The sequence below is a fragment of the Exiguobacterium sp. 17-1 genome (genome assembly GCF_023096305.1).
Lineage (GTDB): Bacteria > Bacillota > Bacilli > Exiguobacteriales > Exiguobacteriaceae > Exiguobacterium_A > Exiguobacterium_A sibiricum_A.
Window position 1 is genome coordinate 676,684 of the sequence record NZ_JALIGJ010000002.1, and the last position, 85,018, is coordinate 761,701.

General features: G+C 47.8%; 84 protein-coding genes, 1 riboswitch and 2 other annotated features (1 of these 87 cut by a window edge). Of the genes, 30 read left to right on the plus strand and 54 right to left on the minus strand.

Features of this window, described 5'->3' with window-relative positions; translation table 11 throughout:
- A protein-coding gene (locus tag MUN34_RS09250; protein WP_034769938.1) for a type 1 glutamine amidotransferase domain-containing protein crosses the window boundary here: on the plus strand, positions 1-469 show its 3' portion. 188 nt of this gene lie to the left of the window's left edge; only the last 469 of its 657 coding nucleotides appear in the window; its start codon lies beyond the left edge, outside the window; the stop codon is at positions 467-469.
- An 85-nt stretch (positions 470-554) separates the two neighbouring features.
- Here MUN34_RS09250 and MUN34_RS09255 read toward each other — a convergent pair whose 3' ends face one another.
- The 11 genes from MUN34_RS09255 to MUN34_RS09305 all read right to left on the minus strand — a co-directional run bounded on the left by MUN34_RS09255 (position 555) and on the right by MUN34_RS09305 (position 10,068).
- On the minus strand, positions 555-1,178 hold the full coding sequence (locus tag MUN34_RS09255; protein WP_247857620.1) for a hypothetical protein: 624 nt from the start codon (positions 1,176-1,178) through the stop codon (positions 555-557).
- Positions 1,179-1,311: 133 nt separating this feature from the next.
- Positions 1,312-1,848, minus strand: a complete 537-nt coding sequence (locus tag MUN34_RS09260; RefSeq protein WP_026828826.1) for a PadR family transcriptional regulator — start codon at positions 1,846-1,848, stop codon at positions 1,312-1,314.
- Positions 1,849-1,983: 135 nt separating this feature from the next.
- Complete coding sequence (locus tag MUN34_RS09265; RefSeq protein ID WP_247857621.1) at positions 1,984-2,577, minus strand: NUDIX hydrolase; 594 nt, start codon at positions 2,575-2,577, stop codon at positions 1,984-1,986.
- The gene (locus MUN34_RS09270) at positions 2,574-3,155 is read right to left on the minus strand and encodes a CDP-alcohol phosphatidyltransferase family protein (RefSeq protein WP_026828828.1); all 582 of its coding nucleotides are present in this window, start codon (positions 3,153-3,155) and stop codon (positions 2,574-2,576) included. Before MUN34_RS09270 ends, MUN34_RS09265 begins: the two co-directional genes overlap by 4 nt.
- A 1-nt stretch (position 3,156) precedes the next feature.
- A complete protein-coding gene (locus tag MUN34_RS09275; RefSeq protein WP_247857622.1) occupies positions 3,157-4,047 on the minus strand; it encodes an ABC transporter ATP-binding protein in 891 nt (296 codons plus the stop codon).
- Entirely contained in the window at positions 4,019-4,765 is a 747-nt protein-coding gene (locus MUN34_RS09280) for an ABC transporter permease subunit (protein WP_026828830.1), read from the minus strand. The genes MUN34_RS09275 and MUN34_RS09280 overlap by 29 nt, the downstream gene beginning before the upstream one ends.
- A complete protein-coding gene (locus tag MUN34_RS09285) occupies positions 4,762-5,526 on the minus strand; it encodes an ABC transporter permease (RefSeq protein WP_247857623.1) in 765 nt (254 codons plus the stop codon). The genes MUN34_RS09280 and MUN34_RS09285 overlap by 4 nt, the downstream gene beginning before the upstream one ends.
- Complete coding sequence (locus tag MUN34_RS09290) at positions 5,513-6,706, minus strand: ABC transporter substrate-binding protein (protein ID WP_247857624.1); 1,194 nt, start codon at positions 6,704-6,706, stop codon at positions 5,513-5,515. The genes MUN34_RS09285 and MUN34_RS09290 overlap by 14 nt, the downstream gene beginning before the upstream one ends.
- Before the next feature lie 15 nt (positions 6,707-6,721).
- The gene (locus MUN34_RS09295) at positions 6,722-7,480 is read right to left on the minus strand and encodes an SDR family NAD(P)-dependent oxidoreductase (protein ID WP_026828833.1); all 759 of its coding nucleotides are present in this window, start codon (positions 7,478-7,480) and stop codon (positions 6,722-6,724) included.
- A complete protein-coding gene (locus MUN34_RS09300) occupies positions 7,464-8,450 on the minus strand; it encodes an MBL fold metallo-hydrolase (protein ID WP_247857625.1) in 987 nt (328 codons plus the stop codon). Before MUN34_RS09300 ends, MUN34_RS09295 begins: the two co-directional genes overlap by 17 nt.
- A 178-nt stretch (positions 8,451-8,628) precedes the next feature.
- On the minus strand, positions 8,629-10,068 hold the full coding sequence (locus MUN34_RS09305) for an NADP-dependent glyceraldehyde-3-phosphate dehydrogenase (protein WP_247857626.1): 1,440 nt from the start codon (positions 10,066-10,068) through the stop codon (positions 8,629-8,631).
- A gap of 215 nt (positions 10,069-10,283) precedes the next feature.
- Between MUN34_RS09305 and MUN34_RS09310 the strand changes: the two genes are divergently transcribed.
- A complete protein-coding gene (locus MUN34_RS09310) occupies positions 10,284-11,162 on the plus strand; it encodes a chemotaxis protein CheV (RefSeq protein WP_026828836.1) in 879 nt (292 codons plus the stop codon).
- A gap of 110 nt (positions 11,163-11,272) precedes the next feature.
- On the opposite strand, the gene MUN34_RS09315 is transcribed toward MUN34_RS09310, so the two are convergent.
- Positions 11,273-11,638 (minus strand): Hpt domain-containing protein, encoded by a 366-nt coding sequence (locus MUN34_RS09315; protein ID WP_026828837.1) that lies wholly within the window; start codon positions 11,636-11,638, stop codon positions 11,273-11,275.
- A gap of 120 nt (positions 11,639-11,758) precedes the next feature.
- Between MUN34_RS09315 and MUN34_RS09320 the strand changes: the two genes are divergently transcribed.
- A complete protein-coding gene (locus MUN34_RS09320) occupies positions 11,759-12,694 on the plus strand; it encodes a magnesium transporter CorA family protein (RefSeq protein WP_026828838.1) in 936 nt (311 codons plus the stop codon).
- A gap of 129 nt (positions 12,695-12,823) precedes the next feature.
- Here MUN34_RS09320 and MUN34_RS09325 read toward each other — a convergent pair whose 3' ends face one another.
- The gene (locus tag MUN34_RS09325; protein WP_026828839.1) at positions 12,824-13,927 is read right to left on the minus strand and encodes a PP2C family protein-serine/threonine phosphatase; all 1,104 of its coding nucleotides are present in this window, start codon (positions 13,925-13,927) and stop codon (positions 12,824-12,826) included.
- Positions 13,928-14,050: 123 nt separating this feature from the next.
- On the opposite strand from MUN34_RS09325, the gene ytzI reads away from it, so the two are divergent.
- Positions 14,051-14,221 (plus strand): YtzI protein, encoded by a 171-nt coding sequence (ytzI, locus tag MUN34_RS09330; RefSeq protein WP_152538833.1) that lies wholly within the window; start codon positions 14,051-14,053, stop codon positions 14,219-14,221.
- 131 nt (positions 14,222-14,352) lie between these two features.
- A complete protein-coding gene (locus MUN34_RS09335) occupies positions 14,353-14,895 on the plus strand; it encodes a hypothetical protein (protein ID WP_026828840.1) in 543 nt (180 codons plus the stop codon).
- A gap of 39 nt (positions 14,896-14,934) precedes the next feature.
- On the opposite strand, the gene MUN34_RS09340 is transcribed toward MUN34_RS09335, so the two are convergent.
- Both MUN34_RS09340 and MUN34_RS09345 read right to left on the minus strand, forming a co-directional pair.
- Positions 14,935-15,522 (minus strand): YdcF family protein, encoded by a 588-nt coding sequence (locus MUN34_RS09340; RefSeq protein WP_034769946.1) that lies wholly within the window; start codon positions 15,520-15,522, stop codon positions 14,935-14,937.
- Between the two features lie 151 nt (positions 15,523-15,673).
- Positions 15,674-16,495, minus strand: coding sequence for an endonuclease I family protein (locus MUN34_RS09345; protein WP_026828842.1), 822 nt, complete (start codon positions 16,493-16,495; stop codon positions 15,674-15,676).
- A 334-nt stretch (positions 16,496-16,829) separates the two neighbouring features.
- Between MUN34_RS09345 and amyS the strand changes: the two genes are divergently transcribed.
- Entirely contained in the window at positions 16,830-18,371 is a 1,542-nt protein-coding gene (gene amyS, locus MUN34_RS09350; protein ID WP_247857627.1) for an alpha-amylase, read from the plus strand.
- 62 nt (positions 18,372-18,433) lie between these two features.
- Here the strand turns inward: amyS and MUN34_RS09355 are convergent, their stop codons facing one another.
- Positions 18,434-19,048: an NAD(P)-dependent oxidoreductase gene (locus MUN34_RS09355; protein WP_026828844.1), complete on the minus strand. Its 615-nt coding sequence runs from the start codon at positions 19,046-19,048 to the stop codon at positions 18,434-18,436.
- Between the two features lie 224 nt (positions 19,049-19,272).
- Between MUN34_RS09355 and MUN34_RS09360 the strand changes: the two genes are divergently transcribed.
- The 9 genes from MUN34_RS09360 (at position 19,273) to MUN34_RS09400 (ending at position 28,389) form a co-directional block, all read left to right on the plus strand.
- Entirely contained in the window at positions 19,273-20,196 is a 924-nt protein-coding gene (locus tag MUN34_RS09360) for an AAA family ATPase (RefSeq protein WP_247857628.1), read from the plus strand.
- A gap of 4 nt (positions 20,197-20,200) precedes the next feature.
- A complete protein-coding gene (locus MUN34_RS09365; RefSeq protein ID WP_247857629.1) occupies positions 20,201-21,268 on the plus strand; it encodes a DUF58 domain-containing protein in 1,068 nt (355 codons plus the stop codon).
- Positions 21,269-21,291: 23 nt separating this feature from the next.
- On the plus strand, positions 21,292-22,158 hold the full coding sequence (locus tag MUN34_RS09370) for an ABC transporter permease subunit (RefSeq protein ID WP_247857630.1): 867 nt from the start codon (positions 21,292-21,294) through the stop codon (positions 22,156-22,158).
- Positions 22,155-23,174 (plus strand): ABC transporter permease, encoded by a 1,020-nt coding sequence (locus MUN34_RS09375; RefSeq protein ID WP_247857631.1) that lies wholly within the window; start codon positions 22,155-22,157, stop codon positions 23,172-23,174. Before MUN34_RS09370 ends, MUN34_RS09375 begins: the two co-directional genes overlap by 4 nt.
- 8 nt (positions 23,175-23,182) lie before the next feature.
- Complete coding sequence (locus MUN34_RS09380; RefSeq protein WP_247857632.1) at positions 23,183-24,610, plus strand: FAD-binding oxidoreductase; 1,428 nt, start codon at positions 23,183-23,185, stop codon at positions 24,608-24,610.
- A gap of 10 nt (positions 24,611-24,620) precedes the next feature.
- Entirely contained in the window at positions 24,621-25,217 is a 597-nt protein-coding gene (locus MUN34_RS09385) for an MFS transporter (protein ID WP_247857633.1), read from the plus strand.
- Positions 25,218-25,232: 15 nt separating this feature from the next.
- Positions 25,233-25,934 (plus strand): ABC transporter ATP-binding protein, encoded by a 702-nt coding sequence (locus MUN34_RS09390; protein WP_247857634.1) that lies wholly within the window; start codon positions 25,233-25,235, stop codon positions 25,932-25,934.
- Positions 25,934-27,064 carry an ABC transporter permease gene (locus MUN34_RS09395; protein ID WP_247857635.1) on the plus strand — a complete coding sequence of 377 codons (1,131 nt, stop codon included), beginning with the start codon at positions 25,934-25,936 and terminating at the stop codon, positions 27,062-27,064. The genes MUN34_RS09390 and MUN34_RS09395 overlap by 1 nt, the downstream gene beginning before the upstream one ends.
- 146 nt (positions 27,065-27,210) lie before the next feature.
- A complete protein-coding gene (locus MUN34_RS09400) occupies positions 27,211-28,389 on the plus strand; it encodes an MFS transporter (RefSeq protein WP_247857636.1) in 1,179 nt (392 codons plus the stop codon).
- 363 nt (positions 28,390-28,752) lie between these two features.
- Here the strand turns inward: MUN34_RS09400 and MUN34_RS09405 are convergent, their stop codons facing one another.
- The 4 genes from MUN34_RS09405 to MUN34_RS09420 form a co-directional block, all read right to left on the minus strand.
- Positions 28,753-31,338, minus strand: a complete 2,586-nt coding sequence (locus MUN34_RS09405) for a HAMP domain-containing sensor histidine kinase (protein WP_051525161.1) — start codon at positions 31,336-31,338, stop codon at positions 28,753-28,755.
- 232 nt (positions 31,339-31,570) lie between these two features.
- Positions 31,571-32,104 (minus strand): hypothetical protein, encoded by a 534-nt coding sequence (locus MUN34_RS09410; protein WP_247857637.1) that lies wholly within the window; start codon positions 32,102-32,104, stop codon positions 31,571-31,573.
- Between the two features lie 69 nt (positions 32,105-32,173).
- Positions 32,174-32,590 (minus strand): hypothetical protein, encoded by a 417-nt coding sequence (locus tag MUN34_RS09415; protein ID WP_026828855.1) that lies wholly within the window; start codon positions 32,588-32,590, stop codon positions 32,174-32,176.
- A complete protein-coding gene (locus MUN34_RS09420; RefSeq protein ID WP_247857638.1) occupies positions 32,590-34,707 on the minus strand; it encodes a DNA topoisomerase III in 2,118 nt (705 codons plus the stop codon). Before MUN34_RS09420 ends, MUN34_RS09415 begins: the two co-directional genes overlap by 1 nt.
- A 43-nt stretch (positions 34,708-34,750) precedes the next feature.
- Here MUN34_RS09420 and MUN34_RS09425 point away from each other — a divergent pair, with 43 nt between their 5' ends.
- Entirely contained in the window at positions 34,751-35,644 is an 894-nt protein-coding gene (locus tag MUN34_RS09425; protein ID WP_034769947.1) for a DMT family transporter, read from the plus strand.
- A gap of 56 nt (positions 35,645-35,700) precedes the next feature.
- Here MUN34_RS09425 and MUN34_RS09430 read toward each other — a convergent pair whose 3' ends face one another.
- Complete coding sequence (locus MUN34_RS09430; RefSeq protein WP_247857639.1) at positions 35,701-37,161, minus strand: MDR family MFS transporter; 1,461 nt, start codon at positions 37,159-37,161, stop codon at positions 35,701-35,703.
- A 156-nt stretch (positions 37,162-37,317) separates the two neighbouring features.
- On the opposite strand from MUN34_RS09430, the gene MUN34_RS09435 reads away from it, so the two are divergent.
- Positions 37,318-38,130, plus strand: coding sequence for an SDR family NAD(P)-dependent oxidoreductase (locus tag MUN34_RS09435; protein ID WP_034769949.1), 813 nt, complete (start codon positions 37,318-37,320; stop codon positions 38,128-38,130).
- Positions 38,131-38,191: 61 nt separating this feature from the next.
- On the opposite strand, the gene MUN34_RS09440 is transcribed toward MUN34_RS09435, so the two are convergent.
- Genes MUN34_RS09440 through rnz form a run of 7 tightly spaced genes read right to left on the minus strand, consistent with a single transcriptional unit; the run spans position 38,192 to position 42,981 of the window.
- Positions 38,192-38,566, minus strand: coding sequence for a hypothetical protein (locus MUN34_RS09440; protein ID WP_026828859.1), 375 nt, complete (start codon positions 38,564-38,566; stop codon positions 38,192-38,194).
- A gap of 33 nt (positions 38,567-38,599) precedes the next feature.
- Positions 38,600-39,166, minus strand: a complete 567-nt coding sequence (locus MUN34_RS09445) for an ECF transporter S component (protein ID WP_247857640.1) — start codon at positions 39,164-39,166, stop codon at positions 38,600-38,602.
- Positions 39,157-40,122: an ATP-binding cassette domain-containing protein gene (locus MUN34_RS09450; RefSeq protein ID WP_247857641.1), complete on the minus strand. Its 966-nt coding sequence runs from the start codon at positions 40,120-40,122 to the stop codon at positions 39,157-39,159. Before MUN34_RS09450 ends, MUN34_RS09445 begins: the two co-directional genes overlap by 10 nt.
- Positions 40,085-40,783: a hypothetical protein gene (locus MUN34_RS09455; protein WP_247857642.1), complete on the minus strand. Its 699-nt coding sequence runs from the start codon at positions 40,781-40,783 to the stop codon at positions 40,085-40,087. Before MUN34_RS09455 ends, MUN34_RS09450 begins: the two co-directional genes overlap by 38 nt.
- Entirely contained in the window at positions 40,761-41,177 is a 417-nt protein-coding gene (locus MUN34_RS09460; RefSeq protein WP_026828863.1) for a DUF4430 domain-containing protein, read from the minus strand. The genes MUN34_RS09455 and MUN34_RS09460 overlap by 23 nt, the downstream gene beginning before the upstream one ends.
- Positions 41,174-42,070 carry a hypothetical protein gene (locus tag MUN34_RS09465; protein ID WP_114596302.1) on the minus strand — a complete coding sequence of 299 codons (897 nt, stop codon included), beginning with the start codon at positions 42,068-42,070 and terminating at the stop codon, positions 41,174-41,176. Before MUN34_RS09465 ends, MUN34_RS09460 begins: the two co-directional genes overlap by 4 nt.
- A gap of 5 nt (positions 42,071-42,075) precedes the next feature.
- On the minus strand, positions 42,076-42,981 hold the full coding sequence (rnz, locus tag MUN34_RS09470) for a ribonuclease Z (RefSeq protein ID WP_026828865.1): 906 nt from the start codon (positions 42,979-42,981) through the stop codon (positions 42,076-42,078).
- Positions 42,982-43,088: 107 nt separating this feature from the next.
- On the opposite strand from rnz, the gene MUN34_RS09475 reads away from it, so the two are divergent.
- The gene (locus MUN34_RS09475; protein ID WP_026828866.1) at positions 43,089-43,268 is read left to right on the plus strand and encodes a hypothetical protein; all 180 of its coding nucleotides are present in this window, start codon (positions 43,089-43,091) and stop codon (positions 43,266-43,268) included.
- 57 nt (positions 43,269-43,325) lie between these two features.
- On the opposite strand, the gene MUN34_RS09480 is transcribed toward MUN34_RS09475, so the two are convergent.
- Both MUN34_RS09480 and MUN34_RS15975 read right to left on the minus strand, forming a co-directional pair.
- Positions 43,326-44,450, minus strand: a complete 1,125-nt coding sequence (locus MUN34_RS09480) for a M20/M25/M40 family metallo-hydrolase (RefSeq protein ID WP_026828867.1) — start codon at positions 44,448-44,450, stop codon at positions 43,326-43,328.
- 228 nt (positions 44,451-44,678) lie between these two features.
- Positions 44,679-45,632 carry an aromatic acid exporter family protein gene (locus tag MUN34_RS15975; RefSeq protein ID WP_026828868.1) on the minus strand — a complete coding sequence of 318 codons (954 nt, stop codon included), beginning with the start codon at positions 45,630-45,632 and terminating at the stop codon, positions 44,679-44,681.
- A gap of 78 nt (positions 45,633-45,710) precedes the next feature.
- Here MUN34_RS15975 and MUN34_RS09490 point away from each other — a divergent pair, with 78 nt between their 5' ends.
- The 4 genes from MUN34_RS09490 to MUN34_RS09505 all read left to right on the plus strand — a co-directional run bounded on the left by MUN34_RS09490 (position 45,711) and on the right by MUN34_RS09505 (position 49,505).
- Positions 45,711-46,796 (plus strand): N-acetylglucosaminidase, encoded by a 1,086-nt coding sequence (locus MUN34_RS09490; RefSeq protein ID WP_247857643.1) that lies wholly within the window; start codon positions 45,711-45,713, stop codon positions 46,794-46,796.
- Between the two features lie 56 nt (positions 46,797-46,852).
- The gene (locus MUN34_RS09495) at positions 46,853-47,788 is read left to right on the plus strand and encodes a manganese-dependent inorganic pyrophosphatase (RefSeq protein WP_026828870.1); all 936 of its coding nucleotides are present in this window, start codon (positions 46,853-46,855) and stop codon (positions 47,786-47,788) included.
- An 89-nt stretch (positions 47,789-47,877) separates the two neighbouring features.
- The gene (gene fadH / locus MUN34_RS09500) at positions 47,878-48,642 is read left to right on the plus strand and encodes a 2,4-dienoyl-CoA reductase (protein WP_026828871.1); all 765 of its coding nucleotides are present in this window, start codon (positions 47,878-47,880) and stop codon (positions 48,640-48,642) included.
- Positions 48,643-48,791: 149 nt separating this feature from the next.
- Entirely contained in the window at positions 48,792-49,505 is a 714-nt protein-coding gene (locus tag MUN34_RS09505) for a ZIP family metal transporter (protein WP_026828872.1), read from the plus strand.
- A 47-nt stretch (positions 49,506-49,552) separates the two neighbouring features.
- Here MUN34_RS09505 and MUN34_RS09510 read toward each other — a convergent pair whose 3' ends face one another.
- The 6 genes from MUN34_RS09510 to MUN34_RS09535 form a co-directional block, all read right to left on the minus strand.
- Positions 49,553-50,158: an HD domain-containing protein gene (locus tag MUN34_RS09510; RefSeq protein WP_247857644.1), complete on the minus strand. Its 606-nt coding sequence runs from the start codon at positions 50,156-50,158 to the stop codon at positions 49,553-49,555.
- A gap of 58 nt (positions 50,159-50,216) precedes the next feature.
- Positions 50,217-50,939 carry an amino acid ABC transporter ATP-binding protein gene (locus tag MUN34_RS09515; protein WP_026828874.1) on the minus strand — a complete coding sequence of 241 codons (723 nt, stop codon included), beginning with the start codon at positions 50,937-50,939 and terminating at the stop codon, positions 50,217-50,219.
- 13 nt (positions 50,940-50,952) lie between these two features.
- Entirely contained in the window at positions 50,953-51,609 is a 657-nt protein-coding gene (locus tag MUN34_RS09520; RefSeq protein ID WP_247857645.1) for an amino acid ABC transporter permease, read from the minus strand.
- Between the two features lie 60 nt (positions 51,610-51,669).
- Complete coding sequence (locus MUN34_RS09525) at positions 51,670-52,446, minus strand: transporter substrate-binding domain-containing protein (RefSeq protein WP_026828876.1); 777 nt, start codon at positions 52,444-52,446, stop codon at positions 51,670-51,672.
- 304 nt (positions 52,447-52,750) lie between these two features.
- A complete protein-coding gene (locus MUN34_RS09530; RefSeq protein WP_026828877.1) occupies positions 52,751-53,176 on the minus strand; it encodes a BrxA/BrxB family bacilliredoxin in 426 nt (141 codons plus the stop codon).
- 33 nt (positions 53,177-53,209) lie between these two features.
- Positions 53,210-54,394, minus strand: coding sequence for a class I SAM-dependent methyltransferase (locus tag MUN34_RS09535; protein WP_247857646.1), 1,185 nt, complete (start codon positions 54,392-54,394; stop codon positions 53,210-53,212).
- Positions 54,395-54,511: 117 nt separating this feature from the next.
- Between MUN34_RS09535 and MUN34_RS09540 the strand changes: the two genes are divergently transcribed.
- Entirely contained in the window at positions 54,512-55,285 is a 774-nt protein-coding gene (locus MUN34_RS09540) for a sporulation protein (RefSeq protein ID WP_247857647.1), read from the plus strand.
- 154 nt (positions 55,286-55,439) lie between these two features.
- Here MUN34_RS09540 and MUN34_RS09545 read toward each other — a convergent pair whose 3' ends face one another.
- The 3 genes from MUN34_RS09545 to tenA all read right to left on the minus strand — a co-directional run bounded on the left by MUN34_RS09545 (position 55,440) and on the right by tenA (position 58,237).
- Complete coding sequence (locus tag MUN34_RS09545; RefSeq protein WP_247857648.1) at positions 55,440-56,813, minus strand: MFS transporter; 1,374 nt, start codon at positions 56,811-56,813, stop codon at positions 55,440-55,442.
- Between the two features lie 73 nt (positions 56,814-56,886).
- Positions 56,887-57,327, minus strand: a complete 441-nt coding sequence (locus MUN34_RS09550) for a MarR family winged helix-turn-helix transcriptional regulator (RefSeq protein WP_247857649.1) — start codon at positions 57,325-57,327, stop codon at positions 56,887-56,889.
- A 214-nt stretch (positions 57,328-57,541) separates the two neighbouring features.
- Positions 57,542-58,237 (minus strand): thiaminase II, encoded by a 696-nt coding sequence (gene tenA / locus MUN34_RS09555; protein WP_247857650.1) that lies wholly within the window; start codon positions 58,235-58,237, stop codon positions 57,542-57,544.
- A 74-nt stretch (positions 58,238-58,311) separates the two neighbouring features.
- Positions 58,312-58,417, minus strand: a riboswitch (TPP riboswitch).
- Positions 58,418-58,607: 190 nt separating this feature from the next.
- Here tenA and MUN34_RS09560 point away from each other — a divergent pair.
- From MUN34_RS09560 to MUN34_RS09585, 6 genes are all read left to right on the plus strand, one after another.
- The gene (locus MUN34_RS09560) at positions 58,608-59,489 is read left to right on the plus strand and encodes a DUF1002 domain-containing protein (RefSeq protein WP_131503105.1); all 882 of its coding nucleotides are present in this window, start codon (positions 58,608-58,610) and stop codon (positions 59,487-59,489) included.
- A 279-nt stretch (positions 59,490-59,768) separates the two neighbouring features.
- On the plus strand, positions 59,769-61,634 hold the full coding sequence (abc-f, locus tag MUN34_RS09565; RefSeq protein WP_247857651.1) for a ribosomal protection-like ABC-F family protein: 1,866 nt from the start codon (positions 59,769-59,771) through the stop codon (positions 61,632-61,634).
- Positions 61,635-61,847: 213 nt separating this feature from the next.
- Positions 61,848-63,323 (plus strand): alanine/glycine:cation symporter family protein, encoded by a 1,476-nt coding sequence (locus MUN34_RS09570; RefSeq protein ID WP_247857652.1) that lies wholly within the window; start codon positions 61,848-61,850, stop codon positions 63,321-63,323.
- A gap of 119 nt (positions 63,324-63,442) precedes the next feature.
- On the plus strand, positions 63,443-64,333 hold the full coding sequence (locus MUN34_RS09575; RefSeq protein WP_247857653.1) for a diacylglycerol/lipid kinase family protein: 891 nt from the start codon (positions 63,443-63,445) through the stop codon (positions 64,331-64,333).
- Positions 64,334-64,660: 327 nt separating this feature from the next.
- Entirely contained in the window at positions 64,661-65,377 is a 717-nt protein-coding gene (locus MUN34_RS09580) for a peptidoglycan DD-metalloendopeptidase family protein (protein ID WP_247857654.1), read from the plus strand.
- 125 nt (positions 65,378-65,502) lie between these two features.
- Entirely contained in the window at positions 65,503-67,491 is a 1,989-nt protein-coding gene (locus tag MUN34_RS09585) for a penicillin-binding transpeptidase domain-containing protein (protein WP_247857655.1), read from the plus strand.
- A 75-nt stretch (positions 67,492-67,566) separates the two neighbouring features.
- Here the strand turns inward: MUN34_RS09585 and trpA are convergent, their stop codons facing one another.
- The 15 genes from trpA to MUN34_RS09660 all read right to left on the minus strand — a co-directional run bounded on the left by trpA (position 67,567) and on the right by MUN34_RS09660 (position 84,181).
- The gene (gene trpA, locus MUN34_RS09590) at positions 67,567-68,346 is read right to left on the minus strand and encodes a tryptophan synthase subunit alpha (protein ID WP_247857656.1); all 780 of its coding nucleotides are present in this window, start codon (positions 68,344-68,346) and stop codon (positions 67,567-67,569) included.
- Positions 68,346-69,545, minus strand: a complete 1,200-nt coding sequence (gene trpB, locus MUN34_RS09595; protein ID WP_026828888.1) for a tryptophan synthase subunit beta — start codon at positions 69,543-69,545, stop codon at positions 68,346-68,348. Before trpB ends, trpA begins: the two co-directional genes overlap by 1 nt.
- On the minus strand, positions 69,542-70,120 hold the full coding sequence (locus tag MUN34_RS09600; protein WP_247857657.1) for a phosphoribosylanthranilate isomerase: 579 nt from the start codon (positions 70,118-70,120) through the stop codon (positions 69,542-69,544). The genes trpB and MUN34_RS09600 overlap by 4 nt, the downstream gene beginning before the upstream one ends.
- Positions 70,107-70,883 carry an indole-3-glycerol phosphate synthase TrpC gene (gene trpC, locus MUN34_RS09605; RefSeq protein ID WP_026828890.1) on the minus strand — a complete coding sequence of 259 codons (777 nt, stop codon included), beginning with the start codon at positions 70,881-70,883 and terminating at the stop codon, positions 70,107-70,109. Before trpC ends, MUN34_RS09600 begins: the two co-directional genes overlap by 14 nt.
- Positions 70,880-71,899: an anthranilate phosphoribosyltransferase gene (gene trpD, locus MUN34_RS09610; protein ID WP_026828891.1), complete on the minus strand. Its 1,020-nt coding sequence runs from the start codon at positions 71,897-71,899 to the stop codon at positions 70,880-70,882. The genes trpC and trpD overlap by 4 nt, the downstream gene beginning before the upstream one ends.
- 5 nt (positions 71,900-71,904) lie before the next feature.
- On the minus strand, positions 71,905-72,471 hold the full coding sequence (locus MUN34_RS09615; RefSeq protein ID WP_026828892.1) for an anthranilate synthase component II: 567 nt from the start codon (positions 72,469-72,471) through the stop codon (positions 71,905-71,907).
- Complete coding sequence (gene trpE / locus MUN34_RS09620; protein ID WP_247857658.1) at positions 72,468-73,862, minus strand: anthranilate synthase component I; 1,395 nt, start codon at positions 73,860-73,862, stop codon at positions 72,468-72,470. The genes MUN34_RS09615 and trpE overlap by 4 nt, the downstream gene beginning before the upstream one ends.
- 50 nt (positions 73,863-73,912) lie before the next feature.
- Positions 73,913-74,155: a binding site (T-box leader), on the minus strand.
- Between the two features lie 47 nt (positions 74,156-74,202).
- Positions 74,203-74,435 (minus strand) — a binding site (T-box leader).
- 61 nt (positions 74,436-74,496) lie between these two features.
- Complete coding sequence (locus tag MUN34_RS09625) at positions 74,497-75,789, minus strand: dihydrolipoamide acetyltransferase family protein (RefSeq protein WP_247857659.1); 1,293 nt, start codon at positions 75,787-75,789, stop codon at positions 74,497-74,499.
- Between the two features lie 13 nt (positions 75,790-75,802).
- Positions 75,803-76,786: an alpha-ketoacid dehydrogenase subunit beta gene (locus tag MUN34_RS09630; RefSeq protein ID WP_026828895.1), complete on the minus strand. Its 984-nt coding sequence runs from the start codon at positions 76,784-76,786 to the stop codon at positions 75,803-75,805.
- Entirely contained in the window at positions 76,783-77,796 is a 1,014-nt protein-coding gene (locus tag MUN34_RS09635) for a thiamine pyrophosphate-dependent dehydrogenase E1 component subunit alpha (RefSeq protein ID WP_247857660.1), read from the minus strand. The genes MUN34_RS09630 and MUN34_RS09635 overlap by 4 nt, the downstream gene beginning before the upstream one ends.
- A 13-nt stretch (positions 77,797-77,809) precedes the next feature.
- Positions 77,810-79,231, minus strand: coding sequence for a dihydrolipoyl dehydrogenase (gene lpdA / locus MUN34_RS09640; protein ID WP_247857661.1), 1,422 nt, complete (start codon positions 79,229-79,231; stop codon positions 77,810-77,812).
- Positions 79,201-80,304: a butyrate kinase gene (gene buk / locus MUN34_RS09645; protein WP_247857662.1), complete on the minus strand. Its 1,104-nt coding sequence runs from the start codon at positions 80,302-80,304 to the stop codon at positions 79,201-79,203. The genes lpdA and buk overlap by 31 nt, the downstream gene beginning before the upstream one ends.
- A gap of 17 nt (positions 80,305-80,321) precedes the next feature.
- Positions 80,322-81,446, minus strand: coding sequence for a Leu/Phe/Val dehydrogenase (locus tag MUN34_RS09650; RefSeq protein WP_012369820.1), 1,125 nt, complete (start codon positions 81,444-81,446; stop codon positions 80,322-80,324).
- 13 nt (positions 81,447-81,459) lie between these two features.
- Positions 81,460-82,380 (minus strand): phosphate butyryltransferase, encoded by a 921-nt coding sequence (gene yqiS / locus MUN34_RS09655; RefSeq protein ID WP_247857663.1) that lies wholly within the window; start codon positions 82,378-82,380, stop codon positions 81,460-81,462.
- Positions 82,381-82,525: 145 nt separating this feature from the next.
- The gene (locus MUN34_RS09660; protein ID WP_247857664.1) at positions 82,526-84,181 is read right to left on the minus strand and encodes a sigma-54 interaction domain-containing protein; all 1,656 of its coding nucleotides are present in this window, start codon (positions 84,179-84,181) and stop codon (positions 82,526-82,528) included.
- 121 nt (positions 84,182-84,302) lie between these two features.
- Between MUN34_RS09660 and MUN34_RS09665 the strand changes: the two genes are divergently transcribed.
- Positions 84,303-84,557 (plus strand): DUF2627 family protein, encoded by a 255-nt coding sequence (locus MUN34_RS09665; RefSeq protein WP_034769960.1) that lies wholly within the window; start codon positions 84,303-84,305, stop codon positions 84,555-84,557.
- The last annotated feature ends 461 nt before the right edge of the window (positions 84,558-85,018 follow it).

Below are 85,018 nucleotides of genomic sequence, written 5' to 3' on the forward strand. Positions count from 1 at the left end.
TAAATTCCAGGAAGCACGCCGTGCCCTGCACGATACGACGCCACTTGCCGATGTAGATCCTGCTTCATTTGACGCTGTTTACTTCCCGGGCGGTCACGGAGCAGTCGTCGACTTCCCGAATAACCCGCTCGTTGCCGGTGCCATCGAAGCAATGGTCAGAAAAGACGGTATCGTCGCATCAGTCTGCCACGGTCCTGCTGCCTTTGCCCACGTCACGATTGATGGAAAACCATTCGTATCAGGTCGTCAAATCAACGGCTTCACGGATGAAGAAGAAAAATCAACAGGACTCGAAGACAAAGTTCCGTTCCTGCTTGAAACGACATTACGCGGTGAAGGGGCAACCTTCCTGACTTCCGATGCCGGAAAAGAATTTGCCGTCATCGACGGTAATGTCATCACAGGTCAAAACCCTGCATCAAGTGAAGCTGTCGCTAAACTCGTCATTGCTAAACTTGCAACTGTCTAAGCAACTCTTTCTACACGAAAGCCCCGCTCCGATGCGTACATCGGAACGGGGCTTTTTATGTGATTCAGCCGAAGAAAAATCGAATTTAAGGTAAAACCCGTTCATAGGCTGCGATTTCATGACTCAGTTCTTCTAACTTCTGTTTTTGGGTTTCATATTGTGGTGTCAGCTCGAGATGTTCCTGCTCCAGACTCGTTTGTTCCGCCGGAGTGAAAGAACGGGGAACAACCCGTTCCCGCCGGTACCACCGTTTTGGGATAATTGTCGGTTCCGGACCCGATCTTAAGAGATGATCGACTTGATCATATGCCGACCGGACTTCTTCGAACTGATCTTTGACAGATGGATGCTCCTGACGCAATTGTTCGAGGCGTGTCGCGACGAACGGTTGCGACTTCAGCACCAGCTGCTGTTTGATTGACTGCTTCAGAATCTGTTTGACTTGTGACCGTTGCACATCTGATTCTGCTTCGTCCGCTACAATCTCAAGATTAAGCTCTCCCGCTTCATCTAAAATCTGCTCCATCTCTTCGAACGATAACCAGACCATCTGTTGCGTGACGAACCGGTCAATCAATCCGGACTCTTCATAATAATCGCCAATTTCTCCGCCTAATTTTAATTCGGCGACGGCATAATGCACTTCATGTTCAATCATCTCATCCGTTACTTCATCTAACCACTCTTCATAATCTGTAAATACACTCACGTTCTGTACTCCTCCTCTAATCCCGATACAATTCATTTACTGTACCACAACGTCTGGCCCGAATGCGCTTTTGACGACGTAAAAAGACCAATCCTCTTTTCTGAAAAGTGGATTGATCAAGTGAGTTTGTTGCTCAGACATTCGTCTGACTTTTTTTTATTTCTTCCATCGCCCAGTCGCACCAGTCAAGATAATTCAGCATCATCCGTAAGCCGTATTCACTCGTCAAGGTTTCCCCAAGCGTTGCCCCGTTCTCTAAATGATCTTTTCGCCAGACCTTCATCATATCGACGGCAAACTGATGATGCCGCTTCGATTCTTCCAAATACAGAATCGCTTCATCCGGCGGTAACAGATGCAATAACGATACCCGCATCAAATTTTCATCTTTCATCTTCGGCTTGAATTCACTTGGTGCACGCAACCAGGCGACAAGTGCCGTTTGACCCGCTTCCGTAATCGAATAGACTTTTTTATCCGGTAAGTCTTCTTGGACGATATAAACACTCGTCACAAGCTGATCGTCTTCCATCTTCAACAATTCACGGTAAATTTGTGTATGATGCGCCGTCCAAAAATGTGTCATCTGCTTTTTGAACGTCGTACTTAAATCATATCCGGTCGCTTCTCCTTGAGTTAGCAGTCCGAGCAATGCAAATCGTAACGCCACTGGCTGCACCTTCTTTCATCAAATGTATATATTGTTAATTATCTCAAACAAATGCCCATTATGCTACTTTCTGCCTAGCTTTATCATAAAAAAGACGAAAGGACTGCCGCAGAAAATAGCGTGACAGTCCTTTCGTTACATTTGTTGTACCCGATATGCCTGAATTCCTTCGTTCACACGCCTCCAGTATGCAAGCGGATGCGGTACAAATTGATCCCGTCGGATGACTTCTTGATCAATCGTCTTAAACGTCTCTGCCGTCTCGTCTGCCAATCGGGCAAACTCAGAAATCGGTAAGGCAATCAATCGACTGACCTCTTCTGCTTGCAACCTATACTGTTCCAGCGGCACTGCTGAATCCGTCAGGTACAGATGGACACGTTCACGATCCTTTAAGTCCGCTAGTATCAATTCTTCCAGAAAGACACCTAGCGGAACTAACTGATCGAACTGCCGGACGAGACCGATCTCTTCTTCGAGTTCGCGGATCCCGTCCGCCGGTGTCTCACCTGCGAGCAAATGTCCGGCTGCCGTAATATCAAACAACTCCGGAAAATCTTTTTTCTGTTTCGCCCGTTGTTGCAACAAAACGTGTCCTTTGTCGAGATCGATGACAAAACAATGAAACGTTTCATGCCATAATCCGTCCCGGTGTACCGTCTTCCGGGTTGCCGGATACAACGGCTGACCGGATGAATCGACGACCATCAAGTGTTCCGATTCACTCATCGCAACACCTTCGAAGCTTGATAAAAACGTTCGCCGACGGTGTACAACTCAGCAATCAAAAAGATGACGGCAATCCAAATGATGGCGCTTGGGAACAGTAACATCGCGGTCAGAAAAAGAAATCCTTCCGTCCGTTCGACAAGACCAGGTTGATACTGAAATGATTTGAATCCATAATTATCGCTGACCGCTCCAATCGCAAGAAACATCGTCATACCAATGACAAATGAAGCGACGAGTAATAAAATAACGACTTGCGTCTCCGGAAACCGCAGGGCAATACCAATCAAAACGGATAATTCCACGATTCGATCGAGGACCAGATCAAGAATTGTCCCGATCGGCGTTGTTTTTTCCCGTCGCGCCATTGTTCCATCGACGACATCAAGCGCTCCGGACAGCCATAATAATAAAATTGCGATTCCCATCATATCGTTATAGACAAAGAAACCGGTCGAGGCACCAATGATGCCGGAAATGATTGTCACTTGGTTGGCTGAAAGACCCATCTTCTTCAATAATGTCGCCATTTGCTCAAAAAGGGGCTGGACGACTTTTCTGGCGCGCGTATCTAACATGCTACCCCTCCTTTCTCACAAGATAAGCTGTCACCTTTTCGCTGAACGTCTCTGTCGTTTGAACGACAAGCCGCTCTCCCGTTTGGCGCTCCACTTCATAAAATCGAACACCGTATTGCGTCAGCTCTTTCGTAATCGTAACACGTTCCTGTAATCCATTCGTCGGTCTTAAGACCAACTTCACTTCGGATAACGGATACCACTCACCGTTCAGACGCACTCCGTCGCCAAAGAACGGACTTTTTTCCGCTAACTCAATCGGATGTCCCTGATCAATGATTTGTCCCCGCTCCATAACGTAGACATAATCCGCCATTGCCATCGCTTCCTCACGGTCATGCGTGACAAGCAACGTCGTCACACCTTCCGCAACCGTCAAACGTCGAATCAGCGTCCGAAGTTCACGGCGGCGCGGTAAATCAAGGCTCGAGAACGGTTCATCCAGCAGCAGGAAATTCGGACTGCTTGCCAAAGCGCGTGCGAGACTGGCCCGTTGCTGTTCTCCGCCGGATAATTCATGGACAAAGGCATCCGCCCGTCCTGTTAATCCGACTTTAGTTAACCACTCTTGTACGTCCTGTTGATGACCTGTCGTCATACCAATCCGGATGTTTTGTCCGACCGTCAAATGAGGAAACAATAACGGACGTTGGAACAACATCGTCACTCCACGTTGATTCGGAGCGACGTGCGTCATGTCGACTTCACCGAAACGAATGATGCCGTCTGATACTTTCTCAAGACCGGCAATCAATCGTAACAGTGTCGTTTTCCCACTTCCACTCGGACCAACGAGCGCAACACATTGACCAGACGCAATGCGTAAATCAATTGCCTGCAGGACCTGTTTCTGGCCAAATCGTTTATTGACGTGCTGAATCGTAACGTCCATCTAACAGCCTCCGAACTACTTGCACCCATCCTTCTAATAAAATGAGTTGCACAAAATAAATCAATAAAGGTAAAACCAATAACCAAATCGTCGCTTCTTTAGCGGCGACCAAGGAATTTCCGGAATAGAGCGGAAACGCTTCAAGCGCAATCATTTGAACGACTCCGCCCCCAATTAAGATAACGAGCGCATACTGACTCAAAGCGATGACCGTTACGAGTAACGTGACCGATTGGATGGCAGAACGCATCATCGGTCCTGTCAAAAAAAGAAAACGTTTGAAGCGGCTTGGTTCAATCAACACCATTTGCTCCATCATCTGTTCACCCAGTGCTTGAAACGCATTCGTATAAATCCGAATTGTATATGGTAACGTCGGAAGCAGTAAAACCAGCAACACACCAATAAATTGATCGGCTAACCCTAACCGGATCCATGTCAGATAGAGACCAAACGACAATAATAACACCGGTAAGAACAGTGGCAAACTGATCAACAGTTCCATATACCGGATGGGTCGCCCCGTCCGAAATGCAATCGCCTTTCCTGTAATATAGCCGATCAAATGATTGAGCAGTGTTAATACGCCAATCATCGAAACCGTTGTCGTCAAGGTGTCGAACAAACGGGGATTCCAGGTCCAGGTGGACGGAATCAGTCCGAGCAATGGAGCCAGGACCAGCAAAGCTACTATTACTGTTATTGCCCGTCTTCTCATTCTACCCGCCCCTTACTGATCCGCTCCGTTAACGGGCGAATCATGCGTGTAAAGATCAATAACAACAAAAATAAGATTCCAGTCAAGAGAACACTGATGGCAAAAGCTTCCGGTTGGCGGGATAAATCGCCTTGTGTATACAAATCAAACGTATAGACGCCAATCAGCTTCGGATACGTCACACCGAGCAACGCCGGTACTTCATATGCAAATAAAGTAAAAGCAAAAACAATAAAGGCTGCCTCGAGAACAGGAAACAGCAAAAATACTCCTTTTCCATGCCACAACCGTTTCATGCGCGATAAACCGAGCATCAATCCCAGTTCTTCGTACCGGTGATCGAGGCGCCGGTAGACCGGCAACAAATAAAAAAAGACAAACGGAATTTCTTTGTAGAGATACGTCAAGATGATGCTGAATTGATTCCCTTCATGCGGACCGACGACCGGAAAATCGCTCAAATAAAGAATGGCCAAATAGGCTGCACCGAGGTGTGGCAAAAATAACGGAACAGCCAAAAATTGTGTCGTCCATCCTGTTTGCTTGGCGAAAAATCCGGCCAACCACGCTCCGACCAAAACAGACAGCACCGTACTGCTGACTGCTACATACAAGCTGATGCCGATACTTTCCAAAAATACCGGATCCACGAACAACCGGCTGTAATCTCCCCAGGTCGTCATCGAAAGACTGACGAAAAGACCGTAGCCGACCATACCGGTAATCAGCAAAGTGGCAGGCCAGGCATTACCGCGCCACACGTTCCGGCCAGTCTTTCCGAATCACATCAAAGAAGGCCGGATCCAGTTCAGCACGGACTTTGTCCTCAAATGCCGCTGGTTTCGGTGTGGATTCCGCCGCCGGAACGTCTTCAAACGCCTGTTTTTCCGTCGAACTTAACGTCGTCAAATCTAAACTTGTTCCGTCCCCCCAGTACGTGCCGTCAAATTTCTTGAGTTGGGCATCCGGCGACAATAACGTGTTGACTGTGACGAGTGCTCCATTGGGATTTGGTGCATTAAACGGAATCGACAGGAAATGGGTCGAGGCAATTGAACCCTCGGTCAAGACTAGCGGACGTGTCTCTTTCGGGAATGTCCCTGATTTCACTTCCTGTTCCGCCCGACGTTCATTGAAGCCCATCGTGAACGCAACGCTTCCTTTTGCATACAACTGGTCAAGCTGTGCTAACGTCTTCGGATACGTTTTGCCTTCTTTCCATAAATAAGGTTTCAATTCATTTAAATAGGCCCACGTTTTCTTAAAGTCCGCTTTCGGATCTTTTAACGTTTCTTTCGACTCGACCCCATACATGACGTGGCGGACAAAGGCATTTCCCGTAAAGTCAGTCACTTCCGGATACGTGAATTTACCCGGATTTTGTTTGACCCAGCTTTTAAGTTGCTGTAAGTCTTTCGGTGGTTTCGCGACACTGGCTTGATCATAATGGAACGTATATTGAACTTTTCCCCACGCCGCTTCCAGGTGATCAGTCGGTGTCCCGCTATCCGATCCTTGTGCTTGTGGATCCACGTATTTCATGTTCGGCAACACTTTCGTGATTTCACCGTATAATAAGCCGTCCTTTTTCGCATTCCGGAAGTTGTCCCCGTTGATCCAGACGACATCAATGACGCCTGTTTTTTTCCCGGCTTTTTTTTCCGCCCGAAGTTTTTGAATCAAATCAGCTGTTTCAATCGGAACACGCTTTAATGTAATCTTATGCTCTTTTTTCAGCTTCGGTGCTACATATTCATCGATGTAGGCATTGATCCCCTCGTCGCCGCCCCACATATACATCCGGACGGTCGTCTCGTTTGCATCTTTTTCAATCGATGTATAAGAAGAACCTAATACTTTTTCCTGAACCGGTGCTGCCGGAGACGCACATCCGGCAAGAAACAATCCTGTTGCTGCGATTCCAATCATTTGCTTCATCATGTGTAAAAAACCCCTTTATTTTTTATCAAAACCTGACTTACCGAGCCATTCAATGATCCGCGGAAACAGTCCGTAGGCTTTTGCAGAACCTTCCATCCAAAACGGCGCATTGACCTCGCGTTTTTCTCGGATGATGGCTCGAGTAACCGTTCGTGCCAATTTTTCTTTCGACAACACGATGCTCGCGACATTTTTTTCGTATTTCCGGCTGAGATCCGCCCGAATAAAAAATTCCGTCGCAATCGGTCCAGGATTGACGGTCATGACATGAAGCCCCTTCGGCTTCAGTTCAAGACGCAACGCATTGGAAAACTGATATAAGGCTGCTTTTGTCATACAATAAATCGTCGACTTAGGTGTAGGTAATTTCCCCGCCTGACTCGCCACGTTGACAATCATGCCTTGAGGACGAAACAGCGGGAGACAGGCTTTCGTCAATCGAATCGGGGCCAGGACGTTGACCCGGTTCATCGATTCGATGGTTTCAACCGTCGTCTCCTCTAAAAAACTGAACTCCCCGAAACCGGCGTTATTAATTAATACATCAATCATGCCATACCGCTCGGCGATTTGATCAGCCAGACGCTCCGGTGAATGTTCTAAATCATAGACAACGTATTCCGCTTGCAGTGTCTTTGCGACCTGTTGCAACCGATCTTCCCGCCGGGCGACTAAGATCAAGTTTGCTCCATGCCGATTCAGCTCGTATGCGAGGGCTTCCCCGAGACCGCTGGAGGCACCGGTCAAGACAACCGTTTTATTCATGAGATTCATGTCCACTGCCCTTTCTCGTATACCGTAAAATCCCGTCTTGTTTTTCGACAACAATCTGTCCACTGGCCACAAGGTAGTCGAGGCGTGCTTTCATCTCACTCATGACGAGCGGGAACGATTTCTTCAAACGGTTTCCGTATGTCACTTGCGCGAGTTCAAACAACGTTTTTGTTCCCTCGATATGTTTCAACAACTGTTCGCCCCGCGCTTTACGTTGCAACAGACGTTCTTCAATCAAGGACGGGACATCGCGAATCGGCTCGCCGTGTCCGGTATAGGCAATCTCGATCCGTTCGCCTTGCAGTTTACGGAGGGAACGCATGTAAGCGAGGACCGGTCGTTTCATGTCCGATTCATCTCCGGGTTGCGGTTGCTCGAGCAACGGATTGGGTTCGACGCGCGCCAACAGGTGATCTGCTGCAAACAGGACTCCTGACTGACTGAGGATACCGATTTGATCGCTGGCATGACCCGGTAATTCGAGTACACGGTAGTCGCCTGACGCCGTAATGGCATCCCCTTCTTGCAGGGTATGATCCAGCTGTCCCTTTCCGAGCCATTTCAAAGCGGATAAATAACTCGGTAACAGCGCCCGTATTTCGTCCGGTACACCAAATGACAACGCCAACCGTTGCAGGAAGTCATCCCCGTTGCTCAAAAATGCTTGATCTTGTTCTAAGTATGGTCTCAGACGGGCATGTCCATGAATCGGAATCCCCTGTTCAGAAAAACGATAGGCGAGTCCGGCATGATCTGCATGATGGTGCGTCACGATTACTTTATCGAGCATCGAAACCGTCACTCCGATTTTCCCGAGACCCTCTTGCATCGCTTGCCAGGCTTGATCCGTATCCGGACCACAATCGATTAAAATGGTTTCCGTTCCGGTCCGTAACAGATAACAATTGATATCTCCGACAGGAAACGGTGTCGGAATGGGTAAAGTAAAGATTTCATCTTCTCGTCGCATCGATAAACCCCTCTTCTCTCTGGATGGTTTCCTTCATTATAGAGAGAAAGAAGCGACAGCGGCAAACTTTGTCGCCCTCAAATCACTAAACCTCTAAAAAGAATACGGCGGACGACAGCATTTGGATGCAAAAAAGCGACCTTTCCGCAGATTGAAAGGTCGCTTTGATCAAACTATCTTATTTTAAGTTAAGAACTGTTAATTTATCGCGTGTCATTGAAGCAAGACTTCGTCCGACACCTTGTACACCAAGACCCGATGATTTTACACCGATGAATGGGAAGTGATCGGGACCACGTTCCGTCCGACCATTAATTTGGACAGAACCTGTTTCAAGCGCATCTGCAACACTGAACGCTGCGTCGATGTTTTCCGTGAAGACACTTGCTTGAAGACCGTATTCCGATTCATTCGCATACGCGATCATTTCCTCGACCGAGTTGACACGAATGACAGGTAAGACCGGTCCGAACGGTTCTTCCCATGCAATCCGCATATCACGTGTGACATGGTCAAACAATGTTGGTTCGATCAAGTTTGCCGTCCGGTTTCCACCTGTGACGAGTGTTGCGCCTTTTTCTTTCGCATCCGTAATCAGACCTTCGACGAAATCAGCTGACTTCGCATCGATCAACGGTACGACAACACTTTCGTCCTCCGGTGAACCGACTGTCAATTTCGCGATTCGAGCAGACAATTCTGCGACGAGCGCATCTGCCTGAGGTTCAAGAACAAATACACGTTTGATTGCTGTGCAACGTTGTCCGGAATACGAAAACGCACCGCTGATGATGTGATCTGCCGCTAGCGAGAGATCCGCATCCTCAAGAACAAGGGCGGGGTCTTTCCCGCCAAGTTCGAGAACGAGTGGAATCATCGACGATTGACGCGAGAGATGTTGTCCCGTCGCTGTACCACCTGTGAACGTAATCATGTTGATGCCTGGGTGAGCTGTCAAATAATCACCGATGACGGAACCGCGTCCGGTTACTAGATTGACGAGTCCTGACGGCAATCCTGCTGCGACAAGTGCTTCAACCATCAATGTACCGCTGATTGAACCTTGTGTTGCCGGTTTGAAGACAACTGCGTTTCCGGTCATCAAGGCAGGTGCCAGTTTCGCCGCTGCGAGGTTGACCGGATAGTTAAACGGTGAAATCGCAAGTACGACACCAAGCGGTGCTTTTTTGATGATGGCGATTTTTTTCGCACTTCCGCCCGGGAACGAGTCCCCTTGCATCATCTGACCGTCAAAACGGAGGCCTTCTTCTGCTGTATAACGGATGATTTCTGCCGTCCGTTTCACTTCTTTGATTCCGTCAGCAAGTCCTTTACCAACTTCACGCATAATGACTTCGCCGATTTCGTCCGCACGCTTTTCAAGTTCCGTTGCCCACGCATGAAGCAATTCGGCCCGTTTATTGGCAGGGACTTTCGCCCATTCTGCCTGCGCTGTTTTAGCAGACGCAATTGCCCGGTCTACTTCTGATTTTGTCATCGCTTGGACACGACCGACTGTATCTTCTTTATAAGGGGAAGAAATTTCAATGGTTTCATTGGATTCACTTTCCTGCCATTGTCCATCTAATAAGTATGTGTATGTTGTTGCTGTAGTCATTCCACTCGACCTCCATTTATTTTTTCTCTCTCACTTCAGTGTGTGGCTGCATAGCTTATTGTAATCAATTGGTCAGACAAATGCCAAACATTTTGCTTAACATAAAATGAAAGCGATTTCAATAACTTTTTTATTCTTTTTGTTGTGGAAGAGTTGCTTCTTTCTGCCGATAACTAGTCAGAAGTGCAGTGCAGGATGGAAAGGGGATCAATTACGTGTACAATCAACACGATATTTTATTAGAAGCTGGAACAAATGAGTTGGAAATCGTTATTTTTCATTGCGGACCGTATACGTTCGGCATCAATGTCATGAAAGTCCGGGAAATCATCGTTCCACTACCGATGACACCACTACCTGGGACACCGGACGCTGTCAAAGGATTGATCGAACTTCGGGGTGAAGTCATGACGGTCATCGATTTACCGACCGTCATCGGCGTGGCTCATGAAGAAACAACAGACGATCGCTTGATCATCTGTGAATTCAATGGCGAGAAGAGTGTCCTCCGCGTCGATTCCGTAACAGAAATCCGCCGTATTTCGTGGGAACAGATCGATACACCAAATGAACTCGCACGGGGGATCGAAGGTTTGACGAACGGTGTTGTCAAGACCGGCGACAAGATGATCATCTTACTTGATTATGAAAAAATCGCGCTTGAACTTTCGCGTAAAGACATCTTCGCCCGGGAAGAAGGTCGTCGCGTCTCGCCACGGAACCGGTCGAATAAAACCATTTGGATTGCAGAAGACTCGGAAATGTTACGGACACTTATCATCGAAACACTCGAAGAAGCTGGTTACGATAGTTTGAAATGGTTCATCAACGGAAAAGATGCCTTTGATGCCTTTGAAGCGGGAAGCGATTGTGATCTGTTGATTACGGACATCGAGATGCCCAAAATGGACGGTCTTCACTTGACGAAACGCCTGCGTGAAGATGATCGTTATACCGATTTGCCAATCGTCGTCTTCTCCTCATTGATCTCTAACGATCTTCGGCATAAAGGAGAATCCGTTGGTGTCAACGCTCAAATCACGAAACCGGAAATCGGTCGATTGATCGAAACGGTCGATACATACGTGCTTTGAATCGTTATTGTCGTACACAAATATCCGTCCCCTGATTTTCAGGAGACGGATATTTTTAATATAGGCATGATTGCGACAGAAGTCGTGTCAACGGTATCTAATCTTTCACCTCAGACAGAATCCGTATTTTTACCAAGAAACACATCTAACCAAATTTTTCTGAAACCGACCATACATTCTTCAATCCGAGTCAAGACTTCCGGGGCATTCGTGACCGAACCCGTTTCCGCCTCACGCTCTAGAAGTTCAAAATCATCTGCTAAGTCATCCGCCGCTACGGAATAGGAGGCACCTTTAAGTAAGTGAGCTAATTTCTCAGTCTGTACCGCATCTTCTGCTTCGACCGCATCCTTGAGTTCCGGAAACTTCCGATCAAACTGAGCAATGTACGTCTCACCAATTTTCTGTAAAAATACGTCATCGCCACCGGCAATCAGACGTAGTTCTTCTAACTTCTTTTCATTAAAAAAAGGCATCTTTTCCCCTCCTCTTTTTCTATATTATCATTAAACGTTTTAAAAAAAAATCTGAGAATCATTTACACGGTCTATAGAGTATTCCTATAATGAAAAAGTGAAGAGCAGGAGGGATAGACAATGTTGACGATTTATCGAAGTGATGTGACGGGGGCAGTCAACGAGATTCAGGAGTTTACGAAAGGTTCCTGGATTCATCTTGTCAATCCGACAAAAGACGAAGCCGATCAAGTAATCGCTGCTACGAAAATTCCTGAGGATTTTATTTATGACCCACTTGATGTCGAGGAAAAACCTCGTTTCGAGAAAGATGATGAAGGTTTGTTGATGATCGTCGACGTTCCTTACATCGAAGAAGAATCATCCGGACGTCGTTACAATACGATCCCGCTTGGTATCATCGTGACGTCAAGACACTTTATCACGGTCTGTTCGCAACAGTTGGATGTCTTAACGTTATTCTCAAGCGGAAAGCTCCGTGCATTCCGGACGAATTACCGTTCCCGATTCGTCTTTCAAATCTTATATAAAGTCAGTTCCTCATATCTCCGGTTCCTGCGGCAAATTGACCGCCGGATGGATGAGCTCGAGGAAGAATTACAACGTTCGATGCGAAACCAAGAAATCTTCCAATTAATGAACTTACAAAAATCGCTCGTATATTTCATGACTTCTTTGAAGTCAAACGATGGAGTACTCGATCGGATCATCAAAACACCGAGTCTTGAAAAACACGAAGACGATGAAGACCTGCTCGAAGATGTGTTCGTCGAACACCGCCAGGCCATGGAAATGGCCCAAATCTACAAAGACATCATCAGTTCGACAATGGATACGTTTGGTTCCGTCATCTCGAACAACGTCAACTTCGTCATGAAGTTTCTCGCGTCGATCACGATTGTCATTTCGATTCCGACGATGATTTCGGGAATGTTCGGAATGAACGTCCATGTACCATGGGAAGGCGAAGTCATCGGCTTTTGGATTGTCTTCGGCATGATGATTTTCTTCTCTGGCTTAGCTGCCTTTATTTTGTGGCGCCGCCGTTTCTTTTAGTGCTTATGAACTGATGGACAAAAAACCACTTACTTTTAAATGCCTTAGTCTAGGAAAGCGTGTTGAGACGACTGTCTCTTCGGCTCTCTCTGCCTAAGTCCATCAAAAGGAAAGTGGTTTTTTTGCAGATTAATTAATTTCGACGGTTACGAGACATAAATCGTCTGCATCGTCACTTTGATCCGGTTGAATCAATTGATGAATCGCCGGCCCCTGTTCTTGAATCAATTCACGAATCGCACTGATGCCTTCATCGATTCCCTTACTGTACAATTCCATGAAGCCATCTGTATACAAGTAGACACAACCTGGCGAAACGAGGTCAATCGTCTGGCTCGTATACTCCGAATCTTCGAACATCCCGACCGGTAATCCCGTATTCTCAAGCGGAATGATTTGATTCCCCATCCGCAGTAAGCCCGGTGGATGCCCGGCATTCGCATAACTGAGTTTCATTTCATCCAGTTCGATGTACAAGTACACGGCTGTAAAGTAAATTTCCGTTTCATCACCCGGGAACAAGCGGCTCATCTGTTTGTTTAATTCCTCGAGTACTTTCGCCGGATCGCCAATGCGATGTACGAGTTCAAATAAAATCGAACTCATTCCCATCGTAATCAGAGCAGACGAGACGCCGTGTCCCATGACGTCAAATAAGATGATTCCGTATTTTTGCGGCGAAATCCGGTACCAGGCATACATATCGCCTGCCAGTTTTTTCGACGGAATGTAGGTCGCCATAATTCGGATGTCTTCGTCCTCGATATTCGCACTTAACACGCTTTGTTGAAGCTTTTGCGCTAAATCAAAGTCTTCCTGTAAGACTTTTTCGTAACGCTTTCGAGCATCAATCGCTTGTTTAAGTGACATCGCGTTTCGGACACGGGCTAACAATTCCGTTTTCCGAATCGGTTTTGTCGTGTAATCAGATGCACCGGCATCAAGTCCATCCGCGATATCTTCTTCGTTCGATCGACCGGATACGATGACAATCGGTAACTCATCCAAGCCAAACCGTTTACGAATTAAGCGTGTCGTATCGATACCGCTGATTCCGGGCATTTCGACGTCAAGTAACACGACGTCAAGTGTCTCGGTAAACACCGGGTCTTCCATCAGTTCCATCGCTTCTTCCCCGCTCATCGCTTTGACTACATCGTATCCTTCGTTTTCAAGCAAACGTTCTAAAATCATTAAATTGGTAAACTCATCATCTACGACCAGTATACTCATGTCGTCTCACCTCGTTCCATCAACATATTCATTGAAAATAGTTTAGCACACAATTTGCATTTTCGTTTAGACGAAAGATGCTTTTTCCGTCATACTAAAGAAGAATGAAAGGAGGAATGGGTCATGTGGCTTTATGTCGTCTCCATTCTAATCATCGTCTTCGTCTTAGTCGCTTCAATCCTCGTGATTTCAAAGGGTTACGGGTACAAAGGCAACAAGGATGACATCGAAATCGATTACGATGAAATCAACCGTAAACTATCTGAAAAACACGATGACGAGCATCGATCGTAAGACCATCAGGCCGTCTCAGACCATCATATCATCGGATGGTCTTTTTGTTGTATTACAAATGCATGTTTTTAGTTGTGAGATAAGGGTATATTCCTATCATGGTCAAATCATACTTTAAGGGAGTGTCAATCATGCAACCAAACTTACCAAACGATCCACATGCCGTACATGCCGAAAACCCGAATCGCCAGTTCGATCAGGAAACTTCATCTGGTCGTCAAGTCAGTTTACTTACAGGAATGCTGCTAGGCGCAGTCGTCGGCGGTCTCCTGACGTTACTCAGCTCGTCTAGCCGTCAAAATACGAAACAAAGCCTGCGCGGTGCTAAAGACTCTGTCTCGACGCTCGCTTCATCAATTAAAGAAGATCCGTCAGGCAAAGCATCACAAGTCATCAACCAAGTAAAGAGCGCTTCAAGCATCATTCAAGAAGTCGCATCTGATGTCCAAAACGTTTACGATAAAGTCAACACGGAGCTTGAGACCGTTAAGACTGATGCATCGTCTGTCAAAGAGACGGTCAACGAAGCTAAAGGAGATCTCAACTCTATTAGCAGTAAAGTCGTTGAAGCGAAAGATGTGGCACTCGGAAAAGAAGAAGCACCTCCCGAGCACCAACCAAATAATGCGCAGCACGATGATTCGAAACAAGATCATTCTCAATCAAACAAATAATTCGATGACACCTTCCCGGACGATCCGGGAAGGTGTTTTTCATTGGAAGTGTTTCACAATAATCGCAACACGTTCCCGCATCCCGAAACGTAGTACGCCGGACAGTGGTGTCGCAGCCGGAATGGCATCGGTCTTTAAGTCCATCTGTTCTGCTTCTTTTCGGGCACGGTACAAATGAAAGTCCGATGTCACGATCGAGACACGGTTTTCAGATGCCGGTAACAGCCGTTTTGAAAACATCAGATTTTCAGTCGTCGATGTCGATTGATCTTCAAGCAACAATCGTTCTTCACTGATTCCTCCTTGAAGCATCCCGCGTCGCATCGCTTCCGCTTCCGAAATCGCCTCTCCGTCCCCTTGTCCTCCGCTTAAGATAAACGTCGTATCCGGAAATTGTTTTCCGTACCGGACGGCTGCCTCAATCCGGTTACTTAGAATCAATGAGGGTTTCTCGCCTTTGACACCGGCTCCAAGCACGATGACGTACGGATGCTTCCCGTTCGCAAGCGGTCGTTCCCCCTTCGCGATGAACCAGCCGATGCTGAACCAGAATACGATGAGTAATAAGAGTAACCCAAGACCGGCCTTATAAAAACGGCGTATGATATGTTTTAATGTTTTCTTCACGATTATGTCTCCTCAGTGGTAAGATCCTGCTGTCTTTTTGTCACCTCTTTCAATACGCCTCGCCACGTAAAAGGTTTCAACTCGTTTTTACAAAAAAAAAGCGACACCTCCGCAAAAAATCGGTGTGTCGCTCTGCCTTATCTGCCTGACATTAATTTCCCCAAATCGATGTCACGTATTCCGGATGATCGATGAACGGATTACGGTTTTTTTGCCATTTCTCAAAGATGATATCGTTTCGTCTGATTTCCGTCGCATCGACCGGATCAAGTTTGTTCCAGGCTTTTAGCGTCGACAGTTTTCCATGGAGTGGATTCGTACCGTTGCTGACGTTTTCTGATGCCTCTAAATCAATTTCACCGCCGCCTTCATAGCGGACTGCCATGTAAAAGATCATGCGGGCGATATCGCCTTTGACACGTGTCGGCGGCTCCCATGAATCGCTGTCGCGGTAGCAGTCACAACCGGCATACTTCGTTCCGCCGTTATCAAAATCAAGATTTCCCCGTGCGCTGTTGACGACGACGTCTTCTGCCCGAAGATGGTGCAGATCTGTTCCCGGTCCGTTGCTTGTTCCGAAATCACCGTGTGACTTCGCCCAGACGTGTTCCCGGTTCCATTGACCGACGTTCCCGCCGTTATTGCTCTTGGCAATCGATTTACCCGTATAGAGTTCGATGACATTATTTGCATTGTTCGGATCTTGATCCGTTTCCTTCAGAGCAGTCCAAACCGTGTCGTATGACACTTGCGTATGGTTATCAATGATATCGTGCAGTGAGGCTTTTAATGCCGCACCTGTTTTACCAGATGCTGGTAGATAATACGCGTCGATCGTCGGCTGTGACGTGACCATCTGAGGTCCGGCAACGATTTTCGTCGGTTCTGTTTTCGCGATGACTGGTGTAAACGAAATTGACCCAAGTGCAAGTGCAGCGACAAGCGCCCCGCTGATTTTCGACTTCCAATTCATACTGTGTTTCCCCCTTGGTTACATATGTATGTGCTCGTCTTACCTCCTCATTTTCACACCTCCTTTCACATCTGAGAAGCTGGACAAAAGACCTTGAAATCCCCGAAAAGAAACTGAATCAAAATTCATTCGGTTGTTCAAGAGTCCGATGGTCCTGTTTTTTTCTTTAGAACAGGTCAACCGACCAGTTATTCTTCTCATCAAAAAATATTCCAGGTTCAAAAGTCACGAAAACAAGATGTTCAGAAATAAACGCCACGGGTGATACAGCAACTTTCAAAACTTGCTATACTGTAAATGCAAACGCTTTCATAAACTTACAGGAGGTCTTTTCATGAAACAAAAACGTTTGATTGTCGCAACACTCGCGACCGCCACTTTTTTAGCGCCACTTGTGCAACCGATTGCAGTGGGTGCGACAGCGGATAACGGTACGATGATGCAGTATTTTGAATGGTACGTTCCAAATGACGGCAACCACTGGAACCGTCTCGGCAGTGATTCGACGAAACTTGATCAACTCGGAATCACCTCTGTCTGGATTCCACCCGCTTACAAAGGGACGACCCAAAACGATGTCGGGTACGGGGCTTATGATTTATACGATCTCGGGGAATTTAATCAAAAAGGAACCGTTCGTACGAAATACGGAACGAAAGCTCAACTGAAAACAGCCATCAGCCAACTACATACAGCCGGCATCGATGTCTACGGGGATGTCGTCATGAACCATAAAGGCGGTGCTGATTTCACGGAAGCTGTTACAGCGGTCGAAGTCAACGGCAGCAACCGGAATCAGGAAATTTCGGGCGATTACCAGATTCAAGCCTGGACCGGGTTTAATTTTGCAACGCGAAACAATACGTATTCAAACTTCAAGTGGAAATGGTACCACTTTGACGGAACCGATTGGGATCAATCCCGCTCGAAAAGTGCCATCTATAAATTCCGTGGGACCGGAAAAGCCTGGGATACCGATGTTTCGACCGAAAACGGCAACTACGATTACTTAATGTATGCCGATATCGATTTCGATCATCCGGAAGTCCAGCAGGAAATGAAAAACTGGGGCAAATGGTACGTCAATGAACTCGGTCTCGACGGATTCCGCCTCGATGCCGTCAAACACATCAAACACGGTTATCTCGCAGACTGGCTCGCAAACGTCCGGCAGACGACCGGAAAACCGTTATTTACGGTTGCTGAATATTGGCAGAACGATCTCGGAACCCTGCAAAACTATTTGAGCCGGACGAACTATCAGCAATCAGTCTTCGATGCTCCGCTCCACTACAAGTTCGAGCAGGCGAGTAAAGGCGGCGGCTACTATGACATGCGGACGATCTTTGACGGAACGCTCGTCAAGAGTAATCCGGTCCAAGCCGTCACGCTCGTTGAGAATCATGATTCCCAGCCGGGGCAGTCGCTCGAGTCAACCGTTCAATCCTGGTTCAAACCGCTTGCTTACGCCATGATTCTGACGCGTGAACAAGGATATCCGTCGGTCTTCTACGGCGATTACTACGGAACAAAGGGCACGTCGAACCGTGAAATACCGGCGCTTGCCTCAAAAATCGATCCGCTGTTAAAAGCACGGAAAGACTTTGCCTTCGGAAAACAAAACGATTATCTCGATAACGCCGACGTAATCGGCTGGACCCGCGAAGGTGTGACGGACCGCACAAAATCAGGTCTTGCGACGATTCTGTCCGACGGTCCGGGCGGCAGTAAATGGATGTATGTCGGGACACAAAACAAAGGCGAGGTCTGGACGGATATCACCGGCAACAATACGGCTTCCGTTACCATCAATCAGGACGGTTACGGTCAATTCTTCGTTAACGGCGGCTCGGTTTCTGTTTACCGCCAGCAATAAGTTCATACAAAAAAACCGGTTGTTCAAAGGACTTTTCCGTCCGCTGAACAACCGGTTTCTTTTTATTCGGCGAGTCCGATGCTGCTCCGGACATGTTCGTCCTGTTCGATTGCTTCCAGTAAAAAGTGAGCGACATCCGCCCGGTTGATTTGTTTTGCCTGCTCCGGAACACCGCTCTCCGTTTGGCGATATAAGCCGGTCAACGGACCATTCATCAGACGAAGCGGTCGCGCGACCGTATAGGCGACGTCCGCCTGCTTCAACAGTTCAATCGCCTGCCGGTGATCCTTTAAGGGATTTTTAAGAATCTGTTGTGCAAGTAACCCTTGAGCTCCCGGCAGTTCCTGATCGACGCCTGCAGAAGCGACGTAGCCGATTCGTTCGACTCCGTTCACCTTCATCGCATTCACGATTCGCAAGAGACTCCGTTCTAAAAATCCGCTGTATGCCAGACTCTCGGTCCCGAGGGCCGTCAATACTGCCTCTTGTCCCTGCATCGCTTGATTCACTGCGTCTTGGTTAAGTACGTCTCCTTCAATTACATGCAGTTTCTCGTCCGTCAATTCCAGTTTGTCCGGGTTACGGACGAATGCCGTCACCGTATGTCCGTGGGCAATCGCCTGTTTGACCAACTCCTGTCCGGTTTGTCCGGTTGCTCCGAAAATAATCAGTTTCATAAAACGGCCTCCCTTTATCTGTTCTTTTACTCATGTACCCTTCCCTTTCGGTCAGTAATCGTCCGGCATTTTATTGTGAATCAGAAAATTGTTTCTTCTTGTTTTCCATTTGTGCTAAAATTCAGTTAATAATATTGGATATTTTTTCCTTAAGTTACTTCATTTCTTAAATCCTTTTCAAAATGGCTGTTTGAAGTTCATTCCACTAGACGGAGGCGTACATATTGAAACTACAACAATTAAAAGACCAGCTCAATACGATTTATCTCGGAAAGTCTGATGTCATCGATTTATGTTTGACGGCATTGATTGCCGAAGGTCACATCCTACTTGAAGATGTACCGGGTACCGGGAAGACGATGCTCGCTAAAGCCCTTGCCAACAGTTTCGACAGTGCCTTCTCCCGGATTCAGTTCACGGCGGATCTTCTCCCGTCTGACGTCATCGGTTCCGACTTCTTTAACATGAAAACACAGGAATTTGAGAACAAACGTGGTCCTCTGTTTGCGAATGTCGTCCTGATTGACGAAATCAACCGGGCTGTCCCACGTACCCAGTCTGCTTTGCTTGAAGCGATGGAAGAACGCCAAGTCTCAATCGGCGGGACAACGTATCAGATGCCGGCTCCGTTTTTTGTCATTGCCACGCAGAATCCGATTGAATCTGCTGGAACCTTCCCGCTTCCAGATGCCCAGCTCGACCGCTTCATGGTGGCGATTGAAGTCGGTTATCCGGATCTTGAACATGAACGCCAACTGTTGAATGAAGTATTGGCGAACGTCCGGAAACAAGCAGTCGGTATCGCGACAGGCGGCGACTTGATTACATGGCAGGAAGAAGCACGGCGCGTTCATGCGTCTCAGGATGTACTCGATTATCTATTGTCGATCGTCCAGGCAACCCGTCACCATGCTCTCGTCGAAGTCGGCGTCAGTCCCCGTGGTGCGATTGCTTTACTTCGGGCATCACAAAGTTATGCCTTCCTCAACGGACGCGATTTCATCATTCCGGAAGACATAAAATACTTGGCGAAACATGTCTTGTCCCATCGTTTAACGTTAACGCTTGAAGGCGGCATCAAAACGACGAAAGCCGATTTATTACTGCATCTGCTTGATGACATTCCGGTCCCGGTTGAAATGGGGTGATGTCATGCACATCGAACGTTCGGTTCCATTTTGGCTGGAACGCCGGCTCTTTTCCGTTTATGTCATTTTGACGTTCGTTTTCTTATTCATCCCGGGATTGTCCTTACTCGGTTTTTTATTCGCAGCAATCGCCACCGTTCACTACGTTGTCGGGCAGACTGAAAAACAACTGAAGCGGGACGTTGCCTTGGAATGGAAACATTACGAACCGCTGATGTTTAATCAGGAGTCGACTGCGTTGCGTTTACAGCTGTTCGGTCTTGAAGCCCTTGAAAAATTAGGACTGAAGACCACCCTTCGGCTGCACACGGATAACGGTCTCATTTTCCCTGACATGGATCCGCTCCACCCGCATACGTATCATGCCGTCATCGGATCGGACGAACAAATTGAAATCCCGATTCAGGCGATGCGGCGGGGACCGGCGCATTTTGACGAACTCACCCTGACAATCCGGCTGCCGTGGCGGATGGGCGTGTATCTGTTTACCTTTGATGCATTTCCTCAGTTCACGGTCTTACCTTCGCTGACGGTACAGGCGACACCACTCCTGTTGCATCGGCTTCGGATCGGGGATCGTGCCGACCGGTACTCTCCGCTGAAAAATAAGCTCGTTCAACTGGGGGCAAAACCGTATACGGCTGAGCCGTCGAAAGAAATCGACTGGTATGCGACAGCCAAGACCGGCCGTCTGCAGACCAAGGTCTTTGAGACGAGCAATCAGGATACGTTCAGCCTCGCCTTGAATCTGTCCGGACCAAGCGGTTACGGACTGCATACGAACTTTGAGACGTTCATTGATCAGACAGCGTTTCTCGCAAGTGAGCTGATTAAAGAAGGCTGTAAAGTTGAACTGTTTTTAAACCATCTCGACGCAAACAACCGGATGACCCATTTAAAGCTTCAGGAAGGGCAGCCTCAACTGAAACAAATCCTGTTGACGTTATCGACCCTGTCGACGCGGGACACCTATATTCCAACCGGTCAATTCGAACGGTACGTCACACGTCGAAAACACCGAAATAGCCAATTGATTCAAATTGGTAATGATCATATTCAAGCTATCGGTTAAACCGTACTTGCAGGAGGGACAATATGCCGTCATTTCTCATCCGTAAAACCACTCAACTCGTGTTCGCCTTCTTTGTTCTGGTCGTCATCAGTGCTTTACCGCATCTGATTGTTCAGATGCGACCGGATTTCCCGAAGTATTTCAACACAGTGCAACAACAGCTCAGTCTGTTGACGTCTTCACATCCATTAACGTATTACAATGCAACGGCCGGAGAAAACAGACTGTTACTTCCGGATCTTCAGCCGTTCATTCAGGAGACGCTCGTCATCTTCAGCAGCGCTCTGCTTTGTTCATCGATTGCGGCTTTACTTTATGCGTTTTTATTTTACCGGGCCGGAGCAAAAATCCGTTCCGTCTTGACGCAAACTGCCCGACTCCTGGAAATGATTCCTGATTTATTTTGGATCATTTTTTCACAATTCATCATCGTCATTTTATTCAAGACGACCGGATTTGATCAAATCGAGGTTGCTGGGGGATTTAGCGATTCGATCCGGTTCCTGCCGATTTTGACATTATCCTTAACGACCGTTTTTTTCTTCATCAAATGGCTGACCGGAAGGATTCAGGAAGAACAGCATGCAAGCTACCTGGAGTTGGCCCGCGCAAAAGGTATCCACTCGTCCCGGCTGTTTTGGCAACATTTGATGCCAAATCTGTTTTATCGTTTTTATCTGTTTTTCCGGACGAACATCATTACGATTCTTTCGAGTCTGGTCGTCATCGAGTATACTTTTAACGTCCAGGGACTGTTTCGTTTTATCTTAATCAATCAGGATTTTTCGATACTGCTTGTTTTATTGCTTTTAATCTATCTGCCCTTTTTCATATTAGATACGGTGGCAGAACTTTGTATCCCCCGCTCGTGGAAAGGAGAGATTTCATGAGACGTGTTTTGAGATATGACTTCATCTTTTGGATGTGCCTGTTGTTCTTTGGAACATTGTTGTTACTCAGTTTCGGTAATGCCGTGTTTCGTGACGGACAGGTCGATCAAATTCAAAATCTCTATTCGAAAGACGGAACATTTATCGCCACCTCACCACTTGAACCCTCCACGGATCGTTGGTTTGGGACGGACCGTTCCGGAAACGATTTGTTTCAGGTGATGATTGAAGGGGCCAAGTGGACGATTGGTGTTTGTGTCAGCGTCGCCTTCGCCCGAATCGTTCTCGCCTTGCTGATCGGTGTCCCGCTCGCTTTCCGGGGAAAACGGCTGTATACGGCATTACGTCTCCTGCTGGACGGTTTCTTGATCATTCCGATTTCGTTGCTCGCCTTGTTTATTTTATTGCCGGCTTTCCTATTTATAGATCCCGCCTCGATTCCGTCCGCGTTCTCGCGTGTCTTCCTCGAAGTCAGTGTCTTGACGGTACTCGGTTTACCGGCATTGGTGCTGTATTTAATCGGTGAGACCCGGCAATTGCTTGCACAAGAATTCATGCTTGTCGCCCGCACACTCGGCGGACGTCCTGGACATCAGTTTCGGGTACATATTTGGCCGCATCTGTTGCCGACGCTAACGATTGTCTTCATGCAACAGTTCGTTCAGACATTAATGGTCCTGATCCATCTCTCGTTGTTCGGTTTGTTTTTTGGCGGAACACTCGTCTTATTCGAAGGTGGCGCGGCCCCGATCATTTTTGAATGGGCATCCCAGTTCGGCTACTATTTCCTGCAATTCTCAGCCGTTTCGTGGATCAACCATCTGTTTTTAGTTCCGGCGATTGCTTTAGCTTTGCTCGTGTTCTTTGCCAACTTACTGACCAGCCGCCTCGAGCGTGCTTACCGCTTGCGCCGCCAACAAATAAGTAGTTCAACTCCATCCCTCGCTGAAGCGGAAGCCGCGACAGCCCATTTGTCTCACCCGTTTGATCCGGTCGACATTTCAATCAAATCCTAGGAGGATGTATGAAGCGAATAATCATTGGTGCCGTCATTGTTCTTTATATGGCGGTTTTTAGTGTTTCCATTTGGTCATATCAACACCCTGTCCTGACCAGTTCCGATCAGTCAAACTTACTCCCGACCCGTGTCAAACAGATTCGGTCGGCAACTTCGACGGATGACCTGAAGTCCTGGATTGAGCAAGCAAAACAACGCCAGGAGACGGTGTCGATTGCCGGTATGCAACACAGTCAAGGCGGGCAGACATACCTGCCGGACACGACAGTCCTTGATATGACCAAGTACGATCAGGTTCTAGATTATACTCCCGGAACGAAACGGATTACCGTCCAAAGCGGCGCCACCTGGGGTGAAATTCAAGACCGGATTCAGCCGGACGGTCTGGCAATTCAAGTCATGCAGTCGCAGAATATCTTTACAGTCGGCGGCGCACTCAGCGTCAATGTCCACGGCCGGGATATCCGTTACGGTTCCCTGCTTGATACGGTCGATTCGTTTCGGCTGTTGCAAGCGGACGGTTCCGTCGTCAACGTCAGCCGGACGGAACATGCGGATTTATTCCGCCTGGTCCCCGGCGGATATGGTCTCTTTGGTATCATTTTGGACGTTACTTTGAAACTGACAAACGATGAATGGTACGCCGAGCAGACTGTCGCCTTGAATTATCAGGATTATCCGGCTTATTTCCGGCAACATGTCCTCGGTGACGATGACGTCCGTATGCACATCGGACGTATTTCTGTCGCGCCGGAAGGATTTTTCAAAGACATGTATGTCACGAACTATCGTAAAACAGAGCGGACAACTCCGATTGAAGAGGAACCGCTCAAACAAGAAACCATCATCGCTTTGCCGAAAGCATTACTCGGCATCTCCCGGTACAGCGACTTCGGAAAAAATCAGCTTTGGTCATTTCAAAAATCGTATTTCCTGAAGCAGAGTGGAACGTTCGAATCCCGTAACAATGTCATGCGTTCCGACAGTGCGTTTATGGAATATACGAGTCCGGGTCGAACCGAATTACTCCAGGAATACTTCGTGCCGGTTGATTCGTTTGTTTCCTACATCGATCAATTGCGGTCGATTTTGACAGCCGAGGAACTGAATGTCTTGAATATCACGATCCGGTATATCGAGCAGGATGAAACAGCTGCCTTGTCCTATGCGAAACAGGATATGTTTGCCCTCGTCTGGCTAATCAATACGGAAACGGATCCGGTATCGATCAACGAAACGAAACGGATTGTCCAAAAGTTGATTGATGCGACACTCGCACATCAGGGCAGTTACTACCTGCCGTACTATCCGTTCGCAACACGCAAGCAGTTCCATGACGCGTATCCGAATGCTGCTACTTTTAAAGAAGCCAAACAACAGCAGGATCCCGATGGCCTTTTCATGAACCAATTTTATCTCGACTATTTTAAGTAAGGAGACGATGATGAACTATTCACTTTTTGTTCGTATTCAAAGCATGATTTTAATGAGCAGCAGTATCATTTTCCCGTTTTATTTATTGCTTGTCCGGCAAATTGGAGATTCCTATGCCCAGTTCGGTCTTGCCTACGGTCTCTTCACGCTGACTTCAGCGTTCGCTTACCTCGGAATCGGTCGTATGAGTGACCGGTTCGGCGACCGCTCATTGCTTGTCACCCACACGTTTGGCATGGCACTGGTTTTATTGTACGTACCGATTGTGACGTCCATTAGCCACGTCTACCTGATTCAAATCATCATGGGGATACTTGGTGCGTTGCAAAAGAACACGGAAAAAACAATCCTTGCCCGGCAGGAACTTGCCTTGACGACGGTTGGCCGGACAATCGGCCGCTATCATTTCAAGACGTCCTTATGGTCGGCACTTGGAATCATAGCTGCCGGTTATCTGATTGATTTTTTAACGATCGGCAGTCTGTTTTACATCATCTCTGCCGTCTATTTTTATGTAACGTTGCGTTTACTGTGGGACCGTCCACGTTCAGGAAAAAAACATACGGAAGATTCATCATCAGGTGTCGAAGCGGGTATAAAGAAGTAGAAGGGATGTGATCGTATGATTGACGTAACCCATTACTCCCAAACGTTCGGGAAACGCACGGTTTTGAGCGATGTCCAGTTTTCAATTGGTCAAGGTGAAATTGTCGGTTTAATTGGTCCGAGCGGTTCCGGAAAAACGACTTTAATCAAGTCGTTGATTGGTCTGCAACAACCAACGACCGGGACGATCATGGTTCTCGGCACCAAACAACCCTCGCTCGCCCAAGCGGAGAACATCGGCTACATGGCACAGTCGGATGCGCTTTATGAAGACTTAACGGCGCGCGGAAATCTGCGATATTTCGGAAAACTATACGGTTTAAAAAAAGCACGTCTTCGAGCGCGTATCGAAACCGTCCTTGAATTCGTCGATTTGAAGAAAGATGCCGATCGTCCGATCCATCAATTTTCCGGTGGAATGAAACGACGACTCAGTCTGGCCATCGCCTTGATCCACGAACCGAGTCTTCTGTTGCTCGATGAACCGACGGTCGGGATTGATCCCGCGCTTAAGAAAATATTTTGGCATGAGTTTGAACAACTGCGCCAGTCCGGTGTAACGGTACTCGTCACGACACATGTCATGGATGAAGCTGAGCGGTGCGACCGGTTATTGTTGATCCAACATGGTCGTCTAATCGAAGCCGGTACCCCCAATGATTTGATTCAACGTTTTGGTTCCATCGATGAAGCTTTCATTCAAAAGGAGCGAGTATAATGCAAATTCTGACGGTAGCGGAACGTGTCATTTCACAAATTTTTCGGGATAAACGGACGATTGCCATGATGTTTCTCGCTCCCTTATTTGTTCTGTTCTTACTGTCGACGATTCTCGGTTCGAGCTCGGACGATGTGACAATCGGTACGGTCGATTTACCGGTGACCTTTCAAGATACACTGAAAACCAAAACAGACATCCGCACCTTTTCAAGCAAAGCGGCTGGTATCACTGCCATGAAGGATCGACAGATTGATGCCTTGATCACCTTTCAAAAGAATCAGCCGAAAATTTTAATTGAAGGCGGCGACATTTCAAAAAACGCCGCAGCGCTCCAACTCATTCAAGAAACCTTGATCACGATTCAAGGAAAACAAGCACTCACAGCCAACACGAAACTCACGGCAACCGTTCAACAGTTGCAACAACAATTGACGCAATTAACGAATCAAACATTCGATACGCCGCAGCCTGCATCACCCACTCTTACCAAACCCGACATCCAATTTTTATACGGCAATCCGGATGCTGAATTATTTGATCAAATCGCCCCTGCCTTGATGGGATTTTTCATCTTCCTATTTGTCTTCATCATTGCCGGTGTCAGCTTTTTACGTGAGCGGTCGAGCGGTACACTCGAACGGACGCTTGCGACGCCGCTCAAACGCTCGAGTATCGTCTTCGGTTATTTTGTCGGTTTCTTTTTATTCGTCACGATCCAGACGATTCTTATTCAGTTATTCATCGTCAACGTGCTTGACGTGACGCAACAGGGAAACTACTTCTTACTTTTGTTCGTCAATCTCCTGACGGCAAGTGTCGCCTTGTCGCTTGGTTTACTGCTGTCGAGTTTTTCCCGGACTGAATTTCAACTGATCCAGTTCATTCCGTTAGCAATCGTGCCCCAGATTTTCTTCAGCGGGTTGTTTGATTTGGGTGATGCGCCCGTATGGGTCGAAATCATTAACCGGTTGATGCCATTGACTTATGCCGCGCATGCTCTGCAAAATATCATGACTCGGGGCTACGGGCTTCAAGACATCTGGCTCGATCTTGTCGTATTGGCAGGTTTTGTTGTGTTATTCGTCGCCCTCAACATGCGGGCACTCAAAAAACAACGCCCGGTCTGAGTTCATTGACCTCATTTGCCCGATTCCATTGACAATCCATTTTTTTCCTTATACAATCAAAAAAAACGCGAAATGAGGTCGACCGATGTAAATTCATCTATTTATCCACCCACTAACTAAATACGAACGATGTGGAGGTTTTATAGATGAACCGATTTACAACTTTACTGGTCAGCCAGTGGGTAGCAAATGCGGGAGACGCGCTCTACATCGTCGCTCTCATTGCTACCCTGTACGCTCAGACCGGACAAGCAAGTACTGCCGCCCTATTCCCGATTGCCGTGACGGCAGGCATGACCATGAGCGGATTTTTCTTTGCTTCTCTTGCACGACGCTTTCGACATGCATCCTTGCTGTTGTTTAGCCAACTTATTAAAACCGTCACACTGGGAGTGATCGTTTTTCTTGATCTTCCCATTGCTTCTCTTCTCGTGTGCGTCGTTTGGATTGCGTTCCTCGATGGTTTTGCACGTCCCATCGAGAGTGCCTTTCTGCCTCGGATCACCGATGATTTGCAAAAAGCCAACAGTTTGGTCCAAGGAACCAATCAAGTCGTCCAACTCGTGATGTGGCCGCTTGGAGCCATTTTCGTCAGTGTTGGGTCTCCGCATCTTGTTTTGATGATTTCCTTCGGCTTGTTTATCGGAGCGACCCTTTGGACAACGTTGTTTCATCGTCAAGTGCGTCTGCTGGCTGATCCGGTCGAAGATTCGGACGAATCGCCAACATTTCAATCGAGTTTTCGATATACCCGCACACATCCGGCTGCCCGCCTCAATACGACGTTGCTCGGCATCGATGCGTTTGCAAGCACTGCCTGGATTTCAGCGTTGTTTCTTGTTTATATCGATACGCACCTCGCGCTGTCCCGCAGCTGGTGGGGAATTCTCAATGCCTTTTACCTGCTGAGTATGATCGGCGGCAGTTACTATATGCTCCGTCGCACGAAGCGGAAACCCTTGTTGATGAGCAGTGTCGTATTATCGATTGGTGCAACGGTCCTCTTCGCCTCGGCACCGCATGTCGTCTTTGCCATCATTGCCTGTATCATGCAAGGCGCAGCCAGTCAGTTACGAGCCATTGACATGAACACGCGGTTGCAGGAAGCTACACCAATCGCCCGGTTACCTTATGTTTACAGCATGCAGCAAACCGTCTATACACTGAGTTTTTGTCTCGGCAGTTTAGTGTTTGGTCTGCTTGCGGACCGCTTGAACATCGAAATCGTGTACTGGATCGCCGCTGTCATCGCTCTGTTGATGCTTCCGTCGGCACGGCGGCTTCAACAGTCCGTCCCCGCCTCCGCGGAACGCCACGTTTCGTGATCGATCCATGTTTTGAATACGATCCATGAAAATGGGGCTGACTCAAAAGTCAATTTGTACAAAGATGAGGGTGGCAGATTATAAGTCTGCCACCCTCATCTTGTTCAACAGGAATCACTCGCTTCTCGCAACTTTTACAGGAAAAAGTAAGCATCCTGAAAGCCAATTTGTATTATCAACCCTTTATCCGCAAGACAAACATCATTCCAAGTCCCAGCAACAGACCGGTCAGACCGAGGTAAAAGTACGCCCCGTTTCAATCGAGTTGCAATCCACTTGGGTCACTCAAAATCCAAAACAAAAGACAGTGCGTTCCGGGGAACCCACTGTCTTTTGTGTTCTCATCATCACTTGGAACGTCACTTATCGTTTACGAAGCTGACTGTTTGAAGCTGTTGGTGCCTCAATGATTTCTTCAAGCAATACATCTGCTTGAACGAATGGCAGTTCGACTGTAAAGACCGAACCCTTTCCTTCCGTCGATTCCACATGAATCAATCCTTCATGTGCCCGGACGATTTCTTGACAAATCGCCAGACCAAGACCGGTCCCGCCGATTTTCCGGCTGTCGGAGTTATCGACCCGATAAAACTTACCAAACAACTCCGGTAACGCTTGACGCGGAATGCCGATGCCTTCGTCCGTAACCGTGACGCGTAACCGGTCATCTAATTCTTCGAGTTTTAACTCAACCTGTCCGCCGTCCGGTGAATACTTGATGGCGTTGTTTATCAGGTTTCCAAACAGTTGCCGCATCTTCGCTTCATCTGCCTCAATCCAACGTAACGGTGTATCCCCTGTATCGAGACTCAATTGATGATGTGTCGCAGAACCGGCTTGGAATTCGGCCACTTCCTGAATCAAGTCTGCAAGGTCAAGTGCCTTGAAATGATACTGCTGTTGGCTCGATTCCATCCGCTGAACGTCGAGGAAATCATTAACGAGACTCGTCAGACGTTGTGTCTCGGTATGAATCGTCGTCAAGTAGCGTTGTTGTCGATCCGCCGGCAAATCTTTCGCAAGCATCAATTCCGTGTAACCAAAGATGGAAGCGAGTGGTGTCCGCAATTCATGGGAGACCGTCGATACGAATTCTGACTTCATCCGATCGATTCCCGTCTCAATCGTCACATCACGTAAGACGAGCATCGTCCCGCGGAATCGACCGCCATAATGAATGCCTTCCGCATAGACCTGGACGAACCGTTCTTCTTTATTCAGAGATAATGACAATCCTTCCGTCGGTATCTCATGGCTGCACACACGATCCATATAATCCAAAAACGCTTCATGTTGGTCGACTTGAACGGCCAACTCTTCGATTTTGACATCAAGCGTCATCAAACCGTCGTCGTTGAACTGATCATGTGCCGGATGGTGGAACAACGCCAACAACGGTTTATTGGCGAAGATTTTTCCACCTTCGATATAGATGACGGCTTCACGGATCGAGTGCAACAGTTTCGACGTTTTCTCGCGTTCCCGCTCGATTTCATCAAACACCCGCATCCGCAGGAGTGATAATGCTAACTGACGCGAGAACGACCAAATCTCTCCCGTCTGATCGTCATTAAACTGATCGCGGTATCGAACGAGATAAATGCTCGCAATCATCGTGTTCGTCGCCGGGTCCATGACCGGAACGACCGTTTCATACATGCTGTATGGATACGGAAGCGGATGATCACTCGTGACCTGTTTCGTCGATCGGACAGCCCGTTTGTGCATGCGCGCCCGCTCGAGCAAGGACATCGAGGACGTCAAGAGTTTACGTTCCTGATCGACGGTCATCCCGTAAGAGACGATATCCGTATAGCGGTCTTCTTCGAGGAAGACGATTGCCCCTAACTCTGCATCCGTGATCGTAATCAACTTCTCGATGATGGCCGGATAGGCCGTTAATGTCTCGCGTGAAGCGAGGGTTTCCGTCAATTCGTTCCGGTAACGCAAATGTGTTTCATTGCGTAACGTTATATCAAGAGCTTCTTCCAGCTCTTCTTGTTGTGTTTGCAACTCTTCTTGTTGCGCCACCAATTCTTCTTGCTGACTTTGCAGTTCGTCGTTGCTTGAGACGAGTTGCATTTTTTGTGCGGAAATCGCCGCCGCCATTTGATTAAAGGTCGTCGTCAATTCCCCAATTTCGTCTCGCTCGTTCACGACGTGAATCGGTGTAGCGTCTTCCCCTTTTGCCAAACGACTGCTTTCCCGGTTGAGTTGACGCAATTGTCCGGTCAACTTCGACACGAACGGGCGAACGAGTAAGGCAATGATAAGTAACAGGACTGCTAAATTGATGAAACCAAGAATTTGCGACGTATTCACTTGTTTTCCAAGCTTATCTTGCGCTGCCAACTCTTGTTTGTTTAATGAGTTACGATACTCCGTGAACACCGTTTCCATATCAACGATGCTCGAACTCATATCAGCTGCACTTTTTGTTTGGATGTTGAAATTCCGGTCCGGATCAAGTTGCTGCGCCTGCGTCACTTTTCCGAGCGTCGCCATCTGCAGAAACGGTTCCGTCACATCACCGTCTTTTTTAGCGGCAACATAGTTCGTTAAACTTGGCATGACACGTTCCGTATAGGCACTGTAGAGTGTCCGGGCATCGGTTGCATATTGTTCTTCTTCTTTAAAACGCGCATTTTTTTCGAACCACGTCGTCTGGCGATTAATGGCGTCTTTTTTCCGTTCGATTTCTTCAAGCATCGCCCTATCACCTAACAGGACGAATCCACGCATTTCATATTGAAGACTCTGCCAGGATTCATATAAGTTCGTCGCTCGTGTTCGATGATCGTTCAACGTCAAGAGTTCCTGACGCGAATCCTGCACTTGATTTTTCGTATAAAAGTAAACACCGGCTGAGGTCAGCACGAGTGTCAGAATAATCATATAGAAGGCGAACATAATTTGGCGTCCAATCGTACGATTAAGCCATGATTTCATCTATTGATCCCCCTCTATCGTGTTCTTAATACACAATTTTTTTGTTTCTAAACTCTATTTTAAAGCTTTTTTATTGAATTCCACTAAATATGCTCAAAAAAGACCACTTTTCATCTAACTTTAATCTAAACGGTTGTATGTTACAAACAGATGTCGAAAAACAGTGTTTTGTTACTCTAGTGAATGGGTTTCATACCAAAAACCCACTCCGATGAACGGAGTGGGCAACGATTTAAAAATTCGAATGATTGGAATTTTGATGATCCGTGTGATGCTGATTCATATGCATTTGATTATGATCATGGTGTGTGCCCGAATGACGGCGGACCGGCTGTTCGTCCGCTAATGGATCACCTTCAAGCAGACCAAGCCGTGCATACTGCGCCACAATGTCTTGTTTTGTTGTTCCTTGGATTACATCCGTCTGTTGAATCAGCGCCAAAATTCCTTTTGCCAGTCGAACCGGTTCCAAATTCGTCTTTTCAATCGGAAACACTGACAAGGAACGCATGTATGTCAAATAGTCTTGTGCTCCTGACTCTGATGGTGTCACAAGTTGTGACGCATGATGCCGAAGTGATGTGGTGATTCCACTCGTCGAAATTCCTTTTGAGGCTGCTGAAATCAATGAAATGACAATGACGGAAATAATCAGAACAAAAAAGATGACCATGAAAACCGGCATCCCGGAAAAAAAGCCGTCGCCTTCGATATACAGCAGCAGTCGGTTGCCGTTAAGCAATGAAGCGAATCCTGATAACGCCATAAAAACCCTCCTCGTTTCGTGTAATAGTTACTTTTACGCAACACGAACAAGGAGGGTTTCCGTTTTTTGTTAAGTTTCTAAGGAAACTTCCGCATTAAACCAATCTTCAACAAACAAAAAACCGTTCGGGGCATCAATCCGGTAAGAATACAGGACGGCAAAGTCACCGTCCGCCATCATCGGTAAGGTGATTTCCCGTAAGATGGCCTTCACTTCTTCCGTCATGACGGTCTCATAGCGCACGAAATCGTCTTCCCGGGTTTCCCGTTCCGTCAAATACGGTAACAATAATGATTTCCCAAACGATTGGGGATCATCGATGACTTCTGCCGTCACTCCGAATAATTCTTCCGCTTCTTCAATCAGCGCATCAGCCTGCCCGACCGTCACTTGATTCGGGAACCAGACCGTCAGTTTGGTCCCTTCTTTTAAAAATTGTTCGAACATCGGTATAAAGGTCTTATTTTCCATCAAATCGTAATGCATCAAGCTTCTCCCTTCACAAACTCGAATTTCAATTGATTTTGTTCCAAATACAGCATCGCCTGGAAGGTCCGTCCATTTTTTTTCATATCAAGTGGCTTTGTTTTTCCATTCGCAAGCAGTTTTTTCAGTTCGGTTTGCGTCAGGCGTGCCCCGAGAATCATCTTCGGCAGGGTAAACCCGCAATTGTTCTTCTGATAGGCACTGCACCCGTAAAATTTGCCTCGATCGAGCAACTCTGCCTGACAGACCGGACAGATGCCAACAGGCCGGTTTGTTGCGCCCCGCGCCCGTTTTGCCGGTACCTGGGTCGGATCGACTTCTAATTGTTCGACCCGTGTTTTTGCATCCTGAACTAAATGTTGCGACAGTTTCTTCGCCTGATCGACGAACTGAGCCGCTGAAGCCTCACCCTTCCCGATTTGATCCAGCCGGCTTTCCCATTTCGCAGTCATCTCCGGCGAGGCGAGAATACTTCCGCTGACGGCTTCAATCAGAATCCGTCCTTTCGCCGTCGGATGAAGTTCTTTTTTCTTCACTTGAATGTATTCACGTCGTTTCAGTCCGTCAATGATGCCGGCTCGGGTCGCCTCCGTTCCCAGTCCCTCGATTTCCTTCATGATGGCTTGAAGTTCATTTTCAAGCACTTTTCCGGCCGTTTTCATCCCGAGAATCAAGGTTCCTTCCGTGTAGCGTTTTGGCGGTTCCGTTTGTTTCTCGAGTAACTTCGCGCTTTTAATCGGTACCTGTTGTCCGATTTCAAGTGCCGGCAGTTCCTGCTCTTTCGCTTCAACCTTCAAGACTTTCTTGAATCCTAACTCAAGCGACCGGCTGCCTTTTGTGATGAAGCGGTCCTGTTCCCGTTCCGTAATGATTTCCGTTTTTTCCGACCGGGCGTCCGGGGCAAACGCCGCTAAGAAACGACGGACGATCAAATCATAGACTTGTGCGTCACGTCCTGTCAGTTTCGCAACAGCTCCCGCTTCTTCCGTCGGGATGATCGCATAATGATCGCTGACCTTCGCTGAATTGACGTACCGTTTATTGTTCGTAATGTTGTTCGTCACGATGTCCGTCAGTTCGGTATACTCCGGCTGCTTCAGGAGTCGTTTTAAAATCGTCGGAAACTGGCTCGCTTCATCTTTTGATACAAACGACGAATCGGTCCGCGGATAACTGATCCAACCCCGGATGTACAGTTTTTGGGCAATATCGAGCGTTTCCTTTGCGCCGAGTCCGAAACGCCGGCTCGCTTCGGTTTGCAACAACGATAAACTGAACCAAAATGGCGGCTTTTCAACTTGTTCCGTCTTATCGACCGCCGCTACGACACCTGTTCCTGTAGTTCGGGCAACAATCGTTTCCGCGAGGCTCCGTTCTGTAATCTTCGTTTGTTTTTTGATATTGATGTATTTTCCTTTATACCGGGTAAAGTCCGCTTCGACTTCAAAAAACGTTTCCGGACGGAAGGTCTCGATTTGCTTCTCCCGCTCAACGATTAACGATAGCGTCGGCGTCTGGACCCGTCCCAGTGAAAAGACGTCGGCGATACCTTTTTTCTTGAGCAACGTCGTATAAGCGCGTGAAGCATTCATCCCGATTAGCCAGTCGGCACAGGCGCGACTCATCGCCTCATGGAACAGATTCTCGGTTTCTTTGCCATCGAGCAGATTCGCAAAACCGTGATCTACGGCCTGCGGTGTCAGACTGGAAATCCAAAGGCGCTGAATCGGTTTCGCGTTATTGGCCAATCGGAGAATCAATCGGACGATTGCCTCTCCCTCTCGCTCGGCATCCGATGCTATAATGATGGAAGTCGTCGTCCGTTCGTTCAGTAACTTCTTGATGACTTGGAACGCTTTGCTTTTTCCCCGGGATAACCGGTAGTCGAACCGTTCCGGGATGATCGGAAGATGGTCATAGTTCCATCGTTTCCATTTGGCATCGTAATGGGCCGGTTCCTGGAGTTCACATAAATGGCCGACGGCATAAGCAAGCTTTGCCCCGGCCGGAAATCGGTCACACGGTTTGATTTCAATATAGCCGTCCCGCTTGACCGATGGATACGGCGCTGCCAGTTTTTCAGCTTGTTTCGGTTTTTCCGCAATGATTAATTGCATTGGTTCACCCTCATTTCCTTACTTCAGACACGCGGAGGTTAACATGCCCTATTTCACTTTATTCATGGCACTCTTTTTTATCTCGACATCTGCAATTTTCGTTAAATGGGCCGAAACCCCGATTGAAGCGGTTGCTTTTTACAGAATGTTGTTTTCGACACTGTTGCTGTTACCGTTGATTCACCTGAAAGAATTACTTAGTCTCAGTTCAACGACCATCCGACATATGATTTTAAGCGGAATTCTCTTAGCCGGTCATTTTTGGCTGTGGTTCCTGTCCCTTGATTATACGACAGTTGCCAGCTCGACGCTCTTCGTAACCGCGAGTCCGATTTTCGTTTTGATCGGGAACGCTGTCTTCTTTAAACAACATCCGTCAAGAAAAGCCCTCTTTTTCGTCGGCGTCGCGTTGCTTGGCGGCGGACTTGTCGCTTACGGTGACATCGCGGTCGGTCCAAGAGCGCTGATCGGAGACGGACTCGCCTTGCTTGCGACGATTCTTGTCGCCGGTTACTGGCTGCTCGGTCAGCATGTCCGGACAAGCGTCTCGACGAACACGTATTCATTCGGTGTCTATGCCGTGTCCTCCGTCGTTCTGTTACTGTTTTCGCTCATTCAGTCGGTCAATCTAGTCGGTTCATTCCAAACTGATTGGAAAATTTATATTTTACTCGCTGTTTTCCCGACGCTGCTTGGTCACAACTTATTTAACTGGGCCTTGTCGCGTGTCAGCGCTAGTATCGTCAGCATCACGATTCTCGGTGAAGCCGTTTGGGGGATGATTTTCGGATACTTCCTGTTCCAAGAGTCGTTGACCTGGATTCAAATCACCGGTGCTGCCTTACTGCTCGTCGGAATCGGTCTGTTCCTCCGGCGCAACGAACGGGATATCCGGGAACAATTCGCCAAACAAAATGCCGCTACGACTGCGGAATAAAAAAAACGAACACCAGTCAGACCCGCTTCTCACAGAAGGTGGCTGACTGGTGTTTTTTAATTGGTCGGATCTTCCGGACGGACTTTCGGCAGTCGGAAGGTCATGAAAAAGGCAAGGATGGCACAGACGAGCCCCCCGATGAAGACGAGGTGCAGTCCGTTTGCGAGCGCCTGTTCCGCGGCCGATTGAACGTCTGCTCCGTAACGGGCTGCCGTACCGGCCTGGAAAAACGGATCAATCGAGTAGCCGGTCAACAGCTTCGAGTCGGAAAATGCCTGGATGATCGAGACGTTAAACAATGTTCCGAATATCGCCACACCAAGCGTTTGACCCGTCGTACTCAAAAACGAGTTGACGGCAGTCGCCGATCCACGGAGCGACCAGTCGACTGATGTCTGTAAGACGACCATGAAGACCGGTTGTGCCAATCCGAAACCAATCCCGATCAACGAGACAGCCAAATAAATGAAGACATCGCTTGATTCCCGTCCGATTCCGATTAAAATCGTCATCCCGATGACGAGTAATCCCATTCCGGTCATCGTCCGGTAGCGCGGCGAAGCGATGCCAATCGTCCGCCCACCAACGATCGCAGTCAGTGTCCAAAACAAGGATAACGGCATCAGCATGAAGCCGGCTTCGGTCGGACTTTTCCCGAGAACACCTTGCGCAAAAATCGGGATGTACGCCGACATCGAGACGAGTACCCAGGCAGAAAAGAAGACGGCCAGATTGATGACCAAAATGACCGGATGGCGGATGACCGCAGGTGGCAATAACGGATCAGCTGCTTTTTTCTCGACCCGGTAAAACCAAAACAACAGGACCACACTGACCGCAAAACTGATTAAAATCAGCGGTTCGGCAAATGATTCGGTCTCACTCCCGGAGAGTAATCCGTACAGCAGGGCACTCATCCCGGTCGCAAATAAAATCGCTCCCCGGTAATCAATCTTGCGTGACGTTTCGGTAACATTTTCTTTATAGAACAGGACGATCATAATAAAGGAAATCAGGGCAAACGGAACATTTAACAAAAATATATAGCGCCACGATAACGTCTCGACCAAAAAACCGCCGACTAGCGGACCGGCGACACCGGAGATTCCCCAAACCGCACTTAAAACGCCCTGGATTTTTCCGCGTTCCTCGTATGTATACAAATCTCCGATGATGGTCATCGCAATCGGCAGGACGGCTCCGGCACCAATTCCTTGCGCGGCCCGGAACAGAATCAATGTTTCCATCGATTGAGCCAGTCCACACGCAAGCGATGCGACCGTGAAGACCCCGATTCCGAACAACAGGACTCGTTTTCTTCCGTACAAGTCAGCCATCTTTCCATAAATCGGTGTCGATACGGCCATGAACAGTAAGAACCCGGCGAAAATCCAACTGACGAGTTTAGCACCATTCAACTCGCTCGCCATGACGGGTGTCGCTGTTGCAACGATCGTTCCTTCAATCGCTGCCAAAAATGTAGCTAATAATAAGGCAATCGTGACATTTTTCCTCAAGACACTCAGCTCGCTTTCTGTGTTTGTACCATTCTCTTATCATACAGTGAATGACCGGACTTCTAAAAGGAGATGCTTATCAAGCAGGAATCAAGGGAACAATAGGGAATGATAAAGATTAGAGAATGAGTCATCAATTGAATGGAGGAGTATGACATGTTACGAAAAACTGCTTTGATTACAGGTGCTTCCGGTGGGATCGGTCTTGACTTAGCCGTATTGGCGGCACGCGATGGATTTGACTGTGTCTTGATTGCCCGCAACGAAAAGAAACTTACCGAGCTCAAGCACGTCCTTGAAAAACGTTACCAAATCAAGGCTTACACATTCGCAGTCGATCTCTCACAATCAGACAGCGTCTCCCGTGTTCTCAGTTTCCTCGAGGAACATGAACTGACGGTTGATTTATTATTCAACAATGCCGGCTTTGCGACATCAGGCCGTTTCGCGGAAATCGATCCGTCAGAAGATTTAAATTCGATTCATGTCAACGTCGTCGCCTTAACGGAACTGACGAAACGTCTGGTGCCGGGCATGCTTGATCGCGGGTTCGGTCGTATCCTGAATGTTGCCTCTGTTGCCGCCTTCATGCCGGGACCGTATATGAGCGTCTACTATGCCACTAAAGCGTATGTCTTGTCGTTGTCCGAAGCACTCGCATCTGAACTCGATGGCTCCGGTGTCACGGTTACCTGTCTTTGTCCGGGACCGACGGATACGAACTTTTTTGATCGTGCCCAAATCACGTTACCATTCAAAAGTATGCCGTCTCACCTCGTCGCATTTGCCGGATACCGGGGAGCATTAAAAGGAAAACGAGTTGTCGTACCCGGAGCAAGTAACCGCGCTATGGTGACGTTCGCTAAACTGTTGCCACGCCGTCTCTTAACGGAAGTTACTGGACGCATTCAAAATCCAGATCAGCAACAACAAGAGACACCGGTCGAAGAATTCGCTGTTTCCAACTAATCCGAACACAGAAAAGACGTTCATCCTTTCTTACTGGAAAGTGATGGACGTCTTGTTTTGTTTAATTTGGTTTTGGACGATGAAAATGATCCGTCATCCATTTTTGAACGTTTTTCGGAATGGAGGTATACCGGTACACGTACCGAAGCGTGACAGCCCCCGTCACCATGACCAGATAACCGCTCGACAGGACTAACAACCAGGCAACAATCGACAGGAACAAATCTGTCTCAAAAAAGAGATGTCCGATCAGTCCGCCTTCGACGGAGGTAATCAGCATCGCTCCGGGAAAAATCGCTGCTGCCAGTAAATAAAACCCCGCATAACGTCCACGAATCGTTTCCTTCAACAATAAGATACTTCCAAATAGCAGACCAAAACCAGCAATAAGTAACAACCCGACGAGATACGTTATGGACAGCGGCGAACTAAGCATCACGCTTCACTCCAATCGAAATGGGATTACTTATCATGTACCCTGATTTCCATCAAACGAGTGCAAAATCCGCAAAAAAATCGGGTACAAAAACCAGATGAAGACAGCATTCGAAACGCCGTGCAATAAATCAAATAGACCGCCTGTCAAGAGTAGTGTCCAAAACGCTTCTCGCGAAAACTCGGTAAAGATTAAAAAACCTAAATTGCTGATCCAGCCATAAAAAAACCCCGCCGCCAGTCCATAGATCGTTAAGAGCGATCTCGTTCGCATACCCGGTAAGACACAGAGAAGACTGATGACCGTGTACGCCACGATTTGAAATAACACAAAAGGACCACTTCCTAAAAATAAACTCGTCAAGACGACAACGAGCATTCCGACAATCGTTCCGGAAACCGGCCCTACACAGGCTGCGACCAGGAGAACTAGTGCGGTCGCCGGTTGAACATTCGGAATGCTTGCAAAAATCAGCCTTCCGACAATCGCCGCTGCCGTGATGAGGGCCATGAACCGAAGCATGGACTCTGAAATCGGACGTTTTTCGAAACAGAGAATAACTAAACTGATGAGGAGGACTGCTGCGCCGATCAACTCCATTCGTACAACCTGCTTTGCTCGATGAACATCGATGTCGGACCATCAAAGGCAATTTCCCCTTGGACAAGATACACGATGCGGGTCGCACAAAAAATCAGGTCGGGATCGTGCGTGGCGAGAATAATCAACTTGTCCGGATGATTCAGCATAGTTTGAATAAAATCAGACCGTTGCTGATTGGTTAACCCCGCCGTCGGTTCATCAAAATAACAGGCTTCTTCCGTCCAGGAAAGCCGTTCGATCAATTGTTTTTTTTGTTCGGAAAAAGTAGCGCCCGGCTTATCCAAGACAGGTGCCAGGGCAGGATGTGCCGGAACATAACATTTTTCCCCGGTTCGTTTGACCTTTCCGTAAAGCGGCCGGTCAACCCCAAGCAACAGGCGTAGCAAGGTAGATTTTCCACTTCCGTTGGCTCCTATCAAGGCTACCCGCTCCCCTAAGCGAAACGACATCTGTTCGACCAGCAAGGCGTATTTTGCCTGTAACGGATAACGGTGCCGGATGCGTAACATCTCGTCGATGACCTTTCCTTTAACCGTTCTCGTCCCGCTCTGTTTTTTGAGTGGATGCTGTTGTACCACGGAATAGGCGATGTGACAGGAAAAACGACGTTCGATTTCCTCAAACAACAGTATCAGCCGGTTTTTACGGACTTGATCTAAAAATAAAAACGGTTCCGCCAAGAAAATCCGTTCCGGTAAGCTAGACAATGTATACCCGAGCGAAACCAGTTGCTGTTCCCCCGAAGACAACTCACTTGTCTCCCGGTCAAAAAAAGCTTCCAGCCCAAGTAATGTCGCCAGTTCTCCTGCGACAAATAAACTGGTCGTCGCTAACATATCGCGAACACGACCATGCAACAGGCGGTCCGGATGAATCACTTCGGCTCCGGCCGTATGGGCCAGTTGTTCCAGACGTTCAAGTGAACCTTCTTCGTCGGTAATGATGGTAGGCATCCCGTATTCCTCCTTTTGAGAACATTACTAATCCGGGTAACACTAACGCGGCCCCGACCGCAACAGGAGACCATAAGGCAATGTATATTCCTGTAATCAGAAGTCCCATCAACAGATCAGAACGCGTCAAGTGACGTAACGGACTCGGGACTGCTTCGACCGGTAACAGATGATACAACGCAACCCGTTCCATCTTTTCTGCCACCGGTTGTTTGGCATGGCTCATCTTCACTTCCGGCCACGTACGGAGCAACGATGGCAAGATAGCCAGGACCATCCCCGTTAAGCGCGTCAGTCGCGGTAGAATCCGAAATAACGGACCCATCTGATCGAGTCGGACCAATGTAAAAGTCAATTGACTTGATGTTACGAACAAGGCAACCGTCAGTCCGGTCAACCAAATCCCGTATGGATCAACGGAAGCACCGACGAGCAGAGGGGCATACATCATTCCGATATAAATCAGAGGTAACGTCAGATAGCGCAAAACGTTCCATTGACGCATCCATGTAAAGAATACGAAATGTCCGGTCAAAACAATCAGTATGCCGGCATATGTGTGCAAAAAGAACGGGACCGATAACATCGCCACTAAAAAAAGAGCGACATTCAGTGGATGAAGTCGCTCCCGTTCCGCCTTACTGAAAATAAGCCATTGCATCTTTTTCAAATCGCCATTCCAGACGGTCGCCGTCTTTTAGTTCGTACGCCCCTGCCCCGACTTGTGCCGGTTTGTCATTGACGCCAAATACCCAGCCGCTGCTTGCTCCGGCTGATTTTTCACGGATACCGTCAACGGCCGTCACGTACGCCATTTCACCCTTACCGGTCTGTACGACCGGCAGTTTTGTCTCTTCCAGTGCATCGAGCGCCGTTTCCGATTTGCTCAAGCACATCTCTTTTTCGAATAATGTCGTCGTTTTTTTCTTTGCATGATTGACGACCGAAACGTCTACGGAGCGGTCACATGCTTTTGAATCCGCCGTCTGATCCGCCGGTTTTTCCGTACATCCTGCAAGCAACAAGATTCCACTCATCAGCATCCATTTTTTCATCGTACGACTCCTTTTCGTCTTGAGGTCTCAAAACTGTAATTGTATAAAAGTATCGTTTTCTCCCGTAACGATTGCCCGTCGGAACGAAGATACGTCAATCGAATCGCGTTGGCCAACACATCTTCTCCGGTATTCACATACGGAATCAATTCACCTTGATCGTTAATCAATAGAACCGTAGCATCCTGTAAGCTGAACGTTTCATACAAACCATCCAAATCCATCTCGACATACGGTGTCTTCGATTCATGAAGAATCTGCTTGATGGATAAAGTCTTTAACGTTCGAAACGAGGTCGAGGCATCAATCAATTTTTGATAGTACGACTCGAGCGAACGGGTCAGTACTTCTTCCCGGGGACGGTACGTCAATGTGCCCGTCACTTCTTGATAGGTCACTTCGTACCGGATGAACCGCTTCGGGCTTTTCGCGATCAACTCAAATGTCGCATTCCGCAGGTTGCCTCCTTGGTCAAACAACAATTGACTTTGTTCCAGTCGCAGCGAGTCGTCTCCGATCCGCCGGTCAATGTGCGTCATCAGTGTGTCAAAAGATTCATCTGTAATCGTGACCTGTCCCATTTGTTGTGTCTCTTCCCGAAGCGTAAACGTATCGAACGGTCCCAGGATGAGCTGAAGCAGGAAAAAAAGAAATCCGAATAAGGCCATATATCGTTTGTATCGAGAATTTTTTTTCGGGTGCAGGACAATCAGGAATAAGATGATTCCCAGCGGCAACTGAATGTCATAGACAGGAAACGATACCGCTCCTAAACATGCATAAAAAACGAATTTCAAGTAAAGATATTGTTCCTTTTCCGTCCGTTTTTCTAAAAAGAAACCAAGAATGATACTTGCTAGCAGAAACAATGACCATTGGATGAGAAAGTCCATGTTGTTTACCCCTTAATCACGACAGATTGATGATCTGTCATGAGGTATGACTCTTCAAATACTTCCCGCGCCTCCACTTCCAACCGTTGTTCTTGATCAACATACCGTGCAGAAATATGCGTCAGCAACAATTTTTTAGCCTGTGCTTTTAAGGCGATTTCAGCAGCCTGTCTTGCTGTCGAATGACCAAAACGTCCGGCATGATCTTGTTCCGAATCAGCAAATGTCGCCTCATGCACAAGGACATCTACTTCTTGTGCCAAACGGATACTCCCGTCACATGGCACCGTATCTCCTAACACGGCCAACTTGATGCCCGGCTTTGGGTCTCCAAGAAAATCAGTCGACCGGTGTTCGATTCCCTCAAATACAAACGTTTCCTGCTGTTTGATTTGACGATAGAGTGGTCCAGAAGGAATGCCCAGTTGTTGTAACGCTTCGACACGTAATGCTCCTTTTTCTTCCTGACCTTCAATCCGGTAACCGTATGCCAAAAATCGATGTTCCAATTCTTCGACAGTGATTCGGAATCCTTCCTGTTCGTATGTCCCGCCTGCCTCGACTTCAATGATGTCGAGCGGATAACGCAGATACGTCCCGGTAACCCGTAACGTCGCCTCCAGCCACTCCTTTAATCCTTTTGGTCCATAGATCGTCAACAACGTCGTACCTTCCAGTGCAGCCCGGGTACTGATAAAACCCGGCAGCCCAAAGATATGATCACCGTGCAGATGTGTGATGAAAATCGTACTGACCTTACGCGGTTTGATCGGACTGTGCAACATCTGATGTTGCGTTGCTTCACCGCAATCAAATAACCAGGTCATCTTCGGATGTAACAGTGCGATGGATGAAACATTCCGTTGTTTGGACGGCATCCCGGCTCCTGTTCCTAAAAAATAAAATTCCATCTTTTTCCCCTTTTCGTAAAATTAGCAATTTTTATACACAAAATACACCTTTCTCGAGTGGAAGCATGATAAACTGTACCCATACTGATTCGAAAGGTGGTTTTTCCATGACCAAAATCGAACGGACTTATGCACGAATCGTACAAAGTGCCCGGATGTTAAACGAAAACTATCGGCAACAGTATGGGAAATCAATCCAAATTCAAGACATTGCAACAACCTTACTATGTACGGAAGAACTTGTTCTTGAGTCGATGGAATATTTCGAACGTCCACAATTAACTTAATCGTACAACGACAAAGAGTGTACCGCAACGTTGCGGTACACTCTTTTTAGTCTGGCATCACTTATTCGTGATGTAATCCACTAACGTCACACATAATTCTGCTGTCTTGACGAGCTCTTCAATCGGCATTTTTTCGTTTGTCGTATGAATGTCCTCGTAACCAACAGCCAAATTGACGGTTGGAATCCCAAATCCAGCAATCACGTTTGCATCTGATCCCCCACCAGAATGCAACAAACGTGGTGTCCGACCGAGTTGTGTAATCGCTGCTTTCGCCACTTCGACGACTTGATCGCCGTCTTCGAATTTGAAACCAGGATACATGACTTTGACTTCGACTTCCGCACGCCCTCCGAATTCAGCAGCAACTTCTTCGAAAGCCGCTTTCATTTTCGCCGTTTGGGCCTCCATTTTAGGCGCAACGAGTGAGCGGGCTTCCGCAAAGATTTCGACGTAATCACAAACGATGTTAGTCGATGGACCACCTCCGCTGAAGCGTCCAATGTTCGCCGTCGTCTCTTCATCGATCCGGCCAAGCGGCATTTTAGCGATTGCTTTTGCTGCAATCGTGATGGCAGAGATTCCTTTTTCAGGTGCAACACCAGCATGAGCTGTTTTGCCGTAAATTTTTGCATTTACTTTCGCTTGGGTTGGTGCAGCCGTAATGATATCGCCGACTTTACCGTCTGAATCCAAAGCAAAACCGTAGTCTGCATCAATCTTCGATGGATCCAAAACCATCGCCCCCACTAAACCGGACTCTTCGCCGACCGTGATGACGAATTGAATTTTCCCGTGCGGTTGATTCGTTTCGTTCAAGACATGGACCAATTCGATTAATGAAGCGAGTCCCGCTTTATCATCTGCCCCAAGAATCGTTGTTCCATCGGTTTTAACATATCCGTCTTCGATGATTGGTTTGATTCCCTGTCCCGGAAAAACCGTATCCATATGGGAAGTGAAATAAATCTTATCGACTCCGTCTTTTGTTGCCGGAAGCGTGATGATCAAGTTGTTTCCTTTATGTTCGGTTTTTGATGAAGCGTCATCTTCGAATACGTCACAGCCGAGTGTCGTAAACGTTGCTTTTAAGTGGGCACAGATTTGTGCTTCCTCTTTTGATTCCGAGTCAATCTGGACCAGTTCTAAAAAGGTATCAAGTACACGTTGCTCATTCACCATGTTGCATTCCTCCTCATTTTTTCAGTTCGACTAGCGCTTTTTTAGTATACCATCTATAGGCAGATTTGCACTTCGCAAGCGTTGTTTGTACAATGGCTATAATCAATCGTTCTATGAAAGGAGTCGTTTTATTATGGCAAAACCATCAAAACAACAACGGATCATCAAATGGACCACGATTACGATTTTAGCAATTTTCTTACTCGGTACTTTTGCGTCGACGATGTTCTACCTCTTCTGATCGACGAATCGTTGCTTCAGTTTCAAATACTGTTCCGCTTCCTGCAACATGTGCAACAGAGCGGACCGGACTTCGAACTCATCGCGTGTCTTCGGTAACGGTGACTCGCGAAATTCTTCGAGTAGACGTTTGAGTTCCATCAAAAATAACGTCGCGTCGGCATCGGGTCGGACATTGTCACCAATCGTCCGGAACAGGTCGGCGACTTTTTTACCTTCGTCTACGACAAGGACTAAATCATCGACGTTGCGGACGATTCCACTCAACAATTCAAATTGTTGTTCGCGCATTCGGAAATACAGATAGTCTTCATCATCATTTCGCCGACCGATGGCATTCCCCATCCGTTTCAAGGAAGCATCCTTCCCCTCTTTCAACAGCCGTTCCGTCTCATGTAGCGTCAGCGAATGTTGGTTGATCCGCCCCGTCTCGATCGCCGCGGCCACTTCGAAGAACAAGGCGGCAATCCGTTGATCGATTTGCAGTCGCCGCTCGGCAATCGTCCGGTCGAGACTCGGCATGTACATATTAACGAGTAATCCGACCCCGACACCAATCAGCAACAAATACAATTCGTTTAAAAAAATGCTGAGGTTTAATTGGCGTGCGACATACAGATGGGTCAGGATGACGACACTTGTGATAAAACCGTCCTGTAGGCGGAGGCGTTGTGTCAGTGGAAGAAATAAAATGAAATAGAGTGCAATAGCAATCGGGCGGTATCCGATGACTTCGAAGATCACAAAACCAAGTCCAATCGCGAGGACCGAAGCCATGATCCGTTCATAAGACGAACGAAATGATTTTTTTCTTGTCGCTTGAATGCTCAAAATAGCGATGATGGCTGCAAAAACGTAGTAATCCAGTTGCATCTTTTCCGCAATCCACATCGCGAGTGCCGCTGCGACAGCGGTCTTTAACGTGCGATATCCGATAAACACAGACTTCCCTCCATTCTTTGTTAGGGTACCTATTCTTTACCCAGGTTGTCGATTGATTTTTTTGAAGGACGTGATTTTTTGACTAAACGTACGATTCGCCCCACTCGCCCGGTCCGTCGAACGGGCTCCTTCAAGGGGCTTGTCTTTTTTTTCTTACTCGGTTGCGGATTGTTCCTGTTGTTACGGGACAAACCCCAAACCATTCTTCCTCCGGCTTCCCCATACGTCGCGGAACTCTACCGGGACGGGAAAGTCATCCGGGAAGAAGAATTCGATTCCGTCACCGAAGCGAAAGCATTTATCAACGGACGCCGTGGCGCTATCAAACGGACGTCCGATGAACGGTATCTCTATTTGACCGGAAGCGGGATTGGAATCGTCAATTCAAATCAGACCTTAAATATTTATTCGGACCGTGCGTTGAAAAAACGACATACGTATGTCGCGCCCGGCAGTCGACTCGCTTTACTTGCCTATACGGATTCGGTCAGTCGGGTCGAGATTGCCGGTCTGACCGGTTATGTCGCTTCCGATCGGTTGACTCTTTATCCGCTCGAACAATCCAGTAACCGGTCCTATTATGAAAAACAAGACGAGCGTCTCTTGCATTATATCGTCGCCGATGCCGGTCTCGGTGGTTTAATTACGGCTGGTGAAGCACCGGCGTCATTAGACGACCGAACGATGCAGTATGTCGAGTCCAAAACGTTGACGCAGGATTTACGGAAACCGACCGCCCTGACAGCCAAGCAACTGGATGCCTATATTAAAAAAAATGCTCCCGACAGTCCCTTGATCGGCACGGGCAAGACGTTTAAGCAGGTTGAACGCACTTATCAAATCAATGCGGCCTATTTGCTCGCCCATGCCATTCATGAATCCGATTACGGACGGTCCGACATCGCCCAAGATAAGTTTAATCTATTCGGGGTTAATGCAACGGATATCGCTCCCGGTCAAAATGCGACGGCGTATACTTCCTTTGAAGACTCGATCCGTAAGACCGGCCGCTTCATCGCCCGTGACTACCTTGCTAAAGACGGGAAATACTACCGCGGTCCGTTTCTCGGAAACAAGGCACGCGGAATGAACGTGTTTTATGCCTCCGATCCGTACTGGAGCGAAAAAATCGCCGGAATCCTCTTGAAAATGAACGCCGTCTAAAACCGACTTATGGTACACTAATGGGCGAGACATCAATCATTTAGGAGTGAATACACATGGAAAAAGTTTTAGTATTTGGTCATAAAAATCCGGACACGGATACGATTGCATCGGCCATCGCCTATGCCGAATTAAAAAAAGAGCTCGGTGTTCACGCTGAAGCCGTTCGTCTTGGTGAAATCAACGGAGAAACGCAATTTGCCCTCGACTACTTCAAAGTCGCCCGTCCCCGCCTCGTGACAGAAGTATCAAAAGAAGCACAACACGTCATTCTCGTTGACCACAATGAACGTCAACAAAGTGCCGACGATATCGATGCCGTCAAAGTGACGGAAGTCATCGACCATCACCGGATTGCCAACTTCGAAACGTCTGATCCGATTTATTACCGGGCAGAACCGGTTGGCTGTACGACGACAATCTTAAACAAAATGTACAAAGAACACGGTGTTGCGATTAAACCGGAAATCGCCGGTTTGATGTTATCAGCCATCGTTTCCGACTCGTTATTATTCAAATCACCGACATGTACGGAGCAGGACGTTATTGCAGCACGTGAACTCGCAACGATTGCCGGCGTCGATGCCAACGTTTATGGTCTCGATATGTTAAAAGCCGGTGCTGATTTATCAATGAAAACTGTGGATGAGCTGATTGCACTTGATGCAAAAGAGTTTTCGATGGGACCATTCAAAGTCGAAATCGCACAAGCAAACACAGTCGATACGGCAGAAGTTTTGCTTCGTCAAGCAGAACTCGAAACACGGATCGAATCATTGATTGCTGAAAAAGAATTGGACTTGTACATGTTGCTCGTCACCGATATCTTGACAAACAACTCGGTCGCACTTGTTCTCGGACCTGAAGCTTCACTGGTCGAACGGGCCTTCGGACTTGATGCTACGAATCACCTCCTTTATCTTGAAGGTGTCGTTTCACGGAAAAAACAAGTTGTTCCGGTCTTGACGAATACGGCAACAGCAGTCGAATAATTTCCATCCAAAAGAAGGAGTTTACTCCTTCTTTTTTGAATACTTATAATGAATGGTTATTCATTCAGTATATAAGGGGGGATTTACACATGACAAAAACAGTACTTGTCACCGGTGGTACGAGCGGCATGGGGAAAGCGATGGCCCTCGCTTTAAAAGAAGCCGGCTGGAACGTCGTCGTGACCGGGCGAAATGCCGAACGGTTGCAACAAACCGACCAGGACTTACAGGCGATTGATGGAAAACACAGTGTCATTCAAATGGACGTCCGGGATCCAGACGCCTGCCTCGCTGCTGTCAATCAAACCCGGCAACAATACGGACAACTCGAAGCACTGATCAATAACGCAGCCGGTAATTTCATCTGTCCGACTGACGAACTCTCGCCAAACGGGTGGAAAACGGTCATTGATATCGTCTTGAACGGGACATTCAACTGTTCCCATGCGCTCGTCAAAGGCTGGCAGGAAGACGGGGTATCAGGAGGACAAATCTTGAATATTGTCGCTTCGTACGCCTGGCAGGCCGGTCCGGGGGTCGCACCAAGTGCCGCTGCAAAAGCCGGGGTCCTGAACCTGACACGGACACTTGCTGTCGAATGGGGGTACAAATACGGGGCCCGGATCAATGCAATCAGCCCCGGTCCGATTGAACGGACAGGTGGAGCCGATAAACTCGCCATGTCACCGGAACACGCAGAACGAATTCGACGGAACGTCCCGCTCGGGCGATTCGGGACACCGGAAGAAATCGCCGGTCTTGCGACTTGGATGCTGTCCGATCAAGCGAGCTACTTAAACGGAGAATGTATCGCCCTCGACGGCGGACACTGGTTAAATAAACAACCGTTTTGATGCTGTTCTCAGTCTCCCGTCTCCATTGCGGGAGACTTTTCAAAAGGTTTTCTGCCCGCCCCTTCTTATTTTCCCATTTAGCTATGTTTATCAATCATTTTTTTAGGAAAATAGTAATACAGATAGTCAGGAGTAAGGAGGATATATAAATGGGAATCGCTTTTATGTGGGGGGCAATCGCAGGAGGAGCTGTCGTAATCGGGGCATTAATCGGCTTGTTCATTCCTCTTAAACAACGTCTAATCGGGTACGTCATGTCGTTTGGAACGGGCATTTTAATCGGAGCGGCGACGTTCGAGTTATTGGATGAAGCCTTAAACAAATCCACGACGATGATTGTCGGTATTTCCTTTATCGTCGGGTCACTCGTGTTCACCGGTTTTGACATGTTCGTTTCCTCACGTGGTGCCAGTAAACGAAAAAGATCGTCCGGCGGTAACGAAGGCACAGGAACTGCCATCTTCTTCGGTACGATTCTGGACGCGATTCCGGAATCAATCATGATCGGTGCCAGTCTTTTATCCGGAAATGTCAGCGCCGCTCTCGTTGCAGCGATTTTCGTCAGTAACATCCCGGAAGGTCTCTCGAGTACGACCGGCTTACAAAAAGATGGCTTCTCAAAGAAAAAAATTCTGGTCATGTGGGGAATCGTCTGGTTGATATCCGCGCTCGCTTCCCTTGCCGGTTATTCCATTTTAGCGGAATTACCGGATATGCAGTTTGCGATGATCGGTGCCTTTGCGAGCGGCGGCATCATTGCCATGCTCGCTTCGACGATGATGCCGGAAGCCCATGAGGAGGGCGGTGCCATCGTCGGCCTGTTCGCTTCACTTGGTCTGATTACAGCTGTCATCTTAAGTTAACGAACAGGGATCCGTTCCATTTGGAACGAATCCCTGTTTTGTTGTGGTTACCGGCCTTCCCATTCCTGTTTGAACCGTTCGACGAACTCGAGCATATACTGATGGCGATCTTCGGCGATGCGTTTCGCTGTCTTCGTGTTCATTAACTCTTTTAAACGAAATAATTTTTCATCAAAATGGTGTAAGGCACTCGTCTTTCCCGTCCGGTCACCCGGCTTGCGGGGAACGAGTCCCGGTACATACATCGGTTCCTTGAATTGGCCGGCAAACTGGAACGTCCGGGCGATGCCGATTGCACCGATCGCGTCCAACCGGTCTGCATCCTGGACAATCTTCCCTTCAAGTGTCTTCATCGGTGGACGGTCGCCGGCTTTAAATGACAAATTGCTGATGATTTCAAGGATATGCAGGCGGTCCTGTTCCGATACGCGTGATCGCAGATGCTGATCAACGTTTTCGCTCGTTCCGCCGAGTTTACTGTCTGCTACATCATGCAGTAGTGCGGCATGTTCAATGATTCGGACATCACCCCCTTCAATTTCCGCAATCCGTAATGCCATCGTCCGGACACGTTCGATGTGGGCAAAATCATGTCCGGAAAAGTCATCTGCATGGAATATCCGAACGAACTGTTCCGTTTCTTCACTTAACATACATACCCTCCCTTTCTTAAAAAAGCGCCGACTCGTCTAATCGAGTCAGCGCTTTTTGTCATAATACTTTCTCCAGGAATTTCTTAGCCCGATCCGTTTTCGGATGATCAAACAATTCGACCGGACTGCCTTCTTCCATCAAAATCCCTTCATCGAGGAACAGGACACGATCGGCGACTTCTTTCGCGAAGCCCATCTCGTGCGTGACGATGACCATCGTCATCCCGCTTTCTGCAAGTTGCTTCATGACGTCCAGCACTTCATTGACCATTTCCGGATCGAGCGCCGACGTCGGCTCATCAAACAACATGACGTTTGGTTCCATCGCCAGCGCACGAGCGATGGCGACCCGTTGTTTTTGACCACCCGACAGCTGGTTCGGGAAGTTGTCCCGCTTTTCTGCCAATCCGACCCGATCAAGCAAGACTTCCGCCCGCTTGATAGCCGCGTCTTTCGAGAGACCCAGTACGTTAATCGGTGCATAAATCAAGTTATCGAGCACTGATTTATGAGGGAAAAGATTAAACTGTTGGAACACCATGCCGATATTTTGACGGGCTTTCGCGATGTTCGCTTTCGGTTTCGTCAGTTCAAATCCATCTACGTTGATTGTTCCGCTTGTCGGTTGTTCTAGTAAATTGATACACCGTAAAAACGTTGATTTTCCGGAACCGGACGGACCGATGACGGCAACCACTTCTCCCCGCCCGACAGTCGTCGTAATACCTTTTAATACTTCCAATTTTCCGAACTGCTTATATAGATCAGTAACTTGAATCATAGGTTCCATCTGATTACCCACTCTTTCTCATAGCTTTTTCGACTTGTTGACCAATCAAGGACAATCCCATGACAAGTACGAAATAGACGAATCCTGCAAATAATAACGGTTCAAAATACAAGGCTTTTTCTCCACCGACGACCTGCGCCCGGCGCATGACATCGAGTACACCTACCGTCGAAATCAAAGCGGATTCTTTTGTTAAGGTGATTAATTCATTCATGATGGCCGGTAAGATGTTTTTGAATGCCTGCGGCAAGATGATTGAACGCAGTTGTTTCATGTAAGGAATACCAAGGGCGTCCGCTGCTTCCCATTGCCCCCGGTCGACGGCTTGAATACCGGCCCGGATGATCTCCGAGATGTACGCGCCCGAATTTAAGGAGAAGGCGATGACGGCCGATTGATAACCGGTCGTGACGTATCCCGTCAACTGCGGTAATCCAAAATGAATGATTGCCAGTTGCAAAATTAACGGTGTTCCGCGGAAGACTGCCGTGTAGGCATGACCTAGAAATCGCAGGAACTTACTCTTTGTAATCTTCAGCGCGGCGACCACGATTCCAATCAGCATGCCGGCAATCGCGGCGACGATGACGACTTGAAACAGAACTGGAATTCCTTGCAGAATATATGGGATTGAATCTTGAATCTTTGTAAAGTCTATCATAACCAATCTCCTAACGTCGCACAAAAGGGATGAGGTTACCCCCACCCCTATGCACTACTCTTATTTTGCTTCTTTTTGGAACCATTCTTCCGCGAGTTTATCGATGTCTCCGTTGTCGATCATCTTTTTCAACTCTTTGTTGAAATCGTCACGCATCTTGTCCCCTTTTTTGAAGGCGACAGCAGAGCCGGTTGGTCCATCTTCTTTAATTTCATACGTTTTTAACGCCTTGTCTTGATTCATGTATTTGACGGCGACGGCATCCTCAATGATCAATGCGTCAATCCGACCCGTATTTAATTCTTGAATGATTTCCGGAATCTTGTTTAACGAAACCGCTTCACTGTCCTTGTACCGGTCTTTTGCTAATGCTTCCTGGATTGATCCAAGCTGGACCCCGAGTTTCTTGCCTTTTAATTCGTCATCCGAAGCGATTGCTTTATCTTTTGTCATGACAAGATTTTTAGATTGGAAATAAATATCCGTGAAATCAGCATTCTTTTTCCGTTCGTCAGTCGGCGTCATGCCTGCCATGACGAAATCGACACGACCTGCACTGAGTGCTCCGAGCAGACTACCAAATTCCATGTCCTCGATTTTTAGATCGTATCCGAGATTTTTTGTCACTTCTTTCGCGATGGCGACATCAAATCCGACGATATCATCACCCTTTGCTGTATCGATATACTCAAACGGGAAGTAATCCGCTGACGTTCCCATCGTCAATACTTTATCGTTCTTTTTCGTCGTGTCGCCTGTTGATTCCTCCGAGGCACCACATGCTGCCATCGTGACTGCGAGAATTCCTGCCATTGCCGTTGCTACTAGTTTCTTCATCAATAAATTCCCCTTCCAACGCTCAATTGTCAGAACTTTAACAATAGTATGACTTATGTTTTTTTCTAATTCAATACTAAAAAGTTCGACCTGATTTATTGCTTTTAGAATATACGAATATTTATTCATTGTAAAGCATAATAATATACAAATAGTGCATAAAACATGAATTTATTCATACCAGATGCGTAATCCGTTCTTTTGTTAACGTTTACATTTATTTTGATTCCAGTCTTTCGTCTGGTAACTAGACGGCTTCACAAAAAAACCTGTTCCGGACGTCCGGAACAGGTTTTTGATTTACTTAGGCGTAGATTTCAATTAACGACTCTAACTTCTCGACGACTTCTTCTGCTGTAAACGATTCGATGTCAAACCGTTCGACCATCGACAGGATGTTTCCATCTTGCATCAATGCGAATGATGGCGATGATGGCGGATATCCTTCGAAGTATTCACGCGCCCGGTCTGTTGCTTCCCGGTCTTGCCCTGCAAATACCGTCACGAAATGATCCGGTTTTACACCTTCCATCCGGTTGATATAAGCGGCAGCCGGACGAGCAATCCCACCGGCACATCCACAAACCGAGTTGACGAGGACAAGCGTCAAACCGTCACGCTTCATCGCTTCATCGACGCTCTCGACCGTCGTTAATTCTTCAAAGCCAGCAGCTGCTGCTTCTTTACGTGCCGTTTGAACGACATCTTCAAAATACATTTGGAAATCCATTGTATTTGTTCCCCCTTTAAATCGTTGTCTTCTTTATTGTACGAGTTTCGGTGAAATCTGTCCAAGTCTGCCGCTCAATTCACGTTCTAAATACGGTTTAGCGTGTAACAGGTCTCGGAAAGCGATATACCGGTCAATTTTTTCTTCCGTTGGTTGCTTCGGATTTTTATAAGCCCGAATCAAGATATTTTTCGGCGTGTTTTCTAAATCAATGAATTCAAGTAATTGCGTTTCGTACCCGACAAGTGTCAACAACTCTGCCCGGATGGAATCTGTTGCGAGCGAAGCAAACTTTTCTTGAATCAATCCATGTTGCAGCATGACGTCGAGCGGTGAACAATCCAGTTGACGGTTTAACTCCTTCTGACAACACGGGACACTGAGAATGACCGATGCATTCCAGTCGACTGCCCGGGCAAGCGCGACATCCGTCGCAACGTCACAGGCATGTAGCGTCACCATTAAATCAACTTCCGTATCCTGGTCGTAATCATGGACATCACCGACACGGAACGATAAATCATCATACCCTAAATCAGCAGCGATGGCGGTACAGTCTTCGATGACTTCTTTTTTGAGATCAAGACCGGTGACGTTTAAATCAAATCCCTTGACGATTTTCAAGTAATGATAGAGAGCAAACGTCAGATACGACTTCCCGCATCCAAAATCTAAAATCCGTAGCGTCCGTCCTTGCGGCAATGCTGCGATACTGTCTTCGACGAATTCAAGAAAACGATTGATTTGTTTAAACTTATCGTATTTTTGACGCTTGACCTGTCCTTCTTCCGTCATGACACCAAGACGAATCAAAAACGGTACCGGCACGCCGTCTTCTAACAAATGGCTTTTCTTTCGATTGTGAGACAGTTCGGCCTTTACCGGTTCCTTGCCTGTCGTCTTCAGTGAAACTTTCATTTTCTTCGAGAGTTGGAACTGGACTTCTTCCGTTTCAAAACGGAATAAAAATTGACGAAATTCGTTAAAATAGTCGTCCATTCGCAAAATAAATTCTTCTATACTTAAATTCTCATGCTTAATGATCCGTTCATGTTGAAACTCTAACTGGATTGCATACGTATCTCTAAGTAGAATCGGTTTTAACTTGATTCGACGCAGATCGTTTGATTTTTGACGCGGACCGCTAATCGTCGCGTGTATGAGTGAAGTTGCCTGCAGTTTTTCAGTGAGCAGGTCTTTTAATTGGTCTAGTTCCACGTATCGTCCCGTCCTTTTTTGTTTGGTCTTTCGAAACTGTAGCAAATTCACCCGCGTTCGACAAGCAAGCAAGCTTTATTTTTAGTCGTCATACTTAATTTAAAGGAGGAACACAACATGTTCAAAAAAATTCTTTCACAAATCGGCATCGGTGCCGCAACGGTCGATACACGACTCGAACAAGATCACTGTGAACCCGGTGGAACGATTCAAGGGGTCGTTCATATTAAAGGCGGTAACGTCGATCAGGAAATCGCCCGGATTTATCTCGCCTTCAATACCCAGTACAAACAAGAAGTCGGGGACAGCACGGCATTCACGACGTTCACACTGGACCGGTTTGCATTAAATGAAGCCCCGTTTACGATCGAAGCAGGTGTCGAACGGGAAATACCGTTTACGCTTCAAGTCCCTTTTAATACACCACTTTCCGTCAGCCAATCGAAGTCGTGGATCGAGACGGGTCTTGATATCGCGCAGGCGGTTGACCCTTCTGACCACGATGCTGTCGTCGTCAAAGCCAATGACTACCAATCGGTCATTCTTGAAGCGATGGAAGATCTCGGATTCCGCCTCAAGAAAGCCGATACAGAAAAATTACTGGGTCGCTTCCGGAAAGATTTGCCGATCGCGCAGGAACTTGAGTATTCTGCCCGCGGTACCCATTATGCTCACAAGCTGGACGAAATCGAAGTCATCCTGTTGCAAGACCGGTCCGGCATCGACATCGTCGTCCAAATCGACCGCCGTGCCCACAGTCTCGGTTCGCTGTTCAGTGAGATGGCCGGTACGGACGAGACGATGACAAAACTTTCCTTATCCAATCAGGATTTAAACAATCCGACTGCCGTCAAACAACGTCTGGCGGATTTGATTGAACGACACAGCTGAATATCGCAGACAAGAGAACGCGTGAACGTAAACACCGGACTCGACAATTTAGTCGTATCCGGTGTTTTTGTTTTCTTAGTTTAGTTTCAATTCAACCTTGATTTTTATTTATTACTCAATATGCCGTTTACTTTCGTTGCACATAAATTAGAGCTTAATTTGATTTTTTATTTTTAGTTGTTCTTAAAACCACCGTATATAAAATAGCAGTAATGATAACAACTACGCTTAATACTACATATATATTACTGTACTCGCCTCCACTCGCTTGGTTGTGCCAAGGATTGAAGCTGAAACTTGAACGACTACTGAGTGCTCTCCCTATGAACGTACCAGCAATCGAACTTGCTACGAAATTGACTAACATGAACAATCCCATTCCAATGCCAACTTGTTCTTTTGATAATGTATTAGATAAAGTATTCGCCATCGCGACTTGCCATTGACTTTGGGCTACGTATCCTAAAATCAGTATCACCATTACAAGATAAGCAGAAGCTCCTGCAAAAAACGAAAGTAATCCAAAACAGATCAAGAACAAAAGAATCGTCATGTAGGCAAGGGTAGCATTCCCTCTGGTATCGGCAATCTTACCACCGGTTTTAGCAAGTAGTGCTGCAATCAATGCCCCTGGAAACATAAATAGACCACTTGCGAAAGGCGAAAGATGGTTTACATTCACAAACAACAAAGGAGAAAGATAAGGTAGAGAGAATGCTGCACCTGCACCTAAAGCGAAGGTTAAAAGCGTGAATGTATAAGATTTATTTTTAAATAAACCCGGATGGATGAACGGATTTTTTGTTATTTTAATTCTCCAAACGAAGGCACCCAGGAATAAAACAAATAGGATGAAGAGGATCCAACTCGATTGTGAGATTACTAACATGAAGGACACAATCGTTGCAACAAGTAATAACGCACCTATGAAGTCAATTTTACTCTGCGTTCCTTTTTCGTCCCCCAGATACTTCCGGAAGATAGGAATACTCAACACCATGACGAGCGGAATGATAAACAGTTTATTCCAACTAAAGGATGTCAAAATCAGTCCAGCGATAATCGGACCTATTGCAATTCCAAACGTCAAACCGGCTGAAGTCATTCCAATCGCACGTCCTCGTGTTTCAGGAGTAAAGTAGCGGGTTGGGATAATCATCGCTAAAGCAGGAAGTACGGCTGCCCCTGCCGCTTGAATGACACGCGCGATGACTAACAAAGGATAATTTAAAGCCAGCAAACCAATCAGCGAGCCCAGAGCCATTAGTATGATTCCCGTTGTTATCAACGTTTTTAATTTATATTGATCTGCTAATTTACCATAGATGGTTACTCCTACAGCGAAAATAATCAAATAGCTGGTTACAATCCATCCCGTTTGCGAAGGAGATAATGAAAATTGTTCGCCAATCGCTGGTAATGCGACATTGAACATCGTCGTGTTCATTGCTGAAATCACTAATACACTTGTTAAAATAATCATTAATTTGTTACGTTTGCTTTGAGCTAATGATGTTGATACGTCCATGCTAATCCCTCTATTCTCTATTAGTTGCCTATGCACATATTCAATAAAATATTAGAACATACGATAAAGAAAATCATTGGATTTTCTTTATCATACGTTCTAATACAGAAGTAAAGATTTCTACTTCCGCTTCGGGAATGTCGTCCACTAAACTGTCTAAAAACGTTTGGACTTGATCGGTAGCAAGTTTTTCAAGTACTTCTCTGCCTTCTTCCGTTAAAAACACATTATTCGTCCGCTTATCGTTCACATCCGTCGTTCTTCGAAGCATGTTTTTTCTAATTAACGTGTTAACAATTTTGGAAACTGTCGTGTGTTCTTTTTCAACGATTTCAGCCAATTGATTTTGTGAAATTCCTTCTTGATAGTTCAATGCCGTCATGATTTTCCATTGTTGAAATGTAAGTGGACAATCAAGTTCTTTAAATTTTTTATTCAACCCAAATCCAATCAGCCGAGAAAGCGTCACTACCTTACGCCCGATGGATTTATTGTAGTCGTATACCTTCATCATTCATCCCCTCTTCTTTTCACACAAACATGTGCATATGCGTGTAATTAGTAAATTAACATAAAATATGTTCATATGCAACTATATGAATCAACTTGTTGATTTTCGGTTGATAGTACCTTTCGTTTCATTACAAAAACTCCACGTTTCCCCTTTTCGTGATTCGATCAGGCGTGGAGTTTTTTTACTTCCATATATTTTACTCAAGCTACTTTTTTCACTTTACATCTTGTCTGTCCATTGTCCGTAGATAAATTTGTTCAAACGTCTCTTCCGTCCAGCCCATCTGCCAAAACATCAATTCGTAATAACAGCTTTTGACAAAATGTTGTTTCATCCGTTCCCGTTCTTCGGCACTTGCCCGCTCCGCCAAATCATTCAGACGATCAATTTGTTCAAAGACGACCCGCTCGAACCACTCGGAACTGTATGTCGCAATCCATTGCTGATAAATCGGTGAAGCCGGTGTCGCCGTCTGTAACTGTTGTCCAATCTCATAGTAAAGCCAGTAACACGGTAAAATCGCAGCGATGGTCTCCCCGAGCGTCCCTTCACTTGCATGGTGCATATGCGAAATATAAGCGTATGCTGTCGGTGCCGGTTCAAACTCTGCCAGTGTCTTGTCCGAAATCCCAAGCGGTTCAAAAAACGATTGATGCAGACTGAGTTCTGCAGCATAGGTCGACGTCGCATGTTCCGCGAGTTCGGCAATCGTCGCGAAGTCCTGTGCCTTCGACGCGGCCCGCGCCTGAATTTTCGCGAAATGTTTTAAGTAATAGGCATCCTGTAGGACGTAATGGCGAAATTTTGCTTCCGGTAGTGTTCCATCCGCAATCCCTGTCACGAATGGATGGGTAAAGCTGCTGTCCCAATACCGTCTTGCCGCTTGCCGGATTTCTTCACTGAATGTCATGTTTTTTCCCCCTTTTGTAATCAAAAAAACGCCACACCCGATGTCAGGCATGACGTGAAAAGACCATAAAAAGAGGATCGTCCACGCCACTTCCCTCCGTAAGTCCAAACTTAATCAGGTTCAAAGGGTCCGAACGTCTTCGTCGTCTCAGTCAGCCTACTGACTCCCCTAGTGGTCGCTATTTGATTTATTTTGAGTTTATCATGATTTGATGTGAAATTGACCCATTCTCGTCATTTCACTCCATTTTTTTGTACAATGGAACATGACGGAAGGTGGATGACGGCTCGTCCTTGAGACCGATTCTCTTCTGTCGCCGGTCGATTAGACTAAATTTAGTACCTGATACTTAACTTATGGAGGAACTTTTATGAATAAAACCATGACATGGACCGCTTCGGCATTACTTGCTACGACGTTATTACTGCCAACGGCCGCATCTGCCGAACAGGTCGTCGACAAAACGATTATCACACTGGGCGAATCGCTCGGAGCGAAGGATAAAACATGGGTCTTGTCCCGTCTGAACGCACCGGAAGGCATCACTCCGATCATCGCGACATCTGCGGATGAAGAAAAATATCTCGGGAAAAACATTCCCCAGTCCCAACGCGGCGGCGGGATGTATTCGTCCGCCAAGATCGAGTTGGCTGAAAAAGGCGACGGTCTGTCCGTTGCAACGGAAAACATCACCTGGGTCACAAAGGACATGTACCTCAATGCGCTTGTCACGGCCGGTGTGACCGATGCGGACATCACGATTACGTCTCCTTACAAGGTAACCGGAACATCTGCCTTGACCGGAATCATGAAAGCCTACGACCAAACGTCGGCTGAGACCGGCATTAAACTGACCGATGAACGAAAAGATTTGGCCCAGCAAGAATTGTCGGTCACGTCAGATGTCGGGAAGACAGTCGGGACGGACAAGGTCGCCGACTTGATGAACGAAATCAAAGCGGAAATCGCCAAACAGAAACCGGAAACGAAAGTCGAGATTGAGAACGTCATCGTCCAAGTCATTCAAAATAACAATATCAATCTGTCCGACGCCCAAATGGACCGTTTGACCGGTTTGTTTAACCAAATGGAACAAGCCGACCTCAACTGGGGACAGATTGAGAGTGGACTGAAGGATGCCGGGCAAAACATTCAGGCCTTTGCAACATCAGAAGAAACAAAAGGATTTTTTGCAAAGCTGTTTGACGGCTTAAGTGCCTTCTTCAACTCGATCGCCGGCTTATTTAAATAATCTGTTCTTTCTTTCCTTCCAGGTGACATGGTAAAATAAAGATATCGAATGAGAAAAGGTGGTGGGAAGAAATGGGTTTTGCTGCGTGTAAGCATTGGTTGATGGAACAACTTTATCTGTTGCGCGCAATTTTTCATGGAATGGCGTTCTAAGGGGTCAGTCTGCCCTTTTTTGAAGAACTCCATACTCGAAAAATAAAGCAAAGCGCATCTTCCACGAGTCGAGGAGAGTGCTGTTTGCACTCTCCTTTTTTTGATGCGTCAGAGAGGAAATTTTAATATGATGATCTGCGACATCCAACACCTGACAAAACAATTCGGAGGCGATGACATCTTAACCGATGTGTCCCTCTTCATCCAACCACATGATCGGATCGGTTTAATCGGACGCAATGGTAGCGGAAAAACGACCCTCCTGCGTTTGATTGCACGACTAGATTCACCCGACGCCGGAACCATCTATCAAAAAAGTGGACTATCGATCGGTTACTTGGAACAGTTACCGGTATACAATTCCGACATGACCGGACTGGATGTCCTGTGGACCGCGTTTGCCCCGTTGCTCGACTTACGACAATCACTACACGATCTCGAACAAGCTATGGCAATGAACACGGATCAAATTGAATCGTTGCTTGAGCAGTACACGAAGGTGACGGAAACATTCGAGCGGCAAGGCGGTTATCTGCTTGAATCCAAGGTCGACCGGATGATCAACGGTTTACGGCTACATCCTCTACTCGACCGGTCGTTCGAACAGCTCAGCGGCGGCGAACAAACGAAAATCTGCCTCGGACGTATGCTGTTAACCGAACCCGATTTGTTGATTCTCGATGAGCCGACGAACCATCTTGATCTCGAAGCCGTCGAATGGCTTGAATCATTTTTATCGAGCTATGCTGGCGCCGTTCTAATTGTGTCACACGATCGTGTATTTCTCGATACGGTCGTGACGAGCATTGCCGAACTGGAAGATGGTCAGATCCAACTATACCGGGGGAATTATTCGTACTATATGACGGAAAAAGAACGTCTGTTGCTCGAACAATTCCATGCCTATCAGGAACAACAAAAAAAAATCAAGCAAATGAAGGATGCGATCCGCCGCCTCCGCCAGTGGGCGAATGAAGCTTCTCCGCCGAGCGAAAAGCTGTTTCGGAAAGCGAAATCGATGGAACGGGCACTTGAACGGATCGAACGCATTAAACGTCCTCAACTCGAAGCCGAGACGCCGGATGTCGTTTTTAATGCACAAGGCAAAACAAGCCGGATGGTCTATCGACTAGAAAACGTCAGCCTCTCCTTTACTGAATCTCCATTGTTTCACTCCTTAACTGTTGAAATCGCCGCAAAAGACCGTTTAGCTATCGTTGGTGCCAATGGCAGCGGAAAAACAACCCTGTTACAACTGTTGTTAGGACGTATCGAACCGACAAGCGGGCTCATCTCGCAGGGTCCTTCGGTAAAAGTCGGCTATTTATCGCAACACATCGATTTTCCTGACGATCAACGCTTGATTGATGTCTTTCGGTCAGCCATCGATAGCGATGAAGGAACAGCCCGAAAACGGCTTGCCCAGTTTTTATTTTTTGGTCCACGTGTCTTTTTACCTGTAGCTGCCTTGAGTGGAGGCGAACGGATGCGGTTGATGCTCGCAATCCTCGTCCACTCGGAATTAAATGTATTGATTCTCGATGAACCGACGAACCATCTCGATATCGAATCGCGTGACTCTCTCGAAGAAGCCCTTGAGTCGTTTGAAGGGACGTTGATCGCCGTTTCACATGATCGTTACTTTTTGAATCGTCTGTTTACGAAAACACTTTGGCTCGATCAAACGCCCATCCTGTATCCAGGGCCTTATGCGTATGCGGTAAGTAAACATGCCGGAAAGCCTTCTATTGCTGATACGGAGCACATCCCTTTCAATAAAAAACTGCCTAAACAATCGTCTCCGATTAGTTCGGGACAACCATCCCGACAGCTGGAAGAAACAATCGATCAAGCAGAGCAAGAGCTTTTCCTTCTGGAATCGCAACTGGAACAGGCAAGTGATTATGAAGTACTGGCGAAACTTTTTGCCACTCGTGAAGAGCTGGTCCACCAGCTCGATGATCTCTATGAACAATTCCTTGCTTCAGAATGACCTTTCCGCCGTATATCACGCTATTTCGACCTGTCGTAACCTGCGGCAGGTCTTTTTGTATAGTCGTGAAACAAGTTTATTTTTTACTTTATGAATAATTAGCCTGATTAGTTTTTGGAAAAAAGTTTTAAAATTTATCTTGCATATTATCTGAAAATTCATATAATTTAGCGTATAGACATTTTACTAAAACACATTAGGAGGAATTTTCAGATGGATGCTTTTCAGCAAGCAGTACAATCAGGAGTCGATTTTGCCAACAACTTATTATGGTCTTATGTTCTAATCGCGGCACTGATCGGAGTCGGCATCTATTTCACAATTCGGACAAAATTCATCCAGTTCCGGTACTTAAAAGAAATGTTCCGCGTTACGCTCGATAAAAACGAGAAAACAACGGATGACGGAGGAGAAAGCATTACCTCGCTTCAATCCTTCTTCATCGGTGCCGCCACACGAATCGGGACCGGCAACCTGGCCGGTGTCACGATTGCCATCACACTCGGTGGTGCGGGCGCCGTCTTCTGGATGTGGATGGTTGCTTTACTGGGAGGCGCAACTGCCTTGATCGAAAGCACGCTCGCTCAAGTCTATAAAGTCCGCGATAGCAAAACGAATGCGTACCGTGGCGGTCCTGCCTACTACATCGAAAAAGGTTTAAAAAACCGTGCTCTCGGTGTTGTGTTTGCCATCTTAATCGCTGTCACGTTCGGCTTAATCTTCAACTCCGTTCAATCGAACACGATTGCTGCAGCCTTTGATAATGCGTTTGGAATCAATAAAGCCGTCGTCGGTGGTGTACTCGTCGTCTTAACAGGACTTGTTATCTTCGGTGGCGTTCACCGGGTAGCGAAGTTCTCAGCTTTCGTCGTCCCTGTCATGGCCGGACTTTATCTCATTGCTGCGCTGTTCGTCGTCGTCACGAACCTGACGGAACTTCCGGGCGTCTTCGCGATGATTTTCAAGAGTGCTTTCGGCATCGAACAGGCTTTCGGCGGATCAGTCGGAGCCGCCATCTCACTCGGAGTAAAACGTGGTCTGTTCTCAAACGAAGCCGGTATGGGGTCTGCACCAAACGCAGCAGCAGCTGCGGAAGTCTCCCATCCTGCGAAACAAGGTTTCCTGCAAACACTTGGTGTTTTCCTTGATACGTTGATCGTCTGTACGGCAACTGCTGCCATCGTTCTTCTCAGTGACAGTTATGCGACAGGCAACGGGGAAGGAATCGCGATGTTACAGAACGCATTAGGTGAACAACTGGGTGCCGTCGCTCCTGCCTTCATCGCAATCTGTGTCTTCTTATTCGCTTTCAGTTCAATCGTCGGCAGTTACTACTACGGTGAAACGAATATCGAATTCATTAAAAACAGTCCGGCTGCTGTCTTCGGATTCCGGATCGCGACAATGGCCTTTGTCTTCATCGGTTCTGTCCTCAGTCTCGGAGTGGTTTGGAGCTTCGCCGATCTCTTTATGGCAGGTATGACGTTGATTAACTTGACAGCAATCTCGCTCTTAGGCGGCATCGCCCTCAAAGTTATCAACGACTACCAGGAACAACGGAAGAAAGGGCTTGATCCGGTCTTCTCGGCAAAAGCACTTGGAATCGAAAATACAGAGTGTTGGGACGAAGAAGAACCCGTCCGTCCGGCAGCAGGAGAAGCATCCCCTCCTCCAATCGCCCGTCGCTAATTTCATGATTGCCTTGGACATGACGTATCTCGTGATGTCCAAGGTTTTTTTCTGTCCAGGATTATGTTTATCTAATGTTGGGAAAATAGGAACAGATAGAATTAAAGGAGGAATCATTTGTGTCAAAAGTCATGCTCATCATCAATCCGTCATCCGGTAAAGAACTTGGAAAGAAACACGCTGAATTTGCAGAAGGAACATTGGCTCAACGGTTTACGGAAGTCGATGTGCGCTTCACAGAAAAAGAACGCGATGCAACTGAATTCGCCACACAAGCTGCCATCGGGCACTATGATGCCGTCGTTGCTATGGGCGGAGATGGGACGGTCAATGAAGTCATCACCGGTATCGCGGAACAGGAACATCGTCCGACACTCGGAATCGTGCCTCTAGGGACGGTCAATGATTTAGCGCGTGCTTTACACATCCCGACTGATCCCGAGGAGGCCATCAGCGCTTTAGAAGATGCTCCGCCCCGTCCACTCGATATCGGTAAATATGACGATCATTATTTCATGAACGTCATCGCTGTTGGATTGATTGCAGAAGCGGTCGAAGAAGTCAGCGTCGAACAAAAAACATCACTTGGTTCCGTCGCTTATTTCATTGAAGGATTAAAAGCCTTTAAGGACCACAGTCCCTATCCGATCCGACTGACGGCGGAAGAAAAATCATTTGATGGTGAAACGCCTCTCTTGATTATTTCCCTGACTAATTCCGTCGGAGGTTTTGAGTCGTTCGCGAAGGATGCCCGTGTCGATGATGGTCTGTTACATGTCTTCATCGTCAAGCAGCTTGGTTTCTTTGATGCTTTACAGGCCTTACCGAAACTATTGACCGGAAATATTTCCGATGCAGATCAAGTGGACTATTTTACGACAAAAGAAGTTCATATCGATTCGAAAGAACGTCTTCCGATTAATGCTGACGGCGACACAGCGGGTCATCTTCCCGTTACGGTTCAAGTTTTAAATCAACATTTAACTGTTTTCGCACCCATTTCCAACTGATTCTTTTCACCTATATCCCGTGACGATGTGCCCCCTCACATCGTCACGTTTTTTGATATTTTCTTAAAAGACGAACCATATATTCTATTTTGATAAGAATAAATTCAGATACTAAATGAAATATTATCCATTACAATATATGTTATACAACTATAATCTTGCAATGAAACTGAAATATTTTTGTGTTATTTGCGATGCTATAATCATGCTAGCAAGAAAATATTTATACATATTAAATACATATGCTTTGTATCTTACAACTTTGAAAGGGTCTTGTTCCCTTACATAATCGTCCGTCGTCTTTCACACTTTAGGAGGAACTTCTACATGAAACGCATGATTACAACTATGACAATGACAGCACTGATGGTTTCCGGTTTCGCTACAACGGGTACAGAAAAAGTTGAAGCAGCAACAACGTACAAAGTAAAAATAACCGCAGACGGGTTACGGGTTCGAACAGGTCCCTCGACTGCTTACAGAGTTGTCGGTAGTGTCAATTCTGGTCAAACTTTCAATTATTTAGGGGTTTCCGGATCTTGGACAAAAATTTCTTACGGCGGTGCATCCCGTTACATTTCTTCTACATATGCTAAAAAATACAGTGTCACGACATCATCGAAAGCAACAAGCGGGTTTTCACGACCAGCTAGCGGCCGGATTGCTCAAGGATATGGTGCCGCAAGCGGTTCATACGGTTACACATTCCATAATGGAATCGACATCGCCGCACCGACCGGAACACCGGTTTATGCATCGGCTTCTGGAACGGTCATCACATCACGCTACTATGGTGCTTACGGCAACCACATCATGATGAAACATACAGTTAACGGAATTTCTTATACGACGGTGTATGCACACCTAAGCAGTCGTGCGGTTTCTGTTGGACAAACGATTGCTAAAGGTTCACGAATCGGAAACATCGGCAATACCGGAAACTCATTCGGCTCACACCTGCATTTCGAAATGCATCGTGGAAACTACGTTTACAGTGCTTCATCTGCTGCGAACAGCGTCAACCCACTGAACTACTTTAATTAAGAACGGAACTTTCCTCACACGAAGCTTTGTCTTCGCGTGAGTTTTTTTGTCGTTCGTTCGAGATGAAATCCTTTGCAAAGAATGATACGGTTATAGGACAGACTTTCCGTAAAGGAGGATTTCCCTTGAAGAAGACACTCCCGCTTCTGCTTTCGACCAGCTTCGCACTGACTATACTTGCCGGGTGCCAAAATCAACCGACACCCGAAGAACGACTGGATGCCTATATTAAATTATGGGAAAAACAAGATTACGATAAAATGTATGCTGATTATGCCAGCAAGGAAACTAAAAAAACATACGGTAAAAAAGAGTTTGTCGATCGGACAAAAAAATTAGCCGATTCTCTTGCCATTGAAAAAATCTCTGTCGAACGAATGAAAACCGAAGAAAACGAAGAGAAGGAACAGACTAGTTTACCGGTGACAATTTCTTTTGAGACACTGGCAGGACCGGTTTCCTATAAAAAAGACATCCCGTTAACGTTCGAGAAACAACAAGATACGGAAAACTGGTTCATTGACTGGGATTCTTCGTTTGTTTTAAAGGATTTCAAGAAAGAGGATCAAGTCCAGTTGACGACGCTCGATGCCAAACGCGGTGATTTACTTGATGCCAAAAATCAGCCTCTCGCCACGACAGGTACCGGTTACCAAGTGGGTGCCGTTGCAGGTGAAGTCAATGATCTTACGGCGCTTGCAAAACAGTTGGACCGTCCCGTCTCAGCACTTAAAGATGCCCTCGGTGCCAGTTGGGTCAAAGACGGACAATTCGTTCCGCTGAAGACGTATACAGCAAACGATAAATCAAAAATCGACCGCCTCAAGCAACTCGACGGTATCAACGTCAAGGAAACGGAAGTCCGGACATATCCGTTCGGGAAAGCGACTTCCCATTTGATTGGCTATACCGGTTCCGCAACAGCCGATGAAATCAAACAATCAAAACAAACGATCCAAGCAGGCGAACAAGTCGGAAAACGGGGACTTGAACAAGTGCTCGACGAGACGTTGCGCGGTACGTCCGGTGCGCGAATCAACATCGTAAAGCCGGATAAAACAACGGTTAGCGTCGCCGAGACGCAAGCAAATGATGGACAGGATATCGTGCTGACGATCGACGGGAAGTTACAACAAACGACCTATGCGACGATGAAAGATGATCCGGGGACTGCGACCGCGATTGATCCCCGGACCGGTGAGACCCGTGTCCTGTTAAGTTCTCCCGGTTTCGATCCGTCGGAATTTACAACAGGTATTTCACAGGCCCGTCTCGATACGTTGACGAACGATCCGGATCAACCGCTGTTGAACCGGTTTACGAGTGCCTTTGCTCCCGGCTCGACCCAAAAACCGTTGACGGCAGCGGTCGGCTTAAAAAGTCAAACGCTCGATCCGGAAAAAGCGTATACGATTGACGGGTTAAAGACAAAAGTCGACGGTTTCAACGTCACCCGGATTCACGAGACACCGGATCCGGTCAATCTCCATAATGCCTTGGTCTACTCGGATAATATCTACTTCGCAAAATCGACACTCGAACAAATCGGAACCAGCACGTTTACTTCCGGTCTTGAAGCACTCGGATACGGAGAAAAGATTCCCTTCACCTACCCGATGCGGGCGTCACAAATTTCAAACGACGGTTCGATTGCTTCCGACGGTCAGCTGATGGATACATCTTACGGACAAGGACAGATGCTGACGAACATCCTGCACCTTGCTTCGATGTACGAAATCTTTCTGACGGACGGGACAATTTATCGACCGACGTTGCTTGCAGAAGAAAAAACGAAGCAGGTCTGGAAAAAAGACGTACTCGACGCAAAAGATGCTGCAATGATCCGCGACGATCTGTATGATGTTGTTCATGCCGGCTATTCCTTACCGGCTGATATTCCTGAAATTAAAGTTGCCGGCAAAACCGGCACAGCTGAACTAAAGAAGTCCGGTGAAGAAAACGGTCAGGAGAACGGTTTTTTCGTCGGCTATGATAATGATAAAAAAGATCTGCTCGTCGCGATCATGATTGAATCGGTCGAGAAGGAAAACCGGGGCAGCCCGTATGTATCGGGTCTTGTCGCTGACGTTTTAAAGAGTCATGCCAACAAATGAAAGCTGATGCTACAGCAAAAGAGGATGCCGGATTTACAATCCCGGCATCCTCTTATTTTGATTTCCCTAAATTGCTTACACAGTCACGTCCGGTAACCGGGCAGCCATCAACTGTTCAATCGCTGCTCGATCATCTTGTTGCAACAACTCGACGATTTTACTACCAACGATGACACCGGCAACACTTGTACTCAGTTGACGTACATGTTCCGGCGTACTGATCCCGAATCCGGCCATAACCGGAACCGGACTCAGTTGCGCGACTTTCGCCAAATGCTGTTCGAGCGAATCCCCAAAGTTGGTTTGTCCGCCGGTCGTCCCGTTGACGGTCACAGCGTAGAGGAATCCTTCACTATGTGTAGCCAGTTTTTCAATCCGTTCAATCGGACTGGTCAGCGAGACCAGTTGAACGAGTGCGATGTCTTGTTTATTGCGACCGGCAAAAAACTGATCACTTTGTTCGAGTGGCAGATCGGGAATGATCAACCCGTCGACGCCGATTTCACGGCAAGTCGATAAAAAGGAATCGATGCCGAATCGGAAAATCGGATTTAAGTACGTCATGACGACGATTGGAACGCTTGTTGATTGACGCGCAACCCGAATCGCCTCAAGGACGTCCTTTAAGCTGATTTGATCTGCGAGTGCCCGCAGTCCCGCTTCCTGAATGACCGGACCATCGGCGACCGGATCGGAAAACGGCACACCAACTTCAATCGCAGTCGCACCGGATCGTTCAAGGAATGCCAAGATATCCGGCAGACGATCAATGCCTCCATCGCCTCCCATGACATACGGGATAAAGGCTTTTTCACCACGTGCATTAACTGTTCGAATCGCTTGTTCTAATCGCATCATGCTTCCCCCTTCAAGGCATTTCTGACGGTCATGACATCTTTATCGCCACGTCCTGAGAGACAGATGACGACGACTTCTTCCGGTTGCATCCCTTTTGCGAGTTCCGTCGCCTGCGCGACCGCATGGGCCGACTCCAGTGCCGGAATGATGCCTTCTTTTTGGCAGAGCAGTTGCAAGGCATCAAGTGCCTGTTGGTCCGTCACGGCCTCATATTGAACACGACCGATATCTTTTAGCAGACTGTGTTCCGGTCCTACCCCCGGGTAATCCAGACCGGCCGAAATCGAATGGGCTTCCGTGACTTGCCCATGCTCATCTTGTAAGAGATACATCATTGAGCCATGCAAAACACCGACCTCACCTTTAGACATCGTAGCCGCGTGTTTGTCGGTCTCGAGTCCGCTTCCGGCTGCTTCGATGCCGTACAATGCGACTTCTTCGTCGTCGATGAACGGATGGAACATACCGATCGCATTACTTCCGCCCCCGACACAGGCAACGATGGCTTCCGGTAACTTACCTTCTTTTTCAAGAATCTGCGCCCGTGTTTCCTGACCGATGATGGCTTGGAAATCACGGACGATTTCCGGGAACGGGTGGGGTCCGAGGACCGATCCCATCAAGTAATGCGTATCGTCGACATGTTTGACCCAGTAACGCAACGCTTCGTTGACAGCGTCTTTTAACGTCCGGCTCCCTTGTGTTACCGAAATGACTTTGGCACCGAGTAACTCCATCCGGAAGACGTTTAGCTCTTGCCGGCGGATGTCTTCTTCACCCATGAAGATGACACATTCGAGATCAAGCAAGGCACAGACGGTCGCTGTCGCGACCCCGTGTTGCCCGGCACCTGTCTCCGCAACGATTTTTCGCTTGCCCATCCGTTCGGCGAGTAGCGCTTGCCCAATCGTATTGTTGATTTTATGGGCTCCTGTATGATTCAAGTCTTCGCGTTTCAAGTAGATTTTGGCGCCGCCGATCGCCCGCGTCAAATGTTCCGCGTAATAAAGCGGCGTTTTTCGTCCGACATAATTTTCGAGTAAATCATTCATCCGTTCATGAAACGCCGGATCTTCCTTCACTTCGGCATACGCTTGTTCGAGCTCAAGAACGGCTTGCATCAACGTTTCCGGAATGTAACGTCCTCCGTAGATTCCGTATTGTCCCAGTGCATCAGGTTGTGAATAACGTGTCATTTAAAAGTCTCCTTTACGGCATCATGAAATGCCTGCATTTTTTTCGTATCTTTTTGATCATTCGTTTCAATACCACTTGAGACATCAACAGCAAACGGTTGATAGCGTTCGATCACTTGTTTGACATTGTCCGGCTGCAGACCACCTGCGACGAACATCGGTTGATCGACCCGTAAATCGGTTGTCCAATCAAAGGTTTGGCCGCTTCCTGCTTCTGGTGCATCAAATAACACATAATCGGCGTCCGGATGAATCGTAGCCTGTGTTCCGGCCGCGAGTGCCTGAATGATCGGTACCCGTTTCTTCCGGTACAGCTCGTCCGCGGCCTGTCCGTGGATTTGAATCAAATCCAGTCCGACCTGCTCAATCGCTTCTTCGACCTCTTGTTGCGTCGGTGAGACGAACACACCGACGACTTGGACCGTTTCCGGAATCTCTGACCGGAGCGTCGCTGCTTCCGTCAGTGTGACCTGCCGCTTACTCGGGGCAAAGACAAATCCGATATAGTCGGCCCGTTCGATGGCGAAACGGACGTCTTCTTGCCGTTTCAGCCCACAGAATTTAATGCGTGTCATGTTTGACTCCACTGACAGCTTGAATGAAATCAGCCGGATCTTCCGCCCGCATCAAGGTTTCGCCGATTAAAATCCCATCTGCTCCCGCTGCGTGCAACATTTTCGCTTCCTCGACCGTTTTAATCCCACTTTCGCTGATATACCGGACATCCGGTGACTTCGTCTTCAGTAACGCAAGCGACGTGTCGAGACTCACTTCGAACTTCTTCAGGTTCCGATTGTTGATGCCGATGATTTTCGCCTGCAACTGTTCCGCCCGCTCGAGCTCCGTCGCATCATGGACTTCGACCAAGACTTCAAGCCCGCTTGCATAAGCATAGTCATACAGATCGTGTAACGTGTCATCATCAAGCGCCGCGACAATCAATAGAATCAAACTGGCGCCGTGTGCTTTCGCCAAATCAATTTGAATTCGGTCAACCATAAAATCCTTGCACAGGACCGGCACATCGACGGCTGCGGTGACCGCTGCCAGATCTTCCATACTCCCTTTAAAATACGTCTGGTCCGTCAAGACCGAGATGACGGTCGCGCCGCTGGCAGCATACCGTTTCGCCTGCGCCACAGGATCGACGTTTAATGAGATGTCGCCTTTTGACGGTGAGGCCCGTTTGATTTCCGCGATGACGGATAAATCGGTTCCACCAAGTGATTGATGGATCGATGGATTTGACGGGCGATGCTCCGCCGAAGGGACCCCGGTCATTTTCAATTGTGCGACTTCCAGTCGTTTCGTCTCGATGATGCGGTCTAAGATATTCATCCGATTGCCTCCTGTTGTTTCATTCGTTGTAAATATTGTAGTTTTTCAAGCGCCCGACCGGAATCAATGCTTTGCGCTGCTCGTTCGATTCCTTCACGAATTGTCTCGACCCGCCCTTCCGCAAACAAAGCGATGCCGGCATTGAGTAAGACCGTGTCCCGGTATGGACCTGCTTCTCCGCGCAGGACCCGCAATAGAATATCCGCATTTTCCGCTGCCGTACCACCACGGATGGCTTCGATCGGCGCAACGGATAATCCGACTTCTTCCGGGTGGAGACTGAACCGGATCAGTTCGCCTTGATCGAGCAGGACCAATTGATTTGTCCCTGCGAGTGATGCTTCGTCCATCCCGCACGCTCCGTGTAAGACGATGGCACGTTTTCGTCCAAGCCGATGCAACGTCAAGGCCATCGTCTCAAGCAAATCTTCCCGGTAAATTCCGAGTAACTGTGTTTTTAGCGGCACTGGATTCGTCAGCGGTCCAATCAGATTAAAGATTGTCGGAATCCGTAAATCGCGGCGAACTTTCATGATTTGTTTGACACGCGGGTGCATCCGTTGGGCGAACAGGAAGGCAATCCCGTTTACTTCAAGCAACTTTGCAATATCTTCTGCCGTGATATCGAGCGGAACACCCAGTGCTTCGAGTACGTCGGCACTGCCCGTCTTGCTTGAGACACTCCGGTTTCCGTGTTTCGCTACTTTGGCTCCGGCACCGGCTAAAACGAATGCCGCTGTCGTGCTGATGTTAAAGGATTGGGAACCGTCGCCGCCTGTTCCGCAGTTATCGATAAAGTCCGTTCCCGTCACCGGAATGTCGAGCGCAACTTCCCGCATGATGGAAGCAAGACCGGCTAGTTCTTCCGCCGTTTCCCCTTTTGCTTTCAGCGCAACGAGAAAAGCTGCGATTTCGCTGTCTGTGACATCCGCCGCAAATAACGCGCGGGCTGCCTGTTGCATTTCTTCATAGCGGAGATGATTGGCATTCGTCAATTTCGTCAATACGTCCTTCATTCCTGTCACTCCTTCGTCAGTTCGATAAATCGTTGAATCATTTGTTGGCCAAGCGGAGTTCCGATCGATTCCGGATGAAACTGAATCCCGTATGTCGGATGCGTGTGATGCTCAAGAGCCATGATTGTCCCATCCTCGGTCACAGCGGTCACTTCCAGCACTTCCGGTAAGGTCGTCCGGTCGACAATCAAGGAGTGGTAACGCATGACGTCGAGTTGTTCCGGAAGACCGGCAAACAATCGTCCGGTTTGCCGGATTGTTGACGTCTTTCCGTGCCGGATTTCATCCGCTTCGACGACGCGTCCGCCAAATGCTTGACCGATTGCCTGGTGTCCGAGACAGACACCGAGAATCGGAATTTTTCCGGAGTATGTCTCAATCACGTCGAGACAGATGCCGGCATCTTTCGGATGGCCGGGTCCCGGTGATAAGATGATGCCGTCCGGATTCAAGTCGGCAATCGCATTCACTTCAATCGCATCGTTTCGGATGACTTGGATTTCATCGTAGACGGCCGCATATTGATACAGGTTATAGGTAAAGGAATCATAGTTATCAATCAGTACAATCATTTCCAGACCTCCAGTAGTGACTTCGCCTTATGCAACGTCTCTTCATACTCCAAGGTCGGATCAGAGTCATAGACTATACCCGCTCCGGCCTGAACGTACGCTTTTCCATGTTGGATGACCATTGTCCGGATGGCGAGCGCAAAATCAAGATTTCCGCTGACATCAAAATATCCGACCGCTCCGGCATAGACTTCCCGTTTTTTTGTCTCATATTGATTGATCAGCTGCATCGCCCGGATTTTCGGGGCTCCCGAAACGGTACCGGCCGGCAAACAGGAAATCAACGCGTCAGCCCCAGTCCGTCCTTCTGCAAGCGTTCCTTCGACGACGGAAACAAGATGCATGACATTTTTGAAACGTTCGATTTCCATTTCCCGCGAGACATGGATGCTACCGATCTGACAGACTTGACCGAGATCATTTCGTCCTAAGTCAACGAGCATCCGGTGTTCGGCTTGTTCTTTCTCGTCGTTCAATAACTCATACGCCAGTTGTGTATCTTCCTGTTTCGTTTTTCCGCGGGGCCGGGTCCCGGCAATCGGATTCGTCGTGACATGGCGACCTTTGACTTGAACGAGACTTTCCGGCGACGCCCCGAGGACGATGACTTCCCCTAAATCGATGTAAAACAGGTATGGGCTCGGATTGTCCTGGCGCAACTTCCGGTAAAAATGGAACGGGTCGCCGGCGAATGTTGCGTCTAACCGTTGCGATAACACCAGTTGGAAGACATCACCCTGACGAATATGCTGTTTCGCCTGTTCGACAAGCGATAAAAAGGTTTCTTTCTCAATCTGCGGTTGATAGACGATGTTTTCAAGCGGTCGCTCGATCCGGGTCTGCTGACCGGTTTGTTCCAGTAAGGTTTTGCGGAGCTGCAATTTTCGAATCATCTCCTGCCGGTCGGTCATTCCGCCGAGTGACGTATGAATTAAATGCACCCGGTGTTCCAGGTGGTCATATAAAATGATTTCGTCATAGACGGCAAGCAACGCGTCCGGCAAATTGCGGTCACTGTCCGGTACCGGTCCGATGTTTTCATACGACCGAATCGCATCATAGCCGACATAGCCGATGGCGCCGCTTAAGAACGGAAAGTCGGCATCGGTTGTTCCCCGTGTCACAGACTGTTGCAGGAGTTGGACCGGATTCCCTGTCATCGTCACGGTTTCTTCCGTCTGAAGATGGTGCCGTGTCACTTGATTGCCTTCCGCCCGAAGCAATTCGACCGGATTGACGCCGATGATCGAGTAACGACCGTTACTGCCGCTCGCTGAGCTTTCAAGCAGACATTTCCGGTCCCCCTCGAGATTTAAAAAGATGGAGATGGGCGTCAACTCATCGCCGTTCATTTCGATTTGCTCGATTATCAATTGTTCTGTCTCGATCATCCTGTTCGCCTCCTGATATATAAAAAAATCCTCCATACAGCAAATGCCGTATGGAGGACGATAGACTCGCGGTGCCACCTCACAATTGGAACTACAAACGTTCCCACTCTTCCGATGCGTCTTGACGAGACATCGTAGCCTAAGATAACGGGGGCTTCCGTCACGACCTACTTACCGTTCAGTCATGCTCTCATGAGACCATTCATCAGACATCGCTGTACGGAAGTTCCACCTCTCTCCCGCTCTCTGGAACAACGATTCGTCTGACTACTTAACTCATTCATCGATTTACTTATTCAATTGAATACGAAAAGGGTTTTCCCGCCCATTCATGCTAAACATGAAGGACGGGAAAACCCGCGGTACCACCTTCGTTGACTATTACTAGTCCCCTCGAACAAACCGGTTACCCTGATTCGTCGTCCTTGATAACGGAAGGTACCCGTCAGAGCCTACTGTGAGTTCGGTCTGATGCTCAGAAGCCCATTCACCTGTTTCCCGATACTGATTCGCACCATCCATCAGCTCTCTTCAATCGTTTCATAGGTTACTTTTCTTCGTCATTGCGTCTGTTTTCTTTAATTGTTTTTTATGTTACGTGGGAAACCGTTTTCTGTCAATAGATTTGTCTCAATCAATATAAAGACAATTGATTCGGGTCGATTGACTCGAGTGCTTGTTTGACCGTCTGCAGGAACTGACCGGCAACAAGTCCGTCGAGCACCCGGTGGTCAATCGACATACAAAGGTTGACCATGTCGCGTGCTGCGAACATGCCGTTCACCCAGACAGGACGTTTGACGATTGATTCGACCGATAAAATCGCTGCTTGCGGGAAGTTCAGAATCGGTGCTGACTGAATCGATCCAAATGATCCGGTATTGTTGACCGTAAACGTTCCGCCCTGCATCTCACTTGACGACAGTCGTCCGGCTTGCGCTCGTTTGCCGAAATCATCAATTGCCCGGGCCAGTCCTTTAATGCTGAGTTCATCCGCATTTTTGACGACCGGTACGAACAAGGCTTCTTGCGTGGCGACCGCCAGTGACAAGTTGATTGCTTTTTTCTGGATGATCTTGTCGCCCGCCCACGTCGAATTCATGATTGGATGTTTCTTTAATCCTTCAACGGTTGCTTTCATGAAGAACGGAAGGAATGTCAATTTGACCCCTTCTTGTTTAAAGAATGCATCTTTATGACGATTCCGGGCTTCGACCAGGTTCGTCACGTCGACTTCAATCATCAACCAGGCATGCGGTGCTTCCTGTTTCGAGCGGACCATGTTCGTTGCGATTGCTTGGCGGACACCGGCCGTCGGAATTTCGATGTCTCCGGCTTCCGTCGTGCTTGCTGTCGGTTTGGCTGCTTGCGTTCGGACTGCTTGCGGTTGTTCATGTCGTTCCGGTTGTGCTTCCGGTTTTGGTGCCGGAACCGACTCAATCGTCGGTGCTTCGACCGTATCCGGTTGTGCGATTTGTCCGGTTTCGATGATTTTGAGAAGGTCTTTCCGGGTAATCCGACCACCGGCCCCCGTTCCCGAGACCTGCTCCAAATCAATGCCGTGCTCGGCAGATAATTTAAGAACGGCCGGTGAATAACGTTTCTTCATCGATTGATCACTTGAGACCGGTATTTCTGCGACCGCCGAAACGGCTTCTTCCGTTGCTGCGACTTCTGTCGATCCGCCGCTGACCTGCAAGGTCACGATTGCTTCCCCGACTTGTAGCGTGTCCCCTTCTTCTGCTAACAGTTTATCAATGACACCGTCGAAGGACGACGGGACTTCCGCTGTCACTTTATCGGTGATGACTTCCGCAATCGGATCATATTTTTTGACCGTATCACCCGGTTTGACGAGCCAGAGGGAAATCGTCCCTTCCGTTACACTCTCACCAAGTTGTGGCATCGTTAATGTTTCGGTTTTCATTGACGTTTCCCCCTTAGTACGCGTGTAGCGTCCGGATTTTATCTTCGATTTTTTCGCTCGAGACGTTAAAGAATTTTTCCATCGTCGGCGCGTATGGCATCGCCGGGACATCCGGACCGCACAGACGCTCGATTGGCGCATCGAGATCAAACAGTGCTTCTTCTGCAATGATCGCCGACACTTCACTCATGACGCTGCCTTCTTTGTTGTCCTCTGTCACGAGCAAGACTTTACCAGTTTTTCGGGCTGCCTCGACGACCGCTTCCCGGTCAATCGGATAAACCGTCCGTAAATCAAGAATATGAACATCGATGCCGTCTTTCTCAAGACGTGCTGCTGCTTCAAGGGCGAACTGGACACAAAGACCGTACGTGATGACCGTTAAATCTTCACCTTCCCGTTTGACATCGGCTTTACCGATTTCAACAGTATAGTCTCCTTCCGGCACTTCGCCTTTGAGCAGACGGTAGCCGCGTTTATGTTCAAAGAACAGGACCGGATCGTTGGAACGGATGGCTGCTTTCAGCAAACCTTTAGCATCATATGGATTAGACGGAATGACGATTTTTAAGCCCGGCGTCGAATTGAACATCGCTTCGACGGATTGGGAATGGTAAAGGGCGCCGTGAATCCCTCCGCCGAACGGTGCGCGAATGACGATCGGGCATGACCAGTCATTGTTCGAACGGTAGCGGATTTTTGCCGCTTCACTGACGATCTGGTTGACGGCCGGCATGATGAAATCCGCAAACTGCATTTCAGCAATCGGACGCATCCCGTACATCGCAGCGCCGATTCCGACTCCGGCAATCGCACTCTCAGCGAGTGGCGCGTCGATGACACGTTCTTCCCCGAACTGCTCCAGTAATCCTTGTGTCGCGCGGAAAACACCGCCGCGGACGCCGACGTCTTCTCCGAGGACGAAGACGGATTCATCACGTTCCATCTCTTCTTTGATGGCACTGTTAATGGCTTCGATTAAACTTAATGTCGTCATTTCGTTTCCCCCTCATCGTACACGTAACGGAGTGCATTTTCCGGTGCATCGTAAGCTGCCGCTTCCGCGTACGCCGTCGCTTCATCGACTTCTTGTTCAAGTTTCGCTTCGATGTCTTGTGCCGTTTCTTCCGTCAAGACACCCATTTTAATCAATTTTTCACGGAACAGTTTGACCCCGTCACGTGTTTTCAGTTCAGCCAGTTCTTCGGCTGAACGGTAGGATTTATCATCATCATCGGACGAATGCGGTACGAGACGTTCGACTTCAACTTCAATCAACGTCGGACCGTCACCGCGCAGACCGCGCTCACGTGCTTCTTTGACCGCTTTGTAGACAGCAAGCGGATCAATCCCGTCAATCGTCACACCAGGCATCCCATATCCGATCGCCCGGTCGGCAACGTGTTTCGCCGATAATTGTTTCGAGAGTGGTGTCGAAATCGCATATTTATTATTTTCACAGAACAGAATGACCGGTAATTTGTGGATGCCGGCAAAGTTTGCTCCTTCATGGAAGTCCCCTTGGTTCGACGACCCTTCACCGAACGAAACGTAGGCGACAAGCGGTTCCCGACGCATCTTCGCAGCAAGGGCAATCCCGACGGCATGCGGGACTTGCGTCGTCACCGGGCTAGATCCCGTCACGATGTTGAGGGCACGCGAACCGTAATGACCCGGCATTTGGCGTCCGCCTGAGTTCGGATCTTCTGCTTTTGCGAAAGCGGACAACATGATGTCACGTGACGTCTGTCCAAAATGCAACACGACGCCCAAATCGCGGTAGTACGGCAAGATATAGTCCGTCCCTTTTTCAAGCGCGTAAGCGGCACCGACTTGGGCCGCTTCCTGCCCTTGACAGGAGACGAGGAACGGGATTTTTCCAGCCCGGTTCAATTTCCACATCCGTTCGTCAATCTTGCGTGCCCGGACCATCGTTTCGAACATTTGAATCGCATCTTGCTCCGTCAAACCCAGTTCGACGAGTTCTTTGAATTCTATTTTTTCCATCTGTTTTTCCTCCTTAGGCATGAACCGCTAATCCGTCAACTGCGAGTGCTGCCTCACCGAATGCTTCCGAAAGCGCCGGGTGTGGGTGGACGAGTTGTCCGACTTCCCATGCCGTCGCATTCAAAACAAGTGCAAGACCGCCTTCACTGATTAATTCAGTTGCTTTTGGTCCAACGATATGGACGCCGACCAAATCATCCGTTTTCGCATCGGAAACGAGTTTAATGAATCCTGCCGCTTCCCCTTCAATCCGGGCTTTTCCGAGACCGTTAAACGAGAACATCCCCGTTTTGACGTCCAGTCCCGCTGCGACAGCCTCAGCTTCCGTCAAGCCGACCGAGGCTGCTTCCGGCACACTGTAAATACAACGTGGAACAAACGCATAGTTCAGTGGTGTCGTCGAACCGTTGACAATCGTCTCGACCGCTTTTGCACCTTCTGCCGATGCGACGTGCGCGAGTTGCAGGCGTCCGATGACATCACCAATCGCGAAGATGTGATTATCCTTCGTCCGGAACTCGTCATCCACCTGGATGAATCCGTTTTCGACGATGATATTCGTATTTTCAAGCCCGATGCCTTCAACATTCGCCATCCGACCGATCGCGACTAACAACTTCTCTGCCGCAAGCGTCGTCTTGTCCCCATTACGGTCGACATCAATCGTCACGCCGGACTCGGTTAACTGGAAGCTTTCGCTTTGTGCTGCTGCACTCGTCATAATCTTGACACCGCGCTTTTTGAGCTGACGGGCCACTTCCCGGCTGACAGCTTGATCTTCCGTCGGTAAAATTCGATCGCTGAATTCGACGACCGTGACCTCGACATCAAAGTCCGTCAACATCGACGCCCATTCAATCCCGATGACACCGCCGCCGATGATGACAATTGATTTTGGTAAGGCATTCATGTCGAGTGCCTCATCTGAACTGAGCACATACTCGGAATCAAATGCCAGACCATTCAACGGACGTGGGCGTGAACCTGTCGCGACAATCAGTTGGCGCGGTAAGATCAACTCGCCGTCGCCTTCTTCCGGCTCCACGCTGATCGTTCCCGGCATCGGTGAAAAGATGCTTGGTCCAAGAATCGAACCACGGCCATGAAAGACTTCGATTTTTCCTTTTTTCATCAGATGCTGTATGCCTGATTCGAGACCGTCAATAATCTCTTGTTTCCGTTGTTTGACCTGTTCGAATCGCAAAAACGATTCCGGTACGTCGACGCCATATGTAGCGGCGTGTTTAACTGTCTGATAAACGGCTGCCGACTTTAAAAATGCTTTGGACGGGATACATCCACGATGCAGACAGGTTCCCCCGAGTTTCCCTTGTTCTACGATTGCTACCGTTTTCCCGGCTTGTGCAGCGCGAATCGCTGCGACATACCCACCGGGTCCACCACCTAGGACAACGACGTCGAATTCTCTAGCCATGTTAGTTCGCCTCCATATTCCTTCGCTTGTTCCTCTTGACGCAGTACACGTAACACGCCTTCTGCGAGCGCACGTAACTCATCTTCACCCGGTATCCGGATGACAGATCCGATATGTGCAATCCGTTCTTCAATCGCTTTTGTCAATCGGTCACTGTATGCGAGTCCGCCCGTTAAGATGACAGCATCGACTTGACCATATAAAACAGCACTTTGGGCTGCGATTTCCTTTGCAACTCGGTATGCCATCGCCTCATAGAGTAGAGCGGCTTTTTCATCTCCATCGTCAATCCGACGTTCGATTTCAATCGCATCATACGTGCCTAAGTGCGCGACAAGTCCGCCTGACCCAACGACCAGACGCTTCATTTCCTCGAGTTTATACTTGGTACTATAACATAGTTCTACTAGTTGACCAACAGGCAAGGACCCGCTTCGTTCCGGTGAAAAAGCACCTTCTCCGTCCAGTCCATTGTTGACATCGATCACACGTCCATTCAGATGGGCACCAACTGTAATTCCACCACCCATATGGGCAACAATCAACCGCAATTGCTCGTACGGTGTCCCAATCTCTTTCGCATACCGCTTCGCCACTGCCTTTTGATTTAAGGCATGGAAAATACTTTTCCGTTCGAGTTCAGGTAAGCCTGTAAGGCGGGCAATTGGCTCCAGTTCATCCACAACGACCGGGTCAACGATGAATGCCGGAATCGAAAGCGTCTGACCAATCTCGTCCGCAAGCAGCCCTCCAAGGTTCGAGGCATGAACGCCAAACGTTCCGTTCAACAAATCCTCACGCATTTCTTGATTGACCCGGTACGTCCCGCTAACGAGAGGACGAAGCAGACCACCACGACCAACGATAGCCGTAAGCGCTTTCAATTCAATCTGTTCTTGTACCAATACATCAAGGACGACTTGGCGTCTGATGGTCAGCTGATCTGAAAGCGGTCCTCCGACCGCTTCAGCTGAATGGCGCAACGTTTTCGTAAACACTTGCTCTGTTCCATCAAAGATTCCGATTTTCGTTGAGGTTGAACCCGGATTGATGGTTAAAATACGTTCGCTCATTAAAATCCTCCTCTGATTTAACCGCGTGATCCCAGAATGTTTTTATCGCGACGTAAAAACTGGCTGCGGGCACTGCCCATCGTCGCAATCCGTTCTTCCGCCATCTTTTCAGCCGCCCGATAAGTCGGCAGATGATCACGTTTTGCGATTTCGATGACTTTTGCTACCGCATCATAGACAAGTTCCACTTTTTTCATTGCCCGCTCGCGGTTGTATCCGTCGAGTTCGTCCGCCACATTGATGACACCACCTGCGTTGATGACGAAGTCTGGTGTATAGAGAATACCGCGTTCTTGGAGCATGTCCCCATGACGGTCTTCTTTCAGTTGGTTGTTTGCGGCACCGGCAATGATTTTGACTTTCAGTTGTGGAATCGTCTCATCATTCAATGTCGCACCCAGGGCACACGGCGCAAAAATATCAGCATCGACACTGTAGATTTCATCTGGTCCGACGACTAAAGCACCAAACGCTTCTTCCGCGCGGCGTAACGCATCTTGATTGATGTCCGTGACAATCAATTTTGCGCCTTCTTCGTGCAGATGACGGCATAAGTTAAAGGCAACGTTACCAACGCCTTGAATCGCAACTGTTTTTCCACCGAGTGAATCTGTACCGTATACTTCTTTGGCTGCTGCTTTCATCCCGCGGTAAACACCGTATGCCGTGACAGGTGAGGGATTACCACTTGATCCGAATGCCGGGCTGACGCCTGTTACGAAGTCCGTTTCCATATGGATGTAATCCATATCGGCTACTGTCGTATTGACGTCTTCCGCTGTGATATAACGTCCGTTTAACGACTGTACGTAACGACCGAATGCCCGGAACAAAGCTTCTGATTTTTGAGTCTTCGCATCACCGATGATGACGGCTTTCCCGCCACCGAGATTAAGACCGGCTGCCGCATTTTTATACGTCATGCCTTTTGCCAATCGTAAAGCATCAATCAATGCTTCCTCATCCGACGCATAGTTCCACATCCGGAGTCCGCCGAGTGCCGGTCCGAGTGTCGTATCATGAATCGCGATGATGGCTTTTAACCCTGAGACTTTATCGTGACAAAAAACGACCTGTTCGTAATCTTCCATTGCCATTGTTTCAAAAATACTGAATCGTGCTTCTACGTTTGTTTCGACCATTGTTAATTCCCCCTTAGATTGTTTGTTTAACTTTTTTTGTAGGTTGCGCATTAAGTAGAGCAAAGGCTAATGAATACAGTTTCGCTTCTGCCGTATCGGCTCGACTCGTCAAGACGACGGGAGCCTTCGCCCCCACCAAAATGGCAGCGACCGATGCCTGTGCAAAATACATCAATGATTTATAAATCACATTCCCGACTTCAATTTGAGGAACGACGAGAAGATCCGCTGCCCCCGCAACGTCCCCTGTCAGCCCCTTTTGCTTCGCTGCTTCTAAATTGACAGCATTATCGAGCGCGAGTGGACCATCAACAAGGCAATCCTTGATTTGTCCACGCCGATTCATTTGAGTCAGTAAGGCAGCGTCAATCGTTGCCTGCATCGTCGGATTAACGACTTCGACAGCCGCTAGCACTGCGACTTTCGGTAAAGAGTATCCGACTGCCCGAAGTGCGGTCACTCCGTTTTCAATGATGTGAACTTTATCCTCCAGTGTCGGTGCGATATGAATCGCAGCATCCGTCAATCCGATGGCAGTCTCCCGTCCCGGTACTTCAAACAACGCGACATGAGACAATACATTTCCTGACCGTAAACCTGTTTCCTTATTTAAAACAGCTTTCATGAACGTTGCTGTCGGAACAAGTCCCTTCATCAAGACATCCGCATCCCCTTTGCGGACAGCATAAGCGGCACGCTCGGCTGCTTCTTGTGCCGTGGCTGTATGCGTGATGACGAATTGTGATTCCCTCAGCTGTCGGTCATGAATCATTTTTTGAATGCGTGTCGCATCCCCAAACAAATGAAAACGGGCTAAATCGTTCTCAATTGCCAGCGACACGGCATCCATTACTTCTTCATCATCTGCTGACGCAATCGCAACGACCGCATCTTCAAGACCTGCTGCTTGCTGAACCATCTGTTCAAACCTCAAGCCATTCCCCCCCTTACCTGTCGTTCTCTTTATTTAATAGCAATTTTCATGCCAGTTCTAAAACGACGCTATACCAACATCTACTCTTTTATTTTTGCATGGAATTGCATTTTTTTGCAATATATTGCACGCAAAAATTTGCAAACTAACATTGGATGTTAAACCGCTCCACCTTGTAATAGAGAGCTCGTAAAGAAATCCCTAATTGTTTGGCCGCTTCAGTCTTGTTTCCATTCACGACATCAAGGGCTTCCCGAATCAATTGTTCTTCCACGTACGACATCTCATCCGACAGGTGTTTGATTTCTTTTTTTGGACGTTCCGATCGTTTCGGTGACGTCGGGACAACCAGTTGCAGATGACCTTTTCGTAAGACCTGTTCCGTTTTATCTGTAAAAATCAAAGCACGTCCAATGACATTTTCTAATTCGCGGACGTTTCCTTTCCACGTCTGTTTTCGAATGGCGTCCAACGCGTCTTCAGAAACCCGTTCGACGGATCGTCCGTAACTTTGATTCAATTTACGCAACAGATGCGTCGAGAGCGGAGCAAGATCGTCCGGCCGTTCACGAAGAGCCGGAATATGAATCGGTAACCGATTGATCCGATAATATAAATCTTCTCGGAACTCACCGGTAATGATTTTTTGCTCGAGATTGGCATTCGTTGCTGCAATGATTCGGACATCGACCGGGACAGCTTTCGCTCCGCCGACTCGAACGACTTCATTTTCCTGCAATACGCGTAATAATTTCGCCTGTACATCAAGCGGCAATTCACCAATCTCATCTAAAAACAATGAGCCGCCATGCCCTTCTTCGAAATATCCTCGTTTTCCGCCACGACGTGCTCCCGAGAACGCTCCTTCTTCATAACCAAATAATTCGCTTTCAAGCAGGCTCGGTGCAATCGCTGCACAATTGACCCGGACGAATTGTTCATATCGACGATCACTTGCAGCATGAATCGCATGGGCAAACAATTCTTTCCCGGTACCGGACTCTCCCCGGATTAAGACATTAACCGGCATTGTCGCTGCAAGCTTCGCCTGGTCCACGACAAAACGCATCGATTCGCTTTCAGCGATAATGTCATCAAATGTGTATTTCGCTTCAAGCGTCCGGATTTTTTGTTTCGCAGCCTTCAATTCTTTTGATAATGCCTTCATTTCCGAGATATCCCGGATGACACCGACTGACCCCCGTACTTGACCATCAACGACGACAGGAGCTGCATTGACGATGATGTCCCGTCTGTCTTGACCAATTTTCATCCGGGCATCCCGGACACTTTCTCCCGTTTCCAGCACCCGTAAATGAACTGATTCCTGCATGCCGATATCAGCACTTGCCGGTTTACCGATGACGTCATCCTCTGTATAACCGGTCATTCGCGTATATGCCGGATTGATCAGCATCGTTTCACCCGCTTGATCAGCGACTGAAATCGCTTCGCTCGTACAATGAATGATTGCTTCGAGCATCCGTTCCTTTTCTGCCAGCCGTTCAAGTAACACACGAACAAATTCTCCGGGTAAAACCGCTGCGTCCGGAAAATAATGAATCAATTGTTCAAGCACACCGTGTTCTCCGGTCGCGTCGATAATAAAATCAATGGCTGTGCCCTGAAAAGCCGTCCAAGTTTTTTCTACCCGAATCTGTCCCCGTTTTGCGAGTTGAACACCAATCGCGTGTTCGTCTGAATCAACGACCCCGATAACCGTCAACAAAGGCGAACGCTGAAAAGCATGTAATACTTCTGTTCCACCGCGCCCCGCACCAACAATCAAGAGATGATGCATTCTGATTCCCCCTTTGAAACTGCTTACATCTTTATCCTACCTGTATTAAAACAGGAGGGCAAATCGAATTCGCAGTCATATGGATTTTCTGATACAATACGCTTGGAAAGGGGTCACAATCATGCGAATCATCGGTTTATTATCTTTATTCATTCCAGGTATCATCGGCGCCATTGGCATCAAGCTGATGCGGGACAGTGTTTTCCTAAAAGCTCAGTTCCCCTTCCGGTATCTAGGGGATTCTGCCTATGTATATGTATTACAAGGATTCACCGGCTTAGCGTTAGCCATCGGTGGGATCGGCTTCGTCGCCGGTTATGTTTTTTATCGTGATCGAAAACGAGGCAAGGTTTCCGAACGGTATCAAAAAAAATAAGCACACAAAAAGGTCCCCATCTCTTGAACTCATTTCAAGCGCGGGACCTTTTATTCATATAAAGTTGGTTTCACTTACGGATGAACTCCTCTCATAGTAGAACTATTCGTGTACTTCAAAACCATAGGTTGTCCTCTTAATGAAGAGGTTGAAAGAAATCAGATTTGGCTATCGAGCGATCGATAGAAAGATGAAGCTACTCCATTATCTGACTTTACTTGGACCTAGGTGAAGCATAATGTCATCCGCTTGACGCAGTCGATCATTCGGTTGCTAACATTCACTGCTAGACAACACTCCTTTTCACGAACTGTACTTGTTGCGGGTCTTGCTTGGTCTTGCTTGGTCTTGCTTGGTCTTGCTTGGTCTTGCTTGGTCTTGCTTGGTCTTGCTTGGTCTTGCTTGGTCTTGCTTGGTCTTGCTTGGTCTTGCTTGGTCTTGCTTGGTCTTGCTTGGTCTTG

Excerpts from the sequence above, each read along its gene's own strand:
- MUN34_RS09280 (WP_026828830.1), bottom strand. The coding sequence starts at position 4,765 with ATGAGAAGACGGGCAATAACAGTAATAGTAGCTTTGCTGGTCCTGGCT.
- MUN34_RS09525 (WP_026828876.1), bottom strand. The coding sequence starts at position 52,446 with ATGAAGAAACTAGTAGCAACGGCAATGGCAGGAATTCTCGCAGTCACG.
- MUN34_RS09410 (WP_247857637.1), bottom strand. The coding sequence starts at position 32,104 with ATGGCGTTATCAGGATTCGCTTCATTGCTTAACGGCAACCGACTGCTG.
- MUN34_RS09665 (WP_034769960.1), top strand. The coding sequence starts at position 84,303 with ATGCGAATCATCGGTTTATTATCTTTATTCATTCCAGGTATCATCGGC.
- MUN34_RS09375 (WP_247857631.1), top strand. The coding sequence starts at position 22,155 with ATGAGACGTGTTTTGAGATATGACTTCATCTTTTGGATGTGCCTGTTG.
- MUN34_RS09530 (WP_026828877.1), bottom strand. The coding sequence starts at position 53,176 with ATGGATTTCCAAATGTATTTTGAAGATGTCGTTCAAACGGCACGTAAA.
- MUN34_RS09515 (WP_026828874.1), bottom strand. The coding sequence starts at position 50,939 with ATGATTCAAGTTACTGATCTATATAAGCAGTTCGGAAAATTGGAAGTA.
- MUN34_RS09395 (WP_247857635.1), top strand. The coding sequence starts at position 25,934 with ATGCAAATTCTGACGGTAGCGGAACGTGTCATTTCACAAATTTTTCGG.
- MUN34_RS09545 (WP_247857648.1), bottom strand. The coding sequence starts at position 56,813 with ATGGACGTATCAACATCATTAGCTCAAAGCAAACGTAACAAATTAATG.
- trpC (WP_026828890.1), bottom strand. The coding sequence starts at position 70,883 with ATGAATATCTTAGACCGCATCATCGAGACGAAACGACTGGAAGTCGCA.
- MUN34_RS09345 (WP_026828842.1), bottom strand. The coding sequence starts at position 16,495 with ATGAATTGGAAGTCGAAAATCAGCGGGGCGCTTGTCGCTGCACTTGCA.
- trpD (WP_026828891.1), bottom strand. The coding sequence starts at position 71,899 with ATGAAGGACGTATTGACGAAATTGACGAATGCCAATCATCTCCGCTAT.
- amyS (WP_247857627.1), top strand. The coding sequence starts at position 16,830 with ATGAAACAAAAACGTTTGATTGTCGCAACACTCGCGACCGCCACTTTT.
- lpdA (WP_247857661.1), bottom strand. The coding sequence starts at position 79,231 with ATGGCTAGAGAATTCGACGTCGTTGTCCTAGGTGGTGGACCCGGTGGG.
- MUN34_RS09370 (WP_247857630.1), top strand. The coding sequence starts at position 21,292 with ATGCCGTCATTTCTCATCCGTAAAACCACTCAACTCGTGTTCGCCTTC.
- MUN34_RS09265 (WP_247857621.1), bottom strand. The coding sequence starts at position 2,577 with ATGAGTGAATCGGAACACTTGATGGTCGTCGATTCATCCGGTCAGCCG.
- MUN34_RS09275 (WP_247857622.1), bottom strand. The coding sequence starts at position 4,047 with ATGGACGTTACGATTCAGCACGTCAATAAACGATTTGGCCAGAAACAG.
- trpB (WP_026828888.1), bottom strand. The coding sequence starts at position 69,545 with ATGACACGTTATTCACAACCTGATGCACTGGGACAATACGGAATCTAC.
- MUN34_RS09380 (WP_247857632.1), top strand. The coding sequence starts at position 23,183 with ATGAAGCGAATAATCATTGGTGCCGTCATTGTTCTTTATATGGCGGTT.
- MUN34_RS09355 (WP_026828844.1), bottom strand. The coding sequence starts at position 19,048 with ATGAAACTGATTATTTTCGGAGCAACCGGACAAACCGGACAGGAGTTG.
- fadH (WP_026828871.1), top strand. The coding sequence starts at position 47,878 with ATGACAAAAACAGTACTTGTCACCGGTGGTACGAGCGGCATGGGGAAA.
- MUN34_RS09365 (WP_247857629.1), top strand. The coding sequence starts at position 20,201 with ATGCACATCGAACGTTCGGTTCCATTTTGGCTGGAACGCCGGCTCTTT.
- MUN34_RS09505 (WP_026828872.1), top strand. The coding sequence starts at position 48,792 with ATGGGAATCGCTTTTATGTGGGGGGCAATCGCAGGAGGAGCTGTCGTA.
- MUN34_RS09520 (WP_247857645.1), bottom strand. The coding sequence starts at position 51,609 with ATGATAGACTTTACAAAGATTCAAGATTCAATCCCATATATTCTGCAA.
- MUN34_RS09580 (WP_247857654.1), top strand. The coding sequence starts at position 64,661 with ATGAAACGCATGATTACAACTATGACAATGACAGCACTGATGGTTTCC.
- MUN34_RS09450 (WP_247857641.1), bottom strand. The coding sequence starts at position 40,122 with ATGCCTACCATCATTACCGACGAAGAAGGTTCACTTGAACGTCTGGAA.
- MUN34_RS09465 (WP_114596302.1), bottom strand. The coding sequence starts at position 42,070 with ATGGACTTTCTCATCCAATGGTCATTGTTTCTGCTAGCAAGTATCATT.
- trpE (WP_247857658.1), bottom strand. The coding sequence starts at position 73,862 with ATGATCGAGACAGAACAATTGATAATCGAGCAAATCGAAATGAACGGC.
- MUN34_RS09550 (WP_247857649.1), bottom strand. The coding sequence starts at position 57,327 with ATGATGAAGGTATACGACTACAATAAATCCATCGGGCGTAAGGTAGTG.
- MUN34_RS09435 (WP_034769949.1), top strand. The coding sequence starts at position 37,318 with ATGTTACGAAAAACTGCTTTGATTACAGGTGCTTCCGGTGGGATCGGT.
- MUN34_RS09320 (WP_026828838.1), top strand. The coding sequence starts at position 11,759 with ATGTTGACGATTTATCGAAGTGATGTGACGGGGGCAGTCAACGAGATT.
- MUN34_RS09270 (WP_026828828.1), bottom strand. The coding sequence starts at position 3,155 with ATGTTAGATACGCGCGCCAGAAAAGTCGTCCAGCCCCTTTTTGAGCAA.
- MUN34_RS09385 (WP_247857633.1), top strand. The coding sequence starts at position 24,621 with ATGAACTATTCACTTTTTGTTCGTATTCAAAGCATGATTTTAATGAGC.
- MUN34_RS09560 (WP_131503105.1), top strand. The coding sequence starts at position 58,608 with ATGAATAAAACCATGACATGGACCGCTTCGGCATTACTTGCTACGACG.
- MUN34_RS09400 (WP_247857636.1), top strand. The coding sequence starts at position 27,211 with ATGAACCGATTTACAACTTTACTGGTCAGCCAGTGGGTAGCAAATGCG.
- MUN34_RS09660 (WP_247857664.1), bottom strand. The coding sequence starts at position 84,181 with ATGCATCATCTCTTGATTGTTGGTGCGGGGCGCGGTGGAACAGAAGTA.
- MUN34_RS09615 (WP_026828892.1), bottom strand. The coding sequence starts at position 72,471 with ATGATTGTACTGATTGATAACTATGATTCCTTTACCTATAACCTGTAT.
- MUN34_RS09635 (WP_247857660.1), bottom strand. The coding sequence starts at position 77,796 with ATGGAAAAAATAGAATTCAAAGAACTCGTCGAACTGGGTTTGACGGAG.
- MUN34_RS09425 (WP_034769947.1), top strand. The coding sequence starts at position 34,751 with ATGCCCTATTTCACTTTATTCATGGCACTCTTTTTTATCTCGACATCT.
- MUN34_RS09445 (WP_247857640.1), bottom strand. The coding sequence starts at position 39,166 with ATGGAGTTGATCGGCGCAGCAGTCCTCCTCATCAGTTTAGTTATTCTC.
- tenA (WP_247857650.1), bottom strand. The coding sequence starts at position 58,237 with ATGACATTCAGTGAAGAAATCCGGCAAGCGGCAAGACGGTATTGGGAC.
- trpA (WP_247857656.1), bottom strand. The coding sequence starts at position 68,346 with ATGCGATTAGAACAAGCGATTCGAACAGTTAATGCACGTGGTGAAAAA.
- MUN34_RS09540 (WP_247857647.1), top strand. The coding sequence starts at position 54,512 with ATGTTCAAAAAAATTCTTTCACAAATCGGCATCGGTGCCGCAACGGTC.
- MUN34_RS09455 (WP_247857642.1), bottom strand. The coding sequence starts at position 40,783 with ATGCAATGGCTTATTTTCAGTAAGGCGGAACGGGAGCGACTTCATCCA.
- MUN34_RS09480 (WP_026828867.1), bottom strand. The coding sequence starts at position 44,450 with ATGGTGAATGAGCAACGTGTACTTGATACCTTTTTAGAACTGGTCCAG.
- MUN34_RS09495 (WP_026828870.1), top strand. The coding sequence starts at position 46,853 with ATGGAAAAAGTTTTAGTATTTGGTCATAAAAATCCGGACACGGATACG.
- MUN34_RS09335 (WP_026828840.1), top strand. The coding sequence starts at position 14,353 with ATGCAACCAAACTTACCAAACGATCCACATGCCGTACATGCCGAAAAC.
- MUN34_RS09570 (WP_247857652.1), top strand. The coding sequence starts at position 61,848 with ATGGATGCTTTTCAGCAAGCAGTACAATCAGGAGTCGATTTTGCCAAC.
- MUN34_RS09300 (WP_247857625.1), bottom strand. The coding sequence starts at position 8,450 with ATGCGACGAGAAGATGAAATCTTTACTTTACCCATTCCGACACCGTTT.
- rnz (WP_026828865.1), bottom strand. The coding sequence starts at position 42,981 with ATGGAATTTTATTTTTTAGGAACAGGAGCCGGGATGCCGTCCAAACAA.
- MUN34_RS09295 (WP_026828833.1), bottom strand. The coding sequence starts at position 7,480 with ATGAATCTCATGAATAAAACGGTTGTCTTGACCGGTGCCTCCAGCGGT.
- MUN34_RS09510 (WP_247857644.1), bottom strand. The coding sequence starts at position 50,158 with ATGTTAAGTGAAGAAACGGAACAGTTCGTTCGGATATTCCATGCAGAT.
- MUN34_RS09625 (WP_247857659.1), bottom strand. The coding sequence starts at position 75,789 with ATGAAAACCGAAACATTAACGATGCCACAACTTGGTGAGAGTGTAACG.
- MUN34_RS09420 (WP_247857638.1), bottom strand. The coding sequence starts at position 34,707 with ATGCAATTAATCATTGCGGAAAAACCGAAACAAGCTGAAAAACTGGCA.
- MUN34_RS09305 (WP_247857626.1), bottom strand. The coding sequence starts at position 10,068 with ATGACTACAGCAACAACATACACATACTTATTAGATGGACAATGGCAG.
- MUN34_RS09415 (WP_026828855.1), bottom strand. The coding sequence starts at position 32,590 with ATGCATTACGATTTGATGGAAAATAAGACCTTTATACCGATGTTCGAA.
- MUN34_RS09325 (WP_026828839.1), bottom strand. The coding sequence starts at position 13,927 with ATGAGTATACTGGTCGTAGATGATGAGTTTACCAATTTAATGATTTTA.
- ytzI (WP_152538833.1), top strand. The coding sequence starts at position 14,051 with ATGTGGCTTTATGTCGTCTCCATTCTAATCATCGTCTTCGTCTTAGTC.
- MUN34_RS09390 (WP_247857634.1), top strand. The coding sequence starts at position 25,233 with ATGATTGACGTAACCCATTACTCCCAAACGTTCGGGAAACGCACGGTT.
- MUN34_RS09475 (WP_026828866.1), top strand. The coding sequence starts at position 43,089 with ATGACCAAAATCGAACGGACTTATGCACGAATCGTACAAAGTGCCCGG.
- MUN34_RS09290 (WP_247857624.1), bottom strand. The coding sequence starts at position 6,706 with ATGATGAAGCAAATGATTGGAATCGCAGCAACAGGATTGTTTCTTGCC.
- MUN34_RS09440 (WP_026828859.1), bottom strand. The coding sequence starts at position 38,566 with ATGCTTAGTTCGCCGCTGTCCATAACGTATCTCGTCGGGTTGTTACTT.
- MUN34_RS09600 (WP_247857657.1), bottom strand. The coding sequence starts at position 70,120 with ATGACACGCATTAAATTCTGTGGGCTGAAACGGCAAGAAGACGTCCGT.
- buk (WP_247857662.1), bottom strand. The coding sequence starts at position 80,304 with ATGAGCGAACGTATTTTAACCATCAATCCGGGTTCAACCTCAACGAAA.
- MUN34_RS09650 (WP_012369820.1), bottom strand. The coding sequence starts at position 81,446 with ATGGTCGAAACAAACGTAGAAGCACGATTCAGTATTTTTGAAACAATG.
- MUN34_RS09460 (WP_026828863.1), bottom strand. The coding sequence starts at position 41,177 with ATGAAAAAATGGATGCTGATGAGTGGAATCTTGTTGCTTGCAGGATGT.
- abc-f (WP_247857651.1), top strand. The coding sequence starts at position 59,769 with ATGATGATCTGCGACATCCAACACCTGACAAAACAATTCGGAGGCGAT.
- MUN34_RS09630 (WP_026828895.1), bottom strand. The coding sequence starts at position 76,786 with ATGACGACATTAAGTTTAATCGAAGCCATTAACAGTGCCATCAAAGAA.
- MUN34_RS09315 (WP_026828837.1), bottom strand. The coding sequence starts at position 11,638 with ATGCCTTTTTTTAATGAAAAGAAGTTAGAAGAACTACGTCTGATTGCC.
- MUN34_RS09405 (WP_051525161.1), bottom strand. The coding sequence starts at position 31,338 with ATGAAATCATGGCTTAATCGTACGATTGGACGCCAAATTATGTTCGCC.